The organism is Tardiphaga sp. P4_G1 (assembly GCF_056401215.1).
In genome coordinates this window covers 113,387-227,289 of sequence record NZ_JBFUJU010000012.1, presented here as the reverse complement: position 1 = coordinate 227,289, position 113,903 = coordinate 113,387, and the positions used below count along the sequence as shown (strand labels likewise).

Genomic DNA, 113,903 nt, shown 5'->3' with positions numbered 1-113,903 from the left:
GTCTGGCCCTGCGCGTAAGCGGGTTTGTAGCCGACCTGCACGCCGGCATTGCGCTTCAGCTCCCGGGAGACAGTCGATGGCGCGCGATCCAGAGCTGCCGCGATTTGCCGGATCGAGCGCCCTTCGGCGTAAAGCTGGGCAATCCTGTAGCGGTCATCCAGCGATAGCTGGGCGTAGGTTCCGTCCATCGCAACACCCTAATCTGGTGTTGCACTTCGTTTGAGAACTCAGGGGATCCATAACCACGGTTGGCGTGGTTGAGGCGAAGGCATTGCCGCATCTACAGCGCTTCAAAAGTTCTTCGGAGTGTATGGATCCCCGCCTTCGCGGGGATGACATCGGTGTTTGAGGTGAATGCTGAGCACCCAACCATCCCACCCATCAACAAAAAAAGCGCCGGATCAACCGGCGCTTTTTCCAATCTCATAAAACCTCAGCTCAGTATGGCGTTCCGCCGCCGCCCTGCAGGGCCAGCTTCGAATTATACGGCGAGTCGCCGGCCTTCGGCTCGAGCACGACGACCACAGCGCCGGGCTTGACGCGGCTATAGAGGTCGATGACGTCTTCGTTGGTCATGCGGATGCAGCCCGACGAGATCGAGGCGCCGATATATTCCGGCTGATTGGTGCCGTGAATGCGGAACAGCGTGTCCTTGTTGCCCTGATAGAGATAGAGGGCGCGGGCACCGAGCGGATTATCGACGCCGCCGGGCACCTGGGCCGGCAGGCCTTCGATGCGGGCGTGAATGTCCTTGGTCGGGGTCCACTTCGGCCATTCGGCCATGTTGCCGACGCGCGCGACGCCCGAGAAGGCCAGCGCTTCTTCGCCGACGGTCACGCCATAGCGGATCGCCTTGCCGCCGTCCTGGACGAAATAGAGATAGTGGTTGTCGGAATCGACCACGATCGAGCCCGGCGCTTCCTTGCGGTGGAAGTCGACGATGGCGCGGCGGAACGGCTCGGCGACGGCAACCTTGGCGTAACGTGCCTTGGCGAGCTGTGCCTTGTCATTCGGCTTGAGGCTGGCTTCCGGAGCGGCCTGGAATTGCGTGGCGGTCTGCATGCAGCCCGACAGCATCAGGCCGGCGGCGACAATCAAACCAAGCTTAATCTTGAGCGGCGACATGTCATTGTTCCAATTGCGTGAGGTCCGAATTCAGACAGGCTGGTGCAAGGAAACGCACCCAAAATAGCCTGCGAACGCCACGATTCCGTTAAAGCTACTATCGCTGAAATCCGCTGCAATTCCAGCGGTTAGATGCGCTGCGCATCATGCAGCGCACAACCTGTGTCATATTTGCCGCAGAATTTTCGACCCTCCGGCCGAATCCTGTGCAGAACCGCAACGCCTCGCGAAGCCGTGATGCGCGCGTGACAATTTTGTCAGATCGAGACCATGGAACGCGCGATCTTGCGGGAAAAATTCCCCGGGTTCGGGTGGGGTTGGCGCGCCGCACAAAGGCTGTCATGACGGCTGCATCCGCATAGGTCATGGTCGGTCGCCCCTGCCGATTCTGTCCGGATCGTCCGTATTGCAGTGTTCCGCCTTTTCAATGTCCCGGAGTTGCCATGCTCGCTGTCTTCACCCCTGCCGACCACGCCTTGAGAAAATCCGAGCCGACCGATCTCGAAGCGTTGCCGGACAATGCGGTGTGGATCGACATGGTGAAGCCGTCGCCGGCCGAAGACAAGGCGGTGGAGAAACTGGCGGGGGTGGAAATTCCGACCCGCGAAGACATGCAGGAGATCGAAATCTCCAGCCGTCTCTATATCGAGAACGGCGCCCGCTACATGACCGCGAGCTTGATGTGCGGCTCCGACACGGAGTCGCCGCGGATCACGGCGGTAACTTTCATCCTCACCCGGCAACGGCTGGTGACGGTGCGCTACGACACACCGCGTCCGTTCGCGTCCGTCGAACTGAAGCTTGGCCGCAACGCGCCGCCCGGCGCCAATGGTGAAACCATTCTGCTCGAACTGCTCGACGCCGTGATCGATCGCTGCGCCGACATTCTCGAGCGCGTCGGCGCCGACGTCGATCAGGTCAGCCACGACATCTTCGAGCCGGATGAGTCGCTGCGGACCGGCCATGCCAAGCGCTATTCGGAAATCCTGATCACCATTGGCCGCAAGGGCGACCTGACCTCGAAAGTGCGTGAAAGCCTCGTCTCGATCGGCCGCGTCGTCACCTTCATCACCGCCGAGGCGGAAGGCGTGAAGTGGTCGAAGGACATGCGCGCGCAGCTCAAGACCATGCAGCGCGACGTGGTCTCGCTGACCGATCACGCCTCCTATTTGTCGAACAAGATCACCTTCACGCTCGATGCGATGCTCGGTGTCGTCAATCTCGAACAGAACAACATCATCAAGCTGTTCTCGGTCATGGCCGTCGTGCTGATGCCGCCGACCCTGATCGCCTCGGTCTATGGCATGAATTTCAAGGCGATGCCGGAACTGCAATGGGATGTCGGTTACCCCATGGCGCTGATCATGATGCTGTTCGCCGCCGTGCTGCCTTATATGTTCTTCAAGTGGAAGAAGTGGCTGTAGGGCACGTAGGGCGGCACTAACCTCTCATTTGTCATTCCGGGATGCGTCACGCCGGCGAAGCCGGTGGGGTGCTGGCCCGGAATCCATAAGTTCGATCGTGGTTATGGATTCCGGGTTCGCGCAAGGGCGCGCCCCGGAATGACAAATGAGGGATAGCAGCGCCCAAACATTTTTCCTGCACCTCTTGACAATATGCCTATAAGGATTATCCTCCGCTCATCCGGTTCGCGAGGGGCGCTTCATGAGGCGTCTTGAAGTGGGACAGGGATGCGGCGCCTGCGGGTGTGGGGTGACGTACCCCGCGCACTCGGGAGGCCTTGGGTCACCGTCCGACCCCACTACGGGGGTCTGCCACTCATGCTGGCTGGACGTGGCATTGGTGAACGGCGGGAAACCGTCGGGATCAGCGGAGTGCGGAGCTCTGCGCCTTTGCCCGGAAGAACGGTCCCGGGGACAGAAATCGCCGCGGTGGCGCGCCGGATGGCGTTGCGCGATTGCAGCTTGCCGGCGTTCCGGCGGAGCGGATCGCGAAAATTACCACCATTTCGCGTCGTCAGGCGCGCTGCCACCCCTCATGTTTCAGGAGGGGACACCGCTTAGACAACCCCGAGCATGCGCTCGCGGGTCATAAAGGCGCGGGTGTCTGAATCTTTTTCCAACTATCAAAACGCATTCATGATGCGTGTTCGAAAAGCCCAATGATCATAGGCTTCGCGCGATTCCCGCCACAATTTATCCGGTAAAATTCGAGCGTTCCGCTGAACGGTTGCGCTAATGGTTGCTGTCATAACGCTGTCAGAAGCGATGAGGACAGCAATGGTTGACAAAACAGAAACATCGGGACGGAACGTCGTCGATCTCAGGTCCTATCAACAGGCGCGCATGGCCAACGGTCGGGCGCAGGCGATGTCTGCGCGTACCTGCCGGCATTGTGGTGCCGGGTTGATGGACGGCGAATCCGAAGACGATTGTTCCAGCGCGGGGATCAGCGCGGCTGCGCCGATGCCGCGGAAATTTTACGCGGACTAGAAAATCCCGCGCTTTTCGAGGAGCGCCAGAATGGCGCGGTCCTCAGCATGACTATTCCCCACCCGTTACCGCTGATCAGACGTGCTGGCCGCCATTGATGTGGATCTCGGCGCCGTTCACGTATGAACTCGTTTCCGTACACAGCACATAGATGATCTTGGCGACTTCGTCGGGCGTGCCGAGCCGATGCAGCGGGATCTGCTGATCGACGATGGTCTGCGTGCCCGGCGAGAGGATCGAGGTGTCGATCTCGCCCGGCGCGATGGCGTTGACGCGGATGCCGAGGCGGCCGAAATCCGACGCCATTTCGCGGGTCAGCGACGCCAGCGCCGCTTTCGATGTGGCATAGGCCGCACCGGCAAACGGATGCACGCGCGAGCCGGCGATCGAGGTGACATTCACCACTGAGCCCTTCGCAGCCTTCAACTGCTCGATCAGCCCGCGGGCCATCATGATCGGTGCGAAGAAGTTGACGTTGAAGACATGGCTCCAGGTCGCGACGTCAGTATCGATCGAGCCCATGCGCGCGCCACCTTCGGCCTTCGGCGAGATGGCGGCATTGTTCACCAGCGCATGCAGCGCGCCGCCGTTCAGCCGTTCCTTGATGTCGTCGATGGCGCGGACGGTGTCGTCATGGTCGGCGAGGTCGACCTGGATGTGATCTTCGGGGCCGGCATCCCATGGGCAGACTTCCGGAAACGGATGCCGCGAACAGGTCAGCACACGCCAGCCGGCGCTTGAAAAGCGCATCACGGTGGCATGACCGATGCCGCGGCTTGCGCCGGTGAGCAGCATGGTGCGCTTGGGCGCGTTCGATCCTGGATGGCTCACGGGTCTGGTTCTCGTCTCGTTGTCGGCGTTCACGGATACAGTCTCACCTTGGTCCAGGACGTATCTGGTGCCGCGGTGTCGCGGCGGAATTCGATGCGGTCGTGCAGGCGATACGGGCGGTCGTGCCAGAATTCGAACCGCTGTGGCGTGATGCGCCATCCGCTCCAGCCTGGCGGACGCGGAACGGCGCCGATCAGGTGCTTGGCGCCTTCCTTGGCGATGGCCTGTTCGAAGGCAAAGCGGCTTTCCAGCGGCTGCGACTGCTTGCTCGCCCAAGCGCCGATCTGGGCCTGTTTCGGGCGGGTCGAGAAATACTCGTCGGCCTCGGCATCGGTCACGCGGGTGACGGGACCGCGAATGCGGACCTGCCGGCGCAGCGACTTCCAGTGAAACAGTAGCGCTGCCTTGGGATTGGCGGCGAGCTCCTGACCCTTCTGGCTGGCGATGTGGCTGTAGAACACGAAGCCGTCGGTGTCATAGCCCTTCATCAGCACCATGCGGACGTCCGGCAGGCCGTCGGCGTCGACGGTGGCCAGCGCCATCGCGTTCGGATCGTTGGGCTCGGACGCCTTCGCCTCGGTAAACCACTCGGAAAACAGCGCAAATGGTTCCGCAGCGGCCGTAAAATCACCTGACGTTAACGGAGTTGAGTCTTTGATGGGGGAGGTCGTGTCGGTCATGTCCGGAGTTCCGCTTGCGTTGGCCTGTTGTAGAGAGCTCGCTGCTGCCCCTGCATAGGCAAGACCTATATAGGATACGGCAACGCATTGGCCTATCGGCCATCTGCCCGCTCGGTGCGGCTTTGACAGCAATTCTTATCGGCAGCACCCTCGGTGGTTGCAGTATGGGCCGAAACGAGTCCGCGCTGGCCAGGATGGAGGGCGGCGATGTCACCGGTTCGATTTCGCCGGCATCCGTCCAGGCCACCAATTACGAGCCTACCGAAGCCGATCTGGTCCTGACGCGTACGGCGGCCTCGGATGTGCTCACCAAGGGCAGCAAGGATTCCAGCCAGCCGTGGGAAAACCCGTCGACCGGCGCGCGCGGATCGGTAACGCCTCTGTCCAGTGCCTATGTCGCGGAAGGTCGCACCTGCAGGGATTTTCTGGCCAGCTATGTCAACGGCACCAGCGAAAGCTGGATGCAAGGTGCGGCCTGTAAGGGTGACCGCGGCAGCTGGGACGTGCATACGCTGAAGCCGTGGAAACGGAGCTAGTTTTCACCGGCGGGCCGCTTGCGGCCGAGTTGCAAAAATGACACGAAGTCACCAGATGAAGAAGCAGGCGGGCCCTGGCCCGCAAACCCAACATGCGGGCCGATTGCCCGCCTTTTAGTTACCTGAAGGAGAGACGACGGATGCGCGACCCCTATGAGGTCTTGGGGGTGCAGCGGGGCGCCAGCGCTGCGGCGATCAAGAGTGCCTATCGCAAGCTCGCCAAGAAGCATCATCCCGACAGCAACAAGGACGATCCGAAAGCCGCCGACCGGTTTTCGGAATTGAATGCGGCCAACGAGATCATCGGCGACGAGGACAAGCGCAAGCAGTTCGACCGCGGCGAGATCGATGCCGAGGGTAAAGCGCGCTTCCAGGGCTTCCCTGGCGGCGGCCGCGCCGGCGCGTCGCAGCGCGGCTTCGAGCATGCTTTCCGCGGCGGTCCCGGTGCGCAGCAGGGCTTTCCCGGCGGTGCCGCCGGCGGCGGTTTCGAGGATATCCTCAACAGCATGTTCGGCGGCGCCAGCCCGCGCGGCGCGCGTCCCGGTGCGCAGGGCTTTGAATTCGACACCGGCGGCTATGCCGGTGGGATGCCCGATCTGGATTTGAACGTCGCCATGACGGTGACGCTGGAAGAATCTGTGAAGGGCGCCGAGAAGCGCGTACGTCTGCCATCCGGCAAGGAATTGAACGTCAAGATACCGGCCGGCGTCACGTCGGGCCAGCAGATCCGGCTCCGCGGGCAGGGCGAAAGCGCGCCAGGACATCGTCCCGGCGATCTGATGATCACCGTCACCATCGCTCCCCACGCTCACTTCAAGGTGGATGGCAACGACCTGCGCGTCGATCTGCCGATCACGCTCTACGAAGCCGTGCTGGGGGCCAAGGTGCGCGCGCCGACACTCACCGGTGCCGTGGAGCTTTCAATTCCGAAGAACACGTCGAGCGGACGGGTGTTTCGCCTGAAGGGCAAGGGCCTGCCGCTGGCCGGAGGCGCCGCGGGCGATCTCTACTTCACCACCAGGATCATGCTGCCGGATGGCAACGATGCCGAGCTGGAAGCCCTGATGGAGAAGTGGCGCGACGGGCACCCGTATCATCCGCGGAGTGATTTGGGGTAACGGCGCTTTTTTGTTCGTCGATGGCCGGGCTTGCCCCGCCATCGACGCCTTTCTCAGACGAGACGTGGAGGCCGAACAGGGCCACGCATGGACAACACATTGATGCTGTCATCATGGCGGATTATACCACGATATATGGCGCGGCCCCCCTTCAAATTGCTTTTTCAGGAAATCTGGAGCTATACGCTCCGCGCTGTTCGGGAGGCCCCCGGCTTCGTGCTCTTCGCCACGGTGCTTTACCTGATTTCTGAGGTTATCAGGTTCGCTGTACCGTCCGATGATGCGACCGGCAAACTCATCCGGTTGTCGTTCGATACAACGGCAGCGTTTTTGCTCATTCCCTTCGAAATAGCCATCTATCGACTACTCATTCTCGGAGAGAAGCCTTCGCGCTATCGGCTGGATTTTACCTCGGCGCGATTTCGCAAGTACCTGGTATGGGGTGGAATTCTATGGATGCTGGGATCAGTTCTGGAGTTGCTTCCCAGTCCGGACGATCTTGCATCGGTCAGCATGATACTCGTCTGGGTCTTTGGTTTGGTCATCCTATTCGTGCGTCTGGCGCTGCTGTTTCCGGCTGTGGCCGCTGGGCCGGAAAACGTGACGGCGCGAGATGCCATCCAGGACACCAGAGGACACGGCTGGCTTATCTTCAGCGCATTGCTGCTCGCTTTTATTCCGTCGATCGCGACGAGTATCGTATCGATGGTACTCGTCGAATTCGGGTGGATCGTCGACATGTCCGAGCTTACGCTCTGGCAGGCCGTTCCTCGCATCATCCTGCTCGCGGCGATACAGGTCGTGACAGTGTTGACGGGGCTCGTGGCTTTCGCGAGGATGTTTCACTGGATCGGAGATCGCGTTAAGCGCGGAATGCCGGTGAGTCAGTAGATTGTAGGGTGGGTTGAGCAAAGGCGGAGCGATGGGTTATCGCTTCGCTCAAACCATCCCGCGATTATCCCCCGACCTTCTCCGTCTGGTCATAGATCTGGCGTGCGACCTGGTTGAGCCGGTCCTTGTCGGTCGGGCCTGACACGACATAGCCGACGCCCTTGTCAGCCCAGAACATGGCGCCGTCCTTGTCCTGCGCGGCATAGCGCATCTGGGTCGCGTCAGCCTTCGCCGCACGCGATGTGTAGAGCGTGTAGCGCTCGCCCGACGGGCTCTCATACATGAAGAAGGCCGCAGGCGCTTCGGGGCCGGGCAGCAGTCGTCCGCCGACCAGCTTCAATCCGGCCGCATCGAGTTCGGGAGCCTTGATCTCGTAGCCGACGCGCTTCGACAGCCACTGCTGCAGGTGTGCACGTTCATTGGCTGCGACTTCGACCGGATGACGGACTTCGACCACATAGGTTCGGTGCGCACCGAGCGCGTCCACCGTGAAACTCCGGAATATCGATGGCGAGGTCGCTGCGCCGCGTGCGACCCAGCCCGCGCTGCCACCTGCAATGAAGGCGACAAGCGTGGCCGCGACGGCGCCGTAGATCCAGCGCCGCGGCTGCTGAACCAATCGCTCGATTTCCAGCCGCTTCGGCACGGCCTCATCGGCGATTGCATCGTAACGGGCATGCAGCAACTCGGCCATCGCGCGCCATGATGCGACGCGCTCGGCATCGTCAGGATGTGCCGCGAGCCAGGCCTCGACATCGGTGCGGCGCTCGGCCGGCAATTCATTATCGACGAAGGCGTGCAATTCGTCTTCGGTCACGGGAATGTTCGGTCCGGTCATTATCATCTTCCCTTTAAATCATTTGACCGCGCGCAGCGCCGGGCGCTCGCCGTCGAGATAGGCTTTGACATGGGCGCGGGCGCGGGCGAGGCGCGACATCACGGTGCCGATCGGCACACCCTGAATGTCGGCGACTTCGCGGTAGCTCAGGCCCTCGAGCATCACGAGCAGCAGCACCGAGCGCTGCTCTTCGACGAGGGCGGCGAGGGCGCGCGAGATGTCGCGCCCTTCGGCTTCGGTCCCGCTGGCATCCGGATTGTTGTCGAACAGTTCGGTGAAGACTGGCTTGCGTGCCAGCGACCGGCGGCGGTTGCGGTTCAGATTGGTCAGGATCGTATAGAGCCAGCTTCTGAGATCGCCGCCGATGAACAACTTCTCTGAGCGCAGCGCGCGCACCAGCGTGTCCTGCACCAGGTCGTCTGCGATGTCGGTGTCACGCGCCAGCGCCCGCGCATAACGGCGCAGCGCCGGAATCATGCTCTCAACGCTCTCGCGAAAGGCGCTCATGGGGCTCGTGCCATCCGTTGCAATCCTGACGGTATCTTGGGCGGTCCGCAATTGCGCCGCGTTTATCGTAACACCTTGCATAACACCTTGGCCGGCCGTCTATTCCGGCGTTAAGCCCGGACGGTAAACAGCCACATAACCAGGCTTTTGGGCTGTACCGGACGCAAGTGCTGGTGTACCCCCAAGGGCAGATCGGCATGGACTGCCAAGTTATCAGCCAAGCAAATAGGATGTGATATGAGTGAAGTTTCAGGCCTGATGAAGGGCAAGCGCGGCGTCATTCTGGGCGTCGCCAACAACCGCTCCATCGCCTGGGGCATCGCCAAGGCGTGCCAGGCGCAGGGCGCCGAGATCGCGCTGACCTATCAGGGCGATGCGCTGAAGAAGCGCGTGGAGCCGCTGGCGGCGGAACTGGGCGCGCTCGTGCTTGGTCATTGCGACGTCACGGATGCCGCGACCATCGATGCGGTGTTCGACGAGCTCAAGGCGAAGTGGGGCAAGATCGACTTCGTCGTCCATGCCATTGCGTTTTCCGACAAGAACGAGCTCGAGGGCCGCTATGTCGACACCACGGCGGAGAACTTCAGCAAGAGCATGCTCATCTCCTGCTATTCGCTGACCGCGGTTGCGCAGCGCGCCGAGAAACTAATGACCGACGGTGGTTCGATCATCACGCTGACTTATTACGGCGCCGAGAAGTGGATGCCGAACTACAACGTGATGGGCGTCGCCAAGGCCGCGCTCGAAGCCAGCGTGCGCTATCTGGCGGCTGACCTGGGCGAGAAGGGCATCCGCGTCAATGCGATCTCCGCCGGCCCGATCAAGACGCTGGCCTTCGCAGGGATTGCCGACTCCCGCTATCTGCTGAAATACAACGAGGTCAATGCGCCGCTGCGCAAGAACGTCTCGATCGACGAAGTCGGCCAGAGCTCGATGTATTTCCTGTCTGACCTGTCCTCTGGCGTCACCGGCGAAGTGCATCACGTCGATGCTGGCTATCACGTGCTCGGCACCAAGGTGCCGGATGCGCCGGATATCTCGATGGGCGGCAAGGACTGATCGCTTAGTCCATGCCGAAACCAACGATCTATTATATTCGCCACGGTCAGACCGAATGGAATGCCGCCGGTCGCTTTCAGGGCTCGAAGGACATTCCGCTCAACGATCTCGGTCGTGAGCAGGCGGCGCATGCCGGTGGTGTCCTTAAAGATCTGCTGGCGCGCGACGGGCGCACCAACGGCGATGTCGCATTCGTCTCCAGTCCGCTCGGCCGCGCGCGCAACACCATGGAACTGGTGCGCGGCAAGCTCGATCTGCCGCATGACGACTACGGCCTCGACGATCGTCTGCGTGAGATCGGCTTCGGCCACTGGGAAGGCTTTACGCTGGCCGAGCAGGAAGCCGCACATCCCGAGATCTTTGCGGCGCGCTTGCGCGACAAATGGAGCCTGCCGGCGCCGGGCGGCGAGAGCTACGCTGAGGTGCAACTCCGGATGCGCGAATGGGTTGAGGGCCTGACGGGCGATACCGTTGCCGTTGCCCATGGCGGTACGGCGCGGGCGCTAATGGTGGCGCTGGGCTTTGAGACGCCGGACGGGGTCAGTGAGCTGCCGATCCAGCAGGGCGCGGTCTACGTGTTCAACGCCGACGGGATGGACAAGTTTAGTTAGGCATTGCGGCTGACCGGGCGATTTGACCCCTCGGACGGCCCGCGTTACGACATCTGCTCAAGCAGCGAGCGCCCCATGTCCCACAACACCTTCGGCCATATGTTCCGCGTCACCACCTTTGGCGAGAGCCACGGGGTGGCGATCGGCTGCGTGGTCGATGGCTGTCCGCCGCTGATCCCGCTGGATGTGGCGGAGATCCAGGCCGATCTCGATCGCCGCCGTCCCGGCCAGTCGCGCTTCACCACGCAGCGCCAGGAGGCCGACGCGGTCAAGATCCTGTCCGGGGTCATGGCGCATCCGGAAACCGGTGTGCAGGTCACGACGGGGACGCCGATCGCGCTCTTGATCGAGAATACCGACCAGCGCTCGAAGGACTATTCGGACATCAAGGACAAGTTTCGGCCGGGCCATGCCGACTTCACCTATGAAGCCAAATACGGGTTGCGCGACTATCGCGGCGGTGGCCGTTCATCGGCCCGCGAGACGGCGACGCGCGTGGCCGCTGGCGCCATCGCGCGCAAGATCGTGCCGGGCATGACGGTGCGCGCGGCGCTGGTGCAGATGGGACCGCACAAGATCGACCGCGGCAACTGGGATTGGGACGAGGTTGCCCGCAATCCATTCTTCTGTCCGGACAAGGACAAGGCTGCCTTCTTCGAAAGCTATCTCGACGGCATCCGGAAATCCGGCTCGTCGATCGGCGCGGTGATCGAAGTGGTCGCCGACGGCGTGCCCGCAGGTTTGGGCGCGCCCATTTACGCCAAGCTCGATGGCGATCTGGCAGCGGCGCTGATGAGCATCAATGCGGTGAAGGGCGTCGAGATCGGTGACGGTTTTGGCGCGGCGGAATTGTCCGGCGAGGACAATGCCGATGAGATGCGCATGACCAATCACGGCCCGTCATTTCTCTCAAACCATGCTGGCGGCATCCTCGGCGGCATCTCGACCGGCCAGCCGGTGGTGGCGCGCTTTGCGGTGAAGCCGACCTCGTCGATCCTGTCGCCGCGCAAAACCGTCGATCGCAATGGCGCCGATACGGACATCCTGACCAAGGGTCGTCATGATCCCTGCGTCGGCATCCGCGCCGTGCCGGTGGCGGAAGCCATGGCCGCTTGTGTGCTCGCCGATCATTTCATTCGGCATCGCGGACAGGTCGGCTAGAGTAAGTGACTGACCGAAGCCCGCGTTCGCGCGAGTTTGAAAGTGCCAGCCGTGTTGCCCGACAAGCTCAGAGAGATCATCGACTGGCTCAGCGACGGTGCGCGATCCGCGCCGACGCCATCGCGCATGATGGCGGAATGTTGCGAACGGCTTGTCGCTGCGGGGCTGCCGTTGTACCGCGTGGGCATCTTCATCCGCACCCTGCACCCGGAAATCTTCGGTCGTAATTTCATCTGGCGTCCGGAGACCGGGGTGGTCCTCAGCTCGGTTGATTTCGACATTCAGGAGGCGCCTGAATTCCTCAGCAGTCCGCTTGCGCTGGTCTTCCGTGAAGGTGTCGAGGTCCGCAGCCGACTTCATGAGCCATCAACCACACCCTTTCCTTTTTTCGACGATATGCGCGCCGAAGGTGTCACCGATTACATCGCGATCCCGCTCACCTTCGTCGACAACATGCTCCACGCATCAAGCTGGACCACGAAGCAGCCTGGCGGTTTTACGGATGAGCAGCTTGCTGCCTTGAAAGCCGTGCTGCCGACATTGGCGCGGTTGATCGAGGTCATCGGCATACGACGAGTGACGGTGACACTGCTCGATACCTATGTGGGCAATCGCGCTGGCGGACGTATTCTCGGTGGTCAGATCAGGCGCGGCCACACCGAGACCATGCGCGCAGCGATCTGGTTGTCGGATCTGCGCGGCTTTACGGCGCTGTCGGATCGATTGCCGCCGGAAAGCGTCGTCGAGATTCTCAACCTTTACTTCGATTGTCAGGTGCCTGCGATCCTCAAGCATGGCGGCGAAGTGCTCAAATTCATGGGCGATGGCCTGCTGGCCGTGTTTCCCATTGCTGAGGATGATACGGATCGTTCCATGGTTTGCGGTCATGCGCTGGAGGCTGCGCGTGAAGCCAGCGCTGCCGTTGAAGCGCTGCGCTGGTCGGATGCGGCAGGTGCCGAAGAGCGCTTTCGCTTCGGTCTGGCACTGCATGTCGGCAAGGTACTTTACGGCAATATCGGCGGCGGCAACCGGCTCGATTTCACCTGTATCGGCCCGGCGGTGAACCTCGCCGCACGTCTGGAGAAGATCGCGGGCAGGCTGCATCGTACAGTGGTCGCGTCGACCGCTTTTGCTGGTGCGACAGACGCCGACTGGGCCGATCTCGGTGAATTTCCCATCGCTGGCTTCGCCAAGGCCGAGCAGGTCTATGGATTGGGCGATGAAACCGCGGTCGCTGGCTGAGATCAGTCGCCGCGCAGATGGGATTGCTTGAGGGCCGCGGTCAGGATCATCAGGGTCACCCAAAGCCGCAGCATCGCGAAGCTGAAGATAAAGACGAAGAAGATCAGGTTTCGGATGAAGGTGTTCGTCGTTGGCGCCTGCCCGTAGATCGCAATCGCGTTGCGAACGAGACCCTGGACAAAACCGAGGCCGAAATAGGCGGCGGTCAGGACCAGAAGGCCCACGCCGAGCCACGCGCTTCGCCTGGCGAATTCACGGCAAGCCGCGAAGAAACGAACCCTGTTGTCATGGCGTTCGACGCCGACGATCATCAGCAAGATCAGCGTGGCGATGGAGGCATTCCAGATCTTTCCGGCCGCCGTCGGCTGATCGAACGCCATGCCATCGATGCCGCCCATGAAGTTCAGGTCCAGCGGCGAGATCCCGAGCGATACAGAGATCATGCTTGCTACAAGCATCAGCGCGCCGATACGCGCCAGAATGCGCAGCGATAGTCGGAATTCATCCTCGAACGTCATCGCTCCGAGATGGGTCTCGCCGTCGGCAAGCTCGATCGACCGCCGTGCGGTCACCAGAAACGCGAGAAGAACGGCAACCGTGGCGACGAAGATGGCCGGCAAGGCGATAACGCCACCGCTGAACGCGATCACGCGCATTCCCGCTGCCAGCACGAGCCAAGGCAGGCATTCGATGAAGCGCAAAGGCCCGAACGACAATTCCGGCCGGGATACATATTGCTTGCGGAGTGCAATCGACATCTGGCGAGCTTGCCACATGCCGCCCAACCTCGGATTGAGCCGATCGTTAAATTTTTATCGTCTTGGTGGCCAAAGCAGAAGCGCCACGTCCTATTCTTCCGGCTCGGTCGTGAACAGAAGCGGATAGCCCTTGGCGCGGCCGGCATCTGTCGCGCGGGTCGCCTTGGTCTCGGCGACGTCACGGGTGAACACGGCGACGACGCAGACGCCGCGTTGATGCGCCGTCATCATTACCTTGGCGGCTTGATCCTCGGACATGCGAAATTCCGCCTTCAGCACCCGCACGACGAACTCCCGCGGCGTGAAGTCATCATTGACGAGGATAACCTTGTACAATTTCGGCCGCTCGACCTTCGGCTTGGACTTAGTCTGCGGGGCGGTGACACTCTCGGGCATGCACACTCATCCGGACGATCGCGCTCTGTGGCGGCGACGCGACGATGATCACTCGGCCGGACAATCCTTGAGGCGTTGCACGGCATCCTGATCGCCGCGCTGCACGGCCATTGGTTTCAGTTTACAGGCTCCGGGGACGTCGCGAAACTGCGGGTTCTGCGATAGTTTGAGATCGACCAATGCGGCAAGTGCGTCAGGCTCGCCAAGTTCCGCAGCCTGAATTGCCTCATACAGAACGATGTTGAGCGAAGAGATCTGAACCTGTGGATGGCTGGCCAGCAACCGCAGGGCCTTCAGTCTGGATTCGTAATCCCAAACCCCAGCAGTGATCAGTAAGTCGATCCCCTTTGACACGTCGCGTGGCACCAGCTTTCCATCGAGATAAAGCTGGCCGAGCAGGCCACTCGCGCTCGCCTGATGGCGCTGGCTTTGCAAGATCGATAATGCGCGCTTCGGATCGGCCGGGCCGCCCTCGCTATCGAGCAGCATCTGCGCCAGCTCGGTATCGCCTCCCAGATGATCGCGCGCAGCCTCTTCAAATAGTTTGCGGGCGCGCACGGGATCGTTGGGACGCGTGGCTTCAGCCAGCGCCGCCTTGGCGCCAAACGAGCCGCCTTGGGCGAGACGTTCGAGTAAATCCCGGCCGAGGGTCTGCTCGTCCGGCTGCGGGGATCGCGCGAGAAGCCGGGCAAGCCTGATCTGCTGGTCCGCACGGGTGACGTTCTCCGGCAGCGGCAACCGAAGCGCGCGCTCGGTCCAGTATCGTTCGGCCGAGGGGTCCCGCTTTACGATGCCGCCACGGCCATAGAGTATGGCGAGCCTGTTTACCGCTGACGGGTTGTCCAGTTCGGCTGCCTTGATCAGCGCGTGCTGTGCCTCGTCGCGCGCAATCAGTTGCGGGCGATCAAGATGATAGTCCCATGAATTGTGCGACTCATAGATTGCGTAATTTGCCTCGCTATCGTTCCGGGCTGCGGCCTCGCGCAACAGTGCGACCGCCTCGGCGCGCCGTTCATGCGGCAGCGATTGAGCGAAGGCCACCTTGTTGCGGACATCGTCCGGAGCTGCAGCGAATGCTTCGCTGCAGGCGGCCTGGCGCATCCGGTAACGCAGCTTCTCTTGTTGCTCGGGGAGGTATTCGGTGGCGTTCCGCAAAAGACGGCGGCATTCGTTGGCTGCGTTGGCGCCGAACGGCTGAATAGGTTCATCGTGTTCGGCGGCCCCTGTCTTGCGCTGTTCGGCAGGTGCCGAAACGAACAAAGCGATCGCTGCGCCGATGCAAGCGAGCAGTAGGGCCCACACGATTGGGTGCCGCGCTGCGGGCTGGCGGCCACCGTTCATCGGCGCGTTCAAGGCGGCACTCATCTCGGCCCATTCCGGTCGGCAATGGTGGATGTGGTGTTGGCGACATCCTGCGCTAGCTTTGTCGCGCGAACGTGCAAACCGTTCAAATCCGGGGGCAGGCGCCCGTTAACTCTGCCGCAGCAGCAGAGCCGCCATGACCGGATTGTGAACATGCCTGCAGGTTCCTGCTTTGCGGCTCGTCATTTGCATGTCACCATTCGATTCTCAACGGGAGGGCCGCTATGCGCTGGTGTGTCTCGATTGGAGCGGTACTCGTCGCGGGAGCGATGGCCGGCGGCGACGTCGCGAGCATGGCTGCGACAGGCCCGAAAGCGCAGTTTGCCCAGAGCAAGCAGGACCCCGTAGTCGATGTCGAACTGGTGCTGGCGGTCGACGTTTCCTATTCGATGGATATGGATGAGTTGGCGATCCAGCGCGAAGGCTATGCCCAGGCCATCGTCTCCAAGGAATTTCTTACCGCGCTCAAGAGTGGCCCGACAGGCAAGATCGCGGTCACTTATTTCGAGTGGGCGGCATCGTCAGACCAGAAGCTGATCATTCCCTGGCGTGTCATCGATGGTCCTGAATCCGCCGACGCGGTGGCATCCGAAATCATGAAGACACCGATTCGCCGGGCGTCGCGGACGTCGATCTCGGGCGCCATCTACTACGCCATGCCGCTGTTCGATGAAAATGCGCTGCACGGTCTGCGCCGGGTCATCGATATTTCGGGCGATGGGCCGAACAACAATGGAGGACCGGTGACGGTCGCGCGCGATGAGGCAGTCGCGAAAGGTATCGTCATCAACGGCCTGCCGATCATGGCCAAGGAACTGTCCTACTCGACCATGGATATCGAAAACCTCGACCTCTATTACGAGGACTGCGTGATCGGCGGCGCGGGTTCCTTCGTGGTGCCGATCAAGGAGCGCGACAAGTTCAAGGAAGCGATCCGCACCAAACTGGTGTTGGAAGTCGCAGGATTGATGCCCGAGCCGCGCGCGATTCCTGTCGCCAACACGACGAAGGAGCCCCGCGTCAACTGCCTGATCGGCGAGAAGATCTGGCAGGATCGCTGGGGGCGTTAGTTCCCGTTAGCCATCGACCCGCGCAATCGCGTGGAAAAACGTGCCGGTGACATGGCCGCGCCGTCCGCCGCGCTCTGCCATGGGTTCGGCCTGCGCGTTGCGGAGATCGACCAGCGGGTCGTCGCTGCCCGGATCAATCAGTGACGCATAGTGAAATTCATGGCCGCGGATGAGCGATCCCTTTGGTCCGATCGGACTGTCGGATAGCAATCGCGCCTCGCGATAGCCGAGATGCAAGTGCCGCTTGTGGAAACTCGTCGTGTGGCTGAGCAGCCCCGTCATCGCATGCCGGTTGCCGTCGGCATCCTCCAGGCCTTCACCGAGCACCATATAGCCGCCGCACTCGCCATGGACCGAACGTGTCTGTGCGAAGCGCACCAGCCCGTCGCGGAATTTTTGCGCCGAGGCAAGCGTCGCCACGTGAAGTTCGGGATAACCGCCTGGCAGCCAGCAGCTATCGCAATCGTCCGGGGGAGCTTCATTGGCTAGCGGGGAGAAGCGCAGGATCTCCGCGCCTGCGTTGCGCCAGCCATCGATCAGGTGCGGATAGATGAAAGTGAATGCGGCATCGACGGCAAGCGCAATGCGCTGACCAGGCGGTGGCAATGCTGGCGTGGCATTGAGCGTGGGCTCCCGCTCGATGGGGGCGGCCAGCGCGATGATGGCATCGAGATCGAGGTGCTTCTCCGCCATGTCGGCGAGTACGTCCATCCGCGTGGCAAGGTCGCCGTGTTCGCCAGCCTGGATGAGGCCGAGATGACGCTCTGGCAGCGCCAGTGCGGCATCCCGCGGAATGGCGCCGACGACGGGGATGCCGAGCGGCGCGATGGCGTCCGTGATAAGGCGGCGGTGGCGATCGCTGCCGACGCGGTTCAGGATCACACCGGCGACGCGGACGTCGGGACGATGACTGGCAAAGCCGCGCACCATAGCGGCGGCGGATTGCGATTGCGCGGTCACGTCGAGCACCAGCAGCACCGGCAACTTGAACCGCGCGGCGATGCTGGCGCTGCTGCCGTCTCGGTCGGCGACGCTGGGCACACCGTCGAACAGGCCCATGACGCCTTCGACCACCAGCAGATCGGCGGCTTCGGTGGTGCCAGCCATCAGCGCCTGCAGCAGCGAGGGCGGCATGGTCCAGCTATCGAGATTGATGCAGGGAGCGCCGGTGGCGACCGCGTGAAAGGCAGGGTCGATATAATCGGGCCCGGCCTTGGCCGCGCGCAGCACCATACCGCGCCGCGCCAGCGCGGCGAGCAGGCCGAGCGTGACGGTCGTCTTGCCCGCACCGGATCGGGCTGCGGAGATCAGCAGGCCGGCGGTCATGATGGATGAACTTGCGACATCGCGGCGGATTACCGCGGCGACTGCGATGCCGCAAGGGCGAGGTCTAGGCCGACGCCTTTTCGCTCTTCGGCCAGTACTTGTCCCGCAAATGGCGCTTCACCAGTTTGCCGGTCGGCGTGCGTGGCAGTTCGGCCTCGAAGTCGATGCTCTTGGGGCATTTGATCGGGGACAGATGCTTGCGGCAGTACAAGATCAATTCGGCCTCCAGCGCCTTGCCGGCGCGGCTCATGTCGTGCGGCTGCACCACGGCCTTGACCTCTTCGCCCATCTCCTCGTTCGGCACGCCGAACACCGCAACATCGGCGATGTCCGGATGGGTGATGAGAATGTCCTCGGTCTCCTGCGGGTAGATGTTCACACCGCCGGAAATGATCATGTAGGACTTGCGGTCGGTGAGGTATAGGAAGCCTTCGTCATCGAGATAGCCGACATCGCCGAGGGTAGACCAGCCGCGCGCGTTATAGGCGCGCTTCGTCTTCTCGGGATCGTTGTGATAGCTGAACTGCGGCGTATCGGCGAAATACACCGTGCCGATTTCGCCGGTCGGCGCTTCCTGGTCTTCTTCATTGACGATCTTGACGCTGCCGACCACGGCCTTGCCGACAGTCCCGCGATGCGAGAGCCATTGCTGCGAATTCGACACGGTGACGCCGTTGCCTTCGGAACCGGCGTAATATTCGATCAGGATCGGTCCCCACCAGTCGATCATGCGCGCCTTGACGTCGACGGGGCAGGGGGCTGCGGCATGGATCGCGCCGTTCAATGAAGAGACGTCGTATTTCAAACGGACTTCATCAGGCAGCTTCAGCATGCGCACGAACATGGTCGGCACCAGCTGCGACTGGGTGATCTTGTGCTTTTCGACAAGCTTGAGGAATTCCTCGGCGTCGAAATGCTCCATGATCACCGACGTGCCGCCGAGCGTGATGGCCATCATGTTAAAACGTAACGGAGCCGCGTGATACAGCGGCGCCGGTGACAGATAGATCGAGTCCGATGTCATGCCGCACATGTTCGCGCAGAGCAGCTTCAGGAACGGATTCGGCACGTCGATCGGATTGTTCTCCGAGGCGCGCTTGATGCCCTTGGGGCGGCCCGTCGTGCCCGACGAATACAGCATGTCGTAGCCGGCAACCTCGTCGGCAATCGGCGTAGCGGGCTGAGCGGCGAGGGCACTATTCCAGTCGCGGAAACCGGTGCGCGAACCGTCGACGATATAGAACATCGGCTCCGCCGTGTTGGTGATCAGCGGTGCAACCACATCGGCGCATTTCTCGGAGGTGATGACAACCCGTGCGCCGCAGTCTTTCACGATATAGGCGATCTCGTCCTGCGTGAGGTAGCGGCTGATCGCCGTGTAATAGAGCCCGGCGCGCTGTGCGGCCCAGCAGATCTCCATGAAGTCGAGCCGGTTCTCCATCAGTAGCGCAACATGATCGCCGGCCTTGAGTCCCAGCGAGCGAAACAACTGCGCGCCGCGGTTGGAGCGTTCGTCGAGTTCGCGATAGGTGAGCGCCTGACCGGAGCCGGCCATGCGGTAGGCAATCTTGTCGGGATTGGTCTTCGCGTGAATCGACGGATGCGTCATGGAGAATTCCTTGGTGTTTCCTCGAAGACCGGCGGATTTTTCCGCTCGTGGTGTGGTTTAGTTTTCTTAAGTCCCCTCTCCCCTTGTGGGAGAGGGTGCCTGAGCGAAGCGAAAGCGGGAGAGGGGTATGGCTAGACGCGGGCCCTCTCCCGTCTCGAACCCGCTTCGCGTGTTCGATCCACCCTCTCCCACGTCGCGCTGCTACGCAGCGTTAGGGGAGAAGGGAAGAAAATTACAACCTCTCCACGATCGTCACATTGGCCATGCCGCCGCCTTCGCACATGGTCTGCAGCCCGTAGCGCTTGCCCGTCTGCTGAAGTGCATGGACCAGCGTGGTCATCAGCTTGGTGCCGGAGCCGCCGAGCGGATGGCCGAGCGCGATGGCGCCGCCATTGACGTTGAGGCGCTTCGGATCGGCGCCGGTGGCTTTCAGCCAAGCGGTCGGGATCGAGGCGAAGGCTTCGTTGACTTCGAACAGGTCGATGTCGTCGATCTTCATCCCGGCCTTTTCGAGCGCGCGCTTGGTGGCGGGCAGGGGCGCTTCCAGCATGATCACGGGATCGCCGCCCATCATGGTCATGTGGTGGATGCGCGCCAGCGGCTTGATGCCGAGTTGCTTGAGGCCCTTCTCGTTGACAACCATCACGCCCGACGCACCATCGCAGATCTGGCTGGCGGATGCTGCGGTGAGCTTGCCGTTCTCGGCGATCAGCTTGACACCCCTGATGCCGTCGAGTGTGGCGTCGAAGCGGATGCCCTCGTCGATATGATGGGTGTCCGTGGTGCCATCGGCGCGGGTGATCTGCAGCGGGATGATTTCGTCCTTGAACCGGCCGGCCTCGGTCGCGGCAATAGCGCGCTGATGGCTCTGGAAAGCGTATGTGTCGAGGTCATCCTTCGACAGTCCGTATTTCTCGGCGACCATCTCGGCGCCGGTGAACTGGCTGAACTGGATGTTGGGATAGCGCGCTTCCATGCCGGGGCTCTTGTAGTGGCCCATGCCGGCCTTGGACGCGAGAATGCTTGGCGAGCCCATTGGCACGCGGGTCATGCTCTCGACGCCGGCGGCGATCACGATATCCATAGAGCCAGCCATCACGGCCTGGGCGGCGAAATGCAGCGCCTGCTGCGATGAACCGCACTGGCGGTCGATGGAGGTGCCCGGCACGCTTTCCGGAAGCTTCGAGGCCAGCACCGCGTTGCGCGCGACGTTGACGGCCTGCTCGCCGCCCTGGCCGACGCAGCCCATGATGACGTCTTCAACCGACGCGGGATCGGCGCCGGTGCGTTCAACCAGGGTGTTCAAGACTGAGGCTGCGAGATCGGCGGGATGCCAGCCGGCGAGTCGTCCGCCCTTGCGGCCACCTGCGGTCCGTGCGGCGGCGACGATATAGGCCTCGGCCATGCGTGATCTCCCCTTTTTGCCTTGTTTGGCGGCGTTTTTCGCGGCGTTGAATGCGCGGGATTTAAGTGTCCGCGGAGAGTTTAGTCAATCGGTCAATTAACTCTTGAGTGCGGCCGATTGTTCGTATTATCTGCGCTCCGAATGGCACCGACTTTGAACCCCAGCACCTCTGTGAAAACCGCCGCTGCCCGTAATCCGACGGCCGACAAGCTGTTGCTCGCGGCGAGCGAGCTGATGATTGCCAGCAACTCCATCGAGGTGTCGCTGAGCGAGATTGCGCAGCAGTCCGGGGTCAATGCGGCGCTGGTGAAATATCATTTCGGCAATAAGGACGGCCTGCTGCTGGCGCTGCTCGCGCGCGATGCCGCCACCGAGATGACCAATCTGGAATATCTGCTGGCGCAGCCGATCTCGGCCACCGCAAAACTGCGGCTGCACATCGCCGGCATCATCAAGGCCTATTACCAGTTTCCCTATATGAACCGCCTGATCCACTACTTGCTGCATGAGAGCAGCAACGAGGCAGCCGACGAAGTATCGAAGTTCTTCGTAGGGCCGCTGCTCGGCTTCCATCGCCGCCTGCTGGCCGAGGGACTCGAATCCGGCGAATTCCGCGCGGTCGATCCGGTGCTGTTCTACACCAGCCTGATCGGTGCCTGCGACAACCTGTTCTTCAGCCGTCATGCCATGTCGCGCGCCATTGGCGTCGGCCCGGTGACCGATGAAGTCTGCCGCGACTACGTCGCCCATATGGAAGCGATGCTGCTCGGCGGAATCCTCACAAACAAGAAGGCCGCCAAGGCCTGACATCACGAGCTCAGAAGAAACGGCCCAAGGAAAACTGCCAAGAAAATTCAAAAACGTCGGGAAACGCCCAAGGAACTAAATTCAAAAACCAAAAATAAGAAACGCCCAAGGACCAGTTCCAAGAACAACAACCAAGAAAACGCCCAAGGACCACTTCTTCTTCTTTTTCTTTTTCGTCGCGACCCAAAATTCAAGAAACGATCAGAAACGCCCAAGGAAAGGCATTATCGATGCAGTTGAAAGACGTAGCCGTATTCATCACCGGCGGTGGCTCGGGTCTCGGCGCCGCGACTGCGCGCGCGATGGCTGCCAAGGGCGCCAAGGTCGCCGTGTTCGACCGCGCGCAGGACAATGCCGAGAAGGTCGCTGCCGAAGTGACGGGCGTTGCTACCGTCGGCGATGTCACCAGCGAGAGTGACGTGAAGGCGGCGCTCGCCAAGGCAGCGGCTGCGCATGGTACCGCGCGCGTGCTGATGAACTGCGCCGGTATCGGCGGTTCGCAGCGCATCGTCGGCAAGCAGGGCGTTTATCCGCTCGAGAAGTTCACCAATGTCATCATGGTGAACTTGATCGGCACCTTCAACTGCCTGCGTCTGTTCGCCGAGCAGCTTGCCACCGCCGAACCGATCGGCGAGGAACGCGGCGTCATCATCAACACCGCCAGCGTCGCCGCCTATGAAGGCCAGATCGGTCAGATCGCCTACTCCGCCTCGAAGGGGGGCGTTGTCGGCCTCACGCTGCCGGCTGCCCGCGATCTCGCCTCCAGCAAGATCCGCGTCAATACCATCGCGCCGGGCCTGTTCCTGACGCCGCTGCTGATGGGCCTCAACGAGGAAGCCCGCGCTAGCCTGGGCGCGCAGGTGCCGCATCCGGCTCGCCTCGGCGACGCCTCGGAATACGGCAACCTCGCGGTCCACATCGTCGAGAACCCGATGTTGAACGGCGAAACCATTCGCCTCGACGGCGCCATCCGTATGGCTCCGCGGTAGTACTTGTCTTCTTCCCCTCTCCCCCAGCGCGGCGTAGCCGCGCGCCGCGGGAGAGGGTGCCTGAGCAAGCGAAGGCGGGAGAGGGCTCGTTGTGGCACCCCTCTCCCAAGTGAGTTTGTTTCTAACTCCTGCGCTGCCCTCTCCCGCAAGGGGAGAGGGCGCGGCAATGAGCGTCGGCAAGGCGCCAACGAGTGAAACGGGAGAGCGCGTGTGTCTAATCCACTGCTGATCGAACACGACGATGGCGTGGACCGGGTGACGCTTAATCGTCCGGACAGTCTCAACGCGCTCCATCCCGTGCTGATCGACGCACTGAACGACTACTTCCAAAGCCTGCAGCGCAATCGCAAGACGCGCGTGGTCGTCCTCAAGGGCGCCGGCGCCAATTTCTGCGCCGGGCTCGATCTCAAACGCGCAATGGCCGCGCGCTCCGGGCAGAATGCGCCGCGCACCGTCACCGAGTCGCTCGATTCTCAGCGCCGTATCGCGGATATCGTGATGCTGATGCGCCGCTGCCCGCAGCCGATCGTGGCCCTAGTGCAGGGTGCAGCCGCTGGCGGCGGTTTCGCGCTGGCGCTCGCCGCAGATATCCGCATCGCCGCCAAGTCGGCGCGCATGAACTGCGCCTTCATCAAGCTCGGTCTCGGCGGCTGCGATATCGGCTCCAGTTATTTCCTGCCGCGTCTCGTCGGTGTCTCCGTCGCCTCTGAACTGATCCTCACCGGCCGCTTCATCCATGCCGATCGCGCGCTGGCTGTTGGGTTGGTGTCGGAAGTTGTCGACGACGGTCAACTCGAAGCCGCCGCTGCGCCCTATGTCGATGCGATGATGACCGCGTCGCCGGTAGGGCTGCGGCTGTCGAAGGAATGCATCAACATGTCCGTCGATGCCGGCTCGATCGAGGCCGTCATCGCCATGGAAGATCGCAATCAGGTGCTGTGCAGCCGCTCGGAAGATTTCGAGGAAGGCATTCGCGCATTCATCGAGAAACGAAAGCCGGTTTACGTCACACGTTGAAGCGTGATCTCACGCACCGAATACAAGGTCCGACAAACGAGACCATGGTTCGACAAGAACGGTTTTGGGAGAAACCACATGAACGCCCAGGCTGCCGCGGTGCTGACAAAGCCCGCCTTCCGCAAGATCCACTGGATGGAGCGCGACATCGATGTCGAGCGCCGGCCGGACGGCGTCATCGTCATGAAGTCGCTGATACCGTTGATGCCCTATGAGACGCATCTGCCGGCGTCTCTGGCGAAGTGGGCCAAGGAGCGTCCCGATCACACCTGGCTGGCCCAGCGCGCCGGCGATGACCGGCAATGGCGTCGGCTCAGCTATGGCGAGGCGAAGCGGACCGCCGATGCGCTGACCCAGGCGCTACTCGACATGAAGCTCGCGGCCGATGGACCGGTTGCGATCCTTTCGGGCAATTCCATCGAGTATGCACTAATGACCATGGCGGCGATGCAGGCGCGGCATCCGGCAGCGCCGGTGTCGCCGGCCTATTCGCTGATGAGCCAGGATCACGCCAAGCTCAAATATCTGTTCGACCTGATCAAGCCTGTCGCGGTCATGGTGCAGGACGGGCCGACCTTCCAGAAGGCGTTGGATGCGCTCGATCTCACCGACATCAAGATCATCCATGTGGCGCGCCCGCCGGCGGGGATCGCCAGCACCGCCTATGCCGACATGGTCGCGACCATGGTTACGCCCACGGTCGACGCATCGCTCGCCCAGATCATGCCCGATACGGTCGGCAAGCTGCTGTTCACCTCGGGCTCCACCGGCATGCCCAAGGCGGTCATCAACACGCAGCGGATGATGACGGCGAATGCCGCGATGATGATGCAGACGCGCCCGCGCGATCCGAACGCGCAGCCGCCGGTCTATCTCGACTGGATGCCGTGGAATCACACCATGGGCGGCAACGCTTTGTTCAACCCGCTGCTGATCGATGGCGGCACGCTCTATATCGACGATGGCCGTCCAATGCCGGGCATGATCGACGAGACATTGCGCAATCTGCGCGAAATCTCGCCGACCTATTACGCCAATGTTCCCGCCGGCTATGCTGCCATCGCCAGCGCGATGGAGAAAGACGATGCGCTGGCGCGCTCGTTCTTCAAGAACCTGAATTTGATGGCCTATGGCGGCGCGCGTCTCCCTGACGATCTCTATGATCGTATGCAGGCGCTGGCCGTGCGCGCCACCGGCGAGCGCATCGTGTTCTATACCGGTTGGGGCTGCACCGAGACCTCGCCGACCTCCACCGGCACTTATTGGGACACCGAGCGCGTCGGCCTGATCGGCCTGCCGTTCCCCGGCGTCGAACTCAAGATGGTGCCGGTGGATTCGAAATACGAATTGCGCTTACGCGGCGTCAACGTGATGCCGGGCTACTATCGCCAGCCGGACCTCACCAAAGCGGCCTTCGACGAGGAAGGCTTCTACAAGATCGGCGACGCGGGCATTTTCGTCGACGACAATGACCCCGTGCAGGGCCTGATCTTCTCCGGCCGCGTGGTGGAGGACTTCAAGCTGACGACCGGCACCTTCGTGCATGTCGGCTCACTGCGCACCGATGTGATCGCTGCGGCGACGCCGGTGGTGCAGGACGCGCTGATCACGGGACAGGATCGCCCCTATATCGGCGTGCTCGCCTGGCCCAACCTGCCGGCCTGCCGCATCATGATCGGCGAGCCCGAGGCGACATTTGCCGATGTGGTGAAACATCCTGCGGTTCTTGCCTGTCTGAAGAAGGGGCTGCAGGCACATAATGCGTCGTGCGAAGGCGCCAGCAGCAGGCGCATTGCGCGCGCGATGTTCATGGTCGAGCCGGCGTCCATCGACGGCAACGAACTCACTGACAAGGGCTACATCAACCAGCGCGCCGGCCTCGAACGCCGCGCGGCACTGGTCGCCCAGCTTTACGCCGAGCACCCCGGCGAAGACGTCATCATCCTCAACTAGACTTTCATCGATCAGAACAGAGTACACCGCCATGAACTTCGATTTCTCCGACGACCAGAAGCAGCTCCGCGATGAGGCCCGGCGTTTTCTCACCGAGAAGTGCCCGCCGAAGGCTGTGCGCGCCGTGATCGACGGCAAGGCGCCCTATGATCGCGAGCTCTGGAAGGGCTTGGCTGACATGGGCTTCCTCGGCGTCGCCATCCCGGAAGCCTTTGGCGGCTCGGGTGCCGGTCATCTCGAACTCTGCGTGATCGCCGAGGAAATGGGCCGCGCGCTGGCGCCGGTGCCGTTCTCGTCCACCGTGTATCTTGCCGCCGAAGCGCTGCTTCTGGCCGGCTCCGATGCGCAGAAGCAGAAGTGGCTGCCGGCGATTGCGCAGGGCAATGCCATCGGTACGCTGGCCCTGTTCGAAGGCTCTGGTAATCCGTCGCCAAAAGCGATCAAGCTCACCGCGGCCAACGGCGTACTGAACGGCACCAAGAGGCCGGTGGCCGATGGTGCCATCGCCGATTTCGCCATCGTCGCCGCACGTACCGGTTCGACCGGCCGCGACAGCGACATTGCACTGTATCTCGTGGATCTCACCAGCGAAGGTGTCGAGGCCAAGGCGCTGACCTCCATAGATCCGTCGCGCAACCAGGCCGAGATTACCTTCAAGAACGTCAAGGCCGAACTGCTCGGCGTTGCCAATGAAGGCTGGAGCATTCTCTCGCAGGTGCTCGATCGTGCCGCCGTGCTGATCGGCTTCGAACAGGTCGGCGGTTCCGACCGTGCGCTGGAAATGGGCCGCGACTACGCGCTGGATCGTATCGCCTTCGGTCGCCAGATCGGTTCGTTCCAAGCGGTCAAGCACATGCTCGCCGACATGTATGTCTCGGCGACGCTGGCGCGTTCGAATTGCTATTACGGAGCATGGGCGCTTTCGACCAACGCTTCCGAACTGCCGGAAGCCGCCGCTGCAGCACGCATCAGCGCGACGCAGGCATTCCAGCACTGCTCCAAGAACAACATCCAGGTTCATGGCGGCATGGGCTTCACCTGGGAGTTCGACTGCCACCTCTACTACCGCCGCTCCAACGCGGTGGCGGTTGGGCTCGGCTCGCTGTCCTATTGGGAAGACCAGTTGATCGAGCGCATGCGCCAGAAGAACGCGGCGTAAGGACCAATCGCGATGAATTTTGATGACACCCCGCAGGAGGCCGCGTTTCGCGCCGAGGCGAAAGCCTGGATCGCGGCCCATGCGCCCAAGCAATATGAAGACGAACTGAAGAAGGCTGCGCTTGGCCGCATTCAGCTCAAGAGTGCGAATATTCTGGAAGTCGCGAAAGCCTGGCAGAAGAAGAAGGCCGATGCCGGCTGGGCCGTACCGCACTGGCCGAAGGACTATGGCGGTCGCGGCGCATCGCCCATCGAGCGGGTGATCTGGCAGCAGGAAGAGGGCGTGTTCGGCAAGCTCGGCGCGCTCTTCATTATCGGTCACGGCATGTGCGGCCCGACCATGATGGCCTACGCCGCCGAGGAGCATAAGCGGCAGTATCTGCCGCCGCTGGCGTCCGGCGAGAAGATCTGGTGCCAGTTGTTCTCTGAACCCGCCGGCGGATCCGACGTCGCGGGTCTCCGCACCCGCGCGGAAAAGGACGGTGACGACTGGGTCATCAACGGCCAGAAGATCTGGACCTCCGGCGCGCACTACTCGGATTACGGCATCCTGATCACCCGTACCGATCCCACCGTGCCGAAGCACAAGGGCCTCACCATGTTCTTCCTGGACATGAAGAGCCCGGGCGTGGAGGTGAAGCCGATCAAGCAGGCCAACGGTCAGGCCGAGTTCAACGAGGTGTATTTCACCGACGTACGGATACCCGATGCGCAGCGCCTCGGCGCTGTGGGTGACGGCTGGAACGTCTCGCTCACCACGCTGATGAACGAGCGTATGGCGATCGGCGCCAATGTCGCCACCGGCTTCCCGGAATTGTTCGAGTTCTGCAGCAGCCTGATGCTGGATGACGGTCCGGCCATCGACGACCCCGCCGTGCGCTCCAAGCTTGCCAACTGGGCGGTGCGTGCCTCGGGCCTGCGTTATACGGCATTCCGTTCGATCTCGGCGCTGTCGCGCGGTGAACGTCCGGGTCCGGAAAACTCCATCGGTAAGCTCGTTGCCGGCGCCATGCTGCAGGATGTCGCGACCTATGCGCTCGATCTGCAGGGCGCGGCCGGCGTGCTGAACGGGCCGGAGGACGCGGAGGTCGCCGGCAAGTTCCAGGCGATGCTGCTGCGCTCGCCCGCCACGCGCGTCGAAGGCGGCACCGACGAGATCCTGCGCAACATCATCGCGGAACGCGTGCTGGGTCTCCCCGGCGACATTCGCGTCGACAAGGACGTACCATTCAACAAGATCCCGACCAAGGGACGATAAGTCAGCCTGTAGGATGGGTAGAGCGCAGCGAAACCCATCAATGTCCGCGTAAGCCCATCGATGGGTTTCGCAAGGGCTCTACCCATCCTACGCTTTCTTTTCTCATTAAGGACTACTGCCATGAACTTCGATGACACGCCGCAGGAAGCCGAATTCCGCGCTATCGCGCGCAAGTGGATCGATGCCAACGCGCCGAAAGAACTGGAAGCCGAGTTGACCAAACCGTCGGCCAAGCGCGCCTCTGAGAAGCGCGACGCGATGCTCGATGTCGCCAAGGCCTGGCAGAAGAAGAAGGCAGATGCCGGCTGGGCCTGTCTGCACTGGCCGAAGGAATATGGCGGTCGCGGCTCGACGCCGATCGAGCGCGTGATCTGGCAGCAGGAAGAGGGCGTCTATGACAAGCTCGCGCGGCCCTTCGCCATTGGGCAGGGCATGTGCGGCCCCACCGTGATGGCCTATGCCTCCGAAGACCAGAAGCGCAAATATCTGCCGCCGCTGGCCTCCGGCGAGAAGGTCTGGTGTCAGCTGTTCTCTGAACCCGCCGGTGGTTCCGACGTCGCTGGCCTTCGTACCCGCGCGGAGAAGGATGGTGACGACTGGATCGTCAACGGCCAGAAGATCTGGACCTCCGGCGCGCATTACTCTGATTATGGCATCCTGATCACTCGCACCGACCCGAATGTGCCCAAGCACAAGGGTCTCACCATGTTCTTCCTGGACATGAAGAGCGAAGGTGTCGAGGTGAAGCCGATCAAGCAGGCCAATGGCATGCAGGAATTCAACGAGGTGTTCTTCACCGATGTGCGGATTCCGGATGCGCAGCGGCTCGGCGCCGTCGGTGACGGCTGGAACGTGTCGCTGACCACGCTGATGAACGAGCGCATGTCGATCGGCTCCCGCGTCGCCACGGGTTTCCCGGAATTGTTCGAGTTCTGCAGCAACCTGATGCTGGAAGACGGCCTCGCCATTGACGATCCCAATGTGCGCTCGAAACTCGCGAGCTGGGCGGTGAAGAATTCCGGTCTGAAATACACCAGCTATCGCTCGATCTCGGCGCTGTCGAAGGGCGAGCGACCGGGTCCGGAAAATTCCATCGGCAAGCTGGTCTCCGGCATGATGATGCAGGACATCGCGATGTTCGCCGCCGATCTGCAGGGCGCTTCCGGCGCGCTGGTCGGCGCCGATGCGGAAGCAGCCGGCGAATTTCAGGCGACGATCTTGGGCTCGCCATCGATGCGTATCGCCGGCGGCACCGACGAGATCCTGCGCAATATCATCGCCGAGCGCGTGCTCGGTCTGCCGGGCGACATCCGCGTCGACAAGGACGTGCCGTTCAACAAGGTCCCGACCAAGGGACGGTGATATCTCTGCCCTCATCCTGAGGAGCGTGCCACTTGGCACGCGTCTCGAAGGATGGCAACAAACTCAAGAGCCAAGCCAGCTCATGGTTCGAGACGGCGCCAATTGGCGCCTCCTCACCATGAGGGACCGAGCCAGGATGTTTCCATGACTGACGCCATCTCCACTCTCGAAACCCTTCTCGCCGGCCGCTACTCCTGCCGCGCCTACAAGACCGAGCAGGTGCCGCGCGAGATCATCGAGCGCATTCTCGCTGCCGCGCAGAAGACCGCGTCATGGTGCAACAGCCAGCCATGGCAGGTGACGATCACGTCGGGTGAAGCCACCAAGAAGTTTCGCGATGTGCTCTATCCCGTCGCGGCCGCGGGTACGCCGAATTCGGGCGACTTCCCGTTTCCGCGCGAATATCGCGGGGTCTATCTGGACCGCCGTCGCGAAAGCGGCTTCCAGCTCTACAATACGCTGGGCATCGCGCGCGGCGACAAGACGGCCTATGCCGAGCAGGCGCTGCAGAACTTCAATTTCTTCGGCGCGCCGCATGTGGCGATCATCACGTCGGACGAGGCGCTCGGCGTCTATGGCGCCGTGGACTGCGGCGGTTACGTGAACAACTTCATGCTCGCCGCCCAGGCATTGGGCCTCGCGACGGTGCCGCAGGCGGCGCTGGCATTTCATTCCGCCGTGGTGCGCCGGCATTTCGGCATGAGCGACGACCGCCGCGTCGTTTGCGGCATCTCGTTCGGCTATCCGGATCGCGAGCACAAGGTCAACAGCTACCGAACGAACCGTGCGCAGTTGGACGACGTGGCGATGTTTGTGGAGTGATCTTTCTTTCCCTTCTCCCCCAGCGCGGCGAAGCTGCGCGCCGTGGGAGAGGGTGGATCGAACACGCGAAGCGGGTTCGAGACGGGAGAGGGGCAGCGGAGATTGCGGCTCCCCCTCTCCCGCCTTCGCTTCGCTCAGGCACCCTCTCCCGCAAGGGGAGAGGGGAAGAAAAGTGCCACAGGCTTAGCGTTTAAAACCGCGGTGCCCGTTTCTCCGCGAACGCCTTCGTGCCTTCCTTGATCTCATCGCCCTGCATGCTGTCCCGCGCGCGCTGATCGGCGGCAGCCTCGTCCAGTTCACCGCGGGCGAATTCGTTGATCGCCTGCTTCATGCCGCGCATGGCGATCGGGGCGTTGCAGGCCAGAATCATGGCGAGCTTGTCGACTTCCTCGTCCAGCGCCTCGGTCGGCACCATGGCGGTGAGGTAGCCGATCCACAGCAGTTCGCTGGCTTCCAGCTTCTGCGCGGTGAGAAACAATCGCTTGGCGTTGTCGACCCCGAGCCGGCTCACATAGCGTTTGATACCGCCCTTGTAATAATGCAGCCCGAGCCGGGCGGCCGGCATGAACATCTCGCAGGTGTCGACGCCGATTCGGAAGTCGCAGGCCAGTGCCAGGTCGGTGGAGCCGCCATAGACGCCGCCATTGAGCCGGCAGATCGTCGGGAGCGCCAGGTCCTCCAGCCGGTTGGCCACGGCCTCAAAGGCCGATCCGGACGAACCTTCGGCCACGGGCTTGGGCGCGCTGGCAGCCCGTTCGGAGATCGCATTGAGATCGAAGCCGGCGCTGAAAGCGCGGCCGGTGCCGGTGAGCACCAGCACCCGGACGGCGCGATCGGCCTCTACGCGATCGAACAGCTGTACCAAGGTGTCCAGGTCGAGCTGGGACAGCCGGTTCAGCTTCTGGGGGCGGTTCAGGCGGATGGTGGCGCGGGGGCCGTCGATGGTCAGAATGGGGGGCGAGGACTGGTCAGATGCGGTTTCCGTCGTTTCCGACATGTTGTTCTCCTTTGGGATGCGAGCGACGGTGCCCGCACCGGCGGATCGCGTCAATCTGCGCACGACTCCGTGATTTTTGCGGGTCGCAACACGGGCTATTTTAACCAGATGGGCTATATTGCGGCTGCAAAGGCCCGGTCATTCGCGCTTCATAGTCGCGGAGGACGGTGCGGCCGTTCCTGGAAACCCGGTTTGCTCCCATGGATATGTCCTATCTCCATCACTTTGGCAGCGCCGCCGCCACGATCTTCGTGGTCGCGACCGCCACGATGCGGACGATGATTCCGCTGCGGGTGTTTGGCATCATGGCCAATGTCCTGCTAATCGCGATCTCGATCCCGACCCACAACTATCCGACCATGGCATTGCATGCGGTACTGCTGCCACTCAACATCTACCGCCTGCGCCAGATGCTGCAATTGGTCCAGGATGTGAAAAAGTCGGTGAACTCGGACCTGTCGATGGAATGGCTGAAGCCGTTCATGACCAAGCGTCCCTGTAAGGCCGGTGAGGTGTTGTTTTACAAGGACGAGAAGGCCGAAGACATGTTCTACATCGTCAGTGGTCGTTATCGTCTCGTCGAATCCGGGATCGAATTGCCGGTCGGCGCCATTGTCGGTGAACTCGGCATGCTGTCGCCCTTGAACGAACGCACCCAGACGCTGGAATGTATCGAGCCCGGCATGGTGCTCAGCGTCAGCTACAGCCAGGTCGAAGAGCTCTACGTGCAGAATCCGGAATTCGGTTTCTTCTTCCTGCGTCTCGCCAGCGCGCGATTGTTCGAGAATATCGACAAGCTGGAAGCGCGTCTGATGAAGCAGGACGCGCCCGCATTGCCCATGGCGCCGCAGCACGCATAAGCATCAGGACGTCCCGTGGCAGGTTTCATCAACGTCATCCGCTCCACGCTCGCCGAGCTGGCGAACAGGAGCGAACCTGCAGCGCCGGTTTTGCCGGTGGGGCTGCCGGCTGCGGTGCGTCCTGTGGCGGAAGATGGCGTGGCCCTGTTGATCAACTATCAGAGCGCAGTCTACGCGCAGCTCTACAGCGACCGGCTGCGTCGCTTTGTCGGACGGCGCAACGTCAGCGACGAACTGTTTAGCGAGATTGCGCGGCTGCTCACGATGCGCATGAGCTATCACGATCCGATCCGCATCGCGCAGCTCAAGCTGCAGGAGCCCGTGATGCCCGGCCGGCCGGCCGTCGTCGACAGGCGGCGTTTTCGCCTCGACGAGTTGGTGTCGGCATTGCCAGAGATCGTTGGCGATCCCCTGATGTGGGCGCTCGAGCGCATCTATTGTGCGCATCGCACGGTGCCGATCCGTTTCAGCAAGGCGAGCATCTGGGGCATCAAGCGCCTTGAGTTCGAATCCTGGCTGCGACGTTGGCGCCTGTTGTCGACGCGTTATGAAACCGAGCGCGTCTGGGTCGAACGCTGGCTGCACATGATTGATCGCGCACTGACCAAGCAGCCGGACGCGGCAATGGCCATCGTGCAGACGGCAACCATGATCGAAGGTTACGGCACGGGCTATCGGCAGGGCATGGCCGCCTGGCATCAGATCATCGATGGGCTGGCCAAGCCGGCTTTCGATGGGACGCTGGTTATCACCGATCTGGCGGACGCGATCACGCGTGCCCGTGCGGTGCCGCGCGACCCGAAGGGTGACCAATTACGCAAGGCGATCGGCGAACTCCGGGCGCATGCCGTCCTGAACTAGCGAGAAAGTGGAGCGTGCGCAGTGTTTTCCCGTCCAGGCCGGCTCTGCAGGAAGCGGTGGGTTTTCGGTTCCGCGGCGTGCATTCCCGGTTTCGGAGTGTCATAAATAGGGCGAGTGATCGGGCCGGCTAAGCGGGCCAGCCTGTCGTGACCGGTGAGAGGGACGTCAGCTTGTTGTTTCCTGCAATGTCGTCGTCGATTGCTCTGGGCGGGCTCGTCGGGTGGATGCTCGTCCTCACCGTCAAGCACGTGATCGCTGATTTCCTGCTGCAAAACGCCTGGATGGCGATAGGCAAGGATCAACGGACCGGATGGGCGCTGCCGCTGCTGGCGCATTGCGCGATCCATGGCGTGCTGACAACGCTGTTCATTGCCGTTGTACAACCCAAGCTCTGGTTCCTGGGACTGGTCGACTTCGCGATCCACATCACCATCGATCGGCTCAAGGGCATCTGCGTATCGCATTTCGGTGTGACGCAGGGCCATCGCTGGTTCTGGTGGCTGATCGGCATCGATCAGGCGCTGCATCACCTGACCGACTTCTTCCTGGCCATCTTCATCGTCGCCAACAGCTGATGCGCGTTTGAACGCATCGAGTTCCAATGTGGCGGTAGCAGGGCACGGCTGCCACATTTCAAACTGTTACTCAAGAGTCGCACGCGGCCATTAAGGCTGTTGGTTAACCCTGCGTTAGGAAATTCAACCGCATCCTCATTAACGAGGAGAAACCCCATGCGGTCCAGCCGTCAAGCTTTTGAGAACGATTTTTGCCCCGTCGAGGAAGATCTGCTCGGTGCAATGTATCGTGCAAATGAAAATGGCCTGCCCCATCTCGTGGCCAGCGTTTCATCCGATGTCCGCGCGATGCTGGCTCTGTTCTGCTATCGCCGCAGTCATCTCCACGCTTTGGCAATCTCGATCGCATCGAGCTGCAGCGAGCGTGAGCTGATCGAATTCGGTGGCCGCGTTGGTTCCACGCTCTACGCGCTGTCACACGACACCGCCGTGGCGCGTCCTTCGGTGTCGGCCTATCACAACCGCAAGGCCATCACGCTGTCGACCAAGCCGCTCTCGACGCTGGCGCCGATGGATGATGATCTCGACGACGAGGAACTCGCTCACGCCGTCACGGCGTAGCTGACATCAACTACTCTGCGGCTGCCAGAATTGGCAGCCCGTGCCGGCGCCGCGCCATGGCGCATTCGGGATCGCCAGGCATGCAGGTCCGGCACACGTCAGGCCTCACAGCATAAATCCCGCAGGCTGTGGCCTCTCCAACCTTTCCGGTCAATGCGCTGCAGCGGTCTCCGTCGCAGCGCATTCCCGATTCACGATCATTGACATATTTGGCCGGGATCAGATCGAGATCGGCATCGTCCTCGATGGTGAAGCGCGGCCAGTTGCTCGAATACGAACAACACGCACCGCAGGCCTGGCACGGGCTGGCGTCGCTGATCGTGGTGGTATCGCTTGTCATGTCGCGGTTTATCCCGATCGGACCTGTTTTGCCAGCCGCGATGCAGGCTCGGCTGTTTCAGGTATCCTGCGGCCGCTCCCAGCTCAGCGTCTTGCGCCATTTGCTGCGCAATGCTTCACGCCGCTCCGGATACTTCTCATCGAGAAAATGGGCCTCGATTGCGCGATCGGTTCGAAAACTGCGGAAATCCTGGCGGAGCTCGCACCACGCCGCCAGCAGCCGCACCGCTTCCAGATAACCCACCGCGATCGGCCAGACGATGCGCTCGCTATCGCGACCGGCTTCGTCCCGGTAAAGCAGCCGGACCTTCTTGCCCGCATGAATATGCGCGCGCATCTGCACCATATCCATGCTGTCGGCGGTGCCGCGGAAATGCGGCCGCGCGCGGCTCGCGGGTTCCAGCACGAAGGGGCGCAAGCGCTCGGGCACGGTGTCCGCGATCTTCGCAATGAGATCCTGTGCGGCCTTGGCCAATGCCGGATCGGCGTGCCCCATCACCCATTGCGCGCCGAGCACGGCGGCTTCGATCTCGTCGGGTGTCAGCATCAGCGGCGGCATGTCGAAGCCGCGTTCGAGGATATAGCCCATGCCGGCTTCGCCGCGGATCGGGACGCGTTGCGCCATCAGTGTCGCGATGTCGCGATAGATCGTGCGCTTGGACGTTTCCAGTTCGGCGGCAATGGCGTCCGCCGTCAGCGGCTTCCGCGTGCGCCGGAGTACCTGAATGATCTGAAACAGGCGGTCTGCGCGTCTCATCGTCGTCTCTCTGTCCGTGTTGGTCCGCTGTCGATGCTGACAGCATGTTGGCAGCAGGGGGCAGTCATACAGGACCCAGGTTCAAACGAACGAAGGATTCTGCAATGACCGCTTTCGATAGCCTTGAGGCATTTTCGCATGATGACCGGCTCTGGCGCATCCGGGCATGGCTGCTGGAACGCGCCATTCTCGTCCTGTCGGGCGACCTCCGCTGGGCCCTGATCGGGCTCGGCTGGCGCATGGTTTCCACCGCGGCGGTCCAGACGCGTGTCTGGGTCGCCGGCGCGACCCGGCGTGACGGCTGCTGACACCACGGTGGCAGCAGCGACTGCCTAGTCTCTTGTCCTTATCACTTGGAGAAACCACATGATCGTCCTTCACGGCGCAGGTGCAGGCTTTGGCCTGCCGGAAATCAGCCCTTTCGTTACTAAGACGGAAGTCCAGCTCAAGATGGCCGGCTTGCCCTATGAGAAGCAACCGGCACGGCAGCAGGATTCGCCGAAAGGGCAGATGCCCTATATCGATGACGGCGCTGAGTGCATTGCCGACTCCACCTTTATCCGCGCCTATATCGAACGCAAATATGACGTCGATTTCGATAGGGGTCTCGATCTCGCCCAGCGCGCTCAGGCCTGGGCGATCGAGCGGATGATCGAGCATCACCTCTACTGGTCGCTGGTCGGCGTTCGCTGGGTCGATGCCGATAATTTCGCCAAGGGACCGTCGCATTTCTTCGACGGCATTCCCGAAGCGCAACGCGACGAGATTCGTGCATCCGCGCGCAAATCCGTCATTCAGAACCATCTGGCGAATGGCCTCGGCCGGCATCCTGCCGATGAGGCGCTGCAACTCGCGGATCGTTCGCTGATGGCTCTGTCGGTGCTGCTGGCCGGGAAGTCTCACTTGATGAGCAACCGCCCGGCCGGTGTCGATGCGACCGCATTCGGCGTTCTGGCCGGGATCCTGTCGCCGTTGTTTCCGTCGCCCCTGCAGCGTCAGTTGCACCGCTATGGCAACCTCGTCACCTACGTGGATCGGATGATGGCAGAGTATTATCCCGAACACGTCTGGCAGTGCAGCGTCGCTGCCTGAGGCTGTGTCGCCTTCAATGCGGCGACGCTGCCCCCTTCAGCGTCGCCAGTTCTGCTTCCAACTCTGCAATCCGCGCATCGCGCGCTGCCAGTACTGCTGCAACATCGGCGGCATCGAACTTCTGCGGGATATGCTGCGGGCAATTGGTGTCCCAGGCGGCGATCGTGAACAGGATCACCTGTTCCGGCTTGGCACGATAACCTTGCGGCATTAGCGACGCCAGCAGCGCCGGATCGTCCTCGACCACCCGCGCGGTGCCCCAGAGCTTGACGCGTCGGCGATGTGCATAATCCATGATGAAGATGTTGGCCTTGGGATTCTCGGCGAGATTGCCCTGGGTGATGTATTGCCGATTGCCGCTATAGTCCGCAAAGGCCAGCGTCTGCTTGTCGAGGATCTTCACGAAGCCCTTCGGCCCGCCGCGATGTTGCATGTAAGGCTGGCCGTCAGCGCTTGCGGTAGCCAGAAAGAAGCTGTTCGCCTCGGCGAGAAACGCTGCGAGATTGTCGTCGATCTCGGTGCGCCAGCCGCCGTTTTCCTCGACATGCGCGTAGCCGGAACGCGACCCCTTGCGCGTCTGGATCGCCTTGACGGTCGGCGTGAAGGCAATGTCGCTGGAATAGGTGTGGATGTCTGACATGACTTACTCCCTGATTGGAGCTTGGGACGGGATGCGTTCCCGCCGCCCCAAGTTGGCTATTTCCTCGCACAAGAACAATCATCGGAATTGACACTTCATTATTGCTGGATATGAAATGGTTCGATGGATCGCATCGAAGCCATGACCGTCTTCGTCGCCGTGGCGGACCTGCAGGGGTTCGCGCCCGCGGCCCGCAAGCTCGGACTCTCCGCGTCGGCGGTCACCCGCATGGTGGCGGCGCTGGAGGAGCGCCTTGGCGCCCGCCTGCTGCAGCGGACCACGCGCTCGGTGATGCTGACGGATGTCGGCGCGCGCTATCTGCAACGAGCGCGCCAGATTCTCGCGGATATCGAGGAGGCCGAAGGCTCCGCACAGGCCGAACGGGCGCGGCCGAGCGGGCGTCTGGTCGTCTCGGCGCCGGTCGGATTCGGGCGGCTGCATGTTACGCCGCTGATCTCGGCCTATCTGCAGCGCTACCCGGATGTGTCAGGTGAATTGCGGCTGACCGATCGCATGGTCGGCCTGGTCGAGGACGGCATCGACGTCGCGGTGCGGATCGGCGATCTTGCCGATTCCAGCCTCGTGGCGCGCAACCTCGGTACCATGTCGCGCATCGTGGTGGCGTCGCCGGATTATCTGGCGCAGCGCGGCCAGCCGAAGACACCGGAGGATATCGCAAAGCACGACACGATCCAATTCGGTTCGATCGCGTCAGCGCCGGAATGGCGCTTCATGCGTGATGGCCGGGATGTTCGCATCACGCATGCGCCGCGCTTCACCACCGACGTCGCCGATGCCGCCATCTGGCACGCCGAGCACGGTGGCGGCCTGACTCGCGTGCTGGCCTATCAGGCTGCGGAGGGGCTGGCGGCGGGACGGCTGAAGCGCGTGCTGACGAAGTTCGAGCCGCCGGTGGTGCCGATCCACATCGTCTATCCGACGTCGCGGTTGCTATCGGCTAAAGTGCGCGTCTTCATCGACCTCGCCGCCGAAACCTGCCAGTGGGATTTCAGCAAGCGATAGCTTCGCTACGTTTTTGGCGGGGCCACGCTGAACGTGCCATTCGCTCGGGCGCAAGGCTCGCCGTCTGCCGTGATTAGTGCCTGCGCAAAGCAGAGACGCTTGCCGGTCTTGATGACCTCGGTGTCGATCTGCAGCCATTGCCCGATCTGCGCGGAGCCGAGAAAATCGGCGGAGAGATTGACGGTGAGCAGCCGTGTGCCGCCTCCGAGCACATGGCCACAACTCAGGCCCATCGCATTGTCGGCCAGCGCCGTGATCAGCCCGCCATGCGCCATGCGGCGCGAATTGGTATGCGCTTCAGCAATGCGGAGGCCGAGGATGACATTGGTCTCCGTCACCTTTGAATAGATCGGTTCCCACGGCGTGGTGAGGGGGCTCTTGCGATAGTGTGGCGCGAAGCCGTGGGGGATCGCGGTGTCGGTCATGGCACATCCATCTAGATTGTCTGCGCCATAGAAACGAAAGCACGCGCAAAGGACAGGCCAACAAAGTTTGAAACGGCTTTATCCGGCCGTTTAAAACAACGCGGCGTCTACGATCCTAATACGGCAGTCCCACATAATTTTCCGCCAGCGACGCTGTCGCGACATCCGAATGTACGACATAATCCAGCTCGGCCTGCTGCAGCTTGGTGCCGAAACCGTCATTGTCGGGAAAGCGATGCATCATCGATGTCATCCACCACGAAAAGCGCACGGCTTTCCACACGCGCTTCAGCGCGATGGCCGAATAGAAGTCGAGACCGCTCGAGGATTTCTCGTCATAGAATTCGCGCAACGCCATCGACAGGTAATGGACGTCGGAGGCCGCGAGGTTGAGCCCCTTGGCGCCGGTCGGCGGCACGATGTGGGCGGCGTCGCCGGCCAAAAAGAGCCTTCCGAAGCGCATCGGTTCCGCGACAAAACTACGCAGCGGCGCGATGCTCTTCTCCAGCGATGGGCCGGTGATGAGGCTTTCGGCGGCCTCCGTGTCGAGGCGACGGCGCAACTCGTCCCAGAACATGTCGTCTGTCCAGTTCTCGACTTTTTCGTCGAGGGAGCACTGGACGTAATATCGGCTGCGCGTCATCGAGCGCATCGAGCACAGCGCGAAGCCGCGTTGGTGATTGGTGTAGATCAGCTCATGCGACACTGGCGGCGTATCCGAGAGCAGGCCGAGCCAGCCGAACGGATAGACGCGCTCGAAGGTCTGTACGGCGGAGGCCGGAACGCTCTGGCGCGAGACGCCGTGGAACCCATCACAGCCGGCAATGAAATCGCAGGCGATCTCGTGGCTTACGCCGTCCTTGACGTAGCGCACGCGGGGGCTTGTGCCGTCGAAATCATGCAGCGAGACATTGTCGGCGTCATAGACCGTGGTCAGCCCTGCCTTGTCGCGGGCGTCCATCAGGTCGCGGGTGACTTCCGTCTGGCCGTAGACGGTAACGACCTTACCGCCGGATGCCTTCTTCAGGTCGAGGCGGTGGCGAATTCCGCCGAACAGAAGTTCGATCCCGTCATGGATCAGGCCTTCGTGATGCAGGCGCTCGGTAATCCCCAGCTTTTCCAGCAGGCCAACGGTGCCCTGTTCGAGCACGCCGGCGCGGATGCGGGCGAGGACATAGTCGCGATCCTTGCGCTCCAGAATGACGTTATCGATCCCATAGGCATGCAATAGTTGCCCTAGCAACATTCCAGCCGGACCAGCTCCAATGATGGCAACTTTTGTTCGCAACGCTTGCTCCCGCGGTTGATATAGGCTCTGTCGTCCGACTGAGTTGACAAGTCAAGCGGGGTCGCGACACTGGCTCCGCAACGCGTGCAATCGCACCGCTTGCAAGGATGATTATAACATATAACAATATTCGCAAAGGGCCATTCAAGGTCCGGTGAACAAGTTCGATAGAACAGGTTCGAGAGAACACGTCCAAACGGGCGTAGAGGGAGAGACGTCGATGAAAAGGGCAATCTTTGCATTGCTGGCGGCTGGCTGTCTGACGACGGCAATGAGCCCGGCCCAGGCGCAAGACAAAACCGTCAATATGAAAGTATCCCTGTGGGTGCCGCCGGCGCATCCGCTGGTGCCGGCCACGCAGGCCTGGGCCGCCGATATCGAGAAGGCCTCGGGCGGCAGCATCAAGATGTCGGTATTCCCTTCGGAACAGCTCGGCAAGGCGTTCGATCATTACGACATGGCGCGCGATGGTATCGCCGATATCACCTATGTGAATCCCGGCTATCAGCCCGGCCGCTTCCCCATCGTGGCCGCAGGCCAGCTGCCCTTCGTGTTCTCGGACGGCAAGAAGGGTACCCTCGCGCTCAACGAGTGGTATCAGAAATACGCCAAGACCGAGATGAAGGACACGAAGCTGTGCTTCGCTTTCATCCACGATCCCGGATCGATCCACGGCAAGAAGAAGATCGTAGTGCCGTCAGACCTCAACGGCGTGAAGGTCCGCCCGGCGCAGAGCACCATCGGCGAAATGGTCAAGCTGTTCGGCGGAACCAATGTGCAGGCCTCGGCGCCGGAATCGCGCGATGCGATCGAGCGCGGCGTTGCTGACGAGATCGCGTTCCCGTGGGGCTCGATCTTCCTGTTCGGTATCGACAAGGTGGTGAAGTATCACATCGACGTGCCGCTCTATTCGACGGTGTTCACCTACAACATCAACCTCGCCAAGTATAATTCCATGTCCGCAGCGCAGAAGAAGATCATCGACGATCACTGCACACCGGAATGGGCCTCCAAGGTCACCGATCCCTGGGTCGACTTCGAAGCCAATGGCCGCACCAAGATGAAGGCGCTGCCGGATCACGAAGTCTACAAGCTGACGCCCGAGCAGCTCGCCGAGTGGAAGAAGGGCGTTCAACCGCTCAACGCCGCCTGGGCTGCGGCCGTGAAGAAGGCCGGCGGCGATGCCGATGCCATCGACGCCGACCTCAAGGCGATGCTGAAGAAGCACGACGCGGGGCTGTAGCTTTCCGCCGAGTCCGTTGATCGCACGGACCTCTCACCACGTCATGGCCGGGCTTGACCCGGCCATCCACTTTCCTTCGCCACCCAGAAGATGAATGCCCGGGTCATCTAGTGAAGTTCGCTTCGCGCTGCCCGGGCATGACGATCGAGAGGGCGGAGGCTGGCTTCTCCTCTTGAGCATTGTGACATCGACGATGACCGCCACGTCCGAAATCTCCCAATCCAGCGCCCTCGGCATTCCGCCGGAGCCGCCCCGCAAGAACGTGATGGATCGCTTTATCGATTCCATCGAGTGGATTGCCGCGTTCTTCGTCGGTATCGTCGCGCTGAACACTTTCATCGCGGTGTTTATGCGAAAATTCTTTGCGGTCACGATCCCCGATTATTACAATATCGGCCAGTTCATGCTTGGCGTGCTGATCTTCTGGGGCATCGCCGCGACGTCCTATCGCGGCTCGCACATCACCGTCGATCTGGTCTGGGCCAATGCCACGCCAAAGTATCAGCGCTGGATCGACGTGTTCGCAACCTTGGTGCTGCTGTTCGTCGTGACCGTGCAGACCTACACGCTGTTCGACAAGGTTGTGGACACCTATTCGAGCCACATCGTCACCATGGATCTGCAACTACCGGTCTGGCCGTTCTTCCTGCTGTCATGGATCGGCGACGTTTCGGCGGTGCTGTTGATCGCGATCCGCACTTACAGGCTGATCTTCCATCCGGAAGAGATGCATGAACCCGAAATCAAGACGGCAGAGTAAATCGCATGGATCTCAGTAACGAAGCGGTTGCCGTCATCGGCTTTGTCAGCCTGTTCGTGTTGATGCTGTTGCGCGTGCCGGTGGGTATGGCAATGGGGCTCGTAGGCATCACGGGCTTCGGCTATCTCACTGGTTTTGCGCCAGCGCTGAAACTGGTCGGCCAGACTACCATGCGGACAGTGACGGACTATTCCTTTGGCGTGATCCCGATGTTCCTCCTGATGGGCGCCTTCGTCTCGGTGTCGGGTATCAGCCGTGAACTGTTTCGCGCGGCCAACACCTTTGTTGGCCACTGGAAAGGTGGGCTGGGCATCGCGACTATCGCCGCCTGCGGCGGCTTCGCTGCGATCTCCGGCTCGTCGGTGGCGACGGCTGCGACATTCTCCGCCGTTGCCTATCCGGAAATGCGCCGTTTCAATTATCCGCAGAGCTTCGCCACAGGCGTCATCGCCGTGGGCGGCACGCTCGGCGCGATGCTGCCGCCGTCCACGGTATTGGCAGTTTACGGCATTATTACCCAGCAAGACATAGGCAAGCTGTTCATCGCCGGCATCGTGCCGGGCCTGCTCGCTATCGTCATGCACATGATAACCATTGCGATCATCGGCGTGGTCAAGCCGGGCTTCTTGCCGGCTGGCCCGAAAGCCTCGTGGCGCGAGCGCGCCGCGGCGATCCGCGATGTCTGGTCGCCATTGTTGCTGTTCGTCTTCGTGATTGGCGGCCTTTATGGCGGCTTCTTCATCCCGACCGAAGCCGGTGCGGTCGGCGCGGTCGGCGCCTTCATCATCGGCGTGCTGCGCGGCAAGCTGAACAAGGACGGCATCCTGCAGTCACTACTGCAAGCGACGCGGACCGCGGCCGCCGTGTTCACCGTGCTCATCGGTGCGCTGTGCTTTGGCTATTTTCTCACCATTACCCAGACCCCGCAGCACGTCACCGAGTTCCTCACCGGCCTCGGCATCGGCCCCTACGGCGTGCTGGCGCTGATCCTCCTGATGTATCTGGTGCTGGGCTGCCTGATGGATGCCATGGCCATGGTGATCCTCACCGTGCCGATCGTGTTTCCGGTGATCATGGCGCTTGGTTTCGATCCGATCTGGTTCGGCATCGTCATCGTCATGACCGTCGAGCTCGGCCTGATTCATCCGCCGGTCGGCATGAACGTGTTCGTCATCAAGAGTGTGATCAAGGACGTCAGCATGTCGACGATATTCAAAGGCGTGCTGCCATTCGTGGTTACCGACCTGATCCGTCTCGTGCTGCTGATCCTGTTCCCGCTGATTGCCACTTGGCTGCCGATGCGGATGATCGGGTGATGTTGTGACCACACCGCAGCTCGCGACGAAATATGTCTTCAGCCTGTCGATCAAGGTTGGCACGCCGATCGTGGCCGGTGATCTCGGATATGGCATCCGTCGCGTCATTCCGGTCCTTGGCGGCACTGTGCAGGGCGAGGGCATCAAGGGTACGATCCATTCGGGCGGCGCCGATTTTCAGATTATCCGTCCGGATGGCTTCACCGAGCTGGAAGCGAAATATACGTTCGAACTCGATGACGGCGCCGTGGTCTATATTGAGAATATCGGTGTCCGCGTCGGGCCGAAAGAAGCACTCGACCGCATCGCTCGGGGCGAGGCGGTCGATCCCGCGCTGATCTACTTCCGCTCGGTGCCGAAATTCGAGACAGGGCATCCCAGCTATCGGTGGCTGATGCAGAACCTGTTCATCGGCGTCGGCGCACGGCATCCCGATCGCGTCGAACTCGCGGTGCATCAGGTGCTGTAGGGCTCCATCCTCTCCGCTGTCATTGCGAGGAGCGAAGCGACGCGGCAATCCAGTTCTTGGCTTTCTGGATTTGTTTCGCTTCGCTCGCAATGGCGGAGGTGGCAGCTTACTTTCTCCGCAATTTCTGGTGTTAAATCTCCATCGACCGGCAAAAAGCCGGCGTTACACAGGGAGGCGACGATGCTGAGAGCTTGGGTGCTTGGATCTGCGATTTCGCTACTGATGGCTGTGCCTGCGCTGGCGCAGGACTGGACCAAATCGAAATGGGGGCCGAACGATGAGATCGGCGCCGCGAACTACATGAAGCCCGATCTGGTGAAGTCGGCCGCGCAGCTGGTGAAGACCGGCAAGACCTACGCACTCGGCATTCCGGTGGGCGCGGACACGCCGGCCTATCCGCCCCGCGGTTTCAAGATCACCGTGGTACAGCCCGGTCAGGCCGGCAATCCCGGGCTCGGTCCCAATCACGCGACCTACAACGACGACATGCTCAACGGCTGGGTCGGCGTCGGCAGCCAGATGGACGGGCTCGGCCATCTCGGCGTCAATCACGTCTACTATAACGGCAACAAAATTGCAGACTTCGGTGACCCCACAGGCCTTAAGAAGCTCGGCATCGACAAGGTGCCGCCGCTCGTCACCCGTGGCGTGCTGCTGGACATGGCGGCCTACTACAAGACCGACGTGGTCAAGGAAGGCACTGCTTTCAATGTCAAGGAAATCGAGGAGGTCGCCAAGGCGCAGGGCGTTGAGATCAGGCAAGGCGACGTCGTGCTGTTCCACACGGGATGGCTCAGCCTGCTCGGCAAGGACGATAAACGCTACAATGCCGGCGAGCCCGGCCTTGGCGCCGAGGGCGCTAAGTATCTAACCAGCAAGGGTGTCGTCGCGGTCGGCGCCGATACCTGGGGCGTCGAGGTGCTGCCGTTCGAAACCGGCAATGTATTTGAAATCCACCAGATACTTCTGGCGATGAACGGGACTTACATCCTCGAAAACATGGACACATCCGAACTGGCCAAGGACAAAGGCTACGAGTTCCTGTTCGTGCTTGGTCAGCCCCGCTTCAAGGGCGGTGTGCAGAGCATGATCAACCCGGTGGCGATCCGCTAGCCCTGGTAAGAGAGGCGATCCGGTCTATCAGGCGAGACCGGATCGCTGTCGCACCGGAATACCTGACTTTATGCAGGACGAGATCAGCCTATTGCACCGCAAGATTGACTCATGCGCTATTCGTTATAAGATATAATTATTCTAGCCAGGACCTAATCGCGCTCATGAACCAAGCCGTCGCCGCTACCGCTGCCATGCTCCAGATCGAAACCCAAGGCCGCGTGCTGATCGTGGGCCTGAACCGTCCTGCCAAGCGCAACGCGCTGAACGATGGACTGATCCTGGACATCGAGCGTTGCTTCGCGTCGCTGCCCGAGGAAATCGGTGCCGTCGTCGTCCACGGCATCGGCGGGCATTTTTCCGCGGGTCTCGATCTGTCCGAACTCACCGAGCGCGACGCGACAGCCGGCTTGATGCATTCGCGGATGTGGCACCGGGTGTTCGATATCATCCAGCATTGCCGCGTCCCAGTGATCGCCGCACTACAGGGCGCAGTGATCGGCGGCGGGCTTGAACTGGCTTGCTCCGCGCATATTCGCGTTGCCGATCCCTCGGCCTATTACGCGCTGCCGGAAGGCAGCCGCGGCATCTTCGTCGGTGGCGGCGGCTCGATGCGGCTGCCGCGCCTGATCGGTGTGCACCGGATGGCCGATATGATGCTCACCGGCCGCGTCTACAAGGCGGAGGAGGGCATGTCGCTCGGCTTCGCGCAGTATCTGACGGAAGCCGGCGGCGCCTTGCCCAAGGCCATAGAGCTTGCCGAGCGTGTCGCGCAGAACGCGCCGTTGACAAATTTTGCCGTGCTGCAGGCCTTGCCGCTGATCGCCGAAGCCAGTCCGCAGACAGGCCTGATGCTGGAAGCGCTGATGGCCTCGGTGGCGCAGAGCGATCAGGAGGCGAAAAATCGCATCAGGGATTTTCTGGAGCGCAAGGCTGGCAAGGTGAAGCCCGGCTGATCCGGCAAGACGGCAACGAACAAAAATAAAAGCAACAATCGGGACGAATACACAGGGCGGAAACAATGTCTGCAAGCGCCGATAAAATCGATCAGACAAAGCGAGCGATAACCGCGCATCCGCTCCGGCCGATTTCCTATGGCGATCCCGCGGTCACCATCGAGCGCCACGACGACGGCACCATCTATCTGCGCCCGACCAATGCGATCGGCGACTATCCGGAACGCGTCACCGATTATCTGCATCATTGGGCCAGGGAAGCACCAGATCGCGTCTTCATGGCCGAGCGCGCCGAAGGCGGCGGCTGGCGCGAAGTCACTTATGCGCAGATGCTGGATGCAGCGCGCCATATCGCCTCGGCGCTGCTGGCGCGTGGGCTGTCGGCCGACAAGCCCATTGTCATTCTCTCGGGCAATTCCGTCGATCACGCACTGATCGCTTTCGGCGCGCTCTATGCCGGCATTCCCTACGCTCCAGTGTCGCCGGCCTATTCGCTGGTGTCGAAGGACTACGGCAAGCTCGGCTATCTCATGAAGCTGCTGACGCCGGGGCTGGTCTTCGTCGATGACGCCAATGCATTCACGAACGCTATTCACTTCAATGTGCCCGAAGGCACTGAAGTCGTCGTAAGTACCGGCTCCCTGCCGGACCGGCCCGTGACCAAACTCTCCGATCTGCTCGTGATGCCGGAGGCCGCCAATCTCGACGCAGCGAACGCAGCCATCGGTCCGGATACCATTGCGAAGTTTTTGCTGACCTCCGGCTCCACCGGCAATCCGAAGGCCGTGATCAATACACAGCGCATGATGTGCGCCAACCAGATCATGCTGCGCGATACACTGGCCTTCCTGAAGGACGAGCCGCCGGTGATCATCGACTGGCTGCCATGGAATCACACCTTTGGCGGTAATCATAATATCGGGCTGACGCTGTTCAATGGCGGTTCGATGTATCTCGACGACGGCAAGCCGACGCCCGCGGGTATCGAACAGACAATTCGTAATCTCCGCGAGATCTCGCCGACGGTCTATTTCAACGTCCCTAAGGGCTATGAATCGCTGCTGCCCTATCTGCGCGAAGACGCAGAGTTGCGCGAAAAATTCTTCACCCGCCTGCATGCGATGTTTTTCTCGGGCGCTGCGCTGTCCGCCTATGTCTGGGACAGTCTCGATGAGCTGTCGGTTCAGACCACTGGTGTGCGCGTGCCGATGCTGACGGGTCTCGGCGCGACCGAAACCTCGCCTTTCTTCATGTGCGTCAATCCCGCGACCAGCCGCTCCGGTCATGTCGGTCTCCCGGTGCCAGGCAACGATGCCAAGCTGGTGCCGAACAACGGCAAGATGGAAGTGCGCGCCAAAGGGCCGAACATCACGCCGGGCTATTGGCGCGAACCGGAACTGACCGCGAAGGCGTTCGACGAGGAAGGCTATTACATCTTCGGCGATGCGCTGAAGGCCGTCGATCCCGATGATCTCTCTGCCGGCTTTGATTTCGACGGTCGCATCTCCGAGGACTTCAAACTCGGCAGCGGCACCTGGGTCAGCGTCGGCCCGCTTCGCGCGCGCTTCGTCGGCACCTGCGCGCCACTGGTCCGCGATGTCGTCATCGCTGGCATCAACCGCGATGAACTCGCGGCTCTCGTAATCCTCGATCTCGATGGCTGCCGTGTCATCAATCCTGACTTGCCGGCTGGCGATCTTGCCGCGGCAGCCAATGATCCGATCATCCGCGACGCGTTCCGTGAGCGCCTCGCACGTTTCATGGCCGGTGCTACCGGCTCGTCCACGCGGATTGCCAAGGCGGTGCTGCTCGACACTCCGCTGTCCATCGATCGTGGTGAGGTCACGGACAAGGGCTCGGTCAATCAGCGCGCCGTGCTGGAGCATCGCGCCAGGTTGATCGACGATATTTATGGGAATCCGGAAGTTGCGAAAGTGATCGCGATCTAGTTGAAAGCCGCCAATGAACGGCAGAGAAATCGAACAGGGGAGGACATCATGCAATTGAAGAACCAGGCCGCTATCGTCACGGGTGGCGCTTCCGGTCTCGGCGCTGCGACCGCCCGCAGGCTCGCCGCGCAGGGCGCGAAAGTCGCGCTGCTCGATCTCAACATCGCCCTCGCCGAAGCCGTCGCCAAGGAAATCGGCGGTGTTGCCATTTCCTGCGACGTGTCCGACGCCGCCTCCGCTGAAGCCGCGGTCGCCGCCGCCGCCAATGCGCACGGCCCGGCGCGTGTGCTGGTGAACTGCGCTGGCATCGGCGTCGCCAAGCGCGTGATCGGCCGCGATGGTCCGATGGCGCTCGGCGATTTCGACAAGGTCATTCGCGTCAACCTGATTGGCTCGTTCAACATGATCCGCTTGGCAACGGACCCGATGTCCAAGCTGGAGCCGCTGGAGACCGGCGAGCGCGGCGTGGTGATCTCGACGGCCTCGGTGGCGGCCTATGACGGCCAGATCGGCCAGTCCGCCTATTCGGCCTCCAAGGGTGGCATCGTCGGCATGACACTGCCCATCGCCCGCGAGATGGCCCAGTTCGGCATCCGCGTGCTGACCATCGCGCCGGGCCTGTTCATGACGCCGCTTTTGGCGGGCCTGCCGCAGGAGGCGCAGGACAGTCTCGCCGCAGCGATCCCGTTCCCACGCCGGCTCGGCCATGCCGACGAATTCGCGTCTCTCGCACTGCACATGATCGACAATCCGTATCTCAACGGCGAGGTGGTCCGGCTCGACGCCTCGCTGCGCATGGCGCCACGTTAAGCCTGCGGCAAAGCATCAGTGCGCCAGCCCTTTACCGGTACGGGCGCACTGACCTAAAGAAGGGGCTGATAAGCCAGCCGAACTTTGATTTAGCTGAAGCCATAAAAAATGACTCTGAGGGAGAGACCCATGACCAAGCATCACTTGGCGATCGCGGCTGTTGCCGCATCGCTGGCACTCGCTGCACCGGCTTTTGCCCAAACCTCCGACATCACTATCGGCATCACCACGTCAACCACGGGCCCCGCGGCGGCGCTGGGCATTCCCGAACGCAACGCGCTGGAATTCGTGCCGAAGGAAATCGGCGGCGTGCCGCTCAAGATCATCGTGCTCGACGATGGCGGCGATCCGACCACCGCGACCACCAATGCCCGCCGTTTCATGACCGAATCCAAGGCCGACATCATCATGGGTTCGGCGGTGACGCCAACCAGCATTGCGGTGTCCAACGTGGCCAACGAAGCTGGCATCCCGCATTTCGCCCTGTCGCCGCTGCCGATCACGCCGGAACGCGCCAAGTGGTCGGTGGCCATGCCCCAGCCCGTGCCAATCGTCGGCAAGGTGATGTACGACCACATGAAGTCCAAGGGCATCAAGACCATCGGCTATATCGGCTATTCCGATAGCTACGGCGATCTGTGGTTCAACGATCTCAAGACCCAGGCGGTGCCGATGGGCATCAACATCGCGGCGGAAGAGCGTTTTGCCCGTCCGGATACGTCGGTCACCGGTCAGGTACTGAAACTGCTTGCTGCCAATCCTGACGCGATCCTGGTCGGCGCCTCCGGCACCGCCGCCGCGCTGCCGCAGACCGAATTGCGCGACAAGGGCTACAAGGGCCTGATCTACCAGACCCACGGCGCCGCCTCGATGGACTTCATCCGTATCGCCGGCAAGGCCGCCGAAGGCGTGCTGATGGCCTCCGGCCCGGTGATGTATCCGGAAGGCCAGGCCGATACGGCCCTGACCAAGAAGCCCGGCATGACGCTCAACACCGCCTATGAGGCCAAATACGGCCCGAACAGCCGCAGCCAGTTCGCCGGCCACTCCTATGACGCCTTCGAGGTGCTGAAGCGAGTGATCCCGACGGCGCTGAAGACCGCCAAGCCTGGCACTCCGGAGTTCCGCGAGGCGATCCGGCAGGCGCTGCTCACCGAGCGTGAGATTGCCGCCACCCAGGGCGTCTACAACTTCACGGAAAAGGATCGGTATGGTCTGGATGAGCGTTCGCGCATCTTGCTGACGGTGAAAGACGGCAAATACGTTCTCGCCCAGTAATGCAGATCTGACGGAGGGCAGTGGCGCGAAGCGTCTTTGCTTCGCCGGCATTTTTCGATAACAAGGCCGGCCCTCGCCAGAGGGTCGGCTTTTTGCTGTGCGCGAGCCTTCGCGCGGCCACAACCAGCGCCACGTCTGCCGGTATCGCTGCCGCTTTCGGCGCTCTCCGCTTCCACACGAGAAAGATAAGACATGTCTAAGCTTCATCTGGCGATCGCGGCTGTTGCCGTCTCGCTGGCGATTGCCACCCCGGCCGAAACCCAGACTGCCGACATCACCGTCGGCATCAGCATTTCCACCACGGGCCCCGCGGCCGCGCTGGGCGTGCCCGAGCGCAACGCGCTGGAATTCGTGCCCAAGGACATCGGCGGCGTGCCGTTGAAGCTGATTGTGCTCGACGACGGCGGCGATCCGTCCATCGCCACCACCAACGCGCGCCGGTTCGTGTCGGAATCCAAGGCCGACATCATGGTCGGCTCGTCGATCGTGCCGTCCTCGGTCGCCATGTCGGCGGTCGCCAACGAAGCCGGTGTGCCGCATTTCAGCCTGTCGCCGATGCCGTTTACGTCAGCGCGTGTGAAGTGGTCGGTGGACATGCCGCAGCCAGTCGAGATCGTCGGCAAGGTCATGTACGACCACATGAAGGTCCACGGCGTGAAGACCATCGGCTATGTCGGCTATTCGGACAGCTATGGCGACCTGTGGTTCAACGACCTCAAGGCGCAGACATCAGCGATGGGTATGTCCATCGTCGATGATGAGCGCTTCGCGCGTCCGGATACGTCGATCACCGGCCAGGCGCTGAAGCTGATTGCAGCTAATCCCGATGCCATCCTGATCGGCGCCGCCGGCACCGGTGCCGGCATGCCGCAGTCCGAACTGCGTGACCGCGGCTACAAGGGCCTGATCTATCAGACCCATGGCGCCGCCTCATCAGACTTCATCCGCATCGCCGGAAAATCTGCCGAAAACGTGCTGATGGCTGCGGGTCCCGTGATGTATCCGGAAGGCCAGCCGGACTCGGCGCTGACCAAGAAGCCCGGCCTTGAACTCAACGCAGCCTATGAAGCCAAATACGGCGCCAACAGCCGCAGCCAGTTCGCCGGTCACGCCTATGACGTGTTCGAAGTGCTGAAGCGCGTCGTGCCCGTGGCGTTGAAGACCGCTAAGCCCGGCACCCCGGAATTCCGCGAGGCCATCCGCCAGGCGCTGATGAGCGAGAAGGAAATCGCGGCCACCCAGGGCGTCTACAACTACACCGAAAAGGACCGCAACGGCGTCGATGACCGTTCGCGGATCCTGCTGACGGTCAAGGACGGGAAGTACGTTCCGGCGAAGTAAGCGCTGAACTCAAGAAACGAAAAAGCCGGTTGTCGCGAGACAGCCGGCTTTTTCATATGATCGAGATCAGATTGCGCTCGCGCCTTCGTGCTGAAAGCCAAGATAGCTCGCCACCACGCGCTGGTTGCTGGCGATATCGCTGGCGGCGCCATCCAGGATGAACTCGCCGAGCTCCATCACATAGGCACGGTCGGCGATCTTCAGTGCCGCCTGCGCATTCTGCTCGACCAGCAGCACTGAGACGCCGGCAGCCTTCAGCTCGCTGACGATGCGGAAAATGTCGGCGACGATGATAGGGGCGAGGCCGAGGCTTGGTTCGTCGAGCATCAAGAGCTTTGGCGCGCCCATCAGAGCACGGCCCATGGCCAGCATCTGCTGTTCGCCGCCCGAGAGTGTGCCGGCGAGCTGCTTGCGGCGCTCCTTCAGGCGCGGAAACAAATTGTAGACGTGCTCGAACGAGCGGGCGGCGGTGGCCTTGTCGATGCGGAAGGCGCCGAGCAGCAGATTGTCTTCCACATTCATCGTGGCGAACAATTCGCGATGTTCGGGCACGAGGCTGAGGCCGGCAGCGACGCGGTCCTCGATGTCGATCTTAGAGACGTCCTGTCCGGCGAATGTCACGCCACCCTTCAGCGGAAGGATACCCATCACCGCATTGAGCAGCGTGGTCTTGCCGGCGCCGTTGGCGCCAATGATCGTGACGATCTCGTCGGCGCGAACCTCGAGATTGACCGCACGCACGGCCTCGACCTTGCCATAGGCGACATGCGCATCGGTGACTTGCAGCAATGCGCTCATGCGACCGCTCCCAGATAGGCCTTGATGACGTCGGGATTGGTCTTGATGTCGGCAGGCGTGCCCTCGGCGATCTTGGTGCCGAAATCGAGCACTACGATGCGATTGGCGAGATTCATGACGAAGCCCATATCGTGTTCGACCAACAACACCGACATGCCGCCGTCGCGGAGCTGGCGCAGCAGCGTCGCGAGCCGTTGCTTTTCCATGTGGCGCAGGCCGGCGGCAGGCTCATCCAGCAGCAGCAGCATCGGATCGACGCACAGCGCCCGGGCGATCTCGACGATGCGCTGCTGGCCGAGTGACAGGGATCCTGCGAGTTGGTTCATCTGGTCACCGAGGCCGACGCGTTCGATCTGCTTGGCAGCTTCCGCGAGCAGCTTCGCTTCGTCGGCGCGGTCAAGCCTCAGCATGCTGGCGATGGCGCCCGAACGTCCGCGCAGATGCGCACCGAGGGCGACGTTTTCCAGCACGGTCATGTCGGGCACCAGCTTCACATGCTGGAAGGTGCGGGCAATGCCGAGCTTGACGATCTCCTGCGGCGGCGCGCCGGACACACTCTTGCCGAGTACCGCGACCTTGCCGGCGGTCGCGGCCAGTACGCCGGTGATAAGGTTGAAGGTCGTGCTCTTGCCGGCGCCATTGGGGCCGATCAAAGCGACGATCTCGCGCGCCTGCACATTGAACGACACGTCGTTGACGGCGACGACGCCGCCAAACTGCTTGCGTGCCTTGTCGACCTGCAGCAATACGCCGGTGTCCGGACGGTGGTCGTTGCGGGCGGGCAGTGCATCGGCTGGCGTGGGGCGCTTGCGGCTGTCGCCAGACGGCAGCCACGCGGTCAGCCACGGCCACATGCCGGTCGGCGCGAGCTGGAGCAGCGCGACGAGCAGGATGCCGAACACTATGGTTTCGAGCTGGCCGCCGCCGCCGAAGATCAGCGGCAGATAGCTTTGAAGCACTTCCTTGAGGATCACGACCACGGCCGCACCGAGCACACCGCCCCAGACATAGCCGGCGCCGCCGACCACCGCGATGAACAGATATTCGATACCGAGATGCGGTCCGAACGGCGTCGGATTCGCAGCGCGCTGGAAATGCGCATAGAGCCAGCCGGACAGGCCGGCGAGAACTGCTGCGTAGATGAAGACCAGGAGCTTCGCGCGCGCCGTCTGCACGCCGAAGGCTTCGGCAGCAATATGGCCGCGGCGTAGCGCGCGGATGGCGCGGCCGGTCCGCGAGTCCAGAAGGTTCATGGACAGCAGCGCGCAGATGATGACCGCGATCCAGATCGGGAAATAGATCGAGCCGGGATCCAGCATCTTCCAAGTGCCGATCGACAGTGGCGGGATGCCCGAAATGCCGTCGTTACGGCCGAGGAATTCCAGCTTGCTGAACAGATAGAACAGGCTGATGCCCCAGGCGATGGTGCCGAGTGGCAGATAGTGGCCCGACAGACGCATGGTGATGATGCCGAGCAGTACCGCGGCGAGGCCTGAGACGATCAGCGACATCGGCAGCGTCAGCCACGGCGACATGCCATAGGCGGTGGTGAGATAGGCCGTTGTATAGGCGCCGAAACCGCAGAACGCCGCCTGGCCGAATGACGTCAGGCCGCCGACGCCGGTGAGCAGCACGAGGCCCATGGCGACGAGCGCGGCTAGGCCGATATTGTCGAGCAGCACGATCCAGAATGGCGGCACGCCCGGCACGAACGGGATCGCAGCCATCGCGAGCGCGAAAACGAGAATGGGAAGGAGACGCTGTTGCATGGCGCTTAATCCTTCTCTTCTTCGACTTCAGGTGCGGCGAGCGAGCGCAGCACCAGAACCGGAAGGATCAGCGTGAAGACGATGACCTCTTTGTAGTTGCTCGCATAGAACGACGAGAACGCCTCAACGCAGCCGACCAGGATCGCGGCGGCAGCCGTCAGCGGATAGCTGACGAGGCCGCCGATGATCGCGGCGACGAAGCCCTTCAGGCCGATTAGGAAGCCGGTGTCGTAATAAAGCGTGGTGATCGGCACGATCAGGATGCCGGAAATGGCGCCGATGACCGAGGCCAGCAGGAATGCGATCTGACCCGACAGTGAGGTGCGGATGCCGGCGAGGCGAGCACCGAGGCGGTTTACCGCCGTGGCGCGCAGTGCTTTGCCATAAAGCGTGTAGCCGAAGAACAGCCACAACCCGACGATCAGAGCGATGGTGATGCCATAGACGGCGATGCTCTGGCCGGTGAAGCGCAGCGCGCCGATGGTGATGGCGTCAGACGAGATCGCAGGGCCGCGCTGGCCTTCGGCGCCGAAGAAGACGAGGCCAAAACCCTGCAGCGCGAGGTGGCAGCCCACCGAGGCGATCAGCAGTACCAGAACCGATGTGTGGGCGATCGGCTGGAACGCGATGCGATAGAGATAAAGGCCGATGGCGGCGACGATCAGCAGCGACAGCGCGATGTTGAGGGCGATATTCCCCGGCCGTCCACTCAGCGCCCACATCACGCCCCAGATCGCCAGCGGGAACACGATGTTGACCGCAATCGAGCGCAGTACGCGCTTGGCATGGAGCGCCTTGCGGAAGGTGAAGAGATCGAAGGCAAAGGCCACGACGCCCATGGCGACGGCGAGCTTGATGGTGCCCGGCATCTGGCCGGCCGAGAGGCTGGCATAGGTCAGCGCGCCGAAGGTGATGAATTCGCCTTGGGGGATCAGGATGATGCGTGTGACCGCAAAGACCAGCACTAGGGCCAGCCCGAGCAGCGCATAGATCGCGCCATTGGTGATGCCGTCCTGCAAAAGGAACAGCAAAATCGTCGTATTCAAAGCCGCGCGCTCCCCCACACTGTCTGGCGCGCCGGATACCACAGGCGCGGGACGATCAACAATGGCGGTTGAAACCCGCCGTCTATTTGATATACTTCATAACGATTATTGAACATAATCTCAAGGCCTGTCGCACGTCGACCGGGTGTTTCATTCAAGCCGCCGGGTATCGCGGAAAGCGAGCGATGACTGTTTCAAAGATGACGTCTCAGGATCAAGCCAAGCAGGTTGCGCCCGTCGGGTTCGACGAGGAGGCCGGTGCGCTGCAGCTCGGCGAACTGTCCGAACTGCTAGGCTATTCGCTGAAACGTGCGCAGTTGAAGGTGTTTGAAGACTTCCTGCGCTGCATGGCGCCGCTGCAGCTGACGCCGGCGCAGTTCTCGGTGCTGCTGCTGCTGGACAAGAACCCGGGCCGCAACCAGACCGAAATCGCCAATACGCTCGGCATTCTCCGTCCGAATTTCGTTTCGCTGCTCGACGCTCTGGAGAGTCGTGACTTGCTGACGCGGATGCGCTCGCCGAGCGACCGCCGCTCCCATGTGCTGATGCTCACCGACAAGGGGCATGCCACGCTGGCCCGTGCCAAGAAGCTGGTGGCGACGCGGCATGAAGCGCGGCTGATCGAGGTGCTGGGGCCGGCCGAGCACAAAGCGCTGCTGGGCATGATGGCGAAGATTGCTAGGGAGTTTTGAGCGGGCGTCTTCCTTAACCTCGCCCCGCTCTTTGCGGGGAGAGGTCGGCGCGCAGCGCCGGGTGAGGGGCCTTCGCTGTCCTCTCCGCACATGCGGAGTTCCGGTTCGGAAATTCTTCGACCCGTGAATCCGGGAGCGACGAGGCGACATACCTCGCCCCTCACCCGGCGCAACAAGCTCCGCTTGTCGCGCCACCCCCTCCCCGCAAATGCGGGGCGAGGGCAACGCTTAGTCCACCAAAATCACTCTGACATCATTCGCATTGGTCAGCGTCGGCCCGGTCTGCAGCAGATCGCCTGTCGCGGTGAAGAACGTCGTTGCGTCGTTATTCGCGAGCGTCGCCTTCGCGTCCAGCTTCTGCGCACGCATGGCCTCGAACGTACGCGCATCGACGATCGCACCGGCGGGATCGCTGGCGCTGCCGGCGCCGCCATCGGCGCCGTCGGTGTCACCGGCGAGCGCGACGATGCCGGTTGTATCCTTGAAAGCATCCGCGAGCGCCAGCGCGTATTCCTGGTTCGGGCCGCCGCGGCCGTTGCCCGTGACGGTCACAGTGAGTTCGCCGCCGGAGAGGATCGCGAGCTTCTTGCCGTCGGCCTTGGCCTTAAGCGCCAGCTTCGCATGCTCGGCGGCAACCTCGCGCGCTTCGCCTTCGAGATCGGCGCCGAGATCGACAATCTCATAGCCGGCATCACTGGCCACCTTGATTGCGGCATCGAGTGACTCGCGCGGTCGTGCGATCAGCTCGAACCGTGCGCGCGCGAATGCCGCGTCATCCGGCTTCACGCTTTCATTGGCCTCATCGCTGAGCGCCGCCCGTACGGCGTCATCGATGGCGAGATTGAATTTCGCGATGATGGCACGGGCATCGGCCAGCGTTGTTGTATCCGGCACCGTCGGTCCCGATGCGATCACGGCGGGATCGTCATGCGGCACGTCGGAAATCGCCAGCGATACGATCTCGGCCTTCTGCCCAGCGCGGGCAAGGCGGCCGCCCTTGATACGCGACAGATGTTTGCGCACGGTGTTGATCTCGCCGATCACCGCACCGGAGCGAAGTAGCGCGCGGTTGAGCTTCTGCTTCTGCTGGAAGGTGATGCCCGCCACTGGCGCGGTCCAGTTGGCGGAGCCGCCGCCGGAAATCAGCACCAGCAGCAGGTCGTCGGCAGTGGCTTCCGCCGCGAGCTTGAGGCTGTCGTCGGCACCCTTGAGGCCCGCTTCATCGGGCACGGGATGGCCGGCCTCCACCACACGGATGCGCCGTGTCGGCACGCCATGGCCATGGCGCGTGGTGGCGATGCCGGTGAGGCGCGCGGGATCGAGCTTTAGCGTGTCGAGATAATGCGCCTCTGCGGCAGCGGCCATGGCGGCGGCGCCCTTGCCGGCGGCGAGGCAGATGATGCGGCCTTTCGGCGGCGCCGGCAGATGGGCGCTGAGGATGACATCGGGATGGGCCGCGGCAACTGCGGCATCGAAAATTGCGCGGAGCAGGGGGCGTTTATCGGTCATGCCGGGGTTATGCCGCTCTACGGCAGGGACGGCAAGCGCTTCCCCTCGCCCCCGGACGCGGCGCAGCCGCGAATGGTGGGAGAGGGTTGATCGAACCGCGGAGCGGTTCGAGACGGAAAGGGGGTGGTGCGGCAGGCGAGAAAGAAAGATCCCTCTCCCGTCTTCGCTTCGCCGTAGCCGATGCTGTGCATCGGCTACGGTCCTTTAAGGACGGCGACCGGAGGTCGCCTGCTGCACCCTCTCCCACGGCGCGCAGCTTCGCTCCGCCCGGGGGAGAGGAAGAAACAGCCTAGCCGCCCTTGCCGCTTTCGCCGAGTTCACCGGTCAGCACGTCGCCGAACAGTTTCCAGTTCTCTCCTTCGAAACGCATCAGCTGCATCTGCTCGATGGGCGAGAAATCGGTGGGTGAGGTGTTGACCAGCACGCCTGGCAGCAGCGTCGACTGCTGGACGTTCTTCAGGTTCGCCGCCTGCTTCATCACATTGGCGCGGGTGAGATCGTCGCCGCACTGCTTGAGCAGGATCGCCATGGTCTCGGCGATATTATAGCCGGACATCAGCGACGAGTCGGACGGGTTGCCGTCCGGGACGTATTTGGCGAGGAATTCGCGATAGGCCTTGATGCCTGGATCGTCCTTCCACTGCGGGTCGGTGGCGTCCTTGGAGTAGTGCGCGGAGAGCAAGCCCTGCGCGTTCTCGAAGCCTGCGGGACGCAGCACCTGACCGATCGATACGCTGACGCCCGGAACAATCATGGTCGGCTTCCAGCCCAGTTCCGCGATCTTCTTGATGGTCTGTGCGGCAAACTTCGGCGTCGCGAAGATGATGACAACGTCGGGATTGACCGACTTCATCTTGACGATGTGGGAATCCACGGTCGGCTCGGTGAGCTCATAGCTCTCCTCGATGACGATGGACGAGGCCTTGTCGCCAAGGCCGTCCTTGACGCCCTTGAGATAATCCTTACCGAAGTCGTCATTCTGAAAGAGCACGCCGATCTTCGCGCCGGCCTTTTCCTTAAGCAGGTACTTGGCGTAGATGCGGCCTTCGCTCTGGTAGCTGGGCAGCCAGCCCATGGTCCAGGGGAAGTTCTTCGGGTCGGCCCATTTGGTTGCGCCGGTGGCGAGGAACAGCTGCGGCACCTTCTTGGCGTTGAGATATTTCTGGATCGCCGTATTGGACGGCGTGCCGAGCGCCGAGAACATCAAGAGCACTTCGTCGGACTCGATCAGTTTGCGGGTCTGCTCAACAGCCTTCGGCGGCGAATAGGCATCGTCATAGCTGATGTAGTTGATCTTACGGCCGTTGATGCCGCCCTGATCGTTGATCATCTTGAAATAGCCTGCCTGCGCCTTGCCCACCGCACCATAGGCCGAAGCGGGGCCGCTATAGGGCACGATATTGCCGAGCTTGATTTCGGTGTCGCTGGCGCCGGTGTCATATTTCTTCTGGGCGAGGACGTGGGTCGAGGAGACGGCGAGCAACATGGCGGCGGCCGAGAGCGACAACAGCCGCGCGGACGTGGCAGACATTTGAGTTCCTTCCCTTGCTTGCAAGGCGAGATTTTCTTGTTCTGCAGGCTCTTTTGCGCCTGCGAGATAGTCATACCGCGATTGCACAATGGCTCAAATGGAAAGCGGCCAAAAACGCAACAAGGCCCGCGCTGTTTTTGACGCGGGCCTCACATATTTTCCGTTATGTGGAATGAGAGCGATCAGCCGCCCACATCAGCGCTAATGACCTCGCCGAACAGCTCCCATTTATCGCCTTTGAAACGCATCAGCTGAAGCTGGCTGATCGGCGCAAAGTCGGTCGAAGATGTGTTGATCTTGATGCCGGGCAGCAGCACCTCGGTTCGGAAGTCCTTTAGGCTGGCCGCCTGCTTCATGACGTTTTCGCGGGTCAGGTTGTCACCGCACTTCTTGAGAACCTCGACCAGCGTCTGGGCGACGCCGTAACCGGTGACGATCAATCCATCGAGCTTGTTGCCTTCCGGAAAATCCTTGTCGAGGAAGGCGAGAAATTCCTTCATGCCGGGGTCGTTGTTCCACTGGGTGTCCGCGACGTCCTTCAGATATGCAGCGGAAATAATGTCCTGCGAGTTTTCGAAGCCGGCCGGCTTCATCACGCTGCCGATCGAGTTGGACACGTTATTGAGGAAGTGCATCGGCTTCCAGCCAATCTCGGCGGCCTTCTTGATAGCCTGCGCCGCAAATTTCGGCGTCGTGATGTTGACGAATACGTCGGCGTTCAACGACTTCAGCTTGACGATGTGATTGTCTATGGTCGGCTCGGAGGTCTCGTAGCTCTCCTCCACTACGATCATCGAGGCGGCCTTTGCGCCAAGGCCGTCCTTCAGACCTTTGAGATAGTCCTTGCCGTAGTCATCGTTCTGGTAAAGGACGGCAATCTTCGCGCCGGGCTTTTCCTTCAGAAGATATTTCGCATAGATCTGCGTCTCGCTCTGGTAGTTGGGCTGCCAGCCCATGGTCCAGGGGAAGTCCTTCGGGTCGTTCCACTTGGTGGCGCCGGTGGCCACGAACAGTTGCGGCACCTTCTTGCTGTTCATGTATTTCTGGATCGCCGAGTTCGGCGGTGTGCCGAGCGAGTTGAACACCAGCAGAACTTCGTCCGATTCCACTAGCTTGCGCGCTTGCTCGACGGTTTTTGGCGGCGAATAGGCATCGTCATAACTGATGAAGTTGATCTTACGGCCGTTGATGCCGCCAGCAGCATTGATCTTTTTGAAGTAGGCTTCCTCGGTTTTTCCGATCACGCCATAGGCGGAGGCGGGTCCGCTATAGGGCATGATGTTGCCGATCTTGATTTCGGTATCCGAGGCGCCGGTGTCGTATTTTTTCTGGGCGAGCGCGCCGGTGGCAGATGCGGCGAGCAAAGCCAAGCCAGCCAAAGAAGCAGCCGGAAGTGCGGCCAGGCGCAGATGAATTGCGGGCATTTCTGATCTCCCTGATCAATTGTGATGTGTCATGTTTCTTGACGTGGAGCTCTGTGGCTCCTGACGACATTCAACACCCGCGCGGGATCGCCAGCAAGAAAAAGCCCCCGCGACGTGGTCGCGAGGGCGGTATAATTCGTGTTCGCTGATGCAGCAGAGCTGCAGGCGCTGCAGAGTTATTGCGTGACGGCGTCGGCGCTGAAGATCTCGCCGAAGCGCTCCCACTTGTCGCCCTTGAAACGCTGCATCTGCAATTGCGAGATCGGCGCGAAATCGGTGGGCGAGGTATTGATGGTGATGCCCGGCAGCAGCGTGTCGGGAGTAAAGTCCTTCAGGCTGGCGGTCTGCTTCATGACATTCGCCCGGGTCAGGTCGTCGCCGCACATCTGCAGCACCTTGACCAGCGTCTGCGCGGCACCATAGCCATAGACCGTGCTCGAATCCGCCTTGTTGGCGTCCGGCATGTATTTGTCGAGGAACGCGTTCCACTTCTTCATGCCGGGATCGTCCTTCCACTGCGAGTCGGTGCCGTCCTTGGTGTAGGAGGCCGACAGCACGCCTTGCGCATTGTCGAAGCCGGCGGGCTGCATCACCGCTCCCACGGAGACGCTGACATTGGCGAGAATCTGTAGCGGCTTCCAGCCAAGCTCGGCGGTCTTCTTGATAGTCTGTGCCGCGAATTTTGGCGTGGTGAAGATCATCAGCACGTCGGGGTTCGCAGCTTTCAGCTTCACCACATGGGTGTCAATGGTCGGTTCGGCGATCTCGTAGCTGTCCTCGATGGCGATCATCGATGCTGCCTTGTCGCCGAGGCCGTCCTTGAAGCCCTTCAGATAGTCCTTGCCGAAATCGTCGTTCTGGTAAAGCACGCCGATTTTCGCGTTCGGCTTCTCCTTCAGAAGATACTTCGCATAGATCTGCGCTTCGCTCTGATAGGAGGGCTGCCAGCCGATCGTCCAGGGGAAGTTCTTCGGATCGTTCCATTTGGTGGCGCCGGTGGCAACGAAGAGCTGCGGCACTTTCTTGCCGTTCAGATATTTCTGGATCGCGGTATTCGAGGGCGTACCCAGTGGATTGAACACCACCAGCACCTCGTCCGATTCGACCAGCCTTCGCACCTGCTCCACGGCTTTCGGTGGCGAATAGGCGTCATCGTAACTGATGAAGTTGATCTTGCGTCCGTTGATGCCACCCTGTGCGTTGATCATGTTGAAATAGGCGGTCTCGGTCTTGCCGATCGTTCCATAGGCAGATGCGGGGCCGCTATAAGGGATGATGTTGCCGATCTTGATTTCAGTATCGGTGGCGCCGGTGTCGTATTTCTTCTGCGCGAGCGCGCTGGACACACTGGCGGCCAGAAGCGCCATAGCAGCAGGCAGTGCTGCAAGGCGCATGGATCGTGCGAGCATCATGGATCTCCGTGATCATTTCTTCCCAGGTCTTTGTTGGAGTTCTGCGACTCCTGTTCGCATTGAATACCCCTGATGCGCCGGTCACAAGAATAAGCCCCTGCGACCAAATCGCAGGGGCTCCGTTGTTTTAGTGGTGCAGTGCAAAGTGCTGCGGTACTAGTCCGGCGCAGTCGTGTCAGCATTGATCACCTCGCCGAACAGCTCCCACTTGTCGCCCTTGAAGCGCATCATCCGCAACTGTGCGATCGGAGCATAGTCGGTGGCCGAGGTGGAGATGGTGATGCCCGGCAGCAGCGTGTCTGGCGCGAAGTCCTTCAGGCTTGCCGCCTGCTTCATGACATTCTCGCGGGTCAGGTTGTCACCGCACATCTCCAGCACCTTCACCAGCGTCTGCGCGGCGCCATAACCGTAGACGAGGCTGTTGTCGGTGCGATCGGCGCCCGGCATGTATTTGTCGATGAAGGCCGACCATTTCTTCATGCCCGCATCATCTTTCCATTGCGAATCCGCGCCGTCCTTGCGGTAGTCGGCGGACAGGACGCCCTCTGCATTGGCAAAGCCTGCCGGCTGCATCACTGCTCCAACAGAGACGCTGACATTGGTCACGAGCTGCAGCGGCTTCCAGCCGAGTTCACCGATCTTCTTGATGCCTTGGGCCGCGAATTTCGGCGTTACGAAATGGACGACAACATCGGGATTGAGCGACTTCACCTTCACGATGTGGGAATCGATGGTCGGCTCGGAGATCTCATAGCTCTCTTCCGTGACCAGCATCGTGGCAGCCTTGGCACCCAGCGCTTCCTTGAACGCCTTCTGGTAGTCCTTGCCGAAATCGTCGTTCTGATAGATCACCGCGACCTTGGCGTCCGGCTTCTCCTTCATCAGATATTTTGCGTAGATTTGTGCCTCGACCGCGTAGCTCGGCTGCCAGCCCATCGTCCACGGGAAGTGCTTCGGATCGTTCCACTTGCTGGCGCCGGTGGCGACAAAGAGTTGCGGCACCTTCTTGGCATTCATGTATTTCTGGAACGCGGTATTCGACGGCGTGCCGAGCGAATTGAAGATGAACAGTGCCTCGTCGCTCTCGACCAGCTTGCGGGCCTGCTCGACCGCCTTCGGCGGCGAATAGGCGTCATCGTAGCTTATGAAATTGATCTTGCGGCCGTTGATGCCGCCCTGGTCGTTGACCATTTTGAAATAGGCGGTTTCAGTCTTGCCGATCAGTCCGTAGGACGAGGCAGGGCCGCTATACGGCATAATGTTGCCGATCGTGATTTCGGTGTCAGTGGCGCCGGTGTCGTATTTCTTCTGGGCCAGCGCGCTGCCGCTGGCTGCGACGCTGAGGGCCGCGGCAACCGACAAAGTCAGTGCGCGCGAACGGATCGAAGGCATTTCAGAACTCCCTGATTTTTATTCGTGTTGTTTTGCGGGCCTTTGCGGCTCCGGCCGGATTGAACACCGTTCGCGTGTATGCGGCAACAAAAAGCCCCTCGCGATGACACCGCGAAGGGCTGCTTTATTGGGCAACGGATATGCCGTCCCCCGGTATAATTCAGCGGCTGATCTCGCCCGAGATCACAGGGCCAAATAACTCCCATTTGTCGCCCTTGAAGCGCATCATCTGCAACTGTTCGATCGGGTAGAAATCAGTCGCGGACGTGTTGAGCTTGACACCCGGCAGCATCGTGTCCGGCGCGAAGTCCTTCAGGATGGCGGCCTGCTTCATCACATTGGCGCGGGTGAGATCGTCGCCTGCCTGCTTCAGCACCTGAACCATGGTCTGAGCTGCGCCGTAGCCATAGACCACGGAGATGTCGTTGCGGCGGGCGTCCGGCGCGTATTTTGCGAGGAAGGCGTAGAAACGTTGCATGCCGGGGTCATTGTCCCATTGCGGGTCGGAGCCGTCCTTGGCGTAATAGGCCGACAGGATGCCTTGGGCGATGTCCTGTCCGGCCGGCTTCAGCACGGAGCTGATCGATGCGCTGGCATAGCCCTGGATGTAGAGCGGCTTCCAGCCGAGTTCGGAGACCTTGCGGATACTCTGGACCGCCGACTTCGGTGTCGTGACGCTGATGAAGGTATCGGCGCCAGAGGCTTTCAGATTGATGATGTGGCTATCGATGGTCGGCTCGGTGACCTCATAGCTTTCGGCGGCGATCAACATGCCCCCAGCTTTGTCGCCGAGACCATCTTTCAGGCCCTTCAGCACGTCCTTGCCGAGGTCGTCGTTCTGATAGAGCACCGCGATCTTCGCGTCGGGCTTTTCGTTCAGCAGATATTTCGCATAGATGCGGCCCTCGCTCTCATAGGGCGGCTGCCACGCCATCGTCCACGGGAAAGCCTTGTGATTGCCGAAATAGGTTGCGCCGGCGGCGACGAACAGTTGCGGCACTTTCTTGATGTTGAGATATTTTTGGATCGCCGCATTGGACGGTGTGCCGAGTGGGTTAAACACCACGAGCACCTCGTCCGATTCCACCAGCTTGCGGGCCTGCTCGACGGCCTTGGCCGGATTGTAGGCATCGTCATAGCTGATGAAATTGATCTTGCGGCCGTTGATGCCGCCCTGATCGTTGATCATCCGGAAATAAGCGGCCTCGATGATGCCCGCGATGCCATAGGCCGAAGCCGGCCCGCTATAGGGCATGATGTTGCCGATCTTGATCTCGGTGTCGGATGCGCCGGGATCGTATCGCTTCTGCGCGAGGGCATGGCCGGCGCAGGCGATGCTCAGTGCGGCGGCAAGCGAGATTGTTCGTGGTCGAAAGGCAGGCATCCCGGGTTGGTCCTCGTACAGCAGTCGCGAGGCGTTAATGGCATGTGCATCAACAAAAATCCCCGGCGATGTGAGCGCGAGGGGCACTTTCTGTGTGGCGGAAAGATGGTGGCGGTTCCTTCGCCCCGATTGCGGAAGAAGTCGGTGCGCTGCTGATACACTCATACCAACTCGCACAAAAAAAGCGGCCACCGAAGTGACCGCTTGTCTTGCCTCAATTGCGGATCGAACTAACCGCCCGATCCGCCGATCACTGCGCGGACGGTATCGTCCGGGCCGAAGTCTTCCGCGCCATCCACGTAGAGAAGAGCGCTGAGCTTCGAACGCGCGCGGTTGACGCGGCTCTTGATGGTGCCGACGGCGCAGCCGCAGATCGTGGCCGCGTCCTCATAGGAGAAGCCCGATGCGCCGACGAGAATAAGCGCTTCGCGCTGATCCTGCGGAAGCTTCTCAAGCGCCGCGCGAAACTCCTCAAATTCCAGATGGGCGTTTTGTGCCGGCTGGGTCTTCAGAGTCTTGGCATAGCTACCGTCCGCATCCTCAACTTCCCGTCGCCGCTTGCGATAGTCCGACCGGAACAGGTTGCGCAGAATGGTGAACAACCACGCAGGGAGATTCGAGCCGACCTGGAAGGAGTCGATATTGGCGAGAGCGCGCAACAGCGTTTCCTGAACGAGGTCATCGGCCCGGTCACCGTTGCCGGAGAGCGAGATCGCGAAGGCGCGCAGGCTAGGCACCGACGCCAGAATGTCGTCGCGGAGTGAGTCTGTGAGAGGCATTATTCCCCTCCTTCATTTTTGCCGGGATCGCCAGCGATCTGGGCTTGAGCCTCAGCCCCGTCCAGCTTGCGGATCAGCTCCGCAAATCGGTCCGGCACGCCCTGTCGCACGACATCGTCGTACATAGCGCGCAACTGATGCCCGATCCGTGACTGGATTTCGGCGTTTAATCCGCCCTTTGGCTTCACATCTTTCATGACCCGTTCCACATTCCCCAGAAGACATGTCCCTGGAATTTGAGAAATTTTCTTGATTTTTGAAGCCTTTGCGGCGTCTGTCGGCGATCTAATGCGGAGCGTGGCCGAAAGTTCCGACCCGATGGAACTTTTGTCTGGCTGGGGCGTAAACAAGCACAACGAGGGAGCCGGATTGTATCCGAATACCCCTTCGACTTTGACGTAGAGTCGTCTTTGACCAGACAGGATGGAGTGGGGATGTCCCGATCACAGCTCGTAGCTGAACACTTGCCGCTGTTGCGGCGCTATGCCCGCGCCCTCACAGGTAACCAGGCCTCAGGCGATGCCTATGTAGGCGCCATGCTGGAAGCGTTGCTGCAGGACCAGTCGTTGCTCGACGAGCAACACGGAGCCCGTGCCGGCTTGTTTCGCCTGTTCACCCAGATTTGGAACTCTGTCGCCTTGAACGACAATCCGGACGTCGCGCCGCTGCAGGCCGCGTCCGAGAAGCGCATTTCCAACATCACCCCGCTGCCACGACAGGCCTTCCTGTTGCTGTCGCTCGAAGGCTTCTCGGAAGAGGAAGTCGCCTTCGTACTCGATGCTGATGTGGCGGAAGTGCGTACACTGGCCGATACGGCCGGCCGAGAAATGGCCGCCGAAATCGCCACCGACGTTCTCATCATCGAGGACGAGACCTTCATCGCGATGGATCTCGAAAGCCTCGTGAAGAATCTCGGTCATAACGTCATCGGCGTTGCACGCACTCATGCAGATGCGGTTGCGCTCGCAAAGAACAAGAAGCCCGGCCTGATCCTCGCCGATATCCAGCTCGCCGATGGCAGCTCGGGTCTCGATGCGGTGAACGAGTTGCTGCGTATCTTCGAAGTGCCGGTAGTCTTCATCACCGCCTATCCGGAGCGTTTCCTGACTGGCGAACGTCCGGAGCCGGCCTTCCTGATCTCGAAGCCGTTCCAGCCCGCGATGGTCTCGGCCGTCGCCAGCCAGGCGCTGTTCTTCCAGCGCAACTCAAAGAACAAGACAGCCAAGGCATCCTGATTTCAAGGTGCCCTAACTTCGGGCGTCATTGATTGACATCGAAGCGGCTAGGCCATGTGCTCGGCCGCTTTCGTTTGGCCAGAAGCCATCCAGAGCGCGCCGGATGATACCTGCTCAATAAGTCCTCTTCGCTTGCGCAAACTATCAGCGGGCAGAAGGAGGGGGCTGACAGTATTGTGTTGATGCAGCGATCAATGCCGATATCATCCCTCGATAAGCGGCAAATTGCCACGTCCCGCAGGGCTCATAGGCTTTGACGGGCTGGCGGGGCTGCGTGACCCTTCTGGTCGAACCGGTGCGCATGAACTCAACTGCCGACGCTGAACCTCATATCTATCAATCCACAGTGACACGCCCCGTTGCGGTCGATGTCAGCAAGGTGTCGCTCACTTTCGATACGGCCGACGGCAAGGTCGAAGCGCTATCCAATGTCGATCTGCAAATCAGTGGCGGGGAGTTCGTCTCCTTCATCGGTCCCTCCGGCTGCGGCAAGACCACGCTGCTGCGTGTGATCGCGGATCTGCAGCAGCCAAGCTCTGGGAGCGTCACTGTCAATGGCATGAGCGCGGAGCAGGCGCGGCTCGGGCGCAATTACGGTTATGTATTTCAGGCGCCGGCGCTGTTTCCCTGGCGCAGCATCGAGGCCAATCTCAAGCTGCCGCTGGAGCTGATGGGCTTTTCGCCGACCGAACAAAAGCAGCGCGCCGCGCGCTACCTCGACCTCGTCAATCTCACCGGCTTCGCGCGGAAATTTCCCTGGCAGCTCTCCGGCGGCATGCAGCAGCGGGTTTCCATCGCACGGGCGCTGTCGTTCGATCCCGAATTGCTGCTGATGGACGAGCCGTTCGGAGCACTGGATGAGATCGTGCGCGATCATCTCAACGAACAGCTCCTGCAGCTCTGGGCCAAGACCCGCAAGACCGTGTTGTTCGTGACGCATTCGATTCCCGAAGCGGTGTTTCTTTCCACCAAGATCGTGGTGATGTCGCCGCGGCCGGGCCGTATCACTGATATAATCGACTGCAATTTCCGGCGCGACCGCACGCTGGAAATTCGCGAGACGCCGGAATTCATGGCGATCGCGCAGCGCGTGCGCACCGGGCTGCGCGCCGGACATTCCTATGACGAGTAGCACGGTGGATACGATGCCGGTCGCGCGTGCGGCATGGCGCACGCATCCGCTGGTCAAGGGTAGCGCGCCGGTGGTGACCATTGTCGCGGTGCTGATCGTCGTCTGGTACATCGGCGCCGTGCTGATGAACCTGTCGCTTGTGCGCGGCGGCTTCGAGCGCGAGGAAGCGCCTTATACGACGATGGAATTGCTGGAAGGCACCATGAGCGCGGAACGGCCGCTGCTGCCGGCGCCGCATCAGGTGGTCGGTGCTTTCATCGACGGCGTGTTCGGCTATGCGCCGACGGCGCCGCGTAGCCTCGTCTATCATTCCATGGTGACGCTGTCGGCGACGCTGCTCGGCTTCGCGCTGGGCGCGCTGCTCGGCATCGTGCTGGCGCTCGCCATCGTGCACAGCCGCGTGCTGGAGCGTAGCCTGATGCCGTGGATCATCTGCTCGCAGATGGTGCCCATATTGGCGCTGGCGCCGATCTTCATTGTGGTGCTCGGTGCCGTCGGCCTACAGGGCCTGCTGCCGAAATCGATCATCTCGGCCTATCTGAGCTTCTTTCCCATCACCATCGGCATGGTGAAAGGCTTTACCTCGCCCGATCCGATGCAGATGGACCTGATGCGCACATGGTCGGCGACATCTAGACAGGTGCTGTCGAAACTGCGCTGGCCATCGGCCGTGCCGTATCTCTTTGCCAGCCTCAAGGTCGCCATCACCATCTCGCTGATCGGCGCCATCGTCGCTGAACTGCCGACCGGTGCCGAGGCCGGCATCGGCGCGCGCTTGCTGGCCGGCTCGTACTACGGCCAGACCATCCAGATCTGGTCGGCGCTGGTTGCCGCAGCCGTTTTGGCTTCTGGTTTGATCGCCATCGTCAGCTACGCCGAACGCAAGGTGGCGCAGCGGATGGGGGCGCGTGCATGAATCGTCGCCAGATCCGCCTGGGCTTCATCATGTCGGCGGTGTGCGTGCTGATCACACTGATGCTGCCATTGCCGCTCTCGGGTGTGCCTGTCGCCGCGCTGATGGCGCGCCCACTGACCTTCCTGCTCACCGGCGTGATCGTGCTGGTCTTCGCTTTCGCTGCCGGCTTCCGTGGCCTGCCTGCCATTGTGATCGGCCTTGTCGGGGCAGGTATCACGGCGGACATGACGTTGACGCTGTTGCGCGATCCCTTGATTGCTGGCGATGCCGCGTCAGGCTTCTGGATGGTGGTGATCGGCGTCTGGCTGGCGTCGTGGATCTGTGTCGTCGCGCTGGCCGGGTTGAAGCCGCGCAACAGCGCCTTTCGCAAGGTCATCGATCTCGCCATTCCGCTGCTGTTCGGTGCGGCCGTGTTCTATCTTTGGGAAGTTGTGGTGCGCGGGGCGGGCGTGCCGCCGGTGCTGCTGCCGTCGCCGAGCGCTGCCGCTACGAAATTCATGGCGTCGCTGCCGATATTGGGCGCGGATTTCGTGCAGACCTTCATCCGTGGTGTGCTGATCGGCTATGCCATCGGCTGCGGCGCCGGGCTTCTGGTGGCGATCCTCGCGCATCGCTTTGAATTTCTCGGCCGCGGGCTGCTACCCTTGGGTAACTTCTTCTCGGCACTGCCGCTGGTCGGCGTGGCACCCATTATGGTGATGTGGTTCGGCTTCGACTGGCCGTCGAAGGCCGCGGTCGTGGCGCTGGTGACATTCTTCCCGATGCTGGTGAATGCGTTGGCCGGTCTGCAAGCTGCCGGCGATATCGAGCGTGATCTGATGCGCTCCTACGGCGCGAGCTATGCCCAGACTCTCATCAAGTTGTATCTTCCCGCTGCTCTACCTTTCATCTTCAATGCACTGAAGATCAATGCCACACTGGCCCTGATCGGTGCCATTGTCGCGGAATTCTTCGGCACGCCGACGCAAGGCATCGGCTTTCGAATTTCCACCGAAGCCGGGCGCATGGCGCTCGATATGGTGTGGGCGGAGATCGCGCTGGCCGCGATCGCGGGAATGGCATTTTATGGACTTGTTGCGCTCGCCGAGCGCGTGACGACGTTTTGGCATCCATCGATGCGGACCTAGTTCGGCAGGTTCGCCAATTCTGGAGTTGAGCATGAAGAAGATCATGGCATTCGGCGCAGCGATGGCTCTCTCGCTCGGCTCCGCGCAAGCGGCGGACAAGGTCACCATCCAGCTCAAATGGGTCGCACAGGCCCAGTTCGCCGGCTACTTCGTCGCCAAGGAGAAGGGCTTCTACAAGGACGCCGGGCTCGACGTGACGATCAAGCCGGGCGGTCCCGATGTCGCCCCACCGCAAGTGATCGCGGGCGGCGGTGCCGATGTGGTGGTGGACTGGATGCCGTCGGCGCTGGCCTCGCGCGAGAAGGGCGTGCCGCTGGTGAATATTTCGCAGACCTTCAAGAAGTCCGGGCTCGAACTCACCTGCCGCGCCGAGACCGGCATCAAGAAGCCGACCGATCTGAAGGGCAAGGTCACCGGCGTCTGGTATGGCGGCAACGAATATCCGTTCCTCTCCTGGATGTCGAAGCTGGGCTACAAGACCGATGGTTCGCCGGCCGGCGTCAAGATCATCAAGCAGGGCTTCAATGTTGATCCGCTGCTGCAGAAGCAGGCCGATTGTGTATCGACGATGGCCTATAATGAATACTGGCAGGTGATCGATGGCGGCTACAAGCCGAGCCAGCTTACCGTGTTCAAATATGAGGACGAGGGCGTCGCCACGCTGGAGGACGGTCTCTGGGTGCTCGACAAGAATCTCAAGGATCCAGCCTTCGTTGCCAAGATGGCGAAGTTCGTGAAGGCGTCGATGAAGGGCTGGGACTATGCCAAGACCAATCCCGACGAAGCCGTGAAGATCATTCTGGCTGGCGACTCCACGGGCGCCAAGACTGCCAAAGACCAGAAGCGCATGATGACCGAGGTCAGCAAGTTGCTCGGCGATGCCAATGGCAAGCTCGACGTCAAGGACTATGATCGCACGGTTGCGACGCTGATGTCTGGCGGTTCGGATCCCGTGATTACCAAGAAGCCGGAAGGTGCCTACAGCTTCGCAGTCTATGACGCGATGAAGTAATCGCGGGTATCAGCGGCGCGCGAATAACGGCTGCGCGCCGATTGACTTGGCGAGGTGATCACCAAAGGCTTCACTGATCGGCGGCAGCGTGCGGCCGGCTTTCTTGATGATGGTGATCGCGCGCGAGAAATCCGCGACGTCGATCTGCCGCGAGCGCAGGTCCGGCTCAGCGCCGATCTCGCGTGCGGAGCCTGGCAGGATGGTGATGCCCAGGCCGGCGCGGACCATGGCGATAGCCGTCATCATATAGGTCGCTTCGCAGGTCGGCTGCGCGATGTGTCCCGCGGTCAGGAAGGCGCTGTCGACGACCGCGCGGACGCTGGTCGCGGGATCCATCAGCACCAGCGGATATTTCATCAGATCGTCGATGGTGACCTTGCGGATGCCGCCGATAGGGTGCTTCGCCGGAAACACCACATGCATGCGGTCGCGCACTTCGAGCAGCACTTCCACGTCGTGGCCGGTGACGCTGCCGCCCATGATGCCGAGATCGACCTCTTCTGAGCGGACGAGGTCAAGGACGCGGTTGGCGATCACGTCCTTCAGGACGAAAGATGTGCCGGGCTGTAACTCGCGAAACGACTTGATGGCCTCGGGCAGGGCACCCGCGGCGACCGAGGGAAGCGCCGCGATCCGGACGATGCCGCGGCGCTTGGCCGCGATATCGCGAGTATCCACGACGACGGCATCGAGATCGCGGATCATGCGCTGAAACACCGGCAGCAGTTCGCGGCCGACCCGCGTCAGTTCGACGGAGCGGGTGTTGCGATCGAACAGTTTCACCTCGAGGGTTTCTTCGAGGCGCCTGATCTGAACCGTCAGCGTCGGCTGCGCCAGATGCAGCAACTCCGCGGCGCGGGTGAAGCTGCCGGCTTGGGCGACGACGACGAAAGACCGGATCTGCCGGAGATTCACATCCATAGAGAATTTCTATCAATGGGATAGAATTAATTCAATTGAATAGAGGGAAGCTTCTGGCTTCAATGCCCGAAAGCGACATGCGCGTGATCGCTTGCTCAGGCCCGTGACATGTCCGTCAAAAGAGATCGGGAGATAGACATGCAGCGGTCGCGGTTTTCGCGATGTGACTGCAGGCAAGTCTGATCCAGGGAGACTGCTCGTGCGTACCATCAGGATCGGATCCGGTGCCGGCTATTCGGGGGACCGGATCGAACCGGCGATCGAACTCGCCGAAAGCGGCAACCTCGACTATCTCGTCTTCGAGTGCCTTGCCGAACGCACCATCGCGCTGGCCCAGCAGGACCGCCTGAAAGATCCGCAAGGCGGTTTCGACCCGTTGCTTGCCGACCGCATGAAGGCGGTGCTGTCCATCTGCCGAAAGAACGGCGTCAAGATCATCACCAATATGGGCGCGGCGAATCCCGTCGCGGCGGCGCAGGCGACGCGTGACATCGCCAGGGCGCTCGGTCTGCCCGGTCTTAAGGTTGCGGCAGTAACGGGCGACGATGTGCTGGAACAGGCGCGCGCGTCCGATGTCGCGCTGGACGAAGGTGGCTCCGTGAAAGCGCTGGGCAACCGCGTGATCTCGGCCAATGCCTATACCGGCGCAGCGCCTATCGCCGAAGCGCTCGCCGGTGGCGCCGATGTCGTCATCACCGGCCGTGCGGCCGATCCGGCGCTGTTTCTCGGGCCGCTGGTGCATGAATTCGGCTGGGCGATGGATGACTGGGATCTGCTTGGCAAAGGCACCATGGTCGGCCATCTCCTGGAATGTGCTGGCCAGATCACCGGCGGCTATTTCGCCGATCCCGGCGTGAAGGATGTGCAGGGCCTCGCGCGGCTTGGTTTCCCGATCGGCGAGGTGCGCGAGGATGGCGGTCTCGTCGTCACCAAGGTCGCGGGCTCGGGCGGCCAGATCACGCGAGCGACGGTGATCGAACAACTGCTCTACGAAATTCATGATCCGACCCGCTATTACCAGCCGGATGTGGTTGCCGATTTCTCGCAGGTGCGTGTCGAGGAGGTTGGTCCGGACCGCATCCATGTCACCGGCGGGAGTGGCACGCCGAAGACTGGCCTGCTGAAGACGTCAGTCGGCTATCTCGACAGCTATATCGGCGAAGGCGAAATCTCCTATGCTGGTGCCAATGCCGTGGCGCGCGGGCGTCTGGCGCTTGAGATTGTGCGCGAACGCCTCACGCTCACCGGCGTGAAAATGACGGAGAGCCGGTTCGACCTGATCGGCGTCAATGCGCTGCATGGTGACGCCCTGGCCGAAGGCCGCGATCCCTATGAAGTCCGCATCCGCGTCGCGGGGCGCACAGACTCTCTCGCAGAGGCCGTGAAGATCGGCAATGAGGTCGAGACGCTTTACACCAACGGGCCTGCCGGTGGCGGCGGGGCCTGGAAATCGGCGCGCGAAATCGTCGGCGTCGCCTCGGCTTTGCTGCCCGAAACTGTCGTGACGTCATCAGTCACATTCATGGAGGCCTGACCATGAAACTCCGTGAGATCGCGCATTCACGCAGCGGCGACAAGGGCGATACGTCCAACATTTCCGTCATCGCTTTCGATGTCGGTGACTTCGGCTTTCTTGCCGAGCACGTGACGGCAGATCACGTCGCGCAGCATTTCGGCGACACCATCACCGGCACCGTCACGCGCTATGAATTGCCGGCGCTCGGCGCGCTAAACTTCGTGCTGACGGGCGCGCTCGGTGGCGGTGTTGTGCGATCGCTCGCGCTGGATACGCACGGGAAATCATTCAGCTCTGCGCTGCTTGAATTCGAGCTGCCGGCCAAAGGAGCGTCATCCGGCTCACCATGATCTTCGTCACAATAGGACGACGATACTTTCATACCAAACCAAAAACGGGAGGACTATTGATGAAGCGACGTACATTCCTGGCTGGCCTCGGTGCAACTGGCGTCAGCGCTGCAGTTTTTTCTCCGGCGATCGTTCGTGCCGCTGCGGATACTCCACTGAAGTTTGGGGTGCTGTCCGACATGACGGGTCTGTTCGCTGACAATGGCGGGCAGGGCTCGGTAGCGGCAGCGCAGCTCGCGATCGAGGAATGCGGCGGCAAGGTGCTTGGCAAGGCGATAGAGCTGATCCAGGCCGACCATCTCAACAAGCCCGATGTCGGCGGCAATATTGCGCGCCAGTGGTATGATCAGGAAGGCGTCGACGTCATTCTCGACGTGCCGGTGTCGTCTGTTTGCATCGCCGTGCAGACCTTCGCCAAGGACCGCAACAAGATGTTCATCACATCGGCCGGCGGCTCGGCGGATCTCAGCGGCAAGTTCTGCTCGCCGAACTTCATTCAGTGGACCTACAATACTTACGCGCTGGCCAATGTCGCCGGCAAGGCGATGCTTCAGCGCGGTGGCGACACATGGTTCTTCGTTGTTGCGGATTATGCCTTTGGTCAGGCGCTCGAGCGTGACGTAACGGAAGTTGCCGTCAAGGGCGGCGGCAAGGCGCTTGGCCGTGCGCCGCATCCGATCAACACGGCGGATTTCTCCTCGCAGCTTCTGACGGCCAAGTCGTCGGGCGCCAAGGTCATCGCCATCGCCAATGCCGGCAGTGACACGCAGAACGCCATCAAGCAGGCAGAAGAGTTCGGCTTGATGGGCGGTGATCAGAAGATGATTGCGCTCTTGATCGACGTGAATGACATCCGCAGCGTCGGATTGAAGAGCGCGCAAGGCCTGCTGGTGACGTCCGGCTTCTACTGGAACATGGACGACCGCACGCGTGCATTCTCCAAGCGCTATGCTGCCAAGATGGGCAAGCCGCCGAGCATGATGCAGGCCGGTGTCTATTCCTCGACGCTGAACTACATCAAGTCGGTGGAGGCCGCGAATACCAAGGATCCTGTCGCCGTGGTCAAGGATCTGCAGGGGCGTACCTTTGACGATGCCTTCCTGCGCAACGGCAAGCTGCGTCCAGACAATCTGATGGTCCACGACATGTATCTCGCCGAGGTCAAGAAGCCTTCCGAGGTCACCGATAGCTATGACGTGTTCAGAATCCTCGCCACGGTGAAGGGCGAAGACGCGTTCTCGCCGCTCTCGGCGAGTACATGCCCAATGGTGATGAGCAAGAAGTAAGAACAGACAACTCTATGAACCGAGCGTCGTGGGCAGGGAAATACCTTTACCCGCGATTCTTTCGAAGGGTGAGAGAGCCTTACCTATTCCTCAAAAGAATGCGGGGTGCAGCTGGCATCACCACAGCTCCACCCCGCGTCGCCGGTCAATTGGGGCAGGGGACGACCGGCTTCCGGGAAGACGCGCGAGGGTGAAAAGCGTTCCCGCGGGCGTCAAATTATTTAACACACGGTTAAGTGATCGCCGTTCTTGAACCTAGAGCCTTGACGCACGTTCCTATTGTGAGCGCCACGCAGCGACGCGGTGCAGGGCAGGCGAGGCTCACATGTCAAAGGTATCCAGCTTGGTCTTGGGAATGGTCGCTGGAGCGACCATGTTCGGCGCCATCCAGTATGCTTCCGGCAATGATCTGCGGGGCACGCTGACCGATTCAGACAAGGCTGCGTCCACCGGCGTTAACCGGGCTGCCAAGGGCGACCGGGCATCACTAATTACCACACAGAACGAGCAGAGCCAGACTCTCTCGTTCCGCGTTCAGGGGCTGTCGGATACGTCCGTCCTTCTGCGGATGGGCGTCGCGCCCGTGGTGGCTCCAACCAAGAATGAAGCCGTCAATATCCGGCCCCTCCCCATGAATGCCAAACCGCAGCGTGCGGCGGTGGGCTGCGAACCGCCTGTGAGTGTGCTCAGCGAGATGGCAAAGATGCTGCAGCCGGGTCGCTGTGTGACCTGATCTTCACGCTGACAATTTAAATCAATCGTCGGCGACCTCATCGGGGTCGCCGGTCTCGTTCGTATCATCATCAGCGCTGCTGCGATTGGCCATATAGCCAAGTGCGACGCCGACCAGCGCTAGCAGCGGAATAACCTTCTTGAGGCCGAGCGTGCGCGCGATCTGAATGCCGGTCGCCACCAGCATCGGATCGATCAGCGGCGCATTCGCAGCAGCTCTGGCCGCTGCGCGCGCCGCGGCTGCTGCGCGTTCGCGGGCCTGCTTCTGCTTGGTCGCATAGATCTGTGCGAAGATCGCCGCGATGACCAAAAAGATGCCGGCGATGGTGAGGCAGGCCTCAATGACGCCGTAGCGCTGCATCACCGTGATGAAAGCCGCCGCACACAGGAAGCACAGTGCCACAAAGCCAGCAACACCAGCCAGCGCCATGAGTGAAGTCATGCGCAGGCTGTTGCCTGTGCTGTTCTTCAGATCGTCGATGATACTCTTCAGCATGGAAGCCCCCGAACCCGAACTCTAAAATACAAAGAAAACTGACGGCACCCTCGGGCACCGCCAGTCATCACATCTCAATTCTGCGCATGTGCTCAGCGGCGCCAGGCCATCCCGATCAGCACGCCTAAGCCGAGCGCCAGTCCGACGGCGGCCAGTGGCCGCTGGGTAATGCTGTCTTCCAGCGTTTCCTCCAGTGAATAGGCTGCGTCATGCGCAGCATCATAGGCCGCGCTGCCGCGCTCCCGCATGTCGGACATCATGTCTTCGGCGTCGGCACGGGCTTGCTTGACGCCGCGGCGGGCTTGTTTAGTAGCTTGGCCGGTAAAGGCATTAAGCGCGTCGGTGATCTGTTCGGTCAGGGCGGCAACATCGTTTTTCACGGCGGTGAGATCCTTCTGAAGGCGGCTATAGGTTGCTTTGTCGGTCAGTTTCTTGAGTTCATCCAGGCCATCGATATCCGCCATGCGAAGCTCCCCTGATACTGAAAATCCAATGCAGAAACGCCCGGTTAGACCGTAGGTTCCATCAGTAGAGCTGGATTAATCCGGCGGCAACTGCGGCGAATTGATCGGCATCAAATGCTCTTTCAGGATCAGCCCGACGATCAGGATCGGCGCCGCCAGGAAGCCGCCCATCGGGCCCCAGAGCCAGGTCCAGAACGCCAACCCGATGAACACCGCCAGCGCGTTGAGTTGCAATTTGCGTCCGATGATCGTGGGCGTGATGAAGTGGCCTTCCATGAAGGTGAGGCCGACGAACAGCAGCGGCGCGATCATGCCCGCTGCGATCGTCTCCGACGAAATGATACCTACCGCGACCAGGATGACGAACATGGCGACGGGGCCGATGATCGGGAAGAAGTTGAGCGTGGCTGCCAGCGCGCCGAGGCCGGCCGGGTTGGGCATGCCGGTGGCCGCGCAGATCACGCCGGTGGCAATGCCGACTCCGAAATTGATCATAGTGACCATCAACAGATATTCGCCAAGGCTGGTCTCTATCGCATTGAGAATGCGCAGCGTCCGCAGCCGCCATTCGTGATCGGCGAAGTTCATCACCAGCGCGCGGCGCAGGTCTTTCCAGCTTGCGATGAACAGCACCAGCGTGGCGAAGAACAGCAGGAATTCGGTGAAGGTTGGCGACAGGAATTCGACGGTTGGCTGCACCCAGTCGATCTTGGGCAATTCGAACTTTGTTGTCGCAAGCGTTTCGGCGCTGCTGAACATGCTCTGTATCTGGTGCCAGAGCGCCAGCGGTCGGTCGAAGACATGCAGCTTGTTCTTGAGCAGCGAACCTAGTTCGGGGAGCCGCGTCGTCCATTCCATCAGCGGGGACGAAATAAGCCCCACGATGAAGGCGAGCCCGGCGCAGACCAAGATAACGATCAGGACTGCCGAGACGGATCGCGGAATGCGGCGCTTTTCGAGAAAGCTCGCTGCGGGCGACAACATGGTGCCAATGATGAAGGCTGTCACGATTGGCAGGAAGAATGCCTTGGCGACATAGAGCACCGTAATCACGGTGATCACCAGCATCGATACCAGCGTGAAAGCAACCACTTCGGCACGACGGAACACCGGCGGCTGCTCGATCTTGCTCTCGGGCACCGGCGTGCCTGCAGGCTTTTCGGGGAGAGCGCGGACTTCACTCATGAGCTGTCCCGACATGCCGCCATTTGGTCGCGCAGACCGCGTTCGCGCGTCAGATCGCTGACATACGATCGGGCTTTACAACACGAGCATACCGCAAAAGTTCCGTCGCGATTTCGTGATGGTTCCTTGGTTGACAAATCATTCGGTGAACGCCCGCAGGGAGGGAACCGTGAGGCTTCGGCGCAGTTGGTTGCGGTCATCACGACGATGACGCGTCGCCAAACGGGGCAGTCACATGTCACAGGCATCATCTGGAAACCGCAAGCTGTCGCTGCGTCTCACAAGCGCGCTCGTTGTTGCAGCCACTCTGATCGTTGCTCCGCCGTTCATCTCCAGCGCATCGGCGCAGGTGATGAACTATGCACCGGCTGCGCAAAGCGCGTTTCCACCGGACGACGACGTGATGGCTGCACCGCGGGTGCGGGAAAATATGGATGCCGCTCTCCCCGAGCGCCTGCGCCGCGCTGAAGTCGGCTATATGACCCGCGAAGCGCCGGGCACAGTGATCATCGATACCGGCAATACCCAGCTTTATTATGTGCTCGGCAACAACCGCGCGATTCGCTACGGCGTCGGTGTTGGCCGCGAAGGATTCACCTGGTCCGGAACGCAGACTGTCACGCGCAAGGCGGAATGGCCGGATTGGCATCCGCCGCAGGAAATGATTGCGCGCCAGCCCTATCTGCCGCGCTTCATGGCTGGCGGCCCCGGCAACCCGCTCGGTGCCCGCGCGATGTATCTCGGCTCCAGCGCTTATCGCATCCATGGCACCAATGATCCGTCAACCATCGGCAAGTTCGTGTCGTCGGGTTGTATCCGCCTGACCAATGAAGATGTGCAGGACCTTTTCAGTCGCGTCAGCGTTGGGACCAGGGTTGTGGTGCTGCCGAAGTCCGTTGCCCCACACTATGAGGCGCGCACGGCTCCGGCGCCGCGCAGCGTCACATCGATCTCGGTTCGCCCTGCCGGCGTGCAGCAGGCTCCGGGCCGTCAGGCGATGAACCTTTCCGCGTCGTCGCTCTACTGAGAGTCGATCATTCTGCTTTGATGCCGCGTTGGAGGCCCCATGACCCGATTTCCAGGACAACGGATGGCTCTCGGCGCGGTTACGGCGATTGTCATGCTCGGTGCCGCCCCAGCGCAGGCACAGGATTTCTTCTCGGCATTGTTCGGCGGGATGGCGCGTGGTCGTGGCCCGGATATCTCGCTCCCTTTCGTCAATGAAGGTCCGCCGGTGCAGGAGCAGCGCCCTCGCGCAGCAAGCGGCGGGCGTCAGGCTTTTTGCGTGCGCACGTGCGATGGGCGTTACTTCCCGATATCAGCGACCGACAGTCAGAGCCGCGCGGCGTCGTGCAATAATTTCTGTCCGGCGAGCGATACCAAGGTTGTTTATGGCAGCAGTATCGACACGGCGGCGACCGAGAGCGGCAAGCCCTATTCCGAGCTGCCGAATGCATTCAAGTATCGCACCGAACTGGTGGCCGGGTGCACCTGCAACGGTAAGGACCAGATCGGTTTGGCACCGGTGAAGCTCGAGAACGATCCAACACTGCGCAAAGGCGATATCGTCGCCGGTGCTGATGGGCTGATGGTCACTGGCCGCGGCGCTGACAAACGCGGTGCATCGCTGAACATGTCGCCGGTGTCGCCGTCGGTGCAGGCGAAATATGAGCGCATGCCGGTCGTGGCGCGGGAATAATCCGCGCCACGTGATCGATTGCACTTAAGCCGCGCGGATCTTCCCGAGGAAGTCCGTTACCTGAGTACCGAGCTGGCGTGTCTGCGTCGCCAGGGTCTCTGATGCCACCTTCACATCCTGAGCGGCTGCACCGGCTGCGTCGGCGTCGGCACTGACTCCGCTGATATTGTCCGACACGTTGCGGGTGCCATCGGCCGCCTGCTGGGTGCTGCGGGTGATTTCCTGCGTCGCCGCGCCCTGTTCTTCGACCGCAGCCGCAATCGCGGTGGCGACTTCATTCACTTCGCCGATAATGCCGCCGATCGACTTGATGGCTTCGATGGCCTCATTGGCGACCTTCTGGATATCCGCGATCTGTTCGGAAATATCCTCGGTCGCCTTGGCCGTCTGGCTGGCCAGCGACTTCACTTCGGACGCAACGACCGCAAAGCCCCGTCCGGCATCGCCGGCGCGCGCAGCTTCGATGGTGGCATTGAGTGCTAGCAGGTTGGTCTGCGAGGCGATGTCGTTGATCAGCCCGACGACTTCGCCGATCCGGTTCGCTGTCTGGGCGAGGCCCTGAACGGTATTGTCGGTCTGCTGTGCCTGGCTGACGGCGCGGCTGGCGATGCCGGCCGCATGCGATGCTTGGCGGCTGATGTCGTTGATCGAGGCACTCAGCTCCTCCGCCGCAGCGGCAACGTTCTGCACATTCGCTGAGGCTTCGCCGGAGGCGCGCGCAGCATCTTGCACGCGGGCATTGGTCTGGCTGGACACAGTGGCCATGCCGTCAGATGTCGTATTCATTTGGTCAGAGGCGCTGCCAAGGGCGCCCAGCGTGTCGCGCATCTGGATCTCGAACATGCCGATATACTGCTCGACGGCCTGCTGGCGCTGGCTCGCATTGGCATTGCGATGGCGTTCCTGCGCCTCGATCTCGGCTTTTTCCATCGCCTGCTTTTTGAAGGTCTCCAGCGCACCGGCCAGCCCGCCGATTTCATCCTGGCGATCGGCATAGCCGGCATCGACGGTGAGATCGCCGCCCGCCACTTTCAGCATCGCGTCGCGGATGGTGAGCAGCGGCGTGGTGACACGGCGCGTGATAGTGACTATGGCGCCAACGACGAGCATGATGGCGGCCCCCAGTAGCACCAGTTGCAGGATCAATGAGCGTTGCGCAGCAGACCACTGCACAAGGCTGTGGTTCTTGGCCTCGTCCAGCGCGCGTTCGGCTACGACCACGGCTGTGCTCATCTTGTCGACGGTGAGCGGTGTCCAGGCCGTCGCCGGCATTTCGGGCTTCTCGCCGGTTGCGACAGCCTGAATCAGGCGGTCGCGCAGTGCCAAGTATTGAGGATCGAAATAGGATGCTTTCGCTGCGGCAAGGGCCGTGATGAGACCTTGCGGCAGTTCAGTTCCCGACGATGCGATGTCCAGCGCATTCCATCCAGTTTCGATGCCGCCCGTCAGCTTCACATAGCTTCGCTGCAGCTCCGGCGAGATCTTGTTGACCGCGAGCGCGTTCGACACAATGACGGAGGCGTCGCCCGATGTGTTGCGCATCAGCCAGGCCATCTGCTTGATCGACAGCAATTGATCGATCACCGGATCGTTGTGGGTTACGGCGGCGGTGAGGGCTGACGAGACTTTTTCAAGCATGGCCAGAACGGAATCGACATTGTCCTGGAATTCCTTGGCAAGGCCGGCGCGGCGCGAGGCCTTCGGCTTGCTCATCTGGTCCCAGGATTCTGTCTGCAGCGCGATCAAGGCCTGCATCAGCCGGTTAAACTCGGGCACCAGCGTTGCCTTGCCGGGGAAGTCGGCGGTGACCAGCAATTCTCCTGCTGCTTTCATTGCCGGCATTTCAGCGCCGCGGATACGGCGCAGATAGGCCTCGGTATCGGGCTGGATCACGACATCGGCGTTCAACGTGCGGAACGTCGTGGACCGGTCGGTGCGCAGATTGTGCATTGCCTTGAACACATGGCCGGATGCCTCGGCGATCGTCGACATGCGCCCCGCGACGTTGAGGCGCCCATATGATTCCCACGCGCTGAGAACGAGGAATGTGACGACACAGACCGCCATGATGGCGATCACGGACTTGAGCAATGCGGAAACGGTCAATCGATGAAGCACAATGAATCCCCCAAAAAATATTTTGGTATTTAAGGCTGCAATTGGTAAATATTCACGCTCATGCTCGTTCTGATAAATTCTTTTCTAATATCGCCACTTAAGGTAGAAGATTGTCGTGCCCGGCGCTGCTTCAACAAAAAAAAGCCCCGACAATGCCGGGGCTTTTGATACTTGTCAGGGCTCGATGACGTGACTGATGAGGCCTGCCTAGGCAGCCCGGATCTTGCCGAGGAAGTCCGTCACCTGAGTGCCGAGCTGGCGCGTCTGCGTGGCTAGCGTTTCCGAGGCTACCTTCACATCCTGCGCGGCAGCGCCAGCGGCGTCCGCATCGGCGCTCACACCAGCGATGTTGTCCGACACATTGCGGGTGCCATCGGCGGCCTGCTGCGTACTTCGGGTGATCTCTTGTGTCGCGGCTCCCTGTTCTTCGACGGCTGCGGCGATGGCGGTTGCTACTTCATTGACTTCGCCGATGATGCCGCCGATCGACTTGATTGCCTCGATGGCCTCATTGGCGACCTTCTGGATATCTGCGATCTGCTCGGAAATATCGTCGGTTGCCTTGGCGGTCTGGCTGGCCAGTGACTTCACTTCCGACGCGACGACCGCAAAGCCGCGTCCGGCCTCGCCAGCGCGCGCGGCTTCGATAGTGGCGTTGAGCGCTAGCAGGTTGGTCTGCGAGGCGATATCGTTGATCAACCCGACCACCTCGCCGATCCGGTTGGCGGTCTTGGCGAGGCCTTGGACGGTGCCGTCGGTTTCCTGCGCCTGATTGACGGCGCGACTGGCGATTCCCGCGGCGTGCGCGGCCTGCCGGCTGATATCGTTGATCGACGAGCTCAGCTGTTCGGCGGCCGAGGCGACATTCTGCACGTTCAGGGAGGCTTCGCCCGAAGCTTTTGCTGCGACCTGCACGCGGGCATTGGTCTGGCTGGATACGACCGCCATGCCATCCGATGTGGTGTTCATCTGATCGGACGCGTTGCCGAGCGCGTTGAGCGCATCGCGCATCTGGACCTCGAAGGTCCCGATGTGCTGTTCGATGGCCTGCTGCCGCTGGGTCGCGTCGGCGTTGCGATTGCGCTCCTGCTGTTCGATCTGTGCTTTCTCCTTGGCCTGTTGCTTGAAGGTCTCCAGAGCGCCGGCGAGCGCGCCGATTTCGTCTTTCCGTTCGGAATAGCCGGCATCGACGACGAGATCGCCTGCGGCGACTTTCAGCATCGCATCGCGAATGGTGTGCAGCGGGGTGATGACGCGGCGGGTGACGGCAACCATGCTGCCGAATGCTATGCCGAGCGCGGCTGCGAGCAGCGCCAGTTGCAGGATCAACGCGTGCTGCGCGGCAGTCCACTGCGTCAAGGTGTGGCTTTTTGCTTCATTCAGCGCTCGTTCGGCGACTGTAACCGCACTGGCCATGCGATCAACGGTGATTGGAGTCCATTCGCTCGCGGTGATTTCGGGCTTTTCGCCGCTCACGAGTGCATTCATGACACGGTCACGAAGAGCCATATATTGCGGGTCGAAATAAGCCACCTTTGCAGCAGCCATGGTTGCAGCCAGGTTGGGCGGCAGCTGCATTCCAGACGCAGACAATTCCAGCGCATTCCAGGCGGCATCGATGCCGCCAACAAACTTAGTGTAGGCGAGCTTATTCTCAGGTGTAGCGCGCCCGACAGCAAGGCCGTTCGCGACGAGGAGGGATCCTTCGCCGGCGGTGTTGCGCAACAGCCAGGCCGCCTGTTTGATCGACAGTAATTGATCGATCATGGGATCGTTGTGGTTCACCGCGGCGGCGAGCTGGGCCGACACTTTCTCCAGTGTTTCAAGCAGCGCCTGCGTGGTCTCCATATACTCCTTGCCGAGGGCTGCGCGGCGCGACGCCTTCGGCTTGCTCATCGCATCCCAGGATTCGGTTTGCAGAGCGGTCAGCTTGTTGACCAGCTGGACCAGCGTCGGGTGCAGCGTCTTTTGATCGGCGAATTCGATGGTGGCAATGAGGTCAGCCGCTGCTCGCATCGCTGGCATCTCGGAATCGCGAATGGAGCGGAGATATTTTTCTCCGTCCGGCTGAATGACTGTCTCGTTGTTCAGGTTCCGGTTCGTCGATGCACGGTCGGTGCGCAGATTATGCATCGCCTTGAAAGCATTCGCGGAGGCGTCCGCAATTACCGAGATGCGGCTGGCTGAACGTAGCCGCCCGTAGGAGTCCCAGGCTGTCGTTGCCAGAACGGCGACCACGCAGAGCGCCATGACCACGATGACAGATTGAAGCAATGCGGAAACGGTCAATCGATTGAACATCATGAATCCCCCAAATATTTGATTTAGTAAGGCTTCAAATGGTAAATATTTCCGATTGCACCCGTATCGTGAAGCGGGCTTGAGTACGGCTACTTTAAGTAGTTGGTGCGTAAGCGTTCTTACGGCGCGGCAGAGGACGAGGCCCGGCGATTGACCGGTTCTGCTTCTCCGCGCGGGTTCGGCACTCCACTGGCGGCCCGGATTCTACGTGAACGTCGGTGACCTGAGAGCCAGCTTGGGTGCCTAGTTTGGTAAGGTTCTTTTGTTCCGGTCCGGGAACTCAATGCTCTCGCCCACGTTGGATCAGTGTTGAGCAGCTGTGGCGATGGCCGGGGCTGCTATTCATTTCCATTGAGTCTGGGGGGATGCGCACATGCTCGTCGGCGTCTTGATCACTTTTCTCGTCGTTATTCTCATTCTGTACTTGATCAATCTGTTGCCGATCGACGGCCGCGCGAAGCAGATTTGCCGCGTCGTCGTGATCATTCTCGGTGTGATCTCGCTGCTGAAATACATCGCGGTTTTCTAGCGAGATGGACTAACAAAAAAGCCCCGGCGGTTTGCCGGGGCTTTTGCTATTGATAGTGCCGCTTGCGATCAAGCCAACGCCTTCGCTTCGCGGCGGCGCGCCGTGAGGATGTATTCAGTATAGCCGTTCGGCTGTGTGCGTCCCTCGAAGATCAGGTCGCAGGCGGCCTTGAAGGCGACGCCGTCGAACGAGGGCGCCATGTTCTGATACAGCGCGTCGCCCTTGTTCTGCTCGTCCACCACCACAGCCATGCGCTTCAGCGATTCCATCACCTGATCCCTGGTAATGACGCCCTGATGCAGCCAGTTGGCAAGGTGCTGGGCGGAGATGCGCAGCGTGGCCCGATCTTCCATTAGGCCGACGCCATGAATGTCCGGCACCTTGGAACAGCCGACGCCCTGGTCGATCCAGCGTACGACATAGCCGAGGATACCCTGGCAGTTGTTGTCGATCTCCTGCTTCACATCATCCGGCGCCCAGTTCGACTGCGACACCGGAATGGTGAGGATGTCGGTGAGCTTGCCGCGCGGCCCGCCCTTGGCGAGATCCTTCTGGCGCGTGGCGACATCGATCTGATGATAGTGCAACGCGTGCAGCGTCGCGGCGGTGGGCGAGGGCACCCATGCGGTGGTGGCGCCGGCCTGCGGATGGCCGAGCTTCTGCGTGAGCATGTCCGCCATCTTGTCGGGCGCGGCCCACATGCCCTTGCCGATCTGGGCATGGCCCGGCAGGCCATCGATCAGGCCGACATCCACGTTCCACTCTTCATAAGCCTTGATCCACGGCGTCGCCTTCATGTCGTTCTTGCGGATCATCGGACCCGCTTCCATCGACGTGTGGATCTCGTCGCCGGTGCGGTCGAGGAAGCCTGTGTTGATGAACATGATGCGCTTGGATGCATTCTGGATACAGGCCTTGAGGTTCACCGTGGTGCGGCGTTCCTCATCCATGATGCCGACCTTCATGGTGTTCTCGGGCAGCGACAGCAGTTTCTCAACGTACGCAAAGATTTCGCAGGTCAGCGCCACTTCATCGGGGCCGTGCATCTTCGGCTTGACGATATAGATCGAGCCGGTGCGGCTGTTGCGGATCGGACCCTTGCTCTTGAGGTCGTGGATTGCGATCAGGCCGGCAACGGCGGCATCAAGCAGGCCTTCCGGAATTTCTTCGCCGGCGCTGTCGAGCACTGCATCCGTAAACATGTGATGACCGACATTGCGCATCAGCATCAGGCTGCGGCCATGCAGGGTCAGGTTCTTGCCGTCGATCGTCTTGTAGACACGGTCTTCATTGAGTGCGCGCTTCAGCGTCTTGCCGCCCTTTTCGAAATCGGCCGAGAGCGTGCCGTTCATCAGGCCCAGCGTGTTGCGATAGACCAGCACCTTGTCGTCGGCGTCCACGGTGGCGACGCTGTCTTCCATGTCGAGAATGGTCGAGACGGCCGACTCCATGATCATGTCGGCAACACCAGCGGAGTCGTCCTTGCCAATGGTGTTGGTTCGATCGATCTTCACTTCGATATGCAGGCCGTTATTGACCAGCAGGATCGAGGCCGGGGTGGCGAGCTCGCCGAGATAGCCAGCGAGCTGGGATTCGTTCTTCAGCGCGGTGAGGTTGCCGCTCTTGAGCTTGGCCGAGAGCTGGCCCGCAATGATGCTGTAGGCCGTGACATCGGTGTGGCTGCCGGTAGCGAGCGGCGCGGCCTGATCGAGGAAGGCTTTTGCCTTCGCGATGACTTTGTCGCCGCGTGCCTTGTTGTAGCCTTTGCCACCTTCAGACGGATCATGCGGGATTGCATCGGTGCCGTAGAAGGCATCGTAGAGACTGCCCCAGCGCGCATTTGCGGCATTCAGCGCATAGCGCGCATTGGTCAGCGGTACCACGAGCTGCGGGCCGCAGATCTGGCCGATCTCGATATCGACATTGGCAGTCTCGACCTGCTTGGTTGCGGGCTCCGGGAGGAGGTAGCCGATTTCCTTGAGGAACGCCGTATAGGCGTTCATGTCGAAGGCGCCCTTGTTGGCCAGATGCCAGGCATCGATCTTGGCCTGCAGCGTATCGCGCACCTTGAGCAGTTCGCGGTTCTTCGGGCCCAGGTCTTTGATGAGAGCGGCGACGCCGGCCCAGAACGCATCCGGCTGGATGCCGGTCCCGGGGGCGGCTTCCTTGGCGATGAAGTCGAACAGGACGGGGGCGATCTGCAGTCCGTGGGCGTCGATGCGTTTCATGGTGTCTTTCTCGCGAGAAGCGGCAATTCTGCTCTAATTTCAGGGAGTATAAGCATAAACGGCGCCAAACCGCGGCGCCCATGGGACCTTTTAACGCCAAACGCTACCCGGTGAGAAGTCCCCTAAAGGGATCAGTGGCCGGGCGGCCGGACCGGGGCCTGCGCGTGATCTGGCGAGATCCGCTCCAGCGCCACCTTGATCACGATGGTGAGCAGTGCCACGGCCGTCAGCACCGTCGCCGCGGCGAAGGCGCCGGCGACATTGTAGTCCTGATACAGAAGTTCGATCTGCAACGGCAAGGTCGTGGTCTGGCCGCGGATGTTGCCGGAGACGACGGAGACGGCGCCAAATTCGCCCATCACGCGCGCGTTGCACAGGATCGCGCCATAGAGCACGGCCCAGCGTACATTCGGTAGTGTGACCCGCATGAAGGTCGCAAAGCCGGAAGCGCCGAGTGTGACGGCGGCCTCTTCCTCATCCGTGCCCTGCACCTGCATGAGCGGGATCAACTCACGCGCCACGAACGGCGCGGTCACGAACATGCTGGCGAGCACGATCGCCGGCAGTGCGAACATCACCTTGATGCCTATGGCTTCGATCAGCGGGCCGAACAGGCCCTGCGAGCCATAGACGAAGATATAGGCGACGCCGGCGACGATCGGCGAGATAGAATAGGGCAGTTCGATCAGCGAAATGAGGAGCGTGCGGCCTGGGAAGACGAACTTGGTCACTGTCCACGCCGCAGCTAGGCCGAACACGATGTTGATCGGCACAGCGATCAGCGCGGTGGTCACTGTCAACAGAATGGCATGCTGCGTGCCGGGCTCGGTGAGGCTGTTGAAGAACGTGCCGATGCCTTGCGACAGCGCTGAACTGAAGATCAACGCCAGCGGTGCGATCAGGAACAGCAATGTGAGGATCGCGACGATGCCAAGTACCACGCGGCGCGTTACCGGGCCGGCACCGACGGGCGTCACCATCCATTCGGTATGGGCGCGTTCTGATGTCGGGCTCGGCATTACACGTCTCCCCGGCCGAGATAACGCAGGTTCCAGGCCTGTACCGCGTTGGTGACAATCAGCATGGCGAAAGCCATCGCCAGCATTACCACGGCAATCGCGGCGGCAGCCTGGTAGTTGTATTCCTCGAGCCGAATATAGGTCAGCAGGGCAACGATCTCGGTCTTCATCGGCTGGTTGCCGGCGATGAAAATCACCGCGCCGAATTCGCCGAGGCTGCGTGCGAAGGACAGCGAGCAGCCGGCGAGGAACGCCGGAAAGATCGCCGGGAAGATTACGCGCCAGAGAATCTGCAGATCATTGGCGCCGAGCGAGCGGCCGGCTTCCTCGACATCGGAGCCGAGATCCTCGATCACCGGCTGCACCGTGCGCACCACGAAGGGAATGCTGGTAAAGGCCATCGCGATGGCGATGCCGAGCGGTGCGTAGGCGACCTGGATGCCAAGTGCATCGAGCGGTGCGCCGAACCAGCCTTTCTTGGAAAACAGCGCCGTCAGCGCGAGGCCGGCCACGGCGGTCGGCAGCGCGAAGGGCACGTCGACCAGCGCGTCGAGAATGCGCTTGCCGGGAAATTGATAGCGCGCCAGCACCCAGGCGAGCAGCAGGCCGTAGATGGCGTTGAATGCGGTGGCCGCCAGCGCCATCGTCACGGTGACGCGGATGGCCGACAGTGTCCGCGGCGACGACAGGATGCCCCACAATTGCGCAAGTCCGACGTCCGAGGCTTTCAGGATCAGCGCGCAGAGCGGCAGCAGCACGATCGCTCCGAGATAGAGGAGCGTAATGCCGAGCGAGAGCCCGAAACCTGGAATGACGCTACGTCGCAAGGGAAGGTCCGTGTGTGAAGCCGTTGGGGGCTTCTCTTAGACGATTTGCGCGGAAAGGGAATGCGGGGAGGTCGTCTAATGCAGGCGCCCGTCCTCTCCCATGTCATGGCCGGGCAAAGCGCGAAGCGCCGCTTCGCTAGATGTTCCCGGCCATCCACGTTTTTAGTTCATTTGCAGCGAAGACGTGGATGCCCGGGTCAAGCCCGGGCATGACGGAGTTTGTGGTTCACTTCCCGCCGAACAGCGTGTCCAGCTTCGCGCCGGGATTGAGGTGTTCGGCATTCAGCTTGTCCCAACCGCCGAATTCGTCCTCGACGCGGTACAGCTTCACTTCCGGGAATTTGTCCTTGTATTTTGCCATCACGGTCTTGTCGGTGACGCGGTTATAGCCCTTGGCTTCGATGTCCTGGCCTTTCGGCGAATATAGGAATTCAAGATAGGCGGTCGCGAGGGCCTTGGTGCCGTGCTTGTCGGCATATTTGTCGACGACGGTCACCGGGAATTCGGCGAGCACGCTGGTCGGTGGCACCACCACTTCATACTTGTCCTTGCCGCCGGCATCTTTGCCCGCGAGGTCGCGGATCGACGAGGTCTCGGCCTCGAAGGTGATCAGCACATCGCCGGTACCGCGCTCGACGAAGGTCGTGGTGGCGGCGCGGCCGCCGGTGTCGAACACCGGGACATTGGCGAACAGCTTCTTGATGAAGTCATCAGCCTTGTCAGCACCATACTTGTTCTTTGCGAAGGCATATGCGGCCAGATAGGTGTAGCGCGCATTGCCTGAGGTCTTCGGATTCGGGAAAATCACCTGCACGCCCGGCTTCACCAGATCGTCCCAGTCCTTGATGCCTTTCGGATTGCCCGCACGCACGAGGAAGGCCGGCAGTGAGTAATAAGGCGAAGAATTGTTCGGCAGCCGCTTGGCCCAGTCGGCCGGAATGAGCTTGCCGCGATCATACAGTACCTGCACGTCGGTGACCTGGTTGAAGGTGACCACATCGGCCTCGAGGCCTTCGAGGATCGAGCGCGCCTGGCGCGACGAGCCGTTATGCGACTGGTTGATGGTAACGTCCTGGCCGGTTTTGGCCTTCCACTGCTTGGCGAAAGCAACGTTGATCTCGGCATAGAGCTCGCGCGAGATGTCATAGGAGACATTGAGCAGCGTGTTCGGCGTCTGCGCTTGGGCGGGTGCAGTCGCGAGAATGCCGAGTCCGGCGGCGAGAGCGATAATGAAGCGGTTCACGTGTAGTCCCCTGTGAGTGAGAGCGATCGGATGGCCGGGAGCGGCGGCTGCGGCGTTTTGCCCGGCAAACGGTCCGGAATTTGCTGCGCAACGGGGGCGGGCACGGGTGCGATTTCGCGCAACTCCTGCATCGGCCGACCGTTATTGAGAAGAAGCATCTACGACGCTTGGTGTTTGAGGACAAAAATTCTATAGTTAGAACGCCTCGAAGAAGATAAAATCTTCTCTTTGCGCCTCGTTATCGAGAGATATATAGAATATAATTCCAGTCAACCCCCGAATTTCGGGGCAGCGGAGTATGTATGCGGTTTCTGCCTGTCTTCCTCGATTTGCAGACCGGGCCGATTATTCTTGTCGGCCAGGGCGAACTCGTGCGCGCCAAGCTGAGGCTGCTGCTGGCGGCCGGTGCGCGGATTCGCTGGTACGCGACGGACGGCAATCGTGACACGTCCGGGCTCGATGCCGAGGGCGTGGCGCGCATTGAGCATGTCGAGGGCGATCCGGTGACCGCCGATCTTTCGGGGTGCATCGCGGTGCTCTGCGCCGGCGCCGGTGAACTCGGTCACGCGGTGGCTGCCCGCGCCAAAGCGAGCGGCGTGCCCGTCAATGTAATGGATGAGCTTGCGCACTCCACTTTCATCTTTCCAGCCATCGTCGACCGCGGCGATGTGGTCGTCGCCGTCGGAACCGGCGGTGCGTCGCCGGTGGTGGCGCGGCGTGTACGCGAAAAGATTGAGGCGATGCTGCCTGCGCGGATCGGCGATCTCGCGGGCCTCATCGGGCGCTGGCGCAAACCGATCAACGACAAGATCGCCGAGGCTCCGTTGCGTCGCAGGTTCTGGGAGCGCATCGTCGATGGTCCGATCGGCGCGTTGGTGCTGGCGGGGCGCGGTACCGAGGCCGAGAAGGCGCTGACGGAAATCGCCGATCTCTCGATCTATGCGGGTGCAGCGCGGGCCGGCGTTGTCGAAGGTCACGTCACGCTGGTGGGAGCTGGGCCGGGCGATCCGGATCTCCTGACCATCAAGGCGTTGCGCGCGCTGCAGGACGCCGACGTTGTATTTTACGACGAACTGGTGTCCCCCGAAGTCCTCGACCGCATCCGCCGGGATGCATCGCGCATTCCCGTGGGTCGCCGGGTTGGCAAGCCCGGTATCGGTCAGGATGCGATCCACAAATTGCTGATCGAAGCCGCGAAAGCCGGGCAACGCGCCGTGCGCTTGAAGGGCGGCGATCCCTTCATTTTCGGGCGCGGTGGCGAGGAGATCGAAGCGCTGCGCGAAGCGGGTGTTGCTTACTCAGTTATTCCCGGCATCACCGCAGGCCTTGGCGCTGCGGCTATGTTCGAGGCGCCGCTGACCTATCGCCGCGAAGCGCTGCGCATCACCTTCCTGACGGCTCACAAGGAAAAGGACGCCGACAAGGTCGACTGGTCGACGCTCACCGACGAGAAGATGACCGTCGTTGTTTATATGGGTATGACCGCTGCCCCCACGATCCGTGCTGGATTGCTCGCTGCCGGGCGCTCGCCACAAACGCCGGTTGGCGTGTTTGCGCGCGTGACGCGTCCGGACGCGCAAGCGGCGGTGGGTATGCTCGACGATCTCCCGGCGCTGGTCGACCAGATCGATGGCGGTCCGGCGGTTCTCATCATTGGCGATGTCGTGGCGCATTCCGCGCCGTGGCGGGCCGCTCAGATCAACAAGCTCGTTTCAGATTTATTGGTGGCTGCCGAATGACCTCTCCGCTGCAACAGAAAATCAAGATCACCGGCCCGTCGGTGGTGACTGCCAACCGTACCTGGGACGGCGTGGTGATTTATCGCGATGCCCATAAAGGCTGGACCACCGACCTCGCAGAGGCTGCCATCGTGCGCACTGCCGATGATGCGCGTGCGCTGCTTGCTGAATCCACAGCCGATGACGTTGGCGCCATCGGTCCCTATATCGCGCCGGTCGCCGTGAACGACAACGGCACCGTCGAGCCCGGCAATCTCCGTGAACAGATTCGCCGCAAGGGCGTCACCATTGACCTTCCGGCTTCGGCTTAAGGCACCTGAATTATGTATGCTTATGATGAAATCGATCGCACGCTGATCAACGAGCGTGTCTCGGAATTCCGCGATCAGGTGAAGCGCCGCCTCGCAGGTGAACTCACCGAAGACGAGTTCAAGATGCTGCGGTTGATGAACGGCGTTTATCTTCAGCTTCACGCCTATATGTTCCGCGTCGCCATTCCCTATGGCACGCTGTCATCGCCGCAACTGCGCAAGATGGCGCATGTGGCGCGACGCTATGACCGCGGCTATGGCCACTTCACCACACGGCAGAACATCCAGTTCAATTGGATCAAGCTCGCCGATCTGCCGGATGCGCTGGAAGATCTCGCTTCGGTCGGCATCCATGCGATGCAGACATCGGGCAATTGCACGCGCAATGTCACCACCGATCAATGGGCAGGTGTCGCGCCGGGCGAGGTCGAGGATCCACGCATCTGGGCGGAATTGCTGCGGCAGTATTCGACCATGCATCCGGAATTCTCGTTCCTGCCACGCAAGTTCAAGATTGCGATCACTGCGTCGGCCCATGATCGCGCGGCGATCAAGGTGCATGACATCGGTCTGCGAATTCACAAGAACGAGGTCGGCGAAACTGGCTTCGAAGTGCTGGTCGGCGGTGGCCTCGGTCGCACGCCATTCATCGGCAAGGTGATCAAGCCGTTCGTGCACGGCCGCGACATTCTGAGCTACGTCGAGTCCATCCTGCGCGTCTACAACCAGTATGGCCGCCGCGACAATATCTACAAGGCGCGCATCAAGATTCTGGTTCATGAGCTGGGCATCGAGAAATTCGCCGCCGAAGTTGAGGATGAGTGGCTGGCGACGCGCGAGAGTGCGCTGACGCTGGACAACGAGGTTGTCGAGGATATCCGCTCGCGCTTCAGCTATCCGCACTATCAGAAGCTCTCCGACACGCCGGACGAGTTGGCGGCCGCGTCGGCCGATCCGCATTTTGCGCGCTGGTTCAAGAACTCGGTCGCGCCGCATCAGCGGACCGGCTACGCCATCGTGACATTGTCGTTGAAGCCGGTGGGCGGCCCGCCCGGCGATGCCACGGCCGACCAGATGGATGCGGTTGCCGATCTTGCCGACAAATACTCGTTCGGCGAAATCCGCGTGGGCCATGAGCAAAATCTAGCGCTGCCGAGCGTGGCCAGGCGTGATCTGCCCGCACTGTGGCGGCAGCTCGACAAGCTCGGCCTCGCCACGCCGAACGTCAATCTGGTCACCGACATCATCGCATGCCCTGGCCTGGACTACTGCTCGCTGGCTAATACGCGTTCGATCCCGATCGCGCAGGAACTAACGCGGCGTTTCGCCAATAACGATCTCGCGGAGCTGATCGGTCGGCTGCATATCAACATCTCCGGCTGCATCAATGCCTGCGGCCATCACCATGTCGGCCATATCGGTATTCTCGGCGTCGAGAAGAACGGCGAGGAATTCTTCCAGATCACAATCGGCGGCCGTGCCGACGAACATGCCGTGGTCGGCACGCTGATCGGACCGGCAGTGCCTTTTGCCGAGGTTGCCGACGTCATCGAGGATATCGTTGAAGCCTATCTGGCACTGCGTGCTCGGCCGGATGAATTGTTTGTCCAGACTGTCGAACGCCTCGGCGTCGAGCCGTTCAAGGAGCGCGTTTATGCCACTCGTTAAGCAAGGCAAGATCGTTGCCGACGGCTATATTCACGTGGCCGACGATGCGGAGATTCCGGTCGACGGAGCGGTGTTGGTTCCGGCTGCGCGTTTTCTCGCCGATCCGGAGGCGCTGCTGAAGCGCAGCAGCCCGACCGGTGTGATCTGGCCGAATAACCGCGATCCGGAAGAGCTGGTGCCTTATCTCGACAGGCTCGCGGTGGTCGCGCTGGTCTTCCCGTCGTTCCGCGACGGCCGAGCCTACAGCCAGGCGCGCCTGCTGCGTGAACGCTACAAATACAAGGGCGAATTAAGGGCAACCGGCCAAGTGTTACGCGATCAGTTCGTCATCATGCTGCGCGCCGGTTTTGATTCATTCGAAGTGAAGAAGGATGCCGATGCGGAAGCGTTCGCGGCTACGGTGAAACGCTACACGGTGTTCTATCAGCCGACCGGCGATGGTCGCATCACGGCGCTGCATCAGCGCATGCAGTTGCGTCATGCGGAGAACGCGCGCTAATTCGCCGCATGTCGACGGCTTTCGCAGCGTTGGTTGATGACAAATGACCAGCGCGCGATACGGTCTCCATACGAAGGCATATTCATAGCACATTGCTGCCGTCATGCCGCCAACATTGGAATCTGGTTTCGTTGACTTAGCGGTGCTTCTTCAAGATTTTGCCCCCACCTCATGACGATCGTGTTGTGAGGTTGGATGGAGATCAAAATGGTCCGTCGTATTCTTCCCGTCATTGCGGGTCTCTTAATTGCAACATCGGCGCACGCGGCAGACATTTCGCTGCTCAACGTGTCGTATGACCCGACGCGCGAGCTGTATGTCGATTTCAACAAATCATTCGCTGCTGCGTATCAGAAGGAAACCGGCAAGAGCGTCGAGATCAAGCAGTCGCATGGCGGCTCGGGGGCGCAGGCGCGCTCTGTGATCGATGGTCTGCAAGCCGATGTGGTCACCCTCGCGCTCGCCTACGACATCGACGCAATCGCCAATAAGGGCCTGCTGGCGAAGGACTGGCAGAAGCGCCTGGCGCAGAATTCATCACCCTATACGTCGACCATCGTGTTCCTGGTGCGCAAGGGTAACCCCAAGGCCATCAAGGACTGGGACGATCTGATCAAGAGCGGCGTCAGCGTCATCACGCCAAATCCGAAGACTTCTGGCGGCGCGCGCTGGAACTATCTCGGCGCCTGGGGCTATGCTCTGAAGAAATATGGATCGCAGGACAAGGCAAAGGAATTCGTCGGTAACATCTTCAAGAACGTTCCGGTTCTCGATACCGGCGCGCGTGGCTCGACCATCACTTTCGTCCAGCGCGGTGTCGGCGATGTCTTGCTGGCCTGGGAAAATGAGGCGTATCTGGCAATCCAGGAATTCGGCAAGGACAAGTTCGAGATCGTCGCGCCGTCGCTTTCAATTCTCGCCGAGCCGCCGGTCGCCGTCGTTGATACCGTCACTGATAAAAAGGGTACTAAAGCCGCTGCCGAGGCCTATCTGAAATACTGGTACACCAAGGAAGGTCAGGAGATCGCCGCGCGCAATTTCTATCGTCCGCGTGATGCCGATACTGCCAAGAAGTACGAGGCTTCCTTCGCCAAGGTTGATCTGTTTACGATCGACGACGTGTTCGGAGGTTGGACCAAGGCGCAGAGCGAGCACTTTACCGACGGCGGCGTGTTCGACAAGATCTACAAGAACTGATCGTTCGCAGCGAAACATCCAGACCGGTATGCCGGTCTGGGGGCTTTTACCAAAGCAAGGGGACATTGTGAGCGCGGCACCTAAACGAAGTTCGTTGCCGGGGTTCGGCCTGAGCATGGGCCTGACCCTGACATGGCTGTCGCTTTTGATTTTGATCCCGCTGGCGGGGTTGTTCGTCAAGACAGCGGATCTCAGCCTCTCGCAATTCCTCGATACCGTCACCAGCAACCGCACATTACACGCGCTCAGGATTTCGTTCGGATTGGCCTTCGCGGCTGCGCTGGTCAATCTGGTCGCTGGCCTGATTATCGTCTGGGCCCTGGTGCGGTACCGGTTTCCCGGTCGCCGGCTGTTTGATGCCATTGTCGATATTCCGTTCGCCCTTCCCACTGCAGTGGCAGGCATCGCGCTGACGACGTTGTTCGCGCAGAACGGATGGCTCGGCGCGCCGCTGGCGTCGCTCGGCATCAAGGTGGCGTTTACGCCGCTCGGAATTTTCCTGGCGATGGTCTTCATTGGCATTCCGTTCGTGGTGCGGACGGTGCAGCCGGTGCTGATCGACCTCGATGTCGAGATCGAAGAGGCCGCGGCCTGTCTCGGTGCCTCCCGCTGGCAAACCATCACCCGCGTCATCATTCCCAGCCTCACGCCGGCCATTCTCACCGGCTTCGCGCTGGCGTTCGCCCGCGCCGTTGGCGAATATGGCTCCGTGATCTTCATCGCCGGCAACCTTCCAAATGTGTCGGAGATTGCGCCGCTCTTGATCGTCATCCGGCTGTCGGAATTCCGCTACGCCGATGCGACAGCGATCGCGGTGGTCATGCTGGTCTTCTCATTCCTGATCATCTTCGTGCTCAATCGGCTGCAGCGCTGGGCGCAGACACGCGCGCTGGCCGTGAGTTGACCTGACATGACCATTACAATTATCAATTCGCCAGTCACCGTGGAGCGCGCCCAGTCCGTGGCACGACAGGACCTGCATACCGAGCCATGGCTCGTGCGCGGCATCATTATCGGTGTCGCAGTGATGTTCCTGACAGTGTTCGTGGTCCTGCCGCTGATTTTGGTATTCTCGGAGGCATTGTCCAAGGGCGTTGGGTTCTATCTGTCGGCCTTGGCAGATTCCGAGGCGCTCTCGGCCATCTGGCTGACGCTGATCACAGCAGTGATCTCGGTCAGCCTCAATCTGGTATTCGGCGTTGCCGCCGCTTGGGCGGTGGCCAAATTCGAATTCAGGGGCAAGACCTTGCTGGTCACCCTGATCGATCTGCCGTTCTCGGTCAGCCCCGTTATCTCCGGTCTGGTATTCGTGCTGCTGTTTGGCGCGCAGGGTTTCTTTGGGCCATGGCTGATGGCGCATGGCATCAACATTCTGTTTGCCGTGCCGGCGATCGTGTTGGCGACCACCTTCGTCACCTTCCCGTTCGTCGCCCGGGAATTGATTCCGCTGATGCAGGAACAGGGGTCGCAGGAGGAAGAGGCTGCGATATCGCTCGGGGCGAGTGGCTGGCGTACCTTCGTTGTGGTGACGCTCCCCAACATCAAATGGGGCCTGCTCTACGGCGTATTGTTGTGCAATGCGCGGGCGATGGGTGAGTTTGGCGCGGTTTCGGTGGTGTCGGGCCACATTCGCGGCGAGACCAACACCATGCCGCTGCTGGTGGAAATCCTGTATAATGAATATCAACTGGTGGCGTCGTTCGCGATCGCGTCATTGCTGGCTCTGCTGGCGCTCTTGACGCTGATCGCAAAGACCATCCTCGAAGGCCAGATTGAAGAAGGACAGCTGCCCCGTGACGATTGAAGTTCGGAATATCGTAAAGCAGTACGGTGCCTTCAAGGCGCTGGATAATGTCGACCTCAGGGTTGCTGATGGCGAGCTGCTCGCGCTGCTCGGACCGTCCGGTTCCGGCAAGACGTCGTTACTGCGAATTATCGCAGGGCTCGATTGGCCGGATTCCGGAGAAGTCTCATTCGATGGTGAAAACGCGCTGGCCCGCGGCGCTGGCGAGCGCCACGTCGGTTTCGTGTTTCAGCACTATGCGCTGTTCCGCCATATGAGCGTGTTCGAGAATGTGGCCTTCGGCCTGCGCGTGCAGCCGCGCGCCGTGCGCAAGAGCGAAGCGCAGATCCGCGCGCGGGTGAAGGAGCTTCTCGATCTCGTGCAGCTCGACTGGCTCGCCAATCGCTATCCCAGCCAGCTCTCGGGCGGCCAGCGGCAGCGTATTGCGCTGGCGCGTGCGCTCGCCATCGAGCCGCGCATTCTGCTGCTCGACGAGCCGTTCGGTGCGCTCGATGCCAAGGTCCGCAAGGAGTTGCGGCAGTGGCTGCGCACGTTGCACGAGGAAATCCACGTCACCTCGATCTTCGTCACGCATGACCAGGAGGAGGCGCTCGAAGTCGCCAATCGCGTCGTGGTGATGGACAAGGGCAAGATCGAACAGATCGGCACGCCTGGCGACGTTTACGATAACCCGGCGACGGCTTTCGTGCACTCATTCATAGGTGAATCGATCGTGCTCCCGGTCGATGTAAGCGACGGCCAGGTGAAGCTCGGCCATCGCCCGCTCAACATCGATGCGGGCAGCGCAAGCGGACCGTCGAAATTGTTTGTTCGTCGTCACGACATGCAGATCGGTCCGCTCGGTGAGGGAGCCCTCGAAGGCACCGTGCGCCGCGTCCGCACCTTCGGCCCGATCCAGCGCGCCGACATCGCGTTGTCTGGCGATGATACGCTGGTGGAGATCGATGCCCCGCGCGACCGTCCGCTCACCACGGGCGATGCGATCAGCCTGCAGCCGCGGCGCTACCGGATCTTTGCCGGGCAGGAGTGACTGGCGCTTTCTAAAAATCCCCTGCGTTCACCTTTCAGCCACGGTTGGTGTGCAACAACGGCCCCTTGATTTGGGGGATTGCCGATGAAGCGGGTGGCTCTGGCCAGTCTGGGATTTCTGTTGCTGGCAGGGTGCGCGGGGACCGTCGATACCGTGCCGGACCAGCCCACCATGTATCTCAGCATGGCCAATGGTGGCGCCAAGCTCGATCCTGTGGCTGCGGCCTCGATGATCTCGCTGTACCGGCAGAACAATGGCCTCGGCCCGGTTGTGGTCGATCCCGCATTAATGGCGTTGGCTGAAGACCAGTCCACCGCCATGGCCAAACGAAACAAGCTCGATCACGATGTGAAGGCACCGCTGGCCAAGCGTCTGAATGCCGGCGGTTATCCGGCGAGCTTGGCCGTCGAGAACGTCTCGGCGGGCTACCATACGATGGCGGAAGCCTTCTCGGGCTGGCGGGACTCGCCACCGCATCGGGCTAATATGCTGAAGTCCGGTGTCACAAAACTGGGCATTGCGGCGATCTATGCTCCCAACACCAAATACAAGGTGTTCTGGACCATGATCCTGGCGTCGACGGATTCCAAATAAGCCTTCCCAGATAGCCGAAGCGTGATGGTGCTCTGCACCATCCCTGATTGACGTCGCCGCAAGGGGGCGCCACGGTATGGTTCCCGTCGCCGACAGGATCGAGTGGTCTCATGGATATGTCCGATCAGCCTCAATCCAGCGCTGCCAGCAAACCCGCCGAAGCCAAGCGCGTCCTGGTGCTGCAAGGGGGCGGCGCGCTTGGCTCCTATCAGGCCGGCGCCTATGAGGCGCTGTGTCATCATGATTTCGAGCCGGAATGGGTGGCTGGCATCTCCATTGGTGCCATCAACGCGGCGATCATCGCGGGCAACGAGCGCGACAAGCGGATCGGCAAGCTCAAGGAATTCTGGGAGATGGCGGCATCGCCGGTCCCCTGGAGCCCGATGCTGACGGATGATCGCGCGCGCTCTTATTTCTACGAGGCAGGCGCCGCTGTCATTGCTACATTCGGTGTGCCAGGCTTTTTCGTGCCGCGGATTCCGCCAGCACCACTGTGGCCGCTCGGCAGTCCGCAGTCGCAGAGCTTTTACGACACCGCGCCGCTGAAGGCGACGCTGGAACGGCTGGTCGACTTTGATCGTCTCAACGATTGCAAGACCCGGCTAAGCGTTGGCGCCGTGAGCGTGACCACCGGCAACTTCACTTATTTCGACAACACGCTCTTCAAGAAAGATCGCAAAAGGATCGAGCCCGAGCACATCATGGCCTCCGGTGCGTTGCCGCCGGGGTTTCCCTCGATCGTCATCGATGGCGAGCATTTCTGGGATGGCGGCATCGCCTCAAACACACCGCTGGATTTCGTACTGGATGACGTCACCAGCGATCTGCTGATCTTTCAGGTCGATCTGTTCAGCGCGCGCGGGCCATTGCCGCAGTCGATCCTGGAAGCGCAGGAACGCGAAAAGGACATTCGCTATTCCAGCCGCACCCGCATGAATACCGACAAGAACAAGAAGATCCACAACATCCGCAAGGCGCTGCGTGATCTGATTGGTAAATTGCCGGCAGAACTGAAGCAGGATCCCGGAGTGGCGCTGTTGTCGGAAGCCGCGAAGGAAAATACCGTCACGGTGGTGCATCTGATCTATACGAGCAAGAATTACGAGTCGTCGTCGAAGGACTACAATTTCTCGCGCATTGGCATGGTCGAACACTGGGGCGCCGGCGAGCGCGATGTGTTCCTCTCGATGCGCCACAAGGATTGGTTCGAGCGGCCGCAATCCGATGAATCGATGGTGACCCATGCGCTCACCGCAGACGATTACAATGACCTCCCGCAGCATTTGACGTCCAACAGGAGCAAGTAATGGCTAATCTCACAGGCAAGACCGCCGTCGTCACCGGTTCGACCAGCGGCATCGGCCTCGCTTATGCGCGCGCTTTCGCAAGCGCTGGCGCCAATATCGTCATCAACGGCATGGGCGCGCCTGCTGACATCGAGAAGGAACGCGCGGCTATCGAGAGCGATTTCAAGGTCAAGGCGATCCATTCGCCAGCGGACATGACCAAGCCGGCCGAAATTGCCGAAATGATCGCGCTCGGCGAGAAGACCTATGGATCGGTAGATATTCTCGTCAACAATGCGGGTATCCAGTTTGTGTCTCCGATCGAGGAATTCCCGATCGAGAAGTGGGATGCGATCATCGCCATCAATCTCTCCTCCGCCTTCCACGGCATCCGCGCCGCCGTGCCCGGCATGAAGAAGCGCGGCTGGGGCCGCATCATCAACACCGCCTCGGCGCATTCGCTGGTCGCCTCGCCATTCAAGTCGGCTTATGTCTCTGCCAAGCACGGCATCGCCGGTCTGACCAAGACCGTGGCGCTGGAAGTGGCGACCCACAAGATCACCTGCAACTGTATCTCGCCCGGCTATGTCTGGACGCCGCTGGTGGAGAAACAGATCCCCGACACCATGAAGGCGCGCGGACTGACCAAAGAGCAGGTCATCAACGACGTCCTGCTCGAAGCCCAGCCGACCAAGGAATTCGTAACCTCCGAACAGGTTGCGGCATTGGCACTGTTCCTGTGCGGCGACGATGCGGCGCAGATCACCGGCACCAATCTGTCGATCGATGGCGGTTGGACGGCGGAATAAGTTTGCTTCCTGACCTCCTCCTGCCTTGCAGGGGGAGGTTGTTAGGCGCCTTGCTTTCCGAAGGCGAGCACGTGCAGTCCAAGCCGCTGTCGCACGATCCAGAACAGCAGGATCGACTCGAATGTCAGCGCGATCGACGTTGCCGCCGCCGCGCCATGACCGCCAAATTTCGGCACCAGCACGAGACACAGCACCAAGTTCATCACGAAAGCCGACGCGTAGGCCACGGCGCAAATGTGCTGGTGGCCGAGCATGTTGAGCAGCCGCTCGACGGGACCGATTGCGGCGCGCACCACGAGGCCGATGGCTGCGATGAACATGATGTCGTAACCGCTGGTGAATTGCGGACCGAACAGCCATAGCAGCGGCTTGCCCAGAGCGAGCAGGATCAGCGTAGCTGCGAGCGAGGGCCAGAATGTCCATTTGATCGCGTGGGTGACGTAAGCGGCAAGACGATCCTTGTCGCCGGCCGCGTGATATTCGGTAAAGCGATGCGCCGTTGTCGCCGACATCGCGTAATGAATGAACGACACCAGCGCTAGGGTCTTCACCACAGCGAAGTACACGCCGACTTCGTCAGATGAGACGAACTGCTGCAGCACCAGCACGTCGGTGTAGGACAGCAGCAAATAGAAGCTCTCAACCAGCAGGATCGGCAACGACACTGCGAGCCAGCCGCGATAGTCATAGGCTTTCGCGCCGGGTTCGATATGCGCCGCGAGCCGGCGATTGAGTACGATCATCTGGCCGATCATCGCGACCCAGACGGCAGCGACGCTGGCTAGCATCGCGATAGTCGCACCAAGCTTAAAGCCCAGTGCGAAGGCGCCGGCGGTGAAGCCGATGATGAGCGCCTGGCGGATGATGAATTGCGGCATCAGGCCGAGGCGCATCCAGTCATGGGAGCGCGCGATACCATCCTGCGTGTTGGCAACGACGAAGGCCGGCAGGGTCAGGCAGCCGAGATAGAGCGGCACCACCGTGTTGGCGTCGATCCACGGCGAGATGAGTTTGACGAGGCCAGCGAGCAGCAGCGAGACCATCACCGAGACGATACCGGTCATCCAGCGGCTGCCGGAGAGGAAGCCGCGCAGCCGCGCGTGGTCGCCGCTGGCGCGATACTCCGGGATGATCTTCTGGGCTGAAGCGGCGATGCCGAAATCCATCATCGAGCCGAGCAGCAGTACCCATGTCCAGACATAGACATAGATGCCGTAATCCGACGTGCCCATCCAGCGCGCCAGCAGGATCTGGGAGAAGTAAGCGAGGCCGGCCGAGATCACGCGGATGAGGAAGATGGTGCCGGCGAGGCGGCGCGTCAGCGAGGCTTCGCCTGAGCCGGTGAACAGCGCGCGCAGCCTGGCCTTGAGGCCGGTGGGCGCGGTTGCGGGTGCGGAGTTTGCGTCCATCACGGCCACGACAAGGTCCTCAGCCGCAGGCGTGCGGCAGCGGTTTGGCGTAGCAAGCAGTCGTTAACATCCGGTTGGGCGGAGATATACAGGTTGCGCGCAACAGGTCACGCGCCAGCGGTATCAGGGCAGGTTGACGTTGAATTCATAGGCGCGGTCGCTGCCGACCAGCGTCAGTTTCAGGGCCGCGCCATCGGTCGCGGCGCCGGGCGGCACGCCGTCGAGTTCGAAGCTGAAGCGCTTCACGCCCGGCGGGCTCTTGGCCTCGAGTTTGGGGATTGGCAGCGCCCATTCCGGCGTCGGGCCCTCGACGAACAGGTTGGGTTCGCTGCCTTCGGGCGCCACGACGTCAACGAACACATTCTTGCCCTCGCGCTTGAGGTCGCGCACCGTCAGCGGACTGGTGTCGCCCATGGTTGCCGGCTTAGGCACGGTATCGAGCGCCGCGGTCAGCGCGCCGTCTTCAGTGCTGGCCACGCTGGTAAAAGCGAGTTCGGCATTGGCGTCGACCGGAATGCATAGCTTGTCGCAGACCGCGTAATTGATTGCCGCACGGAGAATCACCGGCTTGCCGGGGTCTTTGGCGATCACCCGCATCGGTAGCACCACCTGTTTCACATAGCCCAGCGACAGGCCACCAGCTCCATCCTCGAATTTTTTCGGCGCCGGCCACAGGATGGTGACGGTATCCAGGTTCTCCGATTTGGAAAAATCGAAGCGGGGCGGTACCCCGGAATCACCGGGATTCCGCCAATAGGTGTGCCAGCCGGGCTGCAGCTGGATCGCGATGCCTCCCAGCATTACCGGCCCGCTACGCGAGCCTGCCACAAGCCTGATCTGCGAATGACTGTCTATCTGCCAAGGTGAGGTGTCCTCCGCCTGCGCGCTGCAGGTGAGGAGCAAGCCCGCGGCGCAGACAGCGACAATGTGGTGCGGAACAGATGCGGTCATCGGGCGTCCTTACAGGGTAGGCCTGTCATAAAGCCAAACCTGTCTTAAGCTATTGAACTGCTTGTGATCCGGTTTTCGTATGTGTTGCGGAAGGCTGATTGACAGAACCCAGACCCAATATCAGGATAGGCAATGAAATGAGAGCGGTTTGCTGATGGAACCCACTCGCAAGCGCCCCCGGAAAAGCCGCGTGAAATCCAGCGCTGGCGACACTGGCAACTACCTCGACGGGCAGTTGCTGATCGCCATGCCTGTAATGGAAGACGAGCGCTTCGCCCGTTCGGTGATTTACGTCTGCGCGCATTCGTCGGAAGGTGCCATGGGCATCATCGTCAATCGGCCTGCGGGGAGCATCGATTTTCCCGAATTGCTGGTTCAACTGGACATCATTGAAAAGTCCGACAGCATCAAGCTCCCGGAAAGCGCCGAAAGCATGAAAGTGCTGAAGGGCGGTCCGGTAGAGACCGGCCGAGGTTTCGTGCTGCATTCCAGCGATTTCTTCATCAAGGACGCGACATTGCCGATCGACGATGGCGTCTGCCTCACCGCGACCGTGGATATCCTGCGCGCCATAGCCAATGGCGGTGGACCCAAGCACGCGATTCTCGCGCTGGGCTATGCCGGCTGGGCGCCGGGCCAGCTGGAAGACGAAATCCAGGGCAATGGCTGGCTGCATTGCGCAGCTGATGAGGATCTCATCTTCGGCGGTGATGTTGAGGAGAAGTATCTTCGCGCGCTGCAGAAGATCGGGATCGCCCCGGGGATGTTGTCGGCCGAGGCCGGCCACGCCTGACGTCAGGAGCCGGTGGAGCGCAACGGACACGCCACGTTGGTGGAGCCCAGTTGGGCACCTTCGATCTCCACACAGGGCTGCGACGCATCGATCATCAAGTCATAGGCAGCCAGTGCTTCTGCACGGAACGGCCGACCTTTGATGTGCATCTCCCACACGCCGCCGGGCAACGGCTCCTTCAAACCCGCTCGGATACGATTATCGTATTTGCCGGCAGGCAGGATCGGCAAAGCGAGATCGGCAATCGTGTAGAAGCGGGATCCTGCAGGCAGGAGTGGTGCGACGAAAGCCAGCGGCTTGTCGAGCAACAGATAGGTCGCGGGCTGCGAAAGCCGCGATGAAATCATTGGCGCGTATGGATTTGACCATGGTCGTCGCCACCAGTCGGTTGGCTGCGACCATGCAGCGGTGATCGCTGCAATGATGAAGATCGAGTGGATTGCGTGTTGGCCAACAGGATGCGTGGGGGTGGTCGAGCGAAATGCCGTGACGATGCGTACCAGCAACAACACGATCAGTGGGCCGGTCAGCAATTCCAGTGCGACGGCATAGCGCTGGATCGAGAACAAAATCAGCCAGACCGCATAAGACGTGACAAAGAAGATCAGGAACTGCAAGTCGCGCCGCGAAAAAATAGCGCGTGCATGCTTCATTTGAGCAATGAAGGCGATCGGAAGCAGCACACATAGCATCGCAAAGCGTGCGTCGCGAAACGGCAGCTCCGAGCTGCGGAAATTTCCGACGAGCCAATGAAACGGATAGGCCAGGCCATCCAGAATTCCCTTCGGAATGAACTGGCGATCGAGCAGCGTAATCTCTCGCATCTCCGGCGAGGGAAACAGACTATTCAACAGCGGAAAGAACGGATTGCCGAATTCACGCCACAGCATCAGGCTCCAGACGCCGCCCGTCATGATCGTGCCGATCGCGCCGCCGATGGCGAGGCAGGTCACGGCCACCAGAGGGCGTGTCGCGCCAAGTGCGGCGCCCGCCAGGCCAATTGCGAAGACGATGTTGGTTAGTTTGAAGCCGAGCGCGAGGCCGACCAAAATTCCTGCGACGATGTAACGTATTGGTCGCGGCTCATCGGCCGCCAGCATCAGCGCCAGCCCGGCGATAATCGGGATCGCAGTGAGAATGTCGGAAAAACTGGTGCCGACTTCCGACAGCGTCATCGGCCCCAGCGCAGCCAACAGCAACGCAGCAACAATCGTCATCGCGTTGGCTGCGTGCCCGAGCACGATCCGTGACAGCCAATAGACCAGCGCGAGGTTGAGCCCATGCACCGCGCCCATGGTTATCCCGGCAATAGCCGGCGGCAGGGCGTGACGGAGATAGTACCAGGGGAAGTAGATGATCGGGTTGAAGTGGGTCTGGAAGCCCGGTGGGATTACATCGTGATCGTAACGGCCATTGAGCAATGCCCAGACGTTGTATTCGTGATAATTCTGCCAATCCCAATTGGCATCCTCGCCAGCCCATCCGGCATAGACCGCGCCGATCGCCATCGCGCCCGCCACAACCAAAAACGGCCGAAGCCGGTCAAGGGGACGTGGGGCCGCAGCCGCGGCGTCCGCCAGATATGGCAGTTCATGGGTGAAAATTGACGTCACGATGAGCGATGCAACCACAGATGAATATGGTGTTTGTCTACCGAGTGAATCTTGCCGAATTGCTAAATGCGACGCGCACAATCTTTCCTTGCAGAGAGCAAGAGGTCGCAGGTGCGCAGGTATGGTTTACGAGTGGTATCCGGCTCGCGTCAGCTCGCCGCTTCCAATCGCTCTTCCGTCAGCATGCGCATCGCCGCATCCGCATCCATCGGCTCGCCGAAAGCGAAGCCTTGGGCGTATTCGCAGCCGAGCTGATACATCTCCACCGCATCCGAATCTGTCTCGACGCCTTCGGCGACGACGTCCATGCCGAGATCGTGGGCCATCGCGATGATGGATTTGAGGATCACCGGGCGGGTGCCGCGCGAGGTGGTGCGAACGAAGGACTGGTCGATCTTCAGCGTGTCGAACGGGAAGCGCTGCAGATAGGATAGCGACGAGTGGCCAGTGCCGAAATCGTCGAGCGAAAGACCCGTACCGAGTTCGCGGATCCGGTGCAGCATCTGCGCTGCATGTTCCGGATTTTCCATCACCAGCGATTCCGTGAGTTCGAGCTTCAGCGTGCCGCGCGCGACGGACGAGCGTGACAGCACCGTGCGGATGTCATGCAGGAGATCGTGGCGCAGTAGCTGCCGTGAGGACACGTTGACGCTGGCAAAGATCGGTTCGCGCGAGCGCATCGCGCGCTGCCAGATTGCGAGCTGGCGTGCAGTCTGATCCATCACGAACATGCCGAGATCGATGATCAGGCCGATCTCCTCGGCGATCGCGATGAATTCCGACGGCGACATCCGGCCGAGCTTCGGATGATCCCAACGTGCCAGCGCTTCGAACCCGGCGATGGAGCGATCTTCGAGCCGCACGATGGGCTGATACAGGATGGTGATTTCCTGGCGCTCGATGGCGCGGCGCAGTTCGGATTCGAGCGTCAGGCGATCCGTTTTGCGGGCGCGCATTGCCGGTTTGTAGACGTCGATACGGTCGCCACCGATCCGCTTCGAATGATACATCGCAAGCTCGGCATCCTTGATGAGCTCGTCGGTCAGGGGCACCGCGGGATCAGAGAGCGCGAGGCCGATCGAGGCCGTGAGGAAGATCTCGCGATCGTTGAAGGCAATCGGCGCGCGGATGGTCTTGCGGATGGTTTCGGCGAAGGCGGTGATCTTGGCTGCGTCTTGTTCGGACATCAGGATTAGGCCGAACTGATCGCCGGCGAGGCGGGCCAGCGTGTCCTGCGGCTTGAGGATACGGGTGAGGCGGCGGGCCAGCGTCAGCAGGATTGAATCGCCGACGGCGATGCCGACGGAATCGTTGACCTGTTTGAAGCGATCGAGGTCGATCACCATGATGGTCGGCCGCATGGTCGGCACCGTCTTGGAGAAATTCGCGACGGCGTTGAGGCGGTCAATGAACAGCTTGCGGTTTGGCAGGCCGGTCAGGTTATCATGCACCGAGTCGTGCAGCATGCGCTCTTCGGCATTCTTCATCTCGGTGACGTCGGTGAGGGTGCCGACCACGCGTGACACTTCGCCGTCGGAGCCAACCACCGGACGCGCCTTCAGCGCGAACCACATGAAGTGACCGTCGGGGGTGCGCAGGCGGAAGTCCTGCACGAGGCGGCCGCGACGCTGGTCGAGCACGCTGTCCAGCGCCGCCCGGAAGCGATCCTGATCGAGCGGGTGGAGCACTTCGAGCCAGCTTGCGGCAGGGCCTTCCAGCGTGCCGCGCTTGAGGCCAAGCAGCGCTTCGGTCTCGGGCGAGGTGAACACTTTGTCGGCGGAGACGTCCCAGTCCCAGATCAGGTCGCCGGAGCCGGTCAGCGCCAGCGCGCGGCGCTCCACGTCCGACACGATGCCGTTGGTGGCGCCGCCGCCTGCGAAAGCATGCTGCATCACCGTGAAACCGATCAGCATCACGATCAGTACGAGGCCGCCGAGCAGCGCCGGGCCGACGATGTCATTGGTGACGCTGCCGGCGACGGTCATGCCCGCGGCAACAACCCACACCACGAGCAGGAACCAGGTCGGGATCAGCAACACCGCGCGGTCGAAGCCATGGGTGGAGAGATAGACGATCAATGCGAAGCCGGCGAAGGCGATGAGCACCAGCGAGATGCGCGCGATGCCCGAGGCGACGGCAGGATCGAACAGCGCCAGACCTACGAGAGAGCCAAGGAAAGCCAGCCAGCCTAGCGTGATGTGCGAGTAGCGGACATGCCATCGACTGAGATTGAGATAAGCAAACAGGAACACCAGCAGCGTCGCCGCCAGTATCGCTTCCCCCGAGGCGCGCCAGACGCGCTCGGCGCCTTGGGACATGTCGAGCACCTTGCCCCAGAATCCGAAGTCGACACCGATATAGACCAGCACGGCCCAGGCCAGCGCCGCGGCGGCCGGGAACATGATGCTGCCCTTCACGACGAACAGGATCGTCAGCACCAGCGCCAGTAGGCCGGAGATGCCGATGACGATGCCTTGGTACAGTGTGAAGGAGTTGACCTTGTCCTTGTAGGCTTCCGGCTCCCACAGATAGAGCTGCGGCAGCTTGTTGGTGCGCAGTTCGGCGACGAAGGTGATGACAGCGCCGGGATCGAGGGTGACGCGGAAGATATCTGCGGTGGCACTATCCTGACGTTCCGGGCGATCCCCGGTCGACGGGGTGATGGTCGCAATGCGCGAGAGGCCAAGATCGGGCCACAAGAGGCCGGACGACACGATGCGATAATGCGGCGCGACGATCAAACGATCGAGCTGATCGTCGGTGTTGTTGGCGAGCGCGAACACCACCCAGTTCTGACCGGCTTCGCGGCCACGCACCTCGATGCGGCGAACGATGCCGTCGGTGCCCGGTGCGGTGGAGACCTGGATGCGGTCGGTGTCGCTATGCTGATATTCGAGGATGCCGGTGAGATCGATCGCAGGCGCGTCACCGCGGACGCTGACAGCGTCAACAGCCTGTGCCGGTGCTGCGGCAACAACAATCATCAGGCCGAGCGCGAGCGGCGCGAGCCACCTGATCAAACGCAATGTCATTCTCCGCGATCAACACAACATCGACCCTGCGTCACGCAGAAGCAGGGCCATTTCCCGACGCGCGATAAATGACATGAAAGCGAGATAAATCAAAGGGTTTCCGGCTGTTCTCCAGCCCTAAACGACCAACACAATTTTGCCAATATGTGCGCTGGTTTCCATGCGTTTGTGCGCGTCCGCAGCCTTTTCCAGCGGGAAAGTGCTGTCCATCAGGGGCTTAACCTTGCCAGACTTGAGCAGCGGCAGGACATTGGCCTCGATTGCCCTGACCATGGCGGCCTTGTCGGCATTGGTGCGGGGGCGCAGAGTCGAGCCGGTATAGTGCAGCCGCTTCACCATGATCTTGGCGGCGTTGATGGTGGCTTTCGGGCCGTTCAGCACCGCAATCTGCACGATGCGGCCATCGACGGCGGCGGCATCGAAGTTTTTCTCCACATAGTCCGCGCCCACCATATCGAGGATCAGCTCGACGCCGGTCTTGGTGATTTCCTTGACGCGTTCGACGAAGTCCTGGGTCTTGTAGTTGATGGCGTGATCGGCGCCGAGCTTGAGGCAGGCATCGACCTTGTCTTGGGAGCCGACGGTGACGATCACCTTGGAACCTAGCGCCTTGGCGAGCTGGATCGCCATGGTGCCGATGCCGGAAGAGCCGCCATGGATCAGCACGGTCTCGCCGGGCTGCAATCCGCCACGCTCAAACACGTTATGCCAGACGGTCATCAGGGTTTCAGCGGTGGCGCCGGCCTCGGTCATCGAGAAGCCTTCGGGGACCGTCATCGCCTGCGCATCCTGCGCGATGCAATATTGCGCGTAGCCGCCGCCGGCGACCAGCGACATCACCTTGTCACCGAGCTTGTGTTTGGTGGCGCCTTCACCGAGGGCGACGACTTCACCGGAGATTTCGAGGCCCGGCAGATCGCTGGCGCCAGGCGGCGGCGGATAGGCGCCGGAGCGTTGCGCGACGTCCGGACGGTTCACACCGGCGGCAGCGATCTTGACCAGGATTTCGCCGGGACCGGGCTTCGGAACGGGGCGCGTCTCGGGAATCAGCACCTCGGGGCCACCCGGTTTGCTGATACCAACGACGGTCATTTGCGTGGGCAGCTTTTCCATGATTTGTCCTTGCGGCGTACGGGATGTCGGTTGGCCATCTGATTAAACAGCCGGATCAATGCTGGCAACATCCGGTGCATATTCGAATTTGAGACGGGGAGGGCCCCAAATGGCGATCGACGACGACGACAAACCGAAGAAGAAGGTCAGCCATGAGGTCGGGCAGGACCTCTCGCTGCTATCGGTCGAGGAACTCGCCGAGCGGATCGCGCTGCTCAATGGCGAGATCGCGCGGCTGCAATCGAGCATGACCTTGAAGCGCGCGACGCGCGATGCGGCGGATCGCTTTTTCAAATCGTGACGGGCTATTGAATGGCGCTCTCCCGGCTCTCTGCCGTCATTGCGAGGTGAAGGAAAGCTGTCCTGCAGTTTTCCTCTTAGCGAAGCAACGCGGCAATCCAGAAGCCATACGCGAAGAAAACTGGATTGCTTCGCTCTGCTCGCAATGACGGACGAGAGGCCTGTGCAATACCGCCGACGCTTCCTCAATCGCGATCCCGACATTGTCTCATTCCGATACAGTTTGCGAGGCGGCGCATGGCAAACGGATCGTGAAGAAAGCCCGCGTATTTACGCGCAATTAAGCTTTCTCGCATATTACTTAAATTGTCCTTGTTTGGACACCGAGTGGCTCCTGTCCACTCTGTTTGACGCCTCCCTGTTATCAACTTTAAAGCCGCCGGAAACGGCGGCTCTTTTTTTGGTACTCATGTCTTCTTTTGGGGCGTCCGCGATCGTTAAATCGCGTTGGAAACCATAAATACTTCTTTAATTTTACGCCGCTGGACTCTCACGCACGCACGCGTAATGATTTGTTCATCATAAGCCCGCCGTTCAGAGCTGGCTGCGAAACCATTTGCGTGAGGCGTTAACTATGTCGGATCGTTTGCACAGCGAACCCGCTCTCGTTCAGTTTAGCGAGCGGCTGACCAATTCTGCTGCCTTCGGCGCCTTGTTTCGCGAGGGGATGGATCTGGTCGAAGAGACCGCGGCCTATCTCGACGGCGTCGGCCGTAGCGAGGCCAAGGCACTGGATCGCTCCGTCAGCCTGACTTACGCCACCGAAAGCATGCGCCTCACCACCCGCCTCATGCAGCTGGCCTCATGGCTGCTGCTGCACCGTGCGGTGAAGGAAGGCGAGATGACGTTGACCCAGGCCAATCGTGAAAAGACCAAGGTCAAGCTCAGCGCCGCCGATCCGAGTCCGGAAGAAATGCTGCTCAAGCTGCCCGAGCAGCTGCAGATCCTGATCACGCGTTCGATGGTGCTGCAGACCAAGGTTCGTCGCCTCGACGTCTCGATCCACGCCGCAACCACCACGCATGCCCCGATCGGCAATCCGCTGGTGCCGCAGCTCAATCGCCTGAAGGCCGCATTCGAGCGCTGATCGCGCGTCCCTCGCATTCCCTGAACGCTGTTCCTCGCTCGCGGCTCATGCGCTAAACATGAGCCGGTTGAAGCGGGGGCATTGGCGATGGCAGACGATATCAGGGCATTGACCGGCGTGCGCGGCGTCGCAGCTGCCGTCATCGTCGTGTATCATTTCGGTGACGTGCAGCTCGCAACCGGCGGCACCGGCTCATTCTTCCGCATTCCCTACGGCTATTTGCTGGTCGACCTGTTCTTCATGCTGTCAGGCTATGTGATGGCGCTGACCTATCGCGACGCTTTCCTGCATCTCACTGGCAAGGCGTTCGCAACCTTCATGCTGAAGCGGGTCGCGCGACTGTACCCCGCCTATTTCATCATTGGCCTGTTCTATGTCGCCAAGATCGCGGCTGGTCTGTCCGGCGAGAAGCTGGAGATGTATTCGGCCTGGGACTGGACCGGCAACCTGCTGATGATGACCGGCTGGGGTCTCTATATTTTTCCGATCATCGGCGTGGCCTGGGCGGCGAGCGCCGAGATGGGCTCCTATCTGCTGCTGCCGATCCTGATGGCCTTTACCCAGCGTTGGAGCAAATGGATCGCGGGATTTGCGGTGATCGCGGCGCTGCTCGGCATCTATGCGGTGAGCGTCAGTGGCCGCGGGTCGGGCGGACCGCTCGATGTGGTCAACGGCAATTCGCTTTATCCGCTGCTGCGCGCGGTGGCGGGTTTCACGCTGGGCCTTGCGATCTTCCGCTTTGGTGGCCTCGTCGATCGCCTGTCGGCAACCGTGCAGGATGGTCTGGTCGTCGCGCTTCCGCTCGCCATCATCGCCGTCGGTTTGGCCGATGCGAGCGATCGCTTGATGTATCTGCTGTACATCCCGCTGGTCGCGGTGCTCTCGCGTGATGGCCGGATGGCGCAACTGCTGTTCGGCAACGCGCTGGTCTACCGGCTCGGCATCATCTCGTACTCGATCTATCTGATCCATCCGCTGTTCGTCAGTTTCGCTATCAGGACCTGGCGGCATTTAGGCCAGACTGAGGTTGTCTATATCGCTGCATCGCTGGTCTGTTTCGCCATCATCTGGGCGCTGGCGGAAGTGAGCTATCGCTTCGTCGAAATGCCCGGCCGCAACTGGATCACGCAGCGATTCATCCCGCGGAGAAGCGACGCGCCGGTGAAGGCGTAGGCATCGGGGCTATCAAGTCGGTAGTGCGGCGCGATGCCGCAGACGGCGGCGATCCATTCTTTCAGATATTACTGCCACGCTGCCCGGAAATGTGAGCGATGACGCCGCAGGCATAGCGTCATTTATCGCAAAGCCTTGCCTGAATAGGGTTTCTCGCCAGAGAGCTACACTTCTGATGCCGAGCCAATGCGAGTTTGGAGGAGGCGTCGCGCCAGCTATCTTCGCATTGTTGCGGTGACTCCATGTCGCACGGGAGCAATCGCAACGATGTGGCATTGAAGCGCGGCCACACCGAAATTCCGCGCCGATCCAAGTAGGAATCTGATGTCTTTGTCTCCTCGTCTGTTCGGTCTCATTGGTGTGTTGGCTTGTCCGGCGGTTGCGGTTGCGGCTGATCCGGTGGTGATGCTGCCATCGGTGCCCTTCGTGCCCTCGGCCTCCGGTGGCTGGACCGTGACCGTCGGGATAGGCGGCGAGATGCAGCCATCTTACGAAGGCGCCGGGAGTTCTGAACTTGCGCCAAAGCCGATCATCTCGATTCGCCGTGCCGGCACGCCGGCCCGTTTCAAGAGCATGCGCGACAATGCAAGCTTCGCCCTGATCGACGTGGGCGGCTTTCGCGCCGGTCCCGTCGGCAACTATAAAGCAGCGCGCAAGGCCGCCGATCACAGCGAGCTGCGTGGCCTGAGGGACGTTGATTTCGCGGTCGAACTCGGTGGTTTCGCCGAATACTACGCCTTCGACTGGCTGCGCCTACGCTCCGAACTGCGCCGCGGTCTCGGTGGCCACGAAGGTATCGTCGCGGATTTCTCGGCTGACGTGATTGTGCCGATCAACGAGCGGATGACCTTTGCTGCCGGCCCACGCTACCGGGTGACGGATGCGAAATATGCGGAGACTTACTTCAGCGTCAACAATATCGAGGCGCTTGCGTCAGGTTTGCCGGTTTACGACGCCAAGGGCGGTTCGAGTTCGGTCGGTGCGGGCGCGCAATTGCGCTACAAGCTCGATCCGCAATGGGAAGTGCGCGGCTATGTCGAATATGACAAGCTGCTCGGCAGCATCGCCGATAGTCCGCTGGTGAAATTCCGTGGGTCGACCAATCAGGTCACCTACGGCGTCGGCGTGGCCTATTCGTTCGACGTCGGCGTGCGATAGCACGTACGATTGCACAGCGTGGCCAATACGGCGCACGCTAGCTCACGCTTCTAGCGCTCCCCGATCAGATAGTACGACAACATCGTATCCAGCTCCTGTTCCAGCTCGCCATTGGCGAAGGCATCCGGACGGAATGCGATCGCCGCATCGAGTGCCGAGCCGACCATTCTCGGAATGAAGAAACTTCCGGCTTCGCGATTGAAGCCAGGGCGTAGCTCGTCGGCATGGTTGTCAAACATGCCACGCAAGAGGCCTTGCCGCTGCGGAAAGGGGTCGAATGGCCACTGAACAGGGGGACGGCCGGAGGCGGTCTCCATCAAGACCTTCAGCAGCGGCAGCACGCGGGCATGCTGGCTGATCGCGGTGTTCAGACCGGAGCGGACGAATCCACGCAGATCCAGCCCTTCGAATCCTGAAATGGTCTGCCAGATATTTTCTGACATTTGGGCTTCCGTCCGGCCATGGAGGGCCCCGAACAGCGCGTCCCGATTTGGAAAATACTGATAGAGCGATCCGATGCTGACCCCGGCGCGCTCCGCAATCCGGTTCGTGGTGGCCCGGTCGTATCCTTCATCGACGAGCACGATGGCAGCGGCGTCCAGGAGGATGCCCACGGTCGCAACGGAGCGCGCCTGACGCGGCTTCTTGCGGTGGTGCCCGGTATTGGTCGGCATGGTCTCGTTGCGCCCCCGCGCAAGATGATGTGGCGCACCTTATAGGGAGGGCAACGGAGGCGGTTTTAAGGTACCGCCATGGCCAATGTCGGCCAGCAACGAAAAACGCCCCTGCTGGCTGCAGAGGCGTTTTGAAAGGCAATCGGATAAGCCTGAAAGGCCGATCTTCCTTGTGAAGATCAATCTTCCTTCTTGAGGAAGCCCGAGAACTTCTTCTGGAAGCGCGACACGCGGCCACCGCGGTCGAGAAGCTGGGTGGTGCCACCGGTCCAGGCTGGGTGCGACCTCGGATCGATGTCGAGGTTCAGCTTGTCGCCTTGCTTGCCCCAGGTGGAACGGGTCTGATACTCCGTACCATCGGTCATAACGACCGTAATGTTATGATAATCCGGGTGAATTTCGGCTTTCATGACGGTTCCTTCGGCGCGCCGGCGCCTGAATCTCTGTGATTTCGATGGCGGATTTGGCCGCTCTATATCGCAGGAACGTGCGGGAGACAAGGACTCCCGTCGTGGATCATTGCCTCTGCAATTGACCTAGGTCATTTGCCTCGGGGCCCGCTCCGGCCTATCTCAGGGCAACGACAAGAACGGT

Annotated in this window: 109 protein-coding genes; 63 read left to right on the top strand and 46 right to left on the bottom strand. The window is 61.3% G+C overall.

Annotated features, from left to right (window positions below):
• Both AC1DUY_RS26570 and AC1DUY_RS26565 read right to left on the bottom strand, forming a co-directional pair.
• On the bottom strand, positions 1-188 hold a 188-nt coding region (locus tag AC1DUY_RS26570; RefSeq protein WP_478118209.1), incomplete at its 3' end, for a helix-turn-helix domain-containing protein.
• A 250-nt stretch (positions 189-438) separates the two neighbouring features.
• The gene (locus AC1DUY_RS26565; RefSeq protein ID WP_068734945.1) at positions 439-1,125 is read right to left on the bottom strand and encodes a L,D-transpeptidase; all 687 of its coding nucleotides are present in this window, start codon (positions 1,123-1,125) and stop codon (positions 439-441) included.
• Between the two features lie 443 nt (positions 1,126-1,568).
• On the opposite strand from AC1DUY_RS26565, the gene AC1DUY_RS26560 reads away from it, so the two are divergent.
• Positions 1,569-2,549, top strand: coding sequence for a magnesium transporter CorA family protein (locus AC1DUY_RS26560; protein WP_089265493.1), 981 nt, complete (start codon positions 1,569-1,571; stop codon positions 2,547-2,549).
• A 1,104-nt stretch (positions 2,550-3,653) separates the two neighbouring features.
• On the opposite strand, the gene AC1DUY_RS26555 is transcribed toward AC1DUY_RS26560, so the two are convergent.
• Together AC1DUY_RS26555 and pdxH are read right to left on the bottom strand one after the other, a co-directional pair.
• Positions 3,654-4,373: an SDR family NAD(P)-dependent oxidoreductase gene (locus tag AC1DUY_RS26555; RefSeq protein ID WP_089265492.1), complete on the bottom strand. Its 720-nt coding sequence runs from the start codon at positions 4,371-4,373 to the stop codon at positions 3,654-3,656.
• Between the two features lie 65 nt (positions 4,374-4,438).
• Positions 4,439-5,089 (bottom strand): pyridoxamine 5'-phosphate oxidase, encoded by a 651-nt coding sequence (gene pdxH / locus AC1DUY_RS26550; protein ID WP_175368250.1) that lies wholly within the window; start codon positions 5,087-5,089, stop codon positions 4,439-4,441.
• Positions 5,090-5,211: 122 nt separating this feature from the next.
• Between pdxH and AC1DUY_RS26545 the strand changes: the two genes are divergently transcribed.
• From AC1DUY_RS26545 to AC1DUY_RS26535, 3 genes are all read left to right on the top strand, one after another.
• A complete protein-coding gene (locus tag AC1DUY_RS26545) occupies positions 5,212-5,625 on the top strand; it encodes an RT0821/Lpp0805 family surface protein (RefSeq protein WP_089265490.1) in 414 nt (137 codons plus the stop codon).
• 140 nt (positions 5,626-5,765) lie between these two features.
• Positions 5,766-6,743 carry a DnaJ C-terminal domain-containing protein gene (locus AC1DUY_RS26540; protein WP_231079672.1) on the top strand — a complete coding sequence of 326 codons (978 nt, stop codon included), beginning with the start codon at positions 5,766-5,768 and terminating at the stop codon, positions 6,741-6,743.
• 87 nt (positions 6,744-6,830) lie between these two features.
• Positions 6,831-7,634 (top strand): hypothetical protein, encoded by an 804-nt coding sequence (locus tag AC1DUY_RS26535; protein ID WP_478118207.1) that lies wholly within the window; start codon positions 6,831-6,833, stop codon positions 7,632-7,634.
• 64 nt (positions 7,635-7,698) lie between these two features.
• Here the strand turns inward: AC1DUY_RS26535 and AC1DUY_RS26530 are convergent, their stop codons facing one another.
• Together AC1DUY_RS26530 and AC1DUY_RS26525 are read right to left on the bottom strand one after the other, a co-directional pair.
• Positions 7,699-8,472: an anti-sigma factor family protein gene (locus tag AC1DUY_RS26530; RefSeq protein ID WP_478118206.1), complete on the bottom strand. Its 774-nt coding sequence runs from the start codon at positions 8,470-8,472 to the stop codon at positions 7,699-7,701.
• A gap of 18 nt (positions 8,473-8,490) precedes the next feature.
• Complete coding sequence (locus tag AC1DUY_RS26525) at positions 8,491-8,979, bottom strand: RNA polymerase sigma factor (RefSeq protein WP_089265487.1); 489 nt, start codon at positions 8,977-8,979, stop codon at positions 8,491-8,493.
• 237 nt (positions 8,980-9,216) lie between these two features.
• Between AC1DUY_RS26525 and fabI the strand changes: the two genes are divergently transcribed.
• The 4 genes from fabI (at position 9,217) to AC1DUY_RS26505 (ending at position 13,052) form a co-directional block, all read left to right on the top strand.
• Positions 9,217-10,038 carry an enoyl-ACP reductase FabI gene (gene fabI, locus AC1DUY_RS26520; RefSeq protein ID WP_093756866.1) on the top strand — a complete coding sequence of 274 codons (822 nt, stop codon included), beginning with the start codon at positions 9,217-9,219 and terminating at the stop codon, positions 10,036-10,038.
• An 11-nt stretch (positions 10,039-10,049) separates the two neighbouring features.
• A complete protein-coding gene (locus AC1DUY_RS26515) occupies positions 10,050-10,649 on the top strand; it encodes a histidine phosphatase family protein (protein WP_478118203.1) in 600 nt (199 codons plus the stop codon).
• A 75-nt stretch (positions 10,650-10,724) separates the two neighbouring features.
• Complete coding sequence (aroC, locus tag AC1DUY_RS26510) at positions 10,725-11,810, top strand: chorismate synthase (protein ID WP_089265485.1); 1,086 nt, start codon at positions 10,725-10,727, stop codon at positions 11,808-11,810.
• Between the two features lie 51 nt (positions 11,811-11,861).
• On the top strand, positions 11,862-13,052 hold the full coding sequence (locus tag AC1DUY_RS26505) for an adenylate/guanylate cyclase domain-containing protein (RefSeq protein WP_184519793.1): 1,191 nt from the start codon (positions 11,862-11,864) through the stop codon (positions 13,050-13,052).
• A 2-nt stretch (positions 13,053-13,054) separates the two neighbouring features.
• On the opposite strand, the gene AC1DUY_RS26500 is transcribed toward AC1DUY_RS26505, so the two are convergent.
• The 3 genes from AC1DUY_RS26500 to AC1DUY_RS26490 form a co-directional block, all read right to left on the bottom strand.
• The gene (locus AC1DUY_RS26500; RefSeq protein WP_478118201.1) at positions 13,055-13,810 is read right to left on the bottom strand and encodes a hypothetical protein; all 756 of its coding nucleotides are present in this window, start codon (positions 13,808-13,810) and stop codon (positions 13,055-13,057) included.
• Between the two features lie 90 nt (positions 13,811-13,900).
• On the bottom strand, positions 13,901-14,206 hold the full coding sequence (gene clpS / locus AC1DUY_RS26495; protein WP_478118199.1) for an ATP-dependent Clp protease adapter ClpS: 306 nt from the start codon (positions 14,204-14,206) through the stop codon (positions 13,901-13,903).
• Positions 14,207-14,254: 48 nt separating this feature from the next.
• Positions 14,255-15,571 (bottom strand): tetratricopeptide repeat protein, encoded by a 1,317-nt coding sequence (locus AC1DUY_RS26490; RefSeq protein WP_478118197.1) that lies wholly within the window; start codon positions 15,569-15,571, stop codon positions 14,255-14,257.
• Positions 15,572-15,792: 221 nt separating this feature from the next.
• Between AC1DUY_RS26490 and AC1DUY_RS26485 the strand changes: the two genes are divergently transcribed.
• Complete coding sequence (locus AC1DUY_RS26485) at positions 15,793-16,638, top strand: DUF1194 domain-containing protein (protein ID WP_092145074.1); 846 nt, start codon at positions 15,793-15,795, stop codon at positions 16,636-16,638.
• Positions 16,639-16,644: 6 nt separating this feature from the next.
• On the opposite strand, the gene AC1DUY_RS26480 is transcribed toward AC1DUY_RS26485, so the two are convergent.
• The 3 genes from AC1DUY_RS26480 to AC1DUY_RS26470 form a co-directional block, all read right to left on the bottom strand.
• Complete coding sequence (locus AC1DUY_RS26480; protein ID WP_478118195.1) at positions 16,645-17,964, bottom strand: cobyrinate a,c-diamide synthase; 1,320 nt, start codon at positions 17,962-17,964, stop codon at positions 16,645-16,647.
• Positions 17,965-18,028: 64 nt separating this feature from the next.
• Positions 18,029-19,573 carry an acyl-CoA synthetase gene (locus AC1DUY_RS26475; RefSeq protein ID WP_478118193.1) on the bottom strand — a complete coding sequence of 515 codons (1,545 nt, stop codon included), beginning with the start codon at positions 19,571-19,573 and terminating at the stop codon, positions 18,029-18,031.
• A gap of 232 nt (positions 19,574-19,805) precedes the next feature.
• Complete coding sequence (locus AC1DUY_RS26470; protein WP_478118191.1) at positions 19,806-20,978, bottom strand: acetyl-CoA C-acetyltransferase; 1,173 nt, start codon at positions 20,976-20,978, stop codon at positions 19,806-19,808.
• Positions 20,979-21,119: 141 nt separating this feature from the next.
• Between AC1DUY_RS26470 and AC1DUY_RS26465 the strand changes: the two genes are divergently transcribed.
• From AC1DUY_RS26465 to AC1DUY_RS26430, 8 genes are all read left to right on the top strand, one after another.
• Positions 21,120-21,785, top strand: a complete 666-nt coding sequence (locus AC1DUY_RS26465) for a TetR family transcriptional regulator (RefSeq protein WP_089265475.1) — start codon at positions 21,120-21,122, stop codon at positions 21,783-21,785.
• A gap of 230 nt (positions 21,786-22,015) precedes the next feature.
• On the top strand, positions 22,016-22,774 hold the full coding sequence (locus AC1DUY_RS26460) for an SDR family NAD(P)-dependent oxidoreductase (RefSeq protein ID WP_478118188.1): 759 nt from the start codon (positions 22,016-22,018) through the stop codon (positions 22,772-22,774).
• A 210-nt stretch (positions 22,775-22,984) separates the two neighbouring features.
• A complete protein-coding gene (locus AC1DUY_RS26455) occupies positions 22,985-23,791 on the top strand; it encodes an enoyl-CoA hydratase/isomerase family protein (protein WP_478118186.1) in 807 nt (268 codons plus the stop codon).
• A gap of 78 nt (positions 23,792-23,869) precedes the next feature.
• Positions 23,870-25,744 carry an AMP-binding protein gene (locus AC1DUY_RS26450; protein ID WP_478118184.1) on the top strand — a complete coding sequence of 625 codons (1,875 nt, stop codon included), beginning with the start codon at positions 23,870-23,872 and terminating at the stop codon, positions 25,742-25,744.
• 31 nt (positions 25,745-25,775) lie between these two features.
• Positions 25,776-26,903, top strand: coding sequence for an acyl-CoA dehydrogenase family protein (locus AC1DUY_RS26445; RefSeq protein ID WP_478118182.1), 1,128 nt, complete (start codon positions 25,776-25,778; stop codon positions 26,901-26,903).
• Between the two features lie 12 nt (positions 26,904-26,915).
• Complete coding sequence (locus tag AC1DUY_RS26440) at positions 26,916-28,160, top strand: acyl-CoA dehydrogenase (protein ID WP_478118180.1); 1,245 nt, start codon at positions 26,916-26,918, stop codon at positions 28,158-28,160.
• A gap of 120 nt (positions 28,161-28,280) precedes the next feature.
• Positions 28,281-29,522: an acyl-CoA dehydrogenase gene (locus tag AC1DUY_RS26435; protein ID WP_478118178.1), complete on the top strand. Its 1,242-nt coding sequence runs from the start codon at positions 28,281-28,283 to the stop codon at positions 29,520-29,522.
• A gap of 144 nt (positions 29,523-29,666) precedes the next feature.
• Positions 29,667-30,344 (top strand): nitroreductase, encoded by a 678-nt coding sequence (locus AC1DUY_RS26430; RefSeq protein WP_478118176.1) that lies wholly within the window; start codon positions 29,667-29,669, stop codon positions 30,342-30,344.
• Between the two features lie 190 nt (positions 30,345-30,534).
• Here the strand turns inward: AC1DUY_RS26430 and AC1DUY_RS26425 are convergent, their stop codons facing one another.
• A complete protein-coding gene (locus AC1DUY_RS26425; protein ID WP_478118174.1) occupies positions 30,535-31,341 on the bottom strand; it encodes an enoyl-CoA hydratase/isomerase family protein in 807 nt (268 codons plus the stop codon).
• A gap of 200 nt (positions 31,342-31,541) precedes the next feature.
• Between AC1DUY_RS26425 and AC1DUY_RS26420 the strand changes: the two genes are divergently transcribed.
• The 4 genes from AC1DUY_RS26420 (at position 31,542) to AC1DUY_RS26405 (ending at position 34,198) form a co-directional block, all read left to right on the top strand.
• Positions 31,542-32,201 (top strand): Crp/Fnr family transcriptional regulator, encoded by a 660-nt coding sequence (locus AC1DUY_RS26420; protein ID WP_089265467.1) that lies wholly within the window; start codon positions 31,542-31,544, stop codon positions 32,199-32,201.
• Between the two features lie 15 nt (positions 32,202-32,216).
• Positions 32,217-33,062, top strand: a complete 846-nt coding sequence (locus AC1DUY_RS26415) for a DUF6537 domain-containing protein (protein ID WP_478118172.1) — start codon at positions 32,217-32,219, stop codon at positions 33,060-33,062.
• A gap of 170 nt (positions 33,063-33,232) precedes the next feature.
• On the top strand, positions 33,233-33,637 hold the full coding sequence (locus tag AC1DUY_RS26410) for a DUF3307 domain-containing protein (protein ID WP_068735395.1): 405 nt from the start codon (positions 33,233-33,235) through the stop codon (positions 33,635-33,637).
• Between the two features lie 156 nt (positions 33,638-33,793).
• The gene (locus tag AC1DUY_RS26405) at positions 33,794-34,198 is read left to right on the top strand and encodes a hypothetical protein (RefSeq protein WP_478118169.1); all 405 of its coding nucleotides are present in this window, start codon (positions 33,794-33,796) and stop codon (positions 34,196-34,198) included.
• A gap of 10 nt (positions 34,199-34,208) precedes the next feature.
• Here AC1DUY_RS26405 and AC1DUY_RS26400 read toward each other — a convergent pair whose 3' ends face one another.
• Positions 34,209-34,538 (bottom strand): YkgJ family cysteine cluster protein, encoded by a 330-nt coding sequence (locus AC1DUY_RS26400; RefSeq protein WP_478118167.1) that lies wholly within the window; start codon positions 34,536-34,538, stop codon positions 34,209-34,211.
• A 57-nt stretch (positions 34,539-34,595) separates the two neighbouring features.
• The gene (locus AC1DUY_RS26395; protein WP_478118165.1) at positions 34,596-35,294 is read right to left on the bottom strand and encodes a helix-turn-helix transcriptional regulator; all 699 of its coding nucleotides are present in this window, start codon (positions 35,292-35,294) and stop codon (positions 34,596-34,598) included.
• A gap of 104 nt (positions 35,295-35,398) precedes the next feature.
• Here AC1DUY_RS26395 and AC1DUY_RS26390 point away from each other — a divergent pair, with 104 nt between their 5' ends.
• Entirely contained in the window at positions 35,399-35,602 is a 204-nt protein-coding gene (locus AC1DUY_RS26390; protein ID WP_089265462.1) for a hypothetical protein, read from the top strand.
• A gap of 58 nt (positions 35,603-35,660) precedes the next feature.
• Positions 35,661-36,386: a glutathione S-transferase family protein gene (locus tag AC1DUY_RS26385; RefSeq protein WP_478118163.1), complete on the top strand. Its 726-nt coding sequence runs from the start codon at positions 35,661-35,663 to the stop codon at positions 36,384-36,386.
• A gap of 13 nt (positions 36,387-36,399) precedes the next feature.
• On the opposite strand, the gene AC1DUY_RS26380 is transcribed toward AC1DUY_RS26385, so the two are convergent.
• Positions 36,400-37,026, bottom strand: a complete 627-nt coding sequence (locus tag AC1DUY_RS26380; protein ID WP_175368272.1) for a pyridoxamine 5'-phosphate oxidase family protein — start codon at positions 37,024-37,026, stop codon at positions 36,400-36,402.
• A gap of 123 nt (positions 37,027-37,149) precedes the next feature.
• Here AC1DUY_RS26380 and AC1DUY_RS26375 point away from each other — a divergent pair, with 123 nt between their 5' ends.
• Positions 37,150-38,049: a LysR family transcriptional regulator gene (locus AC1DUY_RS26375; RefSeq protein ID WP_478118160.1), complete on the top strand. Its 900-nt coding sequence runs from the start codon at positions 37,150-37,152 to the stop codon at positions 38,047-38,049.
• Positions 38,050-38,054: 5 nt separating this feature from the next.
• On the opposite strand, the gene AC1DUY_RS26370 is transcribed toward AC1DUY_RS26375, so the two are convergent.
• Positions 38,055-38,474 (bottom strand): PaaI family thioesterase, encoded by a 420-nt coding sequence (locus AC1DUY_RS26370; RefSeq protein ID WP_478118158.1) that lies wholly within the window; start codon positions 38,472-38,474, stop codon positions 38,055-38,057.
• A gap of 115 nt (positions 38,475-38,589) precedes the next feature.
• Complete coding sequence (gene pobA / locus AC1DUY_RS26365) at positions 38,590-39,762, bottom strand: 4-hydroxybenzoate 3-monooxygenase (protein ID WP_093756847.1); 1,173 nt, start codon at positions 39,760-39,762, stop codon at positions 38,590-38,592.
• A gap of 220 nt (positions 39,763-39,982) precedes the next feature.
• Here pobA and AC1DUY_RS26360 point away from each other — a divergent pair, with 220 nt between their 5' ends.
• From AC1DUY_RS26360 to AC1DUY_RS26315, 10 genes are all read left to right on the top strand, one after another.
• A complete protein-coding gene (locus AC1DUY_RS26360; protein ID WP_089265456.1) occupies positions 39,983-41,005 on the top strand; it encodes a TRAP transporter substrate-binding protein in 1,023 nt (340 codons plus the stop codon).
• Positions 41,006-41,270: 265 nt separating this feature from the next.
• Positions 41,271-41,765, top strand: a complete 495-nt coding sequence (locus tag AC1DUY_RS26355; RefSeq protein ID WP_231081064.1) for a TRAP transporter small permease — start codon at positions 41,271-41,273, stop codon at positions 41,763-41,765.
• A 5-nt stretch (positions 41,766-41,770) separates the two neighbouring features.
• Entirely contained in the window at positions 41,771-43,081 is a 1,311-nt protein-coding gene (locus tag AC1DUY_RS26350; protein ID WP_089265454.1) for a TRAP transporter large permease, read from the top strand.
• A gap of 4 nt (positions 43,082-43,085) precedes the next feature.
• Positions 43,086-43,550 (top strand): DUF3237 domain-containing protein, encoded by a 465-nt coding sequence (locus tag AC1DUY_RS26345; protein WP_478118155.1) that lies wholly within the window; start codon positions 43,086-43,088, stop codon positions 43,548-43,550.
• Positions 43,551-43,730: 180 nt separating this feature from the next.
• Positions 43,731-44,663, top strand: a complete 933-nt coding sequence (locus AC1DUY_RS26340; RefSeq protein WP_231079693.1) for a cyclase family protein — start codon at positions 43,731-43,733, stop codon at positions 44,661-44,663.
• A 164-nt stretch (positions 44,664-44,827) separates the two neighbouring features.
• Complete coding sequence (locus tag AC1DUY_RS26335) at positions 44,828-45,619, top strand: crotonase/enoyl-CoA hydratase family protein (RefSeq protein ID WP_478118153.1); 792 nt, start codon at positions 44,828-44,830, stop codon at positions 45,617-45,619.
• A gap of 65 nt (positions 45,620-45,684) precedes the next feature.
• Positions 45,685-47,568, top strand: a complete 1,884-nt coding sequence (locus tag AC1DUY_RS26330; RefSeq protein WP_478118151.1) for a feruloyl-CoA synthase — start codon at positions 45,685-45,687, stop codon at positions 47,566-47,568.
• Between the two features lie 48 nt (positions 47,569-47,616).
• Positions 47,617-48,378 carry an SDR family NAD(P)-dependent oxidoreductase gene (locus AC1DUY_RS26325; protein WP_089265449.1) on the top strand — a complete coding sequence of 254 codons (762 nt, stop codon included), beginning with the start codon at positions 47,617-47,619 and terminating at the stop codon, positions 48,376-48,378.
• A 129-nt stretch (positions 48,379-48,507) separates the two neighbouring features.
• Positions 48,508-49,656 (top strand): ABC transporter substrate-binding protein, encoded by a 1,149-nt coding sequence (locus AC1DUY_RS26320; protein ID WP_093756840.1) that lies wholly within the window; start codon positions 48,508-48,510, stop codon positions 49,654-49,656.
• A 192-nt stretch (positions 49,657-49,848) separates the two neighbouring features.
• A complete protein-coding gene (locus AC1DUY_RS26315; RefSeq protein WP_231079695.1) occupies positions 49,849-50,997 on the top strand; it encodes an ABC transporter substrate-binding protein in 1,149 nt (382 codons plus the stop codon).
• Positions 50,998-51,063: 66 nt separating this feature from the next.
• On the opposite strand, the gene AC1DUY_RS26310 is transcribed toward AC1DUY_RS26315, so the two are convergent.
• The 3 genes from AC1DUY_RS26310 to AC1DUY_RS26300 are packed head-to-tail and all read right to left on the bottom strand — an operon-like array spanning position 51,064 to position 54,610.
• Entirely contained in the window at positions 51,064-51,795 is a 732-nt protein-coding gene (locus AC1DUY_RS26310; protein WP_231079696.1) for an ABC transporter ATP-binding protein, read from the bottom strand.
• Complete coding sequence (locus AC1DUY_RS26305; RefSeq protein ID WP_478118148.1) at positions 51,792-53,564, bottom strand: branched-chain amino acid ABC transporter ATP-binding protein/permease; 1,773 nt, start codon at positions 53,562-53,564, stop codon at positions 51,792-51,794. Before AC1DUY_RS26305 ends, AC1DUY_RS26310 begins: the two co-directional genes overlap by 4 nt.
• 5 nt (positions 53,565-53,569) lie before the next feature.
• Entirely contained in the window at positions 53,570-54,610 is a 1,041-nt protein-coding gene (locus tag AC1DUY_RS26300) for a branched-chain amino acid ABC transporter permease (protein ID WP_478118146.1), read from the bottom strand.
• A gap of 185 nt (positions 54,611-54,795) precedes the next feature.
• On the opposite strand from AC1DUY_RS26300, the gene AC1DUY_RS26295 reads away from it, so the two are divergent.
• A complete protein-coding gene (locus AC1DUY_RS26295; RefSeq protein WP_478118144.1) occupies positions 54,796-55,302 on the top strand; it encodes a MarR family winged helix-turn-helix transcriptional regulator in 507 nt (168 codons plus the stop codon).
• 228 nt (positions 55,303-55,530) lie between these two features.
• On the opposite strand, the gene AC1DUY_RS26290 is transcribed toward AC1DUY_RS26295, so the two are convergent.
• The 8 genes from AC1DUY_RS26290 to AC1DUY_RS26255 form a co-directional block, all read right to left on the bottom strand.
• Complete coding sequence (locus AC1DUY_RS26290; RefSeq protein ID WP_478118142.1) at positions 55,531-56,811, bottom strand: glycerate kinase type-2 family protein; 1,281 nt, start codon at positions 56,809-56,811, stop codon at positions 55,531-55,533.
• A gap of 289 nt (positions 56,812-57,100) precedes the next feature.
• Positions 57,101-58,342 (bottom strand): ABC transporter substrate-binding protein, encoded by a 1,242-nt coding sequence (locus tag AC1DUY_RS26285; protein ID WP_478118140.1) that lies wholly within the window; start codon positions 58,340-58,342, stop codon positions 57,101-57,103.
• Positions 58,343-58,524: 182 nt separating this feature from the next.
• A complete protein-coding gene (locus tag AC1DUY_RS26280; RefSeq protein WP_092144998.1) occupies positions 58,525-59,766 on the bottom strand; it encodes an ABC transporter substrate-binding protein in 1,242 nt (413 codons plus the stop codon).
• 176 nt (positions 59,767-59,942) lie between these two features.
• Positions 59,943-61,178, bottom strand: coding sequence for an ABC transporter substrate-binding protein (locus AC1DUY_RS26275; protein ID WP_478118137.1), 1,236 nt, complete (start codon positions 61,176-61,178; stop codon positions 59,943-59,945).
• Between the two features lie 156 nt (positions 61,179-61,334).
• A complete protein-coding gene (locus AC1DUY_RS26270) occupies positions 61,335-62,570 on the bottom strand; it encodes an ABC transporter substrate-binding protein (RefSeq protein ID WP_441230415.1) in 1,236 nt (411 codons plus the stop codon).
• A gap of 160 nt (positions 62,571-62,730) precedes the next feature.
• The gene (locus AC1DUY_RS26265) at positions 62,731-63,954 is read right to left on the bottom strand and encodes an ABC transporter substrate-binding protein (protein WP_478118135.1); all 1,224 of its coding nucleotides are present in this window, start codon (positions 63,952-63,954) and stop codon (positions 62,731-62,733) included.
• 230 nt (positions 63,955-64,184) lie between these two features.
• Positions 64,185-64,733, bottom strand: a complete 549-nt coding sequence (locus tag AC1DUY_RS26260; protein ID WP_068735058.1) for a sigma-70 family RNA polymerase sigma factor — start codon at positions 64,731-64,733, stop codon at positions 64,185-64,187.
• Entirely contained in the window at positions 64,733-64,930 is a 198-nt protein-coding gene (locus AC1DUY_RS26255; RefSeq protein ID WP_068735402.1) for a NepR family anti-sigma factor, read from the bottom strand. The genes AC1DUY_RS26260 and AC1DUY_RS26255 overlap by 1 nt, the downstream gene beginning before the upstream one ends.
• Before the next feature lie 237 nt (positions 64,931-65,167).
• Between AC1DUY_RS26255 and AC1DUY_RS26250 the strand changes: the two genes are divergently transcribed.
• The 5 genes from AC1DUY_RS26250 (at position 65,168) to AC1DUY_RS26230 (ending at position 70,155) form a co-directional block, all read left to right on the top strand.
• Positions 65,168-65,968: a response regulator gene (locus tag AC1DUY_RS26250; protein WP_068735059.1), complete on the top strand. Its 801-nt coding sequence runs from the start codon at positions 65,168-65,170 to the stop codon at positions 65,966-65,968.
• Between the two features lie 301 nt (positions 65,969-66,269).
• Positions 66,270-67,100, top strand: a complete 831-nt coding sequence (locus AC1DUY_RS26245) for an ABC transporter ATP-binding protein (protein ID WP_441230414.1) — start codon at positions 66,270-66,272, stop codon at positions 67,098-67,100.
• A 13-nt stretch (positions 67,101-67,113) separates the two neighbouring features.
• Entirely contained in the window at positions 67,114-68,016 is a 903-nt protein-coding gene (locus AC1DUY_RS26240) for an ABC transporter permease (RefSeq protein ID WP_231081067.1), read from the top strand.
• A complete protein-coding gene (locus AC1DUY_RS26235; RefSeq protein ID WP_478118132.1) occupies positions 68,013-69,143 on the top strand; it encodes an ABC transporter permease in 1,131 nt (376 codons plus the stop codon). Before AC1DUY_RS26240 ends, AC1DUY_RS26235 begins: the two co-directional genes overlap by 4 nt.
• Before the next feature lie 31 nt (positions 69,144-69,174).
• Positions 69,175-70,155, top strand: a complete 981-nt coding sequence (locus AC1DUY_RS26230) for an ABC transporter substrate-binding protein (RefSeq protein ID WP_184511514.1) — start codon at positions 69,175-69,177, stop codon at positions 70,153-70,155.
• 9 nt (positions 70,156-70,164) lie between these two features.
• Here the strand turns inward: AC1DUY_RS26230 and AC1DUY_RS26225 are convergent, their stop codons facing one another.
• Entirely contained in the window at positions 70,165-71,076 is a 912-nt protein-coding gene (locus AC1DUY_RS26225; RefSeq protein WP_309948468.1) for a LysR family transcriptional regulator, read from the bottom strand.
• A 199-nt stretch (positions 71,077-71,275) separates the two neighbouring features.
• On the opposite strand from AC1DUY_RS26225, the gene AC1DUY_RS26220 reads away from it, so the two are divergent.
• The 4 genes from AC1DUY_RS26220 (at position 71,276) to AC1DUY_RS26205 (ending at position 74,961) form a co-directional block, all read left to right on the top strand.
• Positions 71,276-72,610, top strand: a complete 1,335-nt coding sequence (locus AC1DUY_RS26220; RefSeq protein WP_175368295.1) for an acyclic terpene utilization AtuA family protein — start codon at positions 71,276-71,278, stop codon at positions 72,608-72,610.
• A 2-nt stretch (positions 72,611-72,612) separates the two neighbouring features.
• Positions 72,613-72,942 (top strand): AtuA-related protein, encoded by a 330-nt coding sequence (locus AC1DUY_RS26215; RefSeq protein WP_175368296.1) that lies wholly within the window; start codon positions 72,613-72,615, stop codon positions 72,940-72,942.
• Positions 72,943-73,001: 59 nt separating this feature from the next.
• Entirely contained in the window at positions 73,002-74,228 is a 1,227-nt protein-coding gene (locus tag AC1DUY_RS26210) for an ABC transporter substrate-binding protein (protein WP_175368297.1), read from the top strand.
• A gap of 373 nt (positions 74,229-74,601) precedes the next feature.
• Entirely contained in the window at positions 74,602-74,961 is a 360-nt protein-coding gene (locus tag AC1DUY_RS26205) for a hypothetical protein (protein WP_175368298.1), read from the top strand.
• 21 nt (positions 74,962-74,982) lie between these two features.
• Here AC1DUY_RS26205 and AC1DUY_RS26200 read toward each other — a convergent pair whose 3' ends face one another.
• From AC1DUY_RS26200 to AC1DUY_RS26190, 3 genes are all read right to left on the bottom strand, one after another.
• Positions 74,983-75,456 (bottom strand): hypothetical protein, encoded by a 474-nt coding sequence (locus AC1DUY_RS26200; RefSeq protein WP_478118128.1) that lies wholly within the window; start codon positions 75,454-75,456, stop codon positions 74,983-74,985.
• Positions 75,457-75,548: 92 nt separating this feature from the next.
• Positions 75,549-75,920, bottom strand: coding sequence for an ElaB/YgaM/YqjD family protein (locus AC1DUY_RS26195; RefSeq protein ID WP_175368300.1), 372 nt, complete (start codon positions 75,918-75,920; stop codon positions 75,549-75,551).
• Positions 75,921-75,995: 75 nt separating this feature from the next.
• A complete protein-coding gene (locus AC1DUY_RS26190) occupies positions 75,996-77,105 on the bottom strand; it encodes an AI-2E family transporter (protein WP_120291925.1) in 1,110 nt (369 codons plus the stop codon).
• Positions 77,106-77,340: 235 nt separating this feature from the next.
• Between AC1DUY_RS26190 and AC1DUY_RS26185 the strand changes: the two genes are divergently transcribed.
• Entirely contained in the window at positions 77,341-78,132 is a 792-nt protein-coding gene (locus AC1DUY_RS26185) for a L,D-transpeptidase (protein ID WP_120291751.1), read from the top strand.
• A 39-nt stretch (positions 78,133-78,171) separates the two neighbouring features.
• Complete coding sequence (locus AC1DUY_RS26180; protein WP_120291749.1) at positions 78,172-78,804, top strand: DUF2865 domain-containing protein; 633 nt, start codon at positions 78,172-78,174, stop codon at positions 78,802-78,804.
• 24 nt (positions 78,805-78,828) lie between these two features.
• Here the strand turns inward: AC1DUY_RS26180 and AC1DUY_RS26175 are convergent, their stop codons facing one another.
• Together AC1DUY_RS26175 and AC1DUY_RS26170 are read right to left on the bottom strand one after the other, a co-directional pair.
• Positions 78,829-80,922: a methyl-accepting chemotaxis protein gene (locus AC1DUY_RS26175; RefSeq protein WP_120291747.1), complete on the bottom strand. Its 2,094-nt coding sequence runs from the start codon at positions 80,920-80,922 to the stop codon at positions 78,829-78,831.
• Positions 80,923-81,129: 207 nt separating this feature from the next.
• A complete protein-coding gene (locus tag AC1DUY_RS26170; RefSeq protein WP_089265722.1) occupies positions 81,130-83,223 on the bottom strand; it encodes a methyl-accepting chemotaxis protein in 2,094 nt (697 codons plus the stop codon).
• 373 nt (positions 83,224-83,596) lie between these two features.
• On the opposite strand from AC1DUY_RS26170, the gene AC1DUY_RS26165 reads away from it, so the two are divergent.
• Positions 83,597-83,752 (top strand): Thivi_2564 family membrane protein, encoded by a 156-nt coding sequence (locus tag AC1DUY_RS26165; protein WP_086937086.1) that lies wholly within the window; start codon positions 83,597-83,599, stop codon positions 83,750-83,752.
• A 68-nt stretch (positions 83,753-83,820) separates the two neighbouring features.
• Here the strand turns inward: AC1DUY_RS26165 and AC1DUY_RS26160 are convergent, their stop codons facing one another.
• From AC1DUY_RS26160 to cysP, 4 genes are all read right to left on the bottom strand, one after another.
• Positions 83,821-85,980 carry a malate synthase G gene (locus AC1DUY_RS26160; protein WP_478118124.1) on the bottom strand — a complete coding sequence of 720 codons (2,160 nt, stop codon included), beginning with the start codon at positions 85,978-85,980 and terminating at the stop codon, positions 83,821-83,823.
• 131 nt (positions 85,981-86,111) lie between these two features.
• Complete coding sequence (gene cysW, locus AC1DUY_RS26155) at positions 86,112-86,999, bottom strand: sulfate ABC transporter permease subunit CysW (protein WP_478118122.1); 888 nt, start codon at positions 86,997-86,999, stop codon at positions 86,112-86,114.
• Positions 86,999-87,826 (bottom strand): sulfate ABC transporter permease subunit CysT, encoded by an 828-nt coding sequence (gene cysT / locus AC1DUY_RS26150; RefSeq protein ID WP_320445209.1) that lies wholly within the window; start codon positions 87,824-87,826, stop codon positions 86,999-87,001. The genes cysW (AC1DUY_RS26155) and cysT (AC1DUY_RS26150) overlap by 1 nt, the downstream gene beginning before the upstream one ends.
• A gap of 226 nt (positions 87,827-88,052) precedes the next feature.
• On the bottom strand, positions 88,053-89,069 hold the full coding sequence (gene cysP / locus AC1DUY_RS26145) for a thiosulfate ABC transporter substrate-binding protein CysP (RefSeq protein ID WP_478118120.1): 1,017 nt from the start codon (positions 89,067-89,069) through the stop codon (positions 88,053-88,055).
• Positions 89,070-89,371: 302 nt separating this feature from the next.
• Here cysP and cysG point away from each other — a divergent pair, with 302 nt between their 5' ends.
• The 11 genes from cysG (at position 89,372) to AC1DUY_RS26090 (ending at position 100,006) form a co-directional block, all read left to right on the top strand.
• Positions 89,372-90,808, top strand: a complete 1,437-nt coding sequence (gene cysG, locus AC1DUY_RS26140; protein WP_478118118.1) for a siroheme synthase CysG — start codon at positions 89,372-89,374, stop codon at positions 90,806-90,808.
• Entirely contained in the window at positions 90,805-91,119 is a 315-nt protein-coding gene (locus AC1DUY_RS26135; protein WP_089265421.1) for a DUF2849 domain-containing protein, read from the top strand. Before cysG ends, AC1DUY_RS26135 begins: the two co-directional genes overlap by 4 nt.
• Positions 91,120-91,131: 12 nt before the next feature.
• Complete coding sequence (locus tag AC1DUY_RS26130) at positions 91,132-92,787, top strand: nitrite/sulfite reductase (protein WP_478118116.1); 1,656 nt, start codon at positions 91,132-91,134, stop codon at positions 92,785-92,787.
• Positions 92,774-93,286 (top strand): DUF934 domain-containing protein, encoded by a 513-nt coding sequence (locus AC1DUY_RS26125; protein ID WP_478118114.1) that lies wholly within the window; start codon positions 92,774-92,776, stop codon positions 93,284-93,286. Before AC1DUY_RS26130 ends, AC1DUY_RS26125 begins: the two co-directional genes overlap by 14 nt.
• 207 nt (positions 93,287-93,493) lie before the next feature.
• Complete coding sequence (locus AC1DUY_RS26120; RefSeq protein ID WP_093757326.1) at positions 93,494-94,483, top strand: sulfate ABC transporter substrate-binding protein; 990 nt, start codon at positions 93,494-93,496, stop codon at positions 94,481-94,483.
• A 28-nt stretch (positions 94,484-94,511) separates the two neighbouring features.
• On the top strand, positions 94,512-95,387 hold the full coding sequence (gene cysT, locus AC1DUY_RS26115) for a sulfate ABC transporter permease subunit CysT (protein ID WP_441230397.1): 876 nt from the start codon (positions 94,512-94,514) through the stop codon (positions 95,385-95,387).
• Between the two features lie 6 nt (positions 95,388-95,393).
• Positions 95,394-96,287, top strand: a complete 894-nt coding sequence (cysW, locus tag AC1DUY_RS26110) for a sulfate ABC transporter permease subunit CysW (RefSeq protein WP_093756815.1) — start codon at positions 95,394-95,396, stop codon at positions 96,285-96,287.
• On the top strand, positions 96,277-97,317 hold the full coding sequence (locus AC1DUY_RS26105) for a sulfate/molybdate ABC transporter ATP-binding protein (protein ID WP_089265416.1): 1,041 nt from the start codon (positions 96,277-96,279) through the stop codon (positions 97,315-97,317). The genes cysW (AC1DUY_RS26110) and AC1DUY_RS26105 overlap by 11 nt, the downstream gene beginning before the upstream one ends.
• A gap of 84 nt (positions 97,318-97,401) precedes the next feature.
• Positions 97,402-97,911 carry a CAP domain-containing protein gene (locus tag AC1DUY_RS26100; RefSeq protein WP_093756814.1) on the top strand — a complete coding sequence of 170 codons (510 nt, stop codon included), beginning with the start codon at positions 97,402-97,404 and terminating at the stop codon, positions 97,909-97,911.
• A 110-nt stretch (positions 97,912-98,021) separates the two neighbouring features.
• Positions 98,022-99,218: a DUF3734 domain-containing protein gene (locus tag AC1DUY_RS26095; RefSeq protein WP_478118112.1), complete on the top strand. Its 1,197-nt coding sequence runs from the start codon at positions 98,022-98,024 to the stop codon at positions 99,216-99,218.
• The gene (locus AC1DUY_RS26090) at positions 99,218-100,006 is read left to right on the top strand and encodes a 3-hydroxybutyrate dehydrogenase (RefSeq protein WP_089265413.1); all 789 of its coding nucleotides are present in this window, start codon (positions 99,218-99,220) and stop codon (positions 100,004-100,006) included. Before AC1DUY_RS26095 ends, AC1DUY_RS26090 begins: the two co-directional genes overlap by 1 nt.
• Positions 100,007-100,047: 41 nt before the next feature.
• Here the strand turns inward: AC1DUY_RS26090 and AC1DUY_RS26085 are convergent, their stop codons facing one another.
• Positions 100,048-101,424, bottom strand: coding sequence for a flippase (locus AC1DUY_RS26085; protein ID WP_478118110.1), 1,377 nt, complete (start codon positions 101,422-101,424; stop codon positions 100,048-100,050).
• 114 nt (positions 101,425-101,538) lie between these two features.
• Positions 101,539-102,366: a protein-disulfide reductase DsbD domain-containing protein gene (locus tag AC1DUY_RS26080; protein ID WP_478118109.1), complete on the bottom strand. Its 828-nt coding sequence runs from the start codon at positions 102,364-102,366 to the stop codon at positions 101,539-101,541.
• Between the two features lie 154 nt (positions 102,367-102,520).
• On the opposite strand from AC1DUY_RS26080, the gene AC1DUY_RS26075 reads away from it, so the two are divergent.
• A complete protein-coding gene (locus AC1DUY_RS26075) occupies positions 102,521-103,159 on the top strand; it encodes a YqgE/AlgH family protein (RefSeq protein WP_309948454.1) in 639 nt (212 codons plus the stop codon).
• Positions 103,160-103,161: 2 nt separating this feature from the next.
• Here the strand turns inward: AC1DUY_RS26075 and AC1DUY_RS26070 are convergent, their stop codons facing one another.
• From AC1DUY_RS26070 to AC1DUY_RS26060, 3 genes are all read right to left on the bottom strand, one after another.
• A complete protein-coding gene (locus AC1DUY_RS26070) occupies positions 103,162-104,772 on the bottom strand; it encodes a glycosyltransferase 87 family protein (RefSeq protein WP_478118108.1) in 1,611 nt (536 codons plus the stop codon).
• A gap of 149 nt (positions 104,773-104,921) precedes the next feature.
• Entirely contained in the window at positions 104,922-107,798 is a 2,877-nt protein-coding gene (locus AC1DUY_RS26065) for an EAL domain-containing protein (RefSeq protein ID WP_170849563.1), read from the bottom strand.
• 123 nt (positions 107,799-107,921) lie between these two features.
• Positions 107,922-108,917 (bottom strand): NAD(P)H-quinone oxidoreductase, encoded by a 996-nt coding sequence (locus tag AC1DUY_RS26060; RefSeq protein WP_478118106.1) that lies wholly within the window; start codon positions 108,915-108,917, stop codon positions 107,922-107,924.
• A gap of 109 nt (positions 108,918-109,026) precedes the next feature.
• On the opposite strand from AC1DUY_RS26060, the gene AC1DUY_RS26055 reads away from it, so the two are divergent.
• From AC1DUY_RS26055 to AC1DUY_RS26040, 4 genes are all read left to right on the top strand, one after another.
• Positions 109,027-109,218, top strand: coding sequence for a DUF1192 domain-containing protein (locus AC1DUY_RS26055; protein ID WP_089265408.1), 192 nt, complete (start codon positions 109,027-109,029; stop codon positions 109,216-109,218).
• 573 nt (positions 109,219-109,791) lie between these two features.
• Entirely contained in the window at positions 109,792-110,304 is a 513-nt protein-coding gene (gene rcdA / locus AC1DUY_RS26050) for a protease adaptor protein RcdA (protein WP_478118103.1), read from the top strand.
• 87 nt (positions 110,305-110,391) lie between these two features.
• Positions 110,392-111,477 (top strand): acyltransferase family protein, encoded by a 1,086-nt coding sequence (locus AC1DUY_RS26045; RefSeq protein WP_439078010.1) that lies wholly within the window; start codon positions 110,392-110,394, stop codon positions 111,475-111,477.
• A 324-nt stretch (positions 111,478-111,801) separates the two neighbouring features.
• A complete protein-coding gene (locus tag AC1DUY_RS26040; RefSeq protein WP_089265405.1) occupies positions 111,802-112,635 on the top strand; it encodes a MipA/OmpV family protein in 834 nt (277 codons plus the stop codon).
• Between the two features lie 50 nt (positions 112,636-112,685).
• On the opposite strand, the gene AC1DUY_RS26035 is transcribed toward AC1DUY_RS26040, so the two are convergent.
• A complete protein-coding gene (locus tag AC1DUY_RS26035; RefSeq protein ID WP_441230390.1) occupies positions 112,686-113,309 on the bottom strand; it encodes a TetR/AcrR family transcriptional regulator in 624 nt (207 codons plus the stop codon).
• A 179-nt stretch (positions 113,310-113,488) separates the two neighbouring features.
• Positions 113,489-113,719 carry a 50S ribosomal protein L31 gene (gene rpmE / locus AC1DUY_RS26030; protein ID WP_478118100.1) on the bottom strand — a complete coding sequence of 77 codons (231 nt, stop codon included), beginning with the start codon at positions 113,717-113,719 and terminating at the stop codon, positions 113,489-113,491.
• Positions 113,720-113,903: the final 184 nt, after the last annotated feature.

Excerpts from the sequence above, each read along its gene's own strand:
- AC1DUY_RS26185 (WP_120291751.1), top strand. The coding sequence starts at position 77,341 with ATGTCACAGGCATCATCTGGAAACCGCAAGCTGTCGCTGCGTCTCACA.
- AC1DUY_RS26080 (WP_478118109.1), bottom strand. The coding sequence starts at position 102,366 with ATGACCGCATCTGTTCCGCACCACATTGTCGCTGTCTGCGCCGCGGGC.
- AC1DUY_RS26320 (WP_093756840.1), top strand. The coding sequence starts at position 48,508 with ATGACCAAGCATCACTTGGCGATCGCGGCTGTTGCCGCATCGCTGGCA.
- AC1DUY_RS26425 (WP_478118174.1), bottom strand. The coding sequence starts at position 31,341 with ATGTCGGAAACGACGGAAACCGCATCTGACCAGTCCTCGCCCCCCATT.
- AC1DUY_RS26165 (WP_086937086.1), top strand. The coding sequence starts at position 83,597 with ATGCTCGTCGGCGTCTTGATCACTTTTCTCGTCGTTATTCTCATTCTG.
- AC1DUY_RS26360 (WP_089265456.1), top strand. The coding sequence starts at position 39,983 with ATGAAAAGGGCAATCTTTGCATTGCTGGCGGCTGGCTGTCTGACGACG.
- AC1DUY_RS26290 (WP_478118142.1), bottom strand. The coding sequence starts at position 56,811 with ATGACCGATAAACGCCCCCTGCTCCGCGCAATTTTCGATGCCGCAGTT.
- AC1DUY_RS26555 (WP_089265492.1), bottom strand. The coding sequence starts at position 4,373 with ATGCTGCTCACCGGCGCAAGCCGCGGCATCGGTCATGCCACCGTGATG.
- cysW (WP_478118122.1), bottom strand. The coding sequence starts at position 86,999 with ATGCCGAGCCCGACATCAGAACGCGCCCATACCGAATGGATGGTGACG.
- AC1DUY_RS26295 (WP_478118144.1), top strand. The coding sequence starts at position 54,796 with ATGACTGTTTCAAAGATGACGTCTCAGGATCAAGCCAAGCAGGTTGCG.
- AC1DUY_RS26265 (WP_478118135.1), bottom strand. The coding sequence starts at position 63,954 with ATGCCTGCCTTTCGACCACGAACAATCTCGCTTGCCGCCGCACTGAGC.
- AC1DUY_RS26500 (WP_478118201.1), bottom strand. The coding sequence starts at position 13,810 with ATGTCGATTGCACTCCGCAAGCAATATGTATCCCGGCCGGAATTGTCG.
- AC1DUY_RS26095 (WP_478118112.1), top strand. The coding sequence starts at position 98,022 with ATGGATATGTCCGATCAGCCTCAATCCAGCGCTGCCAGCAAACCCGCC.
- AC1DUY_RS26490 (WP_478118197.1), bottom strand. The coding sequence starts at position 15,571 with ATGAGTGCCGCCTTGAACGCGCCGATGAACGGTGGCCGCCAGCCCGCA.
- AC1DUY_RS26435 (WP_478118178.1), top strand. The coding sequence starts at position 28,281 with ATGAACTTCGATGACACGCCGCAGGAAGCCGAATTCCGCGCTATCGCG.
- AC1DUY_RS26250 (WP_068735059.1), top strand. The coding sequence starts at position 65,168 with ATGTCCCGATCACAGCTCGTAGCTGAACACTTGCCGCTGTTGCGGCGC.
- AC1DUY_RS26330 (WP_478118151.1), top strand. The coding sequence starts at position 45,685 with ATGTCTGCAAGCGCCGATAAAATCGATCAGACAAAGCGAGCGATAACC.
- AC1DUY_RS26515 (WP_478118203.1), top strand. The coding sequence starts at position 10,050 with ATGCCGAAACCAACGATCTATTATATTCGCCACGGTCAGACCGAATGG.
- AC1DUY_RS26400 (WP_478118167.1), bottom strand. The coding sequence starts at position 34,538 with ATGACAAGCGATACCACCACGATCAGCGACGCCAGCCCGTGCCAGGCC.
- AC1DUY_RS26430 (WP_478118176.1), top strand. The coding sequence starts at position 29,667 with ATGACTGACGCCATCTCCACTCTCGAAACCCTTCTCGCCGGCCGCTAC.
- AC1DUY_RS26060 (WP_478118106.1), bottom strand. The coding sequence starts at position 108,917 with ATGGAAAAGCTGCCCACGCAAATGACCGTCGTTGGTATCAGCAAACCG.
- AC1DUY_RS26480 (WP_478118195.1), bottom strand. The coding sequence starts at position 17,964 with ATGACCGCCGGCCTGCTGATCTCCGCAGCCCGATCCGGTGCGGGCAAG.
- AC1DUY_RS26315 (WP_231079695.1), top strand. The coding sequence starts at position 49,849 with ATGTCTAAGCTTCATCTGGCGATCGCGGCTGTTGCCGTCTCGCTGGCG.
- AC1DUY_RS26170 (WP_089265722.1), bottom strand. The coding sequence starts at position 83,223 with ATGTTCAATCGATTGACCGTTTCCGCATTGCTTCAATCTGTCATCGTG.
- AC1DUY_RS26075 (WP_309948454.1), top strand. The coding sequence starts at position 102,521 with ATGGAACCCACTCGCAAGCGCCCCCGGAAAAGCCGCGTGAAATCCAGC.
- AC1DUY_RS26375 (WP_478118160.1), top strand. The coding sequence starts at position 37,150 with ATGGATCGCATCGAAGCCATGACCGTCTTCGTCGCCGTGGCGGACCTG.
- AC1DUY_RS26405 (WP_478118169.1), top strand. The coding sequence starts at position 33,794 with ATGCGGTCCAGCCGTCAAGCTTTTGAGAACGATTTTTGCCCCGTCGAG.
- AC1DUY_RS26160 (WP_478118124.1), bottom strand. The coding sequence starts at position 85,980 with ATGAAACGCATCGACGCCCACGGACTGCAGATCGCCCCCGTCCTGTTC.
- AC1DUY_RS26255 (WP_068735402.1), bottom strand. The coding sequence starts at position 64,930 with ATGAAAGATGTGAAGCCAAAGGGCGGATTAAACGCCGAAATCCAGTCA.
- AC1DUY_RS26560 (WP_089265493.1), top strand. The coding sequence starts at position 1,569 with ATGCTCGCTGTCTTCACCCCTGCCGACCACGCCTTGAGAAAATCCGAG.
- AC1DUY_RS26340 (WP_231079693.1), top strand. The coding sequence starts at position 43,731 with ATGCTGAGAGCTTGGGTGCTTGGATCTGCGATTTCGCTACTGATGGCT.
- AC1DUY_RS26440 (WP_478118180.1), top strand. The coding sequence starts at position 26,916 with ATGAATTTTGATGACACCCCGCAGGAGGCCGCGTTTCGCGCCGAGGCG.
- AC1DUY_RS26395 (WP_478118165.1), bottom strand. The coding sequence starts at position 35,294 with ATGAGACGCGCAGACCGCCTGTTTCAGATCATTCAGGTACTCCGGCGC.
- AC1DUY_RS26445 (WP_478118182.1), top strand. The coding sequence starts at position 25,776 with ATGAACTTCGATTTCTCCGACGACCAGAAGCAGCTCCGCGATGAGGCC.
- AC1DUY_RS26525 (WP_089265487.1), bottom strand. The coding sequence starts at position 8,979 with ATGAGCGCCTTTCGCGAGAGCGTTGAGAGCATGATTCCGGCGCTGCGC.
- AC1DUY_RS26385 (WP_478118163.1), top strand. The coding sequence starts at position 35,661 with ATGATCGTCCTTCACGGCGCAGGTGCAGGCTTTGGCCTGCCGGAAATC.
- AC1DUY_RS26270 (WP_441230415.1), bottom strand. The coding sequence starts at position 62,570 with ATGCCTTCGATCCGTTCGCGCGCACTGACTTTGTCGGTTGCCGCGGCC.
- AC1DUY_RS26465 (WP_089265475.1), top strand. The coding sequence starts at position 21,120 with ATGGCACCGACTTTGAACCCCAGCACCTCTGTGAAAACCGCCGCTGCC.
- AC1DUY_RS26530 (WP_478118206.1), bottom strand. The coding sequence starts at position 8,472 with ATGACCGGACCGAACATTCCCGTGACCGAAGACGAATTGCACGCCTTC.
- AC1DUY_RS26245 (WP_441230414.1), top strand. The coding sequence starts at position 66,270 with ATGAACTCAACTGCCGACGCTGAACCTCATATCTATCAATCCACAGTG.
- AC1DUY_RS26215 (WP_175368296.1), top strand. The coding sequence starts at position 72,613 with ATGAAACTCCGTGAGATCGCGCATTCACGCAGCGGCGACAAGGGCGAT.
- AC1DUY_RS26035 (WP_441230390.1), bottom strand. The coding sequence starts at position 113,309 with ATGCCGACCAATACCGGGCACCACCGCAAGAAGCCGCGTCAGGCGCGC.
- AC1DUY_RS26180 (WP_120291749.1), top strand. The coding sequence starts at position 78,172 with ATGACCCGATTTCCAGGACAACGGATGGCTCTCGGCGCGGTTACGGCG.
- AC1DUY_RS26535 (WP_478118207.1), top strand. The coding sequence starts at position 6,831 with ATGGACAACACATTGATGCTGTCATCATGGCGGATTATACCACGATAT.
- fabI (WP_093756866.1), top strand. The coding sequence starts at position 9,217 with ATGAGTGAAGTTTCAGGCCTGATGAAGGGCAAGCGCGGCGTCATTCTG.
- AC1DUY_RS26350 (WP_089265454.1), top strand. The coding sequence starts at position 41,771 with ATGGATCTCAGTAACGAAGCGGTTGCCGTCATCGGCTTTGTCAGCCTG.
- AC1DUY_RS26260 (WP_068735058.1), bottom strand. The coding sequence starts at position 64,733 with ATGCCTCTCACAGACTCACTCCGCGACGACATTCTGGCGTCGGTGCCT.
- AC1DUY_RS26230 (WP_184511514.1), top strand. The coding sequence starts at position 69,175 with ATGAAGAAGATCATGGCATTCGGCGCAGCGATGGCTCTCTCGCTCGGC.
- AC1DUY_RS26040 (WP_089265405.1), top strand. The coding sequence starts at position 111,802 with ATGTCTTTGTCTCCTCGTCTGTTCGGTCTCATTGGTGTGTTGGCTTGT.
- AC1DUY_RS26420 (WP_089265467.1), top strand. The coding sequence starts at position 31,542 with ATGGATATGTCCTATCTCCATCACTTTGGCAGCGCCGCCGCCACGATC.
- cysG (WP_478118118.1), top strand. The coding sequence starts at position 89,372 with ATGCGGTTTCTGCCTGTCTTCCTCGATTTGCAGACCGGGCCGATTATT.
- AC1DUY_RS26325 (WP_089265449.1), top strand. The coding sequence starts at position 47,617 with ATGCAATTGAAGAACCAGGCCGCTATCGTCACGGGTGGCGCTTCCGGT.
- AC1DUY_RS26235 (WP_478118132.1), top strand. The coding sequence starts at position 68,013 with ATGAATCGTCGCCAGATCCGCCTGGGCTTCATCATGTCGGCGGTGTGC.
- AC1DUY_RS26460 (WP_478118188.1), top strand. The coding sequence starts at position 22,016 with ATGCAGTTGAAAGACGTAGCCGTATTCATCACCGGCGGTGGCTCGGGT.
- AC1DUY_RS26450 (WP_478118184.1), top strand. The coding sequence starts at position 23,870 with ATGAACGCCCAGGCTGCCGCGGTGCTGACAAAGCCCGCCTTCCGCAAG.
- AC1DUY_RS26305 (WP_478118148.1), bottom strand. The coding sequence starts at position 53,564 with ATGCAACAGCGTCTCCTTCCCATTCTCGTTTTCGCGCTCGCGATGGCT.
- AC1DUY_RS26055 (WP_089265408.1), top strand. The coding sequence starts at position 109,027 with ATGGCGATCGACGACGACGACAAACCGAAGAAGAAGGTCAGCCATGAG.
- AC1DUY_RS26390 (WP_089265462.1), top strand. The coding sequence starts at position 35,399 with ATGACCGCTTTCGATAGCCTTGAGGCATTTTCGCATGATGACCGGCTC.
- clpS (WP_478118199.1), bottom strand. The coding sequence starts at position 14,206 with ATGCCCGAGAGTGTCACCGCCCCGCAGACTAAGTCCAAGCCGAAGGTC.
- AC1DUY_RS26475 (WP_478118193.1), bottom strand. The coding sequence starts at position 19,573 with ATGACGCATCCGTCGATTCACGCGAAGACCAATCCCGACAAGATTGCC.
- AC1DUY_RS26275 (WP_478118137.1), bottom strand. The coding sequence starts at position 61,178 with ATGATGCTCGCACGATCCATGCGCCTTGCAGCACTGCCTGCTGCTATG.
- AC1DUY_RS26225 (WP_309948468.1), bottom strand. The coding sequence starts at position 71,076 with ATGGATGTGAATCTCCGGCAGATCCGGTCTTTCGTCGTCGTCGCCCAA.
- AC1DUY_RS26310 (WP_231079696.1), bottom strand. The coding sequence starts at position 51,795 with ATGAGCGCATTGCTGCAAGTCACCGATGCGCATGTCGCCTATGGCAAG.
- AC1DUY_RS26485 (WP_092145074.1), top strand. The coding sequence starts at position 15,793 with ATGCGCTGGTGTGTCTCGATTGGAGCGGTACTCGTCGCGGGAGCGATG.
- AC1DUY_RS26335 (WP_478118153.1), top strand. The coding sequence starts at position 44,828 with ATGAACCAAGCCGTCGCCGCTACCGCTGCCATGCTCCAGATCGAAACC.
- AC1DUY_RS26370 (WP_478118158.1), bottom strand. The coding sequence starts at position 38,474 with ATGACCGACACCGCGATCCCCCACGGCTTCGCGCCACACTATCGCAAG.
- cysT (WP_441230397.1), top strand. The coding sequence starts at position 94,512 with ATGCCGGTCTGGGGGCTTTTACCAAAGCAAGGGGACATTGTGAGCGCG.
- AC1DUY_RS26565 (WP_068734945.1), bottom strand. The coding sequence starts at position 1,125 with ATGTCGCCGCTCAAGATTAAGCTTGGTTTGATTGTCGCCGCCGGCCTG.
- AC1DUY_RS26470 (WP_478118191.1), bottom strand. The coding sequence starts at position 20,978 with ATGGCCGAGGCCTATATCGTCGCCGCCGCACGGACCGCAGGTGGCCGC.
- AC1DUY_RS26120 (WP_093757326.1), top strand. The coding sequence starts at position 93,494 with ATGGTCCGTCGTATTCTTCCCGTCATTGCGGGTCTCTTAATTGCAACA.
- AC1DUY_RS26240 (WP_231081067.1), top strand. The coding sequence starts at position 67,114 with ATGCCGGTCGCGCGTGCGGCATGGCGCACGCATCCGCTGGTCAAGGGT.
- AC1DUY_RS26045 (WP_439078010.1), top strand. The coding sequence starts at position 110,392 with ATGGCAGACGATATCAGGGCATTGACCGGCGTGCGCGGCGTCGCAGCT.
- AC1DUY_RS26285 (WP_478118140.1), bottom strand. The coding sequence starts at position 58,342 with ATGTCTGCCACGTCCGCGCGGCTGTTGTCGCTCTCGGCCGCCGCCATG.
- AC1DUY_RS26090 (WP_089265413.1), top strand. The coding sequence starts at position 99,218 with ATGGCTAATCTCACAGGCAAGACCGCCGTCGTCACCGGTTCGACCAGC.
- AC1DUY_RS26130 (WP_478118116.1), top strand. The coding sequence starts at position 91,132 with ATGTATGCTTATGATGAAATCGATCGCACGCTGATCAACGAGCGTGTC.
- AC1DUY_RS26355 (WP_231081064.1), top strand. The coding sequence starts at position 41,271 with ATGGATCGCTTTATCGATTCCATCGAGTGGATTGCCGCGTTCTTCGTC.
- aroC (WP_089265485.1), top strand. The coding sequence starts at position 10,725 with ATGTCCCACAACACCTTCGGCCATATGTTCCGCGTCACCACCTTTGGC.
- AC1DUY_RS26200 (WP_478118128.1), bottom strand. The coding sequence starts at position 75,456 with ATGCTGAAGAGTATCATCGACGATCTGAAGAACAGCACAGGCAACAGC.
- cysW (WP_093756815.1), top strand. The coding sequence starts at position 95,394 with ATGACCATTACAATTATCAATTCGCCAGTCACCGTGGAGCGCGCCCAG.
- AC1DUY_RS26190 (WP_120291925.1), bottom strand. The coding sequence starts at position 77,105 with ATGAGTGAAGTCCGCGCTCTCCCCGAAAAGCCTGCAGGCACGCCGGTG.
- AC1DUY_RS26135 (WP_089265421.1), top strand. The coding sequence starts at position 90,805 with ATGACCTCTCCGCTGCAACAGAAAATCAAGATCACCGGCCCGTCGGTG.
- AC1DUY_RS26205 (WP_175368298.1), top strand. The coding sequence starts at position 74,602 with ATGTTCGGCGCCATCCAGTATGCTTCCGGCAATGATCTGCGGGGCACG.
- AC1DUY_RS26380 (WP_175368272.1), bottom strand. The coding sequence starts at position 37,026 with ATGTCAGACATCCACACCTATTCCAGCGACATTGCCTTCACGCCGACC.
- AC1DUY_RS26195 (WP_175368300.1), bottom strand. The coding sequence starts at position 75,920 with ATGGCGGATATCGATGGCCTGGATGAACTCAAGAAACTGACCGACAAA.
- AC1DUY_RS26210 (WP_175368297.1), top strand. The coding sequence starts at position 73,002 with ATGAAGCGACGTACATTCCTGGCTGGCCTCGGTGCAACTGGCGTCAGC.
- AC1DUY_RS26280 (WP_092144998.1), bottom strand. The coding sequence starts at position 59,766 with ATGCCCGCAATTCATCTGCGCCTGGCCGCACTTCCGGCTGCTTCTTTG.
- rcdA (WP_478118103.1), top strand. The coding sequence starts at position 109,792 with ATGTCGGATCGTTTGCACAGCGAACCCGCTCTCGTTCAGTTTAGCGAG.
- rpmE (WP_478118100.1), bottom strand. The coding sequence starts at position 113,719 with ATGAAAGCCGAAATTCACCCGGATTATCATAACATTACGGTCGTTATG.
- AC1DUY_RS26100 (WP_093756814.1), top strand. The coding sequence starts at position 97,402 with ATGAAGCGGGTGGCTCTGGCCAGTCTGGGATTTCTGTTGCTGGCAGGG.
- AC1DUY_RS26125 (WP_478118114.1), top strand. The coding sequence starts at position 92,774 with ATGCCACTCGTTAAGCAAGGCAAGATCGTTGCCGACGGCTATATTCAC.
- pdxH (WP_175368250.1), bottom strand. The coding sequence starts at position 5,089 with ATGACCGACACGACCTCCCCCATCAAAGACTCAACTCCGTTAACGTCA.
- AC1DUY_RS26540 (WP_231079672.1), top strand. The coding sequence starts at position 5,766 with ATGCGCGACCCCTATGAGGTCTTGGGGGTGCAGCGGGGCGCCAGCGCT.